This window comes from Achromobacter sp. JUb104 (assembly GCF_024806975.1).
Classification (GTDB): domain Bacteria; phylum Pseudomonadota; class Gammaproteobacteria; order Burkholderiales; family Burkholderiaceae_B; genus Achromobacter; species Achromobacter spanius.
On the sequence record NZ_JANUEY010000002.1, the window covers coordinates 1 to 113,218 of the forward strand.

106 protein-coding genes, 1 tRNA gene, 1 other RNA gene and 1 pseudogene (1 of these 109 cut by a window edge) are annotated in these 113,218 nt (G+C 64.0%); 57 read left to right on the forward strand and 52 right to left on the reverse strand.

Annotation, left to right across the window (positions count from 1 at the left end; genetic code table 11):
* Positions 1-597 precede the first annotated feature (597 nt).
* The gene (locus M2361_RS11885) at positions 598-867 is read right to left on the reverse strand and encodes an isoleucyl-tRNA synthetase (RefSeq protein ID WP_259249290.1); all 270 of its coding nucleotides are present in this window, start codon (positions 865-867) and stop codon (positions 598-600) included.
* Between the two features lie 128 nt (positions 868-995).
* On the opposite strand from M2361_RS11885, the gene M2361_RS11890 reads away from it, so the two are divergent.
* Complete coding sequence (locus tag M2361_RS11890) at positions 996-1,922, forward strand: LysR substrate-binding domain-containing protein (RefSeq protein ID WP_259249291.1); 927 nt, start codon at positions 996-998, stop codon at positions 1,920-1,922.
* A gap of 7 nt (positions 1,923-1,929) precedes the next feature.
* On the opposite strand, the gene M2361_RS11895 is transcribed toward M2361_RS11890, so the two are convergent.
* Positions 1,930-3,447 (reverse strand): acetyl-CoA hydrolase/transferase family protein, encoded by a 1,518-nt coding sequence (locus tag M2361_RS11895; RefSeq protein ID WP_259249292.1) that lies wholly within the window; start codon positions 3,445-3,447, stop codon positions 1,930-1,932.
* 249 nt (positions 3,448-3,696) lie between these two features.
* Between M2361_RS11895 and M2361_RS11900 the strand changes: the two genes are divergently transcribed.
* Together M2361_RS11900 and M2361_RS11905 are read left to right on the forward strand one after the other, a co-directional pair.
* Positions 3,697-4,623 (forward strand): LysR family transcriptional regulator, encoded by a 927-nt coding sequence (locus M2361_RS11900; RefSeq protein ID WP_259249293.1) that lies wholly within the window; start codon positions 3,697-3,699, stop codon positions 4,621-4,623.
* Between the two features lie 274 nt (positions 4,624-4,897).
* Entirely contained in the window at positions 4,898-7,261 is a 2,364-nt protein-coding gene (locus tag M2361_RS11905) for a DUF3772 domain-containing protein (RefSeq protein WP_259249294.1), read from the forward strand.
* Between the two features lie 18 nt (positions 7,262-7,279).
* Here M2361_RS11905 and M2361_RS11910 read toward each other — a convergent pair whose 3' ends face one another.
* From M2361_RS11910 to M2361_RS11920, 3 genes are all read right to left on the reverse strand, one after another.
* Complete coding sequence (locus M2361_RS11910; RefSeq protein WP_259249295.1) at positions 7,280-7,999, reverse strand: hypothetical protein; 720 nt, start codon at positions 7,997-7,999, stop codon at positions 7,280-7,282.
* Between the two features lie 44 nt (positions 8,000-8,043).
* Complete coding sequence (locus tag M2361_RS11915; RefSeq protein WP_100855019.1) at positions 8,044-8,520, reverse strand: hypothetical protein; 477 nt, start codon at positions 8,518-8,520, stop codon at positions 8,044-8,046.
* Positions 8,521-8,985: 465 nt separating this feature from the next.
* Positions 8,986-9,393 (reverse strand): hypothetical protein, encoded by a 408-nt coding sequence (locus tag M2361_RS11920; RefSeq protein WP_259249296.1) that lies wholly within the window; start codon positions 9,391-9,393, stop codon positions 8,986-8,988.
* 84 nt (positions 9,394-9,477) lie between these two features.
* Between M2361_RS11920 and M2361_RS11925 the strand changes: the two genes are divergently transcribed.
* Positions 9,478-9,768: an antibiotic biosynthesis monooxygenase gene (locus M2361_RS11925; protein WP_100855017.1), complete on the forward strand. Its 291-nt coding sequence runs from the start codon at positions 9,478-9,480 to the stop codon at positions 9,766-9,768.
* A gap of 3 nt (positions 9,769-9,771) precedes the next feature.
* Here M2361_RS11925 and M2361_RS11930 read toward each other — a convergent pair whose 3' ends face one another.
* The 5 genes from M2361_RS11930 to M2361_RS11950 form a co-directional block, all read right to left on the reverse strand.
* Positions 9,772-10,404 (reverse strand): PolC-type DNA polymerase III, encoded by a 633-nt coding sequence (locus tag M2361_RS11930; RefSeq protein ID WP_100855016.1) that lies wholly within the window; start codon positions 10,402-10,404, stop codon positions 9,772-9,774.
* Positions 10,401-10,634 carry a DUF1653 domain-containing protein gene (locus M2361_RS11935; RefSeq protein WP_259249297.1) on the reverse strand — a complete coding sequence of 78 codons (234 nt, stop codon included), beginning with the start codon at positions 10,632-10,634 and terminating at the stop codon, positions 10,401-10,403. The genes M2361_RS11930 and M2361_RS11935 overlap by 4 nt, the downstream gene beginning before the upstream one ends.
* Before the next feature lie 140 nt (positions 10,635-10,774).
* Entirely contained in the window at positions 10,775-12,256 is a 1,482-nt protein-coding gene (locus M2361_RS11940; RefSeq protein ID WP_259249298.1) for a methyl-accepting chemotaxis protein, read from the reverse strand.
* A gap of 438 nt (positions 12,257-12,694) precedes the next feature.
* Complete coding sequence (locus M2361_RS11945) at positions 12,695-13,405, reverse strand: glutathione S-transferase (protein WP_100855013.1); 711 nt, start codon at positions 13,403-13,405, stop codon at positions 12,695-12,697.
* A 26-nt stretch (positions 13,406-13,431) separates the two neighbouring features.
* Complete coding sequence (locus M2361_RS11950; protein ID WP_259249299.1) at positions 13,432-14,514, reverse strand: GlxA family transcriptional regulator; 1,083 nt, start codon at positions 14,512-14,514, stop codon at positions 13,432-13,434.
* A gap of 144 nt (positions 14,515-14,658) precedes the next feature.
* Between M2361_RS11950 and M2361_RS11955 the strand changes: the two genes are divergently transcribed.
* From M2361_RS11955 to M2361_RS11975, 5 genes are read left to right on the forward strand one after another with little or no spacing between them, the layout of a single operon-like run.
* Positions 14,659-15,711, forward strand: a complete 1,053-nt coding sequence (locus M2361_RS11955) for an ABC transporter substrate-binding protein (protein WP_259249300.1) — start codon at positions 14,659-14,661, stop codon at positions 15,709-15,711.
* Between the two features lie 13 nt (positions 15,712-15,724).
* Positions 15,725-16,810 (forward strand): ABC transporter ATP-binding protein, encoded by a 1,086-nt coding sequence (locus M2361_RS11960; protein ID WP_259249301.1) that lies wholly within the window; start codon positions 15,725-15,727, stop codon positions 16,808-16,810.
* Positions 16,807-17,655 carry an ABC transporter permease gene (locus tag M2361_RS11965; RefSeq protein ID WP_259249302.1) on the forward strand — a complete coding sequence of 283 codons (849 nt, stop codon included), beginning with the start codon at positions 16,807-16,809 and terminating at the stop codon, positions 17,653-17,655. The genes M2361_RS11960 and M2361_RS11965 overlap by 4 nt, the downstream gene beginning before the upstream one ends.
* The gene (locus M2361_RS11970; RefSeq protein WP_259249303.1) at positions 17,652-18,443 is read left to right on the forward strand and encodes an ABC transporter permease; all 792 of its coding nucleotides are present in this window, start codon (positions 17,652-17,654) and stop codon (positions 18,441-18,443) included. Before M2361_RS11965 ends, M2361_RS11970 begins: the two co-directional genes overlap by 4 nt.
* Before the next feature lie 52 nt (positions 18,444-18,495).
* Positions 18,496-19,509, forward strand: coding sequence for a proline racemase family protein (locus M2361_RS11975; protein WP_259249304.1), 1,014 nt, complete (start codon positions 18,496-18,498; stop codon positions 19,507-19,509).
* A gap of 99 nt (positions 19,510-19,608) precedes the next feature.
* On the opposite strand, the gene M2361_RS11980 is transcribed toward M2361_RS11975, so the two are convergent.
* The 4 genes from M2361_RS11980 to M2361_RS11995 form a co-directional block, all read right to left on the reverse strand.
* Entirely contained in the window at positions 19,609-21,207 is a 1,599-nt protein-coding gene (locus tag M2361_RS11980; protein WP_259249305.1) for a GMC family oxidoreductase, read from the reverse strand.
* 78 nt (positions 21,208-21,285) lie between these two features.
* Positions 21,286-22,089: a shikimate dehydrogenase gene (locus tag M2361_RS11985; RefSeq protein ID WP_259249306.1), complete on the reverse strand. Its 804-nt coding sequence runs from the start codon at positions 22,087-22,089 to the stop codon at positions 21,286-21,288.
* Positions 22,090-22,118: 29 nt separating this feature from the next.
* Positions 22,119-23,105, reverse strand: a complete 987-nt coding sequence (locus M2361_RS11990; RefSeq protein ID WP_259249307.1) for a transketolase family protein — start codon at positions 23,103-23,105, stop codon at positions 22,119-22,121.
* On the reverse strand, positions 23,106-23,963 hold the full coding sequence (locus M2361_RS11995) for a transketolase (protein ID WP_259249308.1): 858 nt from the start codon (positions 23,961-23,963) through the stop codon (positions 23,106-23,108). It lies immediately after the preceding gene.
* A gap of 125 nt (positions 23,964-24,088) precedes the next feature.
* On the opposite strand from M2361_RS11995, the gene M2361_RS12000 reads away from it, so the two are divergent.
* Together M2361_RS12000 and M2361_RS12005 are read left to right on the forward strand one after the other, a co-directional pair.
* Positions 24,089-24,793, forward strand: a complete 705-nt coding sequence (locus M2361_RS12000) for a GntR family transcriptional regulator (RefSeq protein WP_100855003.1) — start codon at positions 24,089-24,091, stop codon at positions 24,791-24,793.
* Between the two features lie 9 nt (positions 24,794-24,802).
* Positions 24,803-25,873: a glycerol dehydrogenase gene (locus M2361_RS12005; RefSeq protein WP_259249309.1), complete on the forward strand. Its 1,071-nt coding sequence runs from the start codon at positions 24,803-24,805 to the stop codon at positions 25,871-25,873.
* A gap of 38 nt (positions 25,874-25,911) precedes the next feature.
* On the opposite strand, the gene M2361_RS12010 is transcribed toward M2361_RS12005, so the two are convergent.
* The 3 genes from M2361_RS12010 to M2361_RS12020 are packed head-to-tail and all read right to left on the reverse strand — an operon-like array spanning position 25,912 to position 28,590.
* A complete protein-coding gene (locus tag M2361_RS12010; protein ID WP_259249310.1) occupies positions 25,912-26,847 on the reverse strand; it encodes a 3-keto-5-aminohexanoate cleavage protein in 936 nt (311 codons plus the stop codon).
* A complete protein-coding gene (locus tag M2361_RS12015; protein ID WP_259249311.1) occupies positions 26,840-27,808 on the reverse strand; it encodes a 3-hydroxyacyl-CoA dehydrogenase in 969 nt (322 codons plus the stop codon). Before M2361_RS12015 ends, M2361_RS12010 begins: the two co-directional genes overlap by 8 nt.
* Positions 27,808-28,590, reverse strand: coding sequence for an SDR family oxidoreductase (locus M2361_RS12020; RefSeq protein ID WP_259249312.1), 783 nt, complete (start codon positions 28,588-28,590; stop codon positions 27,808-27,810). Before M2361_RS12020 ends, M2361_RS12015 begins: the two co-directional genes overlap by 1 nt.
* 331 nt (positions 28,591-28,921) lie before the next feature.
* Between M2361_RS12020 and M2361_RS12025 the strand changes: the two genes are divergently transcribed.
* The 6 genes from M2361_RS12025 to M2361_RS12050 all read left to right on the forward strand — a co-directional run bounded on the left by M2361_RS12025 (position 28,922) and on the right by M2361_RS12050 (position 35,400).
* Positions 28,922-30,121: an ABC transporter substrate-binding protein gene (locus tag M2361_RS12025; RefSeq protein WP_100854998.1), complete on the forward strand. Its 1,200-nt coding sequence runs from the start codon at positions 28,922-28,924 to the stop codon at positions 30,119-30,121.
* Positions 30,122-30,242: 121 nt separating this feature from the next.
* On the forward strand, positions 30,243-31,109 hold the full coding sequence (locus M2361_RS12030; protein ID WP_100854997.1) for a branched-chain amino acid ABC transporter permease: 867 nt from the start codon (positions 30,243-30,245) through the stop codon (positions 31,107-31,109).
* Positions 31,110-31,131: 22 nt separating this feature from the next.
* Positions 31,132-32,913 (forward strand): ABC transporter permease subunit, encoded by a 1,782-nt coding sequence (locus M2361_RS12035; RefSeq protein ID WP_259249313.1) that lies wholly within the window; start codon positions 31,132-31,134, stop codon positions 32,911-32,913.
* The gene (locus M2361_RS12040; RefSeq protein ID WP_100854995.1) at positions 32,906-33,610 is read left to right on the forward strand and encodes an ABC transporter ATP-binding protein; all 705 of its coding nucleotides are present in this window, start codon (positions 32,906-32,908) and stop codon (positions 33,608-33,610) included. The genes M2361_RS12035 and M2361_RS12040 overlap by 8 nt, the downstream gene beginning before the upstream one ends.
* Before the next feature lie 18 nt (positions 33,611-33,628).
* Positions 33,629-34,624 (forward strand): NAD(P)H-quinone oxidoreductase, encoded by a 996-nt coding sequence (locus M2361_RS12045; RefSeq protein WP_259249314.1) that lies wholly within the window; start codon positions 33,629-33,631, stop codon positions 34,622-34,624.
* A gap of 8 nt (positions 34,625-34,632) precedes the next feature.
* Positions 34,633-35,400, forward strand: coding sequence for an SDR family NAD(P)-dependent oxidoreductase (locus M2361_RS12050; RefSeq protein WP_259249315.1), 768 nt, complete (start codon positions 34,633-34,635; stop codon positions 35,398-35,400).
* A 48-nt stretch (positions 35,401-35,448) separates the two neighbouring features.
* Here M2361_RS12050 and M2361_RS12055 read toward each other — a convergent pair whose 3' ends face one another.
* Entirely contained in the window at positions 35,449-36,111 is a 663-nt protein-coding gene (locus M2361_RS12055) for a thiopurine S-methyltransferase (RefSeq protein ID WP_259249316.1), read from the reverse strand.
* 235 nt (positions 36,112-36,346) lie between these two features.
* Between M2361_RS12055 and M2361_RS12060 the strand changes: the two genes are divergently transcribed.
* The 5 genes from M2361_RS12060 (at position 36,347) to M2361_RS12080 (ending at position 39,965) form a co-directional block, all read left to right on the forward strand.
* Positions 36,347-36,892, forward strand: coding sequence for a sigma-70 family RNA polymerase sigma factor (locus tag M2361_RS12060; RefSeq protein WP_259249317.1), 546 nt, complete (start codon positions 36,347-36,349; stop codon positions 36,890-36,892).
* Entirely contained in the window at positions 36,889-37,587 is a 699-nt protein-coding gene (locus M2361_RS12065; protein ID WP_259249318.1) for an anti-sigma factor domain-containing protein, read from the forward strand. Before M2361_RS12060 ends, M2361_RS12065 begins: the two co-directional genes overlap by 4 nt.
* Positions 37,588-37,673: 86 nt before the next feature.
* The gene (locus M2361_RS12070) at positions 37,674-38,222 is read left to right on the forward strand and encodes a fasciclin domain-containing protein (protein ID WP_050448386.1); all 549 of its coding nucleotides are present in this window, start codon (positions 37,674-37,676) and stop codon (positions 38,220-38,222) included.
* A gap of 185 nt (positions 38,223-38,407) precedes the next feature.
* Positions 38,408-39,142 carry a tetratricopeptide repeat protein gene (locus tag M2361_RS12075; RefSeq protein WP_259249319.1) on the forward strand — a complete coding sequence of 245 codons (735 nt, stop codon included), beginning with the start codon at positions 38,408-38,410 and terminating at the stop codon, positions 39,140-39,142.
* Between the two features lie 13 nt (positions 39,143-39,155).
* Entirely contained in the window at positions 39,156-39,965 is an 810-nt protein-coding gene (locus M2361_RS12080) for a hypothetical protein (RefSeq protein WP_404976408.1), read from the forward strand.
* A gap of 31 nt (positions 39,966-39,996) precedes the next feature.
* Here M2361_RS12080 and M2361_RS12085 read toward each other — a convergent pair.
* From M2361_RS12085 to M2361_RS12095, 3 genes and pseudogenes are all read right to left on the reverse strand, one after another.
* Positions 39,997-40,734 (reverse strand): annotated as a pseudogene (locus M2361_RS12085) (YoaK family protein); the annotation flags it as partial.
* A 144-nt stretch (positions 40,735-40,878) separates the two neighbouring features.
* The gene (locus M2361_RS12090) at positions 40,879-42,108 is read right to left on the reverse strand and encodes an SMI1/KNR4 family protein (RefSeq protein ID WP_259249321.1); all 1,230 of its coding nucleotides are present in this window, start codon (positions 42,106-42,108) and stop codon (positions 40,879-40,881) included.
* A gap of 124 nt (positions 42,109-42,232) precedes the next feature.
* Positions 42,233-43,279: an aldo/keto reductase gene (locus tag M2361_RS12095; RefSeq protein WP_259249322.1), complete on the reverse strand. Its 1,047-nt coding sequence runs from the start codon at positions 43,277-43,279 to the stop codon at positions 42,233-42,235.
* A 319-nt stretch (positions 43,280-43,598) separates the two neighbouring features.
* On the opposite strand from M2361_RS12095, the gene M2361_RS12100 reads away from it, so the two are divergent.
* The 6 genes from M2361_RS12100 to M2361_RS12125 all read left to right on the forward strand — a co-directional run bounded on the left by M2361_RS12100 (position 43,599) and on the right by M2361_RS12125 (position 48,581).
* Entirely contained in the window at positions 43,599-44,609 is a 1,011-nt protein-coding gene (locus M2361_RS12100) for an AraC family transcriptional regulator (protein WP_259249323.1), read from the forward strand.
* 101 nt (positions 44,610-44,710) lie between these two features.
* Entirely contained in the window at positions 44,711-45,703 is a 993-nt protein-coding gene (locus M2361_RS12105) for a LysR substrate-binding domain-containing protein (protein ID WP_259249324.1), read from the forward strand.
* Between the two features lie 117 nt (positions 45,704-45,820).
* Positions 45,821-46,447: an isochorismate family cysteine hydrolase YcaC gene (gene ycaC, locus M2361_RS12110; RefSeq protein WP_259249325.1), complete on the forward strand. Its 627-nt coding sequence runs from the start codon at positions 45,821-45,823 to the stop codon at positions 46,445-46,447.
* Between the two features lie 140 nt (positions 46,448-46,587).
* The gene (locus tag M2361_RS12115; RefSeq protein ID WP_259249326.1) at positions 46,588-47,151 is read left to right on the forward strand and encodes a DUF3455 domain-containing protein; all 564 of its coding nucleotides are present in this window, start codon (positions 46,588-46,590) and stop codon (positions 47,149-47,151) included.
* 120 nt (positions 47,152-47,271) lie between these two features.
* Complete coding sequence (locus M2361_RS12120) at positions 47,272-47,841, forward strand: sigma-70 family RNA polymerase sigma factor (RefSeq protein WP_050448395.1); 570 nt, start codon at positions 47,272-47,274, stop codon at positions 47,839-47,841.
* Positions 47,838-48,581, forward strand: a complete 744-nt coding sequence (locus M2361_RS12125; protein ID WP_259249327.1) for an anti-sigma factor domain-containing protein — start codon at positions 47,838-47,840, stop codon at positions 48,579-48,581. Before M2361_RS12120 ends, M2361_RS12125 begins: the two co-directional genes overlap by 4 nt.
* A gap of 24 nt (positions 48,582-48,605) precedes the next feature.
* Here the strand turns inward: M2361_RS12125 and M2361_RS12130 are convergent, their stop codons facing one another.
* Positions 48,606-49,754, reverse strand: coding sequence for a sterol desaturase family protein (locus M2361_RS12130; RefSeq protein WP_100854980.1), 1,149 nt, complete (start codon positions 49,752-49,754; stop codon positions 48,606-48,608).
* Between the two features lie 251 nt (positions 49,755-50,005).
* Between M2361_RS12130 and M2361_RS12135 the strand changes: the two genes are divergently transcribed.
* Positions 50,006-50,230, forward strand: a complete 225-nt coding sequence (locus M2361_RS12135; RefSeq protein WP_050448397.1) for a YdcH family protein — start codon at positions 50,006-50,008, stop codon at positions 50,228-50,230.
* Between the two features lie 31 nt (positions 50,231-50,261).
* On the opposite strand, the gene M2361_RS12140 is transcribed toward M2361_RS12135, so the two are convergent.
* From M2361_RS12140 to M2361_RS12150, 3 genes are read right to left on the reverse strand one after another with little or no spacing between them, the layout of a single operon-like run.
* Positions 50,262-51,248, reverse strand: a complete 987-nt coding sequence (locus M2361_RS12140; RefSeq protein WP_259249328.1) for a tripartite tricarboxylate transporter substrate binding protein — start codon at positions 51,246-51,248, stop codon at positions 50,262-50,264.
* A 30-nt stretch (positions 51,249-51,278) separates the two neighbouring features.
* Complete coding sequence (locus M2361_RS12145) at positions 51,279-52,505, reverse strand: CaiB/BaiF CoA-transferase family protein (RefSeq protein ID WP_259249329.1); 1,227 nt, start codon at positions 52,503-52,505, stop codon at positions 51,279-51,281.
* A gap of 32 nt (positions 52,506-52,537) precedes the next feature.
* Positions 52,538-53,494, reverse strand: a complete 957-nt coding sequence (locus tag M2361_RS12150; RefSeq protein ID WP_259249330.1) for a hydroxymethylglutaryl-CoA lyase — start codon at positions 53,492-53,494, stop codon at positions 52,538-52,540.
* 130 nt (positions 53,495-53,624) lie between these two features.
* Here M2361_RS12150 and M2361_RS12155 point away from each other — a divergent pair, with 130 nt between their 5' ends.
* The 4 genes from M2361_RS12155 (at position 53,625) to M2361_RS12170 (ending at position 56,974) form a co-directional block, all read left to right on the forward strand.
* The gene (locus M2361_RS12155; RefSeq protein ID WP_259249331.1) at positions 53,625-54,533 is read left to right on the forward strand and encodes a LysR family transcriptional regulator; all 909 of its coding nucleotides are present in this window, start codon (positions 53,625-53,627) and stop codon (positions 54,531-54,533) included.
* A gap of 118 nt (positions 54,534-54,651) precedes the next feature.
* On the forward strand, positions 54,652-55,254 hold the full coding sequence (locus tag M2361_RS12160) for a LysE/ArgO family amino acid transporter (RefSeq protein WP_259249332.1): 603 nt from the start codon (positions 54,652-54,654) through the stop codon (positions 55,252-55,254).
* Positions 55,255-55,359: 105 nt separating this feature from the next.
* Positions 55,360-56,268, forward strand: coding sequence for a DNA/RNA non-specific endonuclease (locus M2361_RS12165; RefSeq protein ID WP_259249333.1), 909 nt, complete (start codon positions 55,360-55,362; stop codon positions 56,266-56,268).
* A gap of 136 nt (positions 56,269-56,404) precedes the next feature.
* Positions 56,405-56,974, forward strand: a complete 570-nt coding sequence (locus M2361_RS12170; RefSeq protein ID WP_259249334.1) for a DUF4142 domain-containing protein — start codon at positions 56,405-56,407, stop codon at positions 56,972-56,974.
* A gap of 53 nt (positions 56,975-57,027) precedes the next feature.
* Here the strand turns inward: M2361_RS12170 and M2361_RS12175 are convergent, their stop codons facing one another.
* Positions 57,028-57,999, reverse strand: a complete 972-nt coding sequence (locus tag M2361_RS12175) for a LysR substrate-binding domain-containing protein (protein ID WP_259249335.1) — start codon at positions 57,997-57,999, stop codon at positions 57,028-57,030.
* 111 nt (positions 58,000-58,110) lie between these two features.
* Between M2361_RS12175 and M2361_RS12180 the strand changes: the two genes are divergently transcribed.
* The 10 genes from M2361_RS12180 (at position 58,111) to M2361_RS12225 (ending at position 67,643) form a co-directional block, all read left to right on the forward strand.
* Positions 58,111-59,004 (forward strand): MBL fold metallo-hydrolase, encoded by an 894-nt coding sequence (locus M2361_RS12180; RefSeq protein WP_259249336.1) that lies wholly within the window; start codon positions 58,111-58,113, stop codon positions 59,002-59,004.
* 91 nt (positions 59,005-59,095) lie between these two features.
* Positions 59,096-60,127 (forward strand): tripartite tricarboxylate transporter substrate binding protein, encoded by a 1,032-nt coding sequence (locus M2361_RS12185; protein ID WP_259249337.1) that lies wholly within the window; start codon positions 59,096-59,098, stop codon positions 60,125-60,127.
* Positions 60,128-60,253: 126 nt separating this feature from the next.
* Positions 60,254-60,475: a hypothetical protein gene (locus M2361_RS12190; RefSeq protein ID WP_259249338.1), complete on the forward strand. Its 222-nt coding sequence runs from the start codon at positions 60,254-60,256 to the stop codon at positions 60,473-60,475.
* A 115-nt stretch (positions 60,476-60,590) separates the two neighbouring features.
* Complete coding sequence (locus M2361_RS12195; protein ID WP_100854965.1) at positions 60,591-61,487, forward strand: LysR substrate-binding domain-containing protein; 897 nt, start codon at positions 60,591-60,593, stop codon at positions 61,485-61,487.
* A gap of 133 nt (positions 61,488-61,620) precedes the next feature.
* Positions 61,621-62,814 (forward strand): CaiB/BaiF CoA-transferase family protein, encoded by a 1,194-nt coding sequence (locus tag M2361_RS12200; RefSeq protein ID WP_259249339.1) that lies wholly within the window; start codon positions 61,621-61,623, stop codon positions 62,812-62,814.
* On the forward strand, positions 62,811-63,758 hold the full coding sequence (locus tag M2361_RS12205; RefSeq protein WP_259249340.1) for a hydroxymethylglutaryl-CoA lyase: 948 nt from the start codon (positions 62,811-62,813) through the stop codon (positions 63,756-63,758). Before M2361_RS12200 ends, M2361_RS12205 begins: the two co-directional genes overlap by 4 nt.
* Before the next feature lie 135 nt (positions 63,759-63,893).
* Complete coding sequence (locus M2361_RS12210; RefSeq protein WP_259249341.1) at positions 63,894-64,880, forward strand: tripartite tricarboxylate transporter substrate binding protein; 987 nt, start codon at positions 63,894-63,896, stop codon at positions 64,878-64,880.
* Positions 64,881-65,305: 425 nt separating this feature from the next.
* A complete protein-coding gene (locus M2361_RS12215) occupies positions 65,306-65,812 on the forward strand; it encodes a PAAR domain-containing protein (protein WP_259249342.1) in 507 nt (168 codons plus the stop codon).
* 29 nt (positions 65,813-65,841) lie between these two features.
* Positions 65,842-66,546, forward strand: a complete 705-nt coding sequence (locus M2361_RS12220) for a VRR-NUC domain-containing protein (RefSeq protein ID WP_259249343.1) — start codon at positions 65,842-65,844, stop codon at positions 66,544-66,546.
* 29 nt (positions 66,547-66,575) lie between these two features.
* A complete protein-coding gene (locus M2361_RS12225) occupies positions 66,576-67,643 on the forward strand; it encodes a DUF3396 domain-containing protein (RefSeq protein ID WP_259249344.1) in 1,068 nt (355 codons plus the stop codon).
* 188 nt (positions 67,644-67,831) lie between these two features.
* Here the strand turns inward: M2361_RS12225 and M2361_RS12230 are convergent.
* The 6 genes from M2361_RS12230 to ppk1 form a co-directional block, all read right to left on the reverse strand.
* Positions 67,832-67,908: transfer RNA gene (locus tag M2361_RS12230), tRNA-Pro, on the reverse strand.
* Between the two features lie 122 nt (positions 67,909-68,030).
* Positions 68,031-68,807: a phosphate ABC transporter ATP-binding protein PstB gene (gene pstB / locus M2361_RS12235; protein ID WP_050449049.1), complete on the reverse strand. Its 777-nt coding sequence runs from the start codon at positions 68,805-68,807 to the stop codon at positions 68,031-68,033.
* Positions 68,808-68,855: 48 nt separating this feature from the next.
* Positions 68,856-69,713: a phosphate ABC transporter permease PstA gene (gene pstA / locus M2361_RS12240; protein ID WP_100854961.1), complete on the reverse strand. Its 858-nt coding sequence runs from the start codon at positions 69,711-69,713 to the stop codon at positions 68,856-68,858.
* A gap of 26 nt (positions 69,714-69,739) precedes the next feature.
* Positions 69,740-70,756, reverse strand: coding sequence for a phosphate ABC transporter permease subunit PstC (gene pstC / locus M2361_RS12245; RefSeq protein WP_100854960.1), 1,017 nt, complete (start codon positions 70,754-70,756; stop codon positions 69,740-69,742).
* Between the two features lie 157 nt (positions 70,757-70,913).
* Positions 70,914-71,954: a phosphate ABC transporter substrate-binding protein PstS gene (gene pstS / locus M2361_RS12250; protein WP_100854959.1), complete on the reverse strand. Its 1,041-nt coding sequence runs from the start codon at positions 71,952-71,954 to the stop codon at positions 70,914-70,916.
* A 221-nt stretch (positions 71,955-72,175) separates the two neighbouring features.
* The gene (ppk1, locus tag M2361_RS12255; protein WP_259249345.1) at positions 72,176-74,251 is read right to left on the reverse strand and encodes a polyphosphate kinase 1; all 2,076 of its coding nucleotides are present in this window, start codon (positions 74,249-74,251) and stop codon (positions 72,176-72,178) included.
* A gap of 220 nt (positions 74,252-74,471) precedes the next feature.
* On the opposite strand from ppk1, the gene ppx reads away from it, so the two are divergent.
* Positions 74,472-75,959, forward strand: a complete 1,488-nt coding sequence (gene ppx, locus M2361_RS12260; RefSeq protein WP_259249346.1) for an exopolyphosphatase — start codon at positions 74,472-74,474, stop codon at positions 75,957-75,959.
* A 233-nt stretch (positions 75,960-76,192) separates the two neighbouring features.
* On the opposite strand, the gene M2361_RS12265 is transcribed toward ppx, so the two are convergent.
* From M2361_RS12265 to M2361_RS12285, 5 genes are all read right to left on the reverse strand, one after another.
* Positions 76,193-76,999 carry a GNAT family N-acetyltransferase gene (locus M2361_RS12265; protein WP_259249347.1) on the reverse strand — a complete coding sequence of 269 codons (807 nt, stop codon included), beginning with the start codon at positions 76,997-76,999 and terminating at the stop codon, positions 76,193-76,195.
* A gap of 218 nt (positions 77,000-77,217) precedes the next feature.
* Positions 77,218-78,561 carry a phosphoglucosamine mutase gene (glmM, locus tag M2361_RS12270; protein ID WP_259249348.1) on the reverse strand — a complete coding sequence of 448 codons (1,344 nt, stop codon included), beginning with the start codon at positions 78,559-78,561 and terminating at the stop codon, positions 77,218-77,220.
* The gene (folP, locus tag M2361_RS12275) at positions 78,558-79,403 is read right to left on the reverse strand and encodes a dihydropteroate synthase (protein ID WP_259249349.1); all 846 of its coding nucleotides are present in this window, start codon (positions 79,401-79,403) and stop codon (positions 78,558-78,560) included. The genes glmM and folP overlap by 4 nt, the downstream gene beginning before the upstream one ends.
* A gap of 18 nt (positions 79,404-79,421) precedes the next feature.
* Positions 79,422-81,314, reverse strand: coding sequence for an ATP-dependent zinc metalloprotease FtsH (gene ftsH, locus M2361_RS12280; protein WP_100854954.1), 1,893 nt, complete (start codon positions 81,312-81,314; stop codon positions 79,422-79,424).
* A gap of 216 nt (positions 81,315-81,530) precedes the next feature.
* Positions 81,531-82,163, reverse strand: coding sequence for an RlmE family RNA methyltransferase (locus tag M2361_RS12285; RefSeq protein WP_100854953.1), 633 nt, complete (start codon positions 82,161-82,163; stop codon positions 81,531-81,533).
* Between the two features lie 18 nt (positions 82,164-82,181).
* Between M2361_RS12285 and M2361_RS12290 the strand changes: the two genes are divergently transcribed.
* The gene (locus M2361_RS12290; RefSeq protein WP_100854952.1) at positions 82,182-82,784 is read left to right on the forward strand and encodes a YhbY family RNA-binding protein; all 603 of its coding nucleotides are present in this window, start codon (positions 82,182-82,184) and stop codon (positions 82,782-82,784) included.
* Between the two features lie 130 nt (positions 82,785-82,914).
* On the opposite strand, the gene greA is transcribed toward M2361_RS12290, so the two are convergent.
* Positions 82,915-83,391, reverse strand: a complete 477-nt coding sequence (gene greA, locus M2361_RS12295) for a transcription elongation factor GreA (RefSeq protein ID WP_006221068.1) — start codon at positions 83,389-83,391, stop codon at positions 82,915-82,917.
* Here greA and M2361_RS12300 point away from each other — a divergent pair.
* Positions 83,390-83,632: a hypothetical protein gene (locus M2361_RS12300; RefSeq protein WP_259249350.1), complete on the forward strand. Its 243-nt coding sequence runs from the start codon at positions 83,390-83,392 to the stop codon at positions 83,630-83,632. The genes greA and M2361_RS12300 overlap by 2 nt on opposite strands.
* 144 nt (positions 83,633-83,776) lie before the next feature.
* On the opposite strand, the gene M2361_RS12305 is transcribed toward M2361_RS12300, so the two are convergent.
* Entirely contained in the window at positions 83,777-85,099 is a 1,323-nt protein-coding gene (locus tag M2361_RS12305) for a solute carrier family 23 protein (RefSeq protein WP_050449038.1), read from the reverse strand.
* 156 nt (positions 85,100-85,255) lie between these two features.
* Here M2361_RS12305 and M2361_RS12310 point away from each other — a divergent pair, with 156 nt between their 5' ends.
* From M2361_RS12310 to M2361_RS12335, 6 genes are all read left to right on the forward strand, one after another.
* The gene (locus M2361_RS12310) at positions 85,256-85,678 is read left to right on the forward strand and encodes a FlxA-like family protein (RefSeq protein WP_259249351.1); all 423 of its coding nucleotides are present in this window, start codon (positions 85,256-85,258) and stop codon (positions 85,676-85,678) included.
* A gap of 132 nt (positions 85,679-85,810) precedes the next feature.
* Positions 85,811-87,136: an ABC transporter substrate-binding protein gene (locus M2361_RS12315; RefSeq protein ID WP_259249352.1), complete on the forward strand. Its 1,326-nt coding sequence runs from the start codon at positions 85,811-85,813 to the stop codon at positions 87,134-87,136.
* Positions 87,137-87,223: 87 nt separating this feature from the next.
* Positions 87,224-88,936 carry an iron ABC transporter permease gene (locus tag M2361_RS12320; protein WP_259249353.1) on the forward strand — a complete coding sequence of 571 codons (1,713 nt, stop codon included), beginning with the start codon at positions 87,224-87,226 and terminating at the stop codon, positions 88,934-88,936.
* Positions 88,933-90,018, forward strand: coding sequence for an ABC transporter ATP-binding protein (locus M2361_RS12325; protein ID WP_259249354.1), 1,086 nt, complete (start codon positions 88,933-88,935; stop codon positions 90,016-90,018). Before M2361_RS12320 ends, M2361_RS12325 begins: the two co-directional genes overlap by 4 nt.
* Before the next feature lie 10 nt (positions 90,019-90,028).
* Positions 90,029-90,937, forward strand: coding sequence for a LysR family transcriptional regulator (locus M2361_RS12330; RefSeq protein ID WP_100854947.1), 909 nt, complete (start codon positions 90,029-90,031; stop codon positions 90,935-90,937).
* Positions 90,938-91,013: 76 nt separating this feature from the next.
* A complete protein-coding gene (locus M2361_RS12335; protein WP_050449032.1) occupies positions 91,014-91,658 on the forward strand; it encodes a histidine phosphatase family protein in 645 nt (214 codons plus the stop codon).
* Between the two features lie 15 nt (positions 91,659-91,673).
* Here M2361_RS12335 and M2361_RS12340 read toward each other — a convergent pair whose 3' ends face one another.
* The 3 genes from M2361_RS12340 to carA form a co-directional block, all read right to left on the reverse strand.
* Positions 91,674-92,438, reverse strand: a complete 765-nt coding sequence (locus M2361_RS12340; protein ID WP_259249355.1) for an SDR family oxidoreductase — start codon at positions 92,436-92,438, stop codon at positions 91,674-91,676.
* 104 nt (positions 92,439-92,542) lie between these two features.
* Positions 92,543-95,788, reverse strand: coding sequence for a carbamoyl-phosphate synthase large subunit (gene carB / locus M2361_RS12345; RefSeq protein WP_100854944.1), 3,246 nt, complete (start codon positions 95,786-95,788; stop codon positions 92,543-92,545).
* Positions 95,789-95,798: 10 nt separating this feature from the next.
* Positions 95,799-96,953, reverse strand: coding sequence for a glutamine-hydrolyzing carbamoyl-phosphate synthase small subunit (carA, locus tag M2361_RS12350; RefSeq protein ID WP_050449029.1), 1,155 nt, complete (start codon positions 96,951-96,953; stop codon positions 95,799-95,801).
* Positions 96,954-97,157: 204 nt separating this feature from the next.
* On the opposite strand from carA, the gene tal reads away from it, so the two are divergent.
* Positions 97,158-98,111, forward strand: a complete 954-nt coding sequence (tal, locus tag M2361_RS12355) for a transaldolase (RefSeq protein ID WP_259249356.1) — start codon at positions 97,158-97,160, stop codon at positions 98,109-98,111.
* A 92-nt stretch (positions 98,112-98,203) separates the two neighbouring features.
* On the opposite strand, the gene M2361_RS12360 is transcribed toward tal, so the two are convergent.
* The gene (locus M2361_RS12360; RefSeq protein WP_100854943.1) at positions 98,204-98,731 is read right to left on the reverse strand and encodes a carboxymuconolactone decarboxylase family protein; all 528 of its coding nucleotides are present in this window, start codon (positions 98,729-98,731) and stop codon (positions 98,204-98,206) included.
* Positions 98,732-98,830: 99 nt separating this feature from the next.
* Here M2361_RS12360 and M2361_RS12365 point away from each other — a divergent pair, with 99 nt between their 5' ends.
* Genes M2361_RS12365 through M2361_RS12380 form a run of 4 tightly spaced genes read left to right on the forward strand, consistent with a single transcriptional unit; the run spans position 98,831 to position 102,649 of the window.
* Positions 98,831-101,023, forward strand: coding sequence for an ATP-binding protein (locus tag M2361_RS12365; RefSeq protein ID WP_259249357.1), 2,193 nt, complete (start codon positions 98,831-98,833; stop codon positions 101,021-101,023).
* A 25-nt stretch (positions 101,024-101,048) separates the two neighbouring features.
* The gene (locus M2361_RS12370) at positions 101,049-101,402 is read left to right on the forward strand and encodes a response regulator (RefSeq protein WP_242001389.1); all 354 of its coding nucleotides are present in this window, start codon (positions 101,049-101,051) and stop codon (positions 101,400-101,402) included.
* Positions 101,403-101,410: 8 nt separating this feature from the next.
* Complete coding sequence (locus M2361_RS12375) at positions 101,411-102,064, forward strand: hypothetical protein (protein WP_259249358.1); 654 nt, start codon at positions 101,411-101,413, stop codon at positions 102,062-102,064.
* 9 nt (positions 102,065-102,073) lie between these two features.
* Positions 102,074-102,649 carry a biliverdin-producing heme oxygenase gene (locus tag M2361_RS12380; protein ID WP_259249359.1) on the forward strand — a complete coding sequence of 192 codons (576 nt, stop codon included), beginning with the start codon at positions 102,074-102,076 and terminating at the stop codon, positions 102,647-102,649.
* Between the two features lie 29 nt (positions 102,650-102,678).
* On the opposite strand, the gene M2361_RS12385 is transcribed toward M2361_RS12380, so the two are convergent.
* The 9 genes from M2361_RS12385 to M2361_RS12425 all read right to left on the reverse strand — a co-directional run.
* Entirely contained in the window at positions 102,679-103,473 is a 795-nt protein-coding gene (locus tag M2361_RS12385) for an ABC transporter permease (protein ID WP_259249360.1), read from the reverse strand.
* 3 nt (positions 103,474-103,476) lie between these two features.
* Complete coding sequence (locus tag M2361_RS12390; RefSeq protein WP_259249361.1) at positions 103,477-104,286, reverse strand: ABC transporter ATP-binding protein; 810 nt, start codon at positions 104,284-104,286, stop codon at positions 103,477-103,479.
* Positions 104,279-105,319 (reverse strand): ABC transporter substrate-binding protein, encoded by a 1,041-nt coding sequence (locus M2361_RS12395; protein WP_100854936.1) that lies wholly within the window; start codon positions 105,317-105,319, stop codon positions 104,279-104,281. The genes M2361_RS12390 and M2361_RS12395 overlap by 8 nt, the downstream gene beginning before the upstream one ends.
* A 12-nt stretch (positions 105,320-105,331) precedes the next feature.
* On the reverse strand, positions 105,332-106,591 hold the full coding sequence (locus M2361_RS12400) for a CaiB/BaiF CoA-transferase family protein (RefSeq protein ID WP_259249362.1): 1,260 nt from the start codon (positions 106,589-106,591) through the stop codon (positions 105,332-105,334).
* Positions 106,592-106,663: 72 nt separating this feature from the next.
* Entirely contained in the window at positions 106,664-107,272 is a 609-nt protein-coding gene (recR, locus tag M2361_RS12405; RefSeq protein WP_050449018.1) for a recombination mediator RecR, read from the reverse strand.
* 21 nt (positions 107,273-107,293) lie between these two features.
* Positions 107,294-107,620: a YbaB/EbfC family nucleoid-associated protein gene (locus M2361_RS12410; RefSeq protein ID WP_006221090.1), complete on the reverse strand. Its 327-nt coding sequence runs from the start codon at positions 107,618-107,620 to the stop codon at positions 107,294-107,296.
* A 44-nt stretch (positions 107,621-107,664) separates the two neighbouring features.
* Complete coding sequence (gene dnaX / locus M2361_RS12415; RefSeq protein ID WP_259249363.1) at positions 107,665-110,145, reverse strand: DNA polymerase III subunit gamma/tau; 2,481 nt, start codon at positions 110,143-110,145, stop codon at positions 107,665-107,667.
* Positions 110,146-110,296: 151 nt separating this feature from the next.
* Positions 110,297-110,394, reverse strand: an RNA gene (ffs, locus tag M2361_RS12420) — signal recognition particle sRNA small type.
* 423 nt (positions 110,395-110,817) lie between these two features.
* Positions 110,818-113,218, reverse strand: partial view of an exodeoxyribonuclease V subunit beta gene (locus M2361_RS12425; RefSeq protein WP_259249364.1) — the 3' portion only. 1,079 nt of this gene lie beyond the right edge of the window; the window shows 2,401 of its 3,480 coding nt (coding positions 1,080-3,480); the start codon falls outside the window, past its right edge; the stop codon is at positions 110,818-110,820.

A 113,218-nucleotide genomic window follows, 5' to 3' on the forward strand; every position in this document is an offset into this window, starting at 1 on the left:
CTAAGTTTTCGGCAACTGCCAAGCCTGAAACTATAACACAACTTTTGCAGATTATGCAACCGGCTCTTGCCTAATTTGCATCCTATCTTGCAACCCCGCCGCTCGCTTACGCTTTGCGTTGGCTCTGGAATCCAGAGGTTGGTTACTGAACCAGGTGGCTCGCAATATTGATCCGGGTAAACCCTGAATCGCCATCACCAGCCAAGCCCAAGACTATAGCACGATTTTTGCAGATTGCGCAACTGGCTTTTGCCTGATTTGCTGCAATCCTTGCAATAACCGCTTGGCTGCCAGCTTAACTACTTACTGGCTGCTTTGCGGCAGGCCGGGTTAGGTTTCCTTGCGGATCGCCTGCCGGGTGGCCTGTTGCGCTTGCTTGGCTTCGCGGCTCAAAAACTGCCTGAACTGCGAAGGAGCGAGACTATAGCACAAGTTTTGCGCCCGTCATGGCGGGGAAGCAAAACTCTGGGCTAAGCCTGCATCTAACGCCCTCTTTCACCCTTCCCCTCTATATAGAGAAGGCGCGCGTCATCAAAACGCCTTCTATATATAGAGAGAGCCAGAGGAGCCGATGACCATCGAGGAACCGCTACACCGCTACCAGCGCAGGTAGTCGGCATTGCGCATGCGTTCCAGTTGGCGTTGAACCGTGCTTTCGTGGACCAGCCACTCTGGCACGCCCATGTCTTTCATGATGTGCGGATCCATGTCAGCGGCGAGATTGCGCAGGCGAGACTGGAGACGCCATTGGCAATACGCCGCCCACAACAGGCTAAGCAGTCCGGCCTGGCGCGGGGCAGCCATGACATGCTGCTGGGCTGAAGCGGCGGCGGGGAAGGAATAGGGAGTAGAAATTTGGGCAGACATGAGCGCCTCCTTGTGACGTTCGACGTTTTGGTAAGCGTAATCGCCCAAACCAACCCTGAAAATCCAATTGTTTTCCGCTTATTGGTCAGTTACGCTAACCGAACGTTTTATTGCCTGGATAGCTCACCATGCGCCTGCCCCTGAATACCTTGCCCGCCTTTCGGGCGGTGGCCGAACTGCAGAACTTGCGCGCGGCTGCCGAAAGGCTGCACTTGACGCACAGCGCGGTCAGCCAGCAGATCAAAGGGTTGGAAGAGCAGTTGGGCTTTCCGCTGTTTGAGCGCAGCGGACGTGGCATTGTCTTGAACAGCGCAGGCGCGGCGCTGCTGTGCAGCGTGCAGAGCGCACTGGCGCTGTTGGATGAGGGCGTTATGGCTGCGGCGGCGTCAGCCACGGGCAGTGAGCAGCGGCTGCGGGTGTCGGTGTTGCCCTCGTTCGCGCAGCGTTGGCTGTTGCCTCGCATGGCACGCTGGCGCGCGCGAAATCCGGGGCTTTCGCTAGAGATAGAAACGTCTCAGCAAGTTGTCGATCTGGTACGCGACGGCTTTCATGCCGCCTTGCGATTTGGGCGCGGCCCCTGGGCGGGGGTGGAGTCTGAACCGCTGTTCGACATGCCCTTGCCGCTGATCGCTTTAGCCTCGCCGGAGACCGCGGCCCAGCTTGAAGACGATAGTGCTGAAACATTGGCTCGCCAGCCGCTGCTGGGCGAGCGGGAAATGTGGCAACACTGGTTCAACGCGGCGGGGTTGCGCACGCCCGTTACGCCGGTCGCGACGTTCAACGACGCCGGCATGATGCTGCAAGCCGCCGAGCAAGGACTGGGCATTACGCTGGGCCGCGAGCTACTTGCCGCCGACGCACTGTGCGCCGGGCGTCTGGTGCGCGTGTCGCCCATGAGCGTGCACTACGAGCAAGCGCAGACCTACCACCTGGTTTACCCGCCAAGCCTCCGGGACTGGGCGCCGCTGGTTGCGCTGAAGCAGTGGCTGCATGACGAGTTGGAGCTGTCGCGCTGCGCGCTTGTCACGCCGCAGCAGCAACAGCCCACCGACTAACGCGCGCTCAGGCCGCCTTGCGGGCCGAGGGCTTGGCCGGCAGCATGGAATCCGTTTCGTTGAAACGCTGATGCCACGAAAACGCCTCTTCCAGAAGATGCGGCGTTTGCCCGCCACGTTCGCACGCGCGGTCAAAATAATCTTGCAAGGCGGCGCGGTAGGACGGATGCACGCAATGCTGGATGATGGCGCGCGCGCGCTCCCGGGGCGCCAGCCCACGCAGGTCCGCCAGACCGCACTCGGTGACCAGCACGTCCACGTCGTGCTCGGTATGGTCCACATGGGACACCATCGGCACCACGCTGGAAATGTCGCCGTTCTTGGCCATGGACTTGGAAACGAAGATTGCCAGATGAGCGTTGCGCGCAAAATCGCCGGAGCCGCCGATGCCGTTCATCATGTGCGTGCCGCCCACATGCGTGGAATTCACGTTGCCGTAGATATCGAATTCCAAAGCCGTATTGATCGCGATGACCCCCAGGCGACGGACGACTTCAGGCGCGTTGCTGATTTCCTGCGGGCGCAGCACGATGCGTTCGCGGTAGTGCTCCATGTTGGCCAGGATCTTGTCGTACACCGGTTTGGACACGGTGATGGACGAGGCCGACGCGAACGCCAGCTTGCCTTGGTCCAGCAATTCGATGGCGCTGTCTTGCAGCACTTCGGAATACATGGTCAGCGCGTCGAAGTCTGACGATTCAAAACCATGCAGCACGGCGTTGGCGATGGTGCCAATGCCTGCCTGCAGCGGCAGCAGCGCATTGGTCAGGCGACCGGCATCCACTTCGCCCCGCAAAAACGTATTGATGTGGCCGGCAATGGCGTTGGTGTCTTCGTCCGGCGGCAGGGCGTTGGACGGGCTGTCGGGTTCGTGCGTGATGACGATCGCGGCAATCTTGTCCGCGTCGACCTGAATGAAGGGCTGGCCGATACGCTGGTCCACCGACATCAGGCCGATGGGCTGTCGCGCCGGGCGCTCGGCCGGCACATAAATGTCGTGCAGCCCTTCGATGGCGGCGGGCACGCCGACGTTCAGCTCGATGATGATCTTGTCGGCCTGTTGCGCGAACGACGCCGAATTGCCCACGGACATCGTGGGCACAATCGCGCCGGTTTCCGTGATGGCGGCGGCTTCGATGATTGCCACGTTGATCGGTCCGATATGGCCGGCCCGCAATTGCTCCACCGTTTCAGACAGGTGCTGATCAATGAAAGCGATCTCGCCCTGGTTGATCTTGCGCCGTAAAGTCGTGTCGACCTGGAACGGCATGCGGCGCGCCAGTGCATTCGCCTGGGCCAGCATCTTGTCCGTATCGTGACCCAGCGACGCGCCGGTGATCAGCGTGATCGACAGCGGCTCGCGTTCCGCGCGGCTGGCCAGCGCCGCCGGCACGGACTTACAGTCGCCCGCACGGGTGAACCCGCTCATGCCAACGGTCATGCCGTCCTGAATCAACAATGCCGCCTGGTCGGCGGACGTGATCTTGGCGAGCAGGCCAGGATGGCGAATACGGTCGAGATGCATGGTGTCTCCAGATTTAAAGGCCAACGGCTCGCGGCCGGGCGTGGCGATACCGCGCAAGCGCCCGGACACCGTCTGACGCGGCGTTTCCCGATATCCCGACGAGGACGGATTACGCCCGCGCCGGAAGAATTTTCCGCAGTATAGAAACGCACGCTTGAATCTCGTAATGACTTAAAATCATTCAATCCAGTCGTTTTTTTCATAGTTTGAATTGCCTTCACGCGCATTGCGCCACAGGAACCCGCCGCCATGGACGTGCGCGCATTGCGTTATTTCGTTGAAACCGTCAGGCATGCCAGCTTCACGCAGGCGGCCAAGACGCTGTTCGTGACGCAATCGACGGTCAGCAAAATGATTCGCCAGTTGGAAGACGAGGCCGGTACACCGCTGCTGATTCGCGACGGCCACACCGCCCGGCCCACAGACACCGGGCGCGTCATGTACCAGCGTGGGCTACAGGTGCTGGAGACCATGCGCCAACTGAGCGAAGAAATGCGGCAGACGGCCGACTTGCGGCGCGGGGCGCTGGAGGTCGGCATTCCGCCAATGATCAACCTGCTGTTCACGCCGGTGGTGAAGCGCTTTCGCGAACTGCATCCCGGTATTCATCTGACGTTGCGCGAGGGCACCGGCCAAGCGGTTGAAGGCCTGGTCGCCAGCGGTGAACTCGAGGTAGGCGCCACCATCCTGCCCATTGCGCCCGACGGCGGATTGGCCGCGCAGCCGTTCGGCAACTACCCCATCTGGGTAATCGGGCCGCCCGACGCGCCATGGGCCGGCAAAACGTCGCTGCCCCTGAGCGCCCTGCGCGACGCGCGCCTGCTGATTCCCACCGACGACTTTGCCATCACCCGCCGCTTGCGCCAAGCCTTTGCCGACGCGGGCTTTCAACCCGGCATCGCCGCGCAAAGCGCGCACTGGGACTTTCTGGTCGCGATGGCGTCCGCCGGCCTGGGCGTGGCGCTGCTGCCCGAACCCCTGATGCAGCGCATGAAGACGCGCGGCCTAAGCACCGCCAAGCTGGCGAAGTCGGGCATGCAATGGGAGGTGGGGCATATCTGGCTGCAATCGGGCTACCTGTCGTACGCTGCGCGGGCGTGGCTGGACGTCTGCGATGCGGTGCTGGGCAAGCCGAAAAAAGTCGTGCCACGGGGTACGCCAGCGCGACCGAGTTGATTCCAAACGTTGGCCTCGTAAAGAGGGATTGCGCGCCACACGCCAGGCAAAGCGCCACTAAACCGCTGAAACTGATCCGCCCCTGTTTATGGCCCTGACAGCGGTCCGATTATCGGCTGTCGAACCGTGCTCGATATACCGGGGACACAGCACTATTTTTGTTGCAACGGGCAAAGCAAGGCCTTGGTATGCTGCCGCCTCGACGCGAGTGACTCGCCCCCGGAATATGAACTACACCGCTCCCCTCCTGCTCTTGTGCAAGCGCCGTTCGCGCATGCCCGCTTTCGCGGCGCTGATCGCGGCAATGCTGCTGACGTTTTGCCTGATGCCCGCCTTTGCGGCGCCACCCCAGAACCCGGCGGAATTCGAAACGCAGTTGGCCGCTGCCCGCAAGCAGATCGACGACATGCGCAAGCGTGTCGCCGACGAAACCGATGACGCCACACTGGTCAAGCAACGTGGCGACGCGCTCGACATCCAGTCCAAGGCCGACGCGGTCAGCGAGGCGTTGACGCCGCAACTGGCCAGCGTGACTGCCCGCTTGAGCGAACTGGGCGTGCCACCGGAAGGCGCCAAGGAGGCGCCCGACGTCGCGGCCCAGCGCGCGCAGTTGGAAAAGAACAGCCGTGCGCTGGATGCGCAGATCAAGCTGGCCCGGCTGTTGTCGGTGGACGCGGGCCAGACCGCCGAACAGATTTCGGCACAGCGGCGCAAGCAATTTCAGGCGCGCCTGGGTGAACGCCGCGATTCATTCTTGTCGGGCCAGTTCTGGACCGAATTCCAGGAAGAGTTTCCGCGAGACCTCCAGCGCCTGGAAGCCTTGGGCGATGACCTGGCGACCGCCGTCGTCCAAACGCCGAAGTGGGGCTGGCTGTTGCTAGCCGGCGCCGCCGCGCTGACCATCGCGCTGCGCATCTGGATCGGCCGGCTGATCCTTCGCCTGACCGCCACCCGCGTGCCGCCCGGCCGGCTGCGCCGCTCGTTCCTGGCCGTAGCGCAAGTGGTGCTGTCGGTGGCGACGCCCGGCATCATCGCCTTGCTGATCCACACCGGCCTGGATTGGGATTCGCAACTGTCCGACAACACGGTCTCGTTGCTGGCAACCTTGGTGGCCACCGTCTGTTTCGGCGGTTATGTCTCGGGGCTTGGCAACGCGCTGCTGTCCCGGAAACGCCCCTCGTGGCGCTTGCCGCCCATCAGCAATGCCGCCGCCACGCGCTTGCAATGGCTGCCGAATCTGCTGGGCACGCTGGTGGTGATGATCTGGCTGGCTGAACGCCTGCCGGTGTTGCTCAACGCCAGCCTGACCACGACGATCACGTTGACCGGCATCGTGGCCGCGTTGATCATGGCGACCATGAGCGCCGTGCTGGTGATCGGCCGTCGCCTGCGGCAGAAGCTGATCCAGGAAACCGAGGCGCCCGCGCCCTTCTGGATTTCGCTGCTGCTGGGCATCCTCTGGGCAGTGCTGGTCCTGAGCCTGGCCTGCTTGCTGGCGGGCTATGTCGCGTTCGGCGCATTCCTGGCCAAGCAGGCGCTGTGGGTCTTGATCGTACTGGCCTCCGCCTACCTGGTGGCGATCCTGATCGAAGATGGATTCAGCACGCTGCTGGGCACGACGCACCGCGAGGGTGAACGTGAAGGCGCCAGCCTGCGCGACCAGGCGGCCGTGCTGCTGTCCGGCTTGGGGCGCGTGTTGGTCGCGTTGCTGGCCATCATCTTGCTGCTGGCCCCGTTCGGCGAAGGTCCGATGGACCTGGTGCAGCGCTTTGACCAACTGCACAAGGGCTTGTCGATCGGCGAAGCGCAGATCCGCCCGGGTGCGGTGTTGCAAGCACTGGTGGTGTTGGCCTTGTCGCTGCTCAGCGTCAAATTGCTCAAGCGCTGGTTGTCGAACCGCTATCTGCCCACCACGGAACTGGACCCGGGCATGCAGCTGTCCGCCGCCACCTTGTTCGGCTATGCGGGCTTTGTGATTGCGTTTGCGCTGTCGTTGTCAGCCGCCGGCATCGGCCTGGAGCGCGTGGCATGGATCGCCAGCGCGCTGTCGGTGGGTATCGGTTTCGGCTTGCAAGCCGTGGTGCAGAACTTCGTGTCGGGCCTGATCCTGCTGGCCGAACGGCCGGTGAAAGTGGGCGACTGGGTGTCGCTGGGCGGCGTCGAAGGCGACATCCTGCGCATCAACGTGCGCGCCACCGAAATCCAGATGGGCGACCGTTCTACCGTGATCGTGCCGAACTCGGAATTCGTGACGAAAACCGTGCGCAACGTGACACACTCGAATCCGCTGGGGCTGGTGCAGATCAAGCTGCCGATGCCGCTGTCGACCGACGCCGAAGCGGTGCGCGAACTGATCCTGCAAGCCTTCACGGACCATGAGGACGTACTGGAGACCCCCGCCCCCAACGTGTTTTTGGACGGCATTGATAACGGGCATCTGATTTTCAACGCCAGGGGCTACGTGTCGTCGCCGCGCGCCGCCTACGGGGTACGCAGCGCCCTGCTGTTCACCGTCCTCAAGCGCTTGCACGACGCCGGGCTGGAAGTGTCGTCGCCGCCGACGATGTTGCTGTCATCGCCCTCGCCGTTCAGCGCGGAGCAAGAGACCAAGGGAGTGGCGCCGCCGCCCACGGCGTAGGCGCCGCCCCCCTTCTCTTCAACCGGGCGAATACAGGTCGGCGAACTGCTGGCGCTCTAGCCGCGGGTTGCGCAAGGGCGGCGACGCCAGCGCGGTGGTCTGCGCGGTTTGCACCGGATACGGCTGCATCGCGGCCACGGTTGCCAGTGGCGGCGCCTGAACCCGGGTCTGCACCCGGTTCTGCGCTGGCACGGCTGGCACGGTGGCTGCCGTCGACGTCGGTGCGGCTTGCGCCACGGCCGTGTTATCGAAGCGATGGTCCGCCGTCGTCAAGGCAGGGTTGGTGCACAGGCCTTGCGCCACCAGCGCGGCCTTGGTGCGGTCGTCCGTCTGGCACAGGATGTCGATGGCCGCCGTTTCCAGGCGTCGCGAACGGTCGGCATCCTTGGTGGAGGCCGCTGCCTGCATGGTGCGTTCGAAATTGCGCCGCAAACTGCACTTCTGATCTTCGATCGGCACCGCCACGTTCATGCCGAAGCCAATGACCGAACCGCCGCCGCCGGCGGACACCATGCAGCTATCCGACGAAAACGATCCGTAGAAGCTCTGACCGCCCACCGGGGGCACCGTCTTCACCGAGCTGGAGCCGTTGTTGCTTGAGTTGAACGTAATGCCCTGGTTATTGCCGGCGTTGGTCGACCCCGACGTTGCAGAGGTCGTGGAACTTGAATTGCTGGTCTGCGCGAAGGCCGAGCCGGCCACCAGCGACAGCGTGATTGCAAACACGATTTTCTTCATGATGTCCCCTCGACCGGACGGCCGAAGCCGTCCGGATAATTGGGTCAGCGATTGAAGCCACCAACGTGGCCCATCGATCCAACCCCACCAATCGCCCCAAACGCGCCGATGTTGGCGGCCTTGAAGGTGCCCGCGGCCGACGCCACGGTTTCCGTCTGCCCGAACGTGGCGCCGCCGTTGGCGATGCTGTCGCCGACCATGATCGGCGCGTTGCCCGACACGCTGCCGTAGGTTTCGCTGGTGGCGTACTGGCGCGTACTGGTCACCACCGTCGTGCCCTCATGGTTGAACGACCCGCCCACTTGCGCGACGCCACCCGTTTCGCCGAACGACGTCTGGCTGGAAGAGCCATAGCCGTTGACTTGGGTGGCCACCACCGAACTGCCGTTCGAGATGGATGAGGCCGTGCCGTTGATCGTGCCGGCATGGCCGGTGATCGACACGGACGAGATGTTCGGCCCACTGGCATAAGCCGATGCGGCAAACAATGACAGGGCTGCGACTGCTGCGAGCTTTTTCATTTGAGCTCCTCCTGACCCGCTTCATGCGGATACACAGGTGCCGGTGGCCGACCGGCGCGGACCGCTACGTCCTGCCATGCGCCTGGCAACAAGGCTGGGCGTGGGACTTTCGTATTGGTACGGAATGATTGCTCCGTCCTAGGCATGTCGATATCGGCTAAACGGTCGATCGCGTCTTTGTGGACGAGCGCAACGCATGAAACGAAGCGCAAAAATGACGAACAGCGCCGCATCAAACCATGCATATGGCCGATGAAAGGCGCAGTCGATGTCGACGCGCGCGGACGCGGGTTCAACTCTAAGGATGGCAAAAGGCGCGAGCGGCTCAGGCAAGGCGCCTAGCGCGCACGCCGGGGTGGTCAGGCGCTGATGGCCTTTAGGATTACTGAGAAGTTTGCGAATGTCGCATGGCGTGGATTAACTACGCCCGGACTCACTACGCGCGTATCGACAGGCACGTGTTGACTACACGCGGAGGAACTGCGCCTGGATGAACAGCCCCGCCTCGCGGCGGGCCAATGCAAGATCAACCCCCACCAACAGCAGCAGGAAACCGCACTCCGCCAAGACTGGATCGGCCAGCACGTGGTAGCTGGCCAGCAGCGACATGCCCAGCGCGCCTGCCAGCCACGCCGGCCACACGGGCGGCAACCCAGGCCCGGCTGGCGGCGTCACGCGGCCAACGCACAGCCATGCCATCAGCGGCAGGCACAGCATCGACAAAGGAATGTAGATGGCAATCGCGGAGAGCACCACGGCCACACTGAACTGGGTGTGCAGCACCAGGGCCATCAGCGCAATGGCGCCGATCGCCACATACCAAAGCAGGCGAAGGGCAACAAGGCGAGTCAGGACGGCGGCTCGGGAATTCATCGGTCAGGCTGATATAAGAAATTTCCGCCATACTACTCCGGCCGGCCAGGACCCACCTGGCCCCAATTCATTGGAGACCCCGTCATGATCCAGGAAATTGCCAGCATCCATGTGCGTGAAGGACAGGAAGCGCTGTTCGAGGCAGGCGTCGCGCAAGCCAAGCCCCTGTTCCTGCGTGCCCGTGGCTGCCACGGGATGGAACTGCACCGCAGCATCGAACAACCGCAGCGCTACACCCTGGTCGTCGCCTGGGAAACGGTTGAAAACCACATGGTGGATTTCCGCGAATCGCCTGACTTTCAAGAGTGGCGCAAGCTGGTCGGGGGGTTCTTCGTCGAGCCGCCCCTGGTGCATCACGAACAGCAAGTGATCTGAGGCCTACGCCGGCGCGGCTTGCCCCAAGGCCAGGCGCGCATTGGCGGCCAGCGCCACGGCGACCGTGGTGCGCACATCGGCCAGCGCCCGGTGCGTGGGGTTCGAAGCGCCCACGTGGCGGGCCAGGATATCCAGCTTGTGCGAGGGCAATTCCGGCCAGGCGCGCCGCGCCAGCGCCAGGGTGCAATGCGTTGGATTCAGAAACGGCAACCCCGTCCGATCCGCCGCCGCCCCCAGGAAGCGCCGGTCGAACGACGCATTGTGGAAGAACACCGGCAAGTCTTCGACAAACGCCAGGAAAGACGAAAACGCCTGCATCACCGGCACCCCATGTCGGTCGACTTCGGCCTGCGTGATGCCGGTCAGCCGGGTGATGAAGGACGGCACGGGCGAGGCCGTGCGCACCACCTGCGTGTACTCGCGCGCCAACGTGCCGCAGGTCTCGACGCGGACCGCCGCGAATTCCAGGATCTCGCACGTGGCGGTGGACAGCCCGGTGGTTTCCAAGTCGGCCACGATGAAGGGACCACGCAGCGCCTGCAAGGCCGACGTCAACGCCGCCGACGCTTGGGTGGGCTTGCCTGCCGTGCGTGACGTCGCAGTGCCCGTGCGCGGGCGCCGGTTATAGAACGTCACGGCGTCACTGCCCCCGCGCGCAAGGGCGCGAAGCGCGGCGAGCCGTCGGCCAATTGACCGAAGAACAACGACGCGGGCCGCACCCACAGGCCACGCTCGTGCGGCCACAAATGTTCGTACACCACCATCGACTCTTCGGTTTCAGAGTGGCGGGCCGTGCCCACATACAGGTAAAGGCCGCCTTTGTAGTGGCGGTGCGAGGCAAGAGCCAGGGCTTCGGATTCAGTCATGGACGGTGGCCGCAAAAATAATCGGCCTGGGCGGGTAAGGGTCCGGCCCAGGCCTGGGATTCAAACAGAACCGTCTTTATAGCGCACTCGCGTGGGGCTCAGCGCGGCACGCTCAACACCGCATGCTCAGTACCGCACGCTCAATACCGCACATATTCCAAAACCGGCGGCGGGGGCAGCGGGGTATTGGCCGCCTGCCTGGCGCGCACCGAGGCCGTTACTGGCTTGACCACGGGATGCTGGCGGGCTTGGCGCGCCTCCAGCGCATCGGCCGCAGCCTGGGTGGCCCGCAACGTCTGCTCGGCCTCGGCGGTCATCTTGGTGATGTCTTCCGTCACGCCGCCCAGCTTGGCCGACTGGGCAAGCGACACATTCACCACTTCCGCCATGATCTCGGTAACCCGGCGCGACGACGCCACGATGTCTTCCATCGTGGCGCCCGCCGATTGAACCTGACCCGCCCCGCTTTCAATCTGCTCGACCGACGTGGTGATCAGGCCTTTGATTTCCTTGGCGGCCGCGGCGCTGCTTTGCGCCAGGCTGCGCACCTCGGCCGCGACCACGGCAAACCCCTTGCCGTGCGCGCCGGCCCGCGCCGCTTCCACGGCGGCATTCAACGCCAGGATGTTGGTTTGAAAGGCAACGCCGTCCATCACGCCGATGATCTCGGAAATACGGCGCGAGCTTTCGGTGATGGCGCTCATGGTGCGCACCACGCCCTGCACGGTCTTGCCGCCCTGCTCGGCAATCTGGCTTGCGTCCAGCGCCAGGGCATTGGCCTGGCTCGCGCGCTCGGCGTTTTCCGTCAAGCCCTGCACCGCCACCCTCAGCGTCTGCGCGGCGGTAAAGCGCGTGGTGATGTCGGTGGCGAATTTCACCACTTTGAACGGCCGGCCCTCGGCGTCGAAGATCGGGTTATAGCTGGCTTCGATCCACACCTGGCGGCCATTCTTGCCGATACGCAGATATTGCCCGGTGTCGTATTCGCCGGCACGCAGCTTGCGCCAGAATTCCTTATAGGCCGCGCCGCGTGCCTCTTCCGGGCGCACAAACATGCTGTGGTGGCGGCCTTCCACTTCCGAGGCTTGATAGCCCACGGTTTTCAAAAACAGCTCATTGGCGCGGATGATGGTGCCGTCGAGTTCAAATTCGATAATCGCCTGCACTTTGGATATCGCCGCCAATTGCCCTTCGGTGTCGGCCTGTCGATGTTGCTGGTCGGTAATGTCGGTGGCGTACTTCACCACCTTCAGCGGTTGTCCGCGCTTATCGAAGATGGGGTTGTAGGAGGCTTGCAGCCAGACATCGCTGCCGTCTTTGCGAACACGGCGATAACGTCCGGCGTCGTAGGCGCCCTGCCCCAGCTTGTGCCAAAACGCCGCGTATTCCGCGGATTCGCGCTCAGTCGGGTCGATGAACATGGCGTGATGCTGGCCCAGCACTTCGTCCAGGGAATATCCCATGGTGTTCAGAAAATTTTGATTTGCCATCAGCACATGGCCCTGGAGATCGAATTCGATCACGGCCTGCGCCTTGTGAATGGCGGATATCTGACCGTATAGGTCCGCCTTTTGCATACCGCGATTTCCACGGAACAACCGGCTGAATGTAGTCCATTGCATAGTGGCGTCTCCTGCCAGGGATGGGACAAAGTTGCTGACAATGACCAAAAGGTTTTTCAAAGCAGAACTGACTGGCGCGTCCCAACCCAAGCCAAGCAATGCAAGCCGCGCCGCATGCACTACCCCGTTTGTCCGTCGCCCCAACGGCGACGAAACCTACAAAGAAGATAAACCCTGCAGAATGTATCCAGTCGAAAATATTAATCCTATAAATGTACGTTTCTCAACCTATTGACTCGTGTGCCGTGAAAAAAACTTGAAAATCACGACACAAAAGTCATTTATAGGGAGTAGCTCTCTCCGTATAAACCCGGTATCACCTGAGGTGCAATCGGGTTACCGCAAAGTCACGTTTAGACCCCATCGCATTAATCAAAAGGGCCAGCTCCGATACCGGAACTGGCCCTAATTATTAATACCAAACAGGCGCTGCTTAGTTCATGGCGCATCCAGTTCGCGATACTGGCGGAATATGCATTCGCCGAATGGCAGCCGCCTTCCGCTCGAAAAATAGGGCTGCAACGCCGGCAACACCGCGACCCGCGCATGCAATGCCATGACGTTCGGATAATGCGCCGCCACCGTGCCCATGCGCTTCGGAAATGCGTACAGCAGCCCGTCCACCAAATGGAAAAGCGAAAGGTCAACGTAGGTCCAGCCGTCTCCCCCCGCGAGCCACGCGGACGGCCCGGCGAGCACGCGCTCGAAATAGGCCAGGAATTTTGGAATGCGCTCTTCCCGGAAGCCCCGGGCGCGCCGTGCCGCTTCCTCTTTCTGGTCTTCGTAGTAATCGTTTGCCGAAATGGGGTGATGGGTGTCGTGCGCCTCGGTCACCATATCGGCAATGGTCAATTGCAACTGGTTCACCCACAACCGACCTTCCAGGGATTCCGGCGCCAGGCCGTGCTTTTCCCCCAGGAATAGCAGGATATTGGCGGTTTGCCCCAGCGTGATCTTGCCAGCCACCAGATACGGCGGCGCGAACGGGGGATGCGCACGCGGGGCGCGCATGTCTTCGATCAGGGCCTCGTCCGAGGCGTCCGGTTCGCGCACCCGCTCGCGGTACGGAATGCCGCCTGCTTCAAGCGCCAGGCGCACGAATTCGCCGCGTCCGGGAATGCTTTCCCAATACCAAAGGTCATACGTCATGCCGTCTCCTTGCGTCAGGGCGAGGGTCAGGCGGGAAAATCGTCGGCGCCGCCCTCTTGGCCCACGGCCAGCAAGCCGCGAGCCTGTTGATACTGCCGTGGGGACAAACCAAAGTGCGCGCGGAAGTCACGCGAGAAGTGCGCGCCATCCGCAAAGCCGCAGTCCAACGCAATCTGCGTGATGCTGCAAGGATTATTCAGCAACAACCAGCTTCCGTATTCCAGGCGCAGTTGCCGCTGAAACGCCATGGGCGACTTGCCCGTGGCCAGCCGGAATGCCCGCTCCAATTGGCGGCGCCCCACCCCGACATAGCGCGCAATGGCGTCCAGCGGTGGCGGGTTGTCGATGCGTTGTTCGATAAAGTGCGCGGCCTGCCGCACCCGCAGGTCTTGAATGCCGGATAGATCGGTGCGGAAATGCGCTTGCGGCACACGCCCCGGGCGCACGCCTTGCAACATCATGTGCCGCATGGCCTGCTGGGCCTTGTCGCGCCCGCAATGCCTGGCCACCAGGTACAAGGCCAGGTCGATGGCCGCCGTGGACCCCGCGCAGGAAATCAGGTCGCCTTCGTCCACGAACAAGCGGTCCACCACGGCGCGCGTCTGCGGAAAGCGTTCGCGGAAGGCGTCCAGCACATTCCAATGCACGCAGACGGTGCGCGGGCCCACCACCCCGGCCTGCGCCAAGGCGAAGGTGCCCGTGCAAATGCCCAGCAAGCGCACGCGCCGCGCCGCCGCCAGCCGCAGCCAGTCGCGCAGGGGTTCCGGCATACGGCCGTTGTGATAGTCGTTGCCGCCGCACACCGCCACGTAGTCGAACTCGGCGGGGTCCGCGGGCAGCGCGGCGGCCACATCTATGGTCAGCCCGGCGCTTGCGCAGCGCGGTTTGCCATCCCAGCTCATGACACGCCACGACGTATGGATCTGCCGGCTGCGCCCGCCGTGGTCGCCCGCCAGGCGCAACACATCCACCAGACCGGCGAAAGCGGCCAGCGTGAACTGGTCCATCAGCACAATGCCGACGTTCAGTGCGGGTTTCTCCCGAGGCAGGGCGTCGGCATCCTCGTCATAGGAGGACGACGCAGCGGGCGGGAAGACGACGGTGTTCATGACGCAATTATTCAAGTTTTTGTCCCGCGTCTTCAAGCTCGTTTTCCCGCGGATCACCCAAGATGCATCCATGGCGATGTCCTGTGCCGCTTCCATTGCGTCAGACTGCAAGACACGCCGACAAATCGACAAGGGGAATCCAACATGGCAACACTTACCCGCAGCGCACTCAGCGCCGCCTTGCTGGGCGCCGGGCTATTGATGGCCGGCACGGCAGGCGCGCAGGACAAGAAGATCACCGTCGCCTGGTACGGCGGAAACTGGGGCGACGCCTTCCGCACCTGCGTGGCCGACCCCTACACCAAGGCCACGGGTGTGACCGTGGTGCCGGAAGTGGGCACATCCACCACCACGCTGGCCAAGCTGCAACAGCAGAAGAACGCGCCCACCATCGACGTGGCCTGGATGGACGGCGGCATCAGTGAGCTGGCCCAGCAGGCCGGCGTGCTGGACACGCTGGACCCCGCCGCCATCCCGAACCTGAAAAACGTGATCGACCAGGGCGTGTACCGCCATGGCAACGCGGCCTACGCCGTCAGCACCGGCTACTACTCGCTGGGCATCACCTACAACACCAAGGAAGTGCCGCAGGCGCCCACCAGTTGGAAAGACTTGTGGAAGCCCGAGTACGCCGGCGCGGTGGCCGTGCCCTCGCCCGCGAATTCATCCGGCGTGCCCTTCGTGTTCTTCCTGGCGCGCGTCTGGGGGGTAGACCCGTCGAATCTGGCGCCGCTATACACCAAGCTGTCCTCGCTGGACACGGCGCTCTATTTCGATAGCTCGGGCGCGGCCAGCAACGCCTACCAAAGCGGCGAGGCCATCATCGGCGCGCACTTCAACGTGGGTGCGTGGGACTTGATCGACAAGGGCCTGCCCATTGGCTTCGCCGTGCCCAAGGAAGGCGCCTGGGCCACCGACGCCCGCCTGCATCTGGTCAAGGGCGCGCCCAACGCGGCCGCCGCCAAGAAGTTCATCGACACCGCCCTGACGCCGGACGCCGCCGCGTGCCTGGCCACGCGCTTGTACCTGGGGCCAGCCGTCAAGGGCGTGCAGGTGCCCAAGGATGTGGCGCGCAAGTTGCCGTGGGGCGCCGAAGGCTCGGTGGAGAACCTGAGCCTGTTCGACTGGAACCTCATCAACAGCCGCCGCGCCGAGGTTACCGACGCCTGGAACCGCCAAGTCGCTCGCAAGCGCTAGGCCGGGGTTGAACATGTCCGTTTTGCTCACCATCGAAGACGTGTCGATGCGCTTTGGCGCCTACCAGGCGCTTGACCGCATCGACCTGGACATCCAGCAGGGGGAATTCGTGGCCCTGCTGGGCCCCAGCGGCTGCGGCAAGACGACGTTGCTGCGCGCGATAGCCGGGTTTCTGAAGCCGGAATCGGGCCGCATCCTGATCGACGGCCAGGACATCAGCCGCCTGCCCGCGCACCACCGCCCCTTGAACACGGTGTTTCAGAACTACGCGCTGTTTCCGCACATGACCGTGCTGGAAAACGTGGCGTACGGCCCGCGACGCCAAGGCGCGTCGAAGGCTGACGCCGCCGACCGCGCCCGCGCCGCGCTCGACATGGTGGGGCTGGCGGATTTCGGCCCGCGTTACCCGCGCGAGATGTCCGGTGGACAGCAGCAGCGCGTGGCGCTGGCGCGCGCCATCGTGAACCAGCCCAAGCTGTTGCTGCTGGACGAACCGCTTTCGGCGCTGGACCTGAAGCTGCGCAAGCGCATGCAACTGGAACTCAAGCACCTGCAAGCCAAGCTCGGCATCGCCTTCATCTTCGTCACGCATGACCAGGAAGAAGCCATGACCATGGCCGACCGCGTGGTCGTCATGCACGACGGGCGCATCGAGCAAGTGGGCGCGGGCACGGACATCTATCGCCAGCCCGCCACCCGCTTCGTGGCGGAGTTCATCGGCGACGCGAACTTCCTGGCGTTCACGCTTGCCACGTCGGCCGCCGGCGACACGCTGCAACTGGACCTGCAAAACCTGCGCGTGCCGCTGCCGGGCAACAACACCGTCAACAGCGCGGTAAAGACCCTTCCCCCGCGCGGCGTGGCGGTGCTGCGTCCCGAAGACCTGCGTCTTGCCGAGGGCCAAGCGGCAGGCATGCTGACCGGCACGGTCGCCGACGTCATCAATGTGGGCAGCCACAGCATGATTCACGTGGACGTCGACGGGCAGACCGTCGTTTCGCGCCATGGCGGCATCGCGCCATCCGGCTTGCGTCCCGGCGCGCCCGTCAGCCTGACGTTCGCGCCCGAACACCTGCACTTGATCGGTGAACAGCCATGAACCGGCGCGCCTGGCTCTCACCCGGCCTGCTGCTGGCCGCGCCCGTGCTGTTCTTCGCGGCGTTCTTCCTGGCCCCGCTGGCCGTGGTGGCGCTGGCCAGCGTCACCAGTAGCGAACCAGGTCTGTCGTTGACCACCCAGCAGTACCTGCGCGTGCTGGCCGACCAGTACCACTGGGACGTGATCCTGACGACCTTCCGCCTGGCCGTCTTCACCACCATCGTCTGCGTGATCCTGGGGTATCCGCTGGCTTGGTATCTGGTGCGCGTCGTGCGCTGGCAGGCATGGCGGCGCTTTTGCGTGATCTTGCTGGTGGTGCCGCTGTTCACCAGCAACATCGTGCGCGCGTTCGGCTGGATGGTGCTGCTGGGCCGCAATGGGCTCGTCAACCAGGCCCTGGTGGGCATGGGCGCGGCGGACCGCCCCGTGCGCTTTATCGGCACCGAACTGGGCATCCTGATCGGCATGGTTTATGTGCTGCTGCCCTTCGTGGTGCTGGCGGTGGGCAATGCGCTGGCACGGGTGGATCCGGCTTGCGAGCACGCCTCCGCCGACTTGGGCGCCAGCCCCACGGCAACGTTCTTTCATATCACCTGGCCGCTGACGCTGCCCGGCGTGATGTCAGGCGCCATCATCGTCTTCACCTTGGCGGTCAGCGCCTACGTGACGCCGGCGCTGCTGTCCGGCGGGCGGATATCGGTGCTGTCGATGCTGATCTTCCAGCAATACAGCTCGGTGTTCGACTTCCATTACGGCGGCGCGTTGAGCATGGTGCTGCTGGTCTTCACCCTGATCCTGGTGGCGCTGGCCAACCGCGCCGCCACCTTACCCGGAGCCGCGCGATGATCGCCCGCCACCTGATCCGCCTGATCGCGCTGGCCGTGCTGGCGTACTTGGCGCTGCCCCTGATCGTGATCCTGGGCTCGTCGTTCACGGCCACGCCGTATCTGGCGTTTCCGCCGCAAGGGTGGACGCTGGAGTGGTATCGCACGCTGCTGGTGGAAGCCGGCTATATGGCCGCGTTCACCACCAGCACGGTGCTGGCGCTGGCGGCAACCGCCGCGGCGGTGCTGCTGACGGTGCCGGCCGCGCTGGCCCTGGCCCGGTACGAGTTTCCAGGCAAGGCGGCGCTGGCGTCGGTGCTGATGTCACCGCTGGTGCTGCCGCACATCGTGCTGGGCGCGGCGCTGCTGCAGTACGGCGCGTACTTCGGCCTGACGCGCAGCTTCCTGTCTTTGTTGATCGGGCACATCGTCATCATTGCGCCCTTCGTGTTGCGGTCCACGCTGACCCTGCTGACGCCGGAGCAGCGCGCGCTGGAGGAGGCGTCGGCGGACTTGGGCGCCAACCCCTGGACCACGTTTTTCCTGGTGGTGCTGCCGCAGATCCGGCCGGGCATCGTCACCGGTTCGATCTTCGCGTTCATCTCGTCATGGATCAACGTGGAGCTTTCCATCTTCAACACCACGGCGGACCTGAACACCATTCCCGTCAAGCTCTTCAACTATGTGCAGTACACGATCGATCCGACCATCGCAGCCGTATCGGGCGCCACGATTGTGGTTGCGGTGATCGCTATCGTCATTCTGGATTTGACCGTCGGCCTGGACATGCTGTCCGAACGCGGCAAATAGTTTCCCACCTTCCGCAGTTCCCCTTCATCCTACTTAGTCTGGAGCCACAGTCATGCGCAAGCAAGACGCGTTCGATGTCATCTATACCCATACCGAAGGCGAGCCCCTGTGCATCGTGCATAGCGGCATCCCCTACCCCGCCGGATCCAGCATCCTGGAAAAGCGGGCCTTTCTGGAGCAGAACTACGACTGGTTGCGCCAAGCGCTGATGCGCGAGCCGCGCGGCCACAAAGACATGTTCGGCGTGTTCCTCACGCCGCCGTCCAGCCCCGAATTCGACGCCGGCCTGATCTACATCGACGGCACCGAGTATTCGCACATGTGCGGCCACGGCACCATCGCGGTCAGCATGGCGATGGTGGCCAACGGCCTGGTCGCGCGCGGCAAGGACGGCATCACCAAGATCCGCTTTGAAACCACGGCGGGCCTGGTCGTGTCGGAAGTGGCGTCCGAAGGCGACAACGTACTGTGGACGCGCTTTGAAAACGTGCCCGCCTATGTGGCCGCGCAAGACATCCCCGTTGAACTGCCTGGCTACGGCAAGCTGCACGCCGATATCGTGTGGGGCGGCAACTACTTCGGCATCGTCGACCTGTCGGGGTGCGACCTGCGGATCTCGCCGGACAACGGCACCGAGCTGTCGCGCATGGGCTTGATCGTGCGCGACCAGTTGAACGCGCGCCATCGCATCCAGCATCCCACCGAAGCGCACATCAACAACCTGAACTTCATCACGTTCTGGCACCAGCCCACGATCGAAGGCGCGTTTTACAAGAACGTGCACGTGTTCAGCGCGGGTCAGTTGGACCGTTCGCCGGGCGGCACGGGCACCAGCGCCATGATGGCGATGTTCGAGGCGCGTGGAAAGATGGGCTTGAACCAAGCGATCAAGTCCGAAGGCTTGTTGGGCAGCGGCACCTTTGAAGGCTGCCTGCTGGGCGAAGTGGATTTGAACGGTACGCGCGCCGTGCGCCCCACGGTGAAGGGCACGGCCAGCATCCTGGGCACCGCGCGCTGGGTGATTGACCGCAACGACCCGGTGGGCGCGGGGTTCTTGATCCGCTGATTCGTTGATCCGTCGATTGGTTGATCTAGCTGATCTACTGATCGGCTCGCAAGAAGGCGTGCAAGGCGCTACTGCCTTGCACGCCCTTTCCACGACGCGTCACGCCGTTGCCGCGTCTTCCAGGATCAGTTCCGCGCCGCGTTCGGCCACCATCATGACGGCGGCCTGCGTGTTGCCGGACACCATCTTCGGCATCACCGATGCATCCACCACGCGCAAGCCCGTCACGCCGTTCACACGCAGCCTGACGTCGGTCACGGCGGCGGCGTCTGAACCCATGCGGCAGGTACCGATGGGGTGATAGATGGTCTGGCCATTGCGCCGCGCGAAGTCCAGCCATTGCTCATCGCTTTCGACGGCGGCGCCAGGGCTGATTTCGGATTCCACGTAGCGTTGCATGGCGGGCTGCCCCACGATACGGCGCGCCACCTTCATGCCGCCCACCAGGCTGTCACGGTCGATCTGCGCCGACAGGAAGTTGGGCCGGATTGCGGGGCCGGCGGTAGGGTCCGCCGACTTAAGGTGGATCGAACCCAGCGATTCCGGACGCAGTTGCGCCACGCCGATCGTCATGCCCGGCTGCCGGTCCAGGATGCGTTCGGCGGCATTGGCATAGCTGGCGTGCACGAAGAAAAACTGCACATCGGGCGTAGGCAGATCCGGCGCGCTTTTCACAAAGCCGTGCACCAGGCCCGTACCCAAGGTCAAGATGCCGGTATGGCGCGTGTAGTAGCGCGCCACCTGCTGCGCCAGCCGCCAGCCTCGCGACATCTCGTTCAAGGTCACCGTGCCCTTCACCCGCCAGTTCATGCGCGTGGCGAAGTGGTCGATATAGTTTTCACCTACCTGCGGCTGCGCGTGCACCAGCGGAATGTTGAACGATTGCAGCAAGGCGGGGTTGCCGATGCCCGACAACTCCAGCAACTGCGGCGACTGCACCGCGCCCATGCACAGAATGGTTTCGCGGCCGGCACGTACCGTGTGTTCCTGCCCGTTCTTGCGGTAGGTGACGCCTACGCAGCGCTTGCCTTCGAACACCAGCCGCGTCACGTGTGCCCCGCATTCCACACGCAGGTTCTTGCGTGTGGCTGCCGGCTTCAGGTAGCCGTCCACCACGCTCCAACGACGGCCGCGGCGCTGCAGCACTTGGTAGTAGCCCACGCCTTCCTGGTTGCCGCTGTTGTAGTCGGCGTTCAAGGGCTGGCCGTCTTCCTGCGCGGCGCGCAGAAAGGCGTCGGACACGGGAAACCGTTCGGCCACTTCTTCCAGGTGCATGGGGCCGTTCTTTCCGCGCGTGTCGCCCCCGGCTTCGTAATGCTCGATCTTGCGGAAGACGCGCTCGGCCTGCGCATGGCCCCACCCCGTTGCGCCCGCCGCTTCCCAGCCGTCGTAATCCTGGGGCTGGCCGCGCACGTAGATCATGCCGTTGATCAGCGTGGATCCCCCCACGCCCTTGCCGCGCGGCACCGCGATGGTCCGACCATAGACGTTGTCTTCAGGCTCGGTGGCAAAGCGCCAGTTGTAGTCGGGGTTCACCAGCAGTTTCGAGAAGCCCGCCGGGATGGAAATCCACATGCTGCGTGCTTCTTGCCCGGCCTCCAGCATCAAGACCCGATGCTTGCCGTCGGCACTGAGCCGGTTGGCCAGGATGCAGCCCGCCGTGCCGCCGCCCGCAATGATGAAATCGTAATCGCCCATCGTTTCTCGCCACGTCCTGATGTTGGTTGCCTGGTCTGGGTTGCCGGGTCTTAGTCGCCTGCTCTTAGTTGCCCGGCCTTATTTGGCGGACGCCACGCCCAGCATCTCGGCCATCAGCGCAATCTGGCAAACCAGCATCGGCGCGCCGTAGTGCACCTTGCAGCCTTTCGCTTGCGCGGCCAGCAACAGCGCGGTGTCCTTGGGCTGCATGATGACTTCGCAGACAAGTTGGTCGGGCGTCAGGCGTGCGGTATCCAGCGGCAGCGCGTCGCCTTCCTTCATGCCCAGCGACGTACCGTTGACGACAAGATCATGCCCCGACGGGTCTGGCGTGCCGACGGCGATGTTGGCCTCGGGATGCAGCGACAGAATGCGCGCCTTCAGGTCTTCGGCCTTGGCGGGTGTGCGGTTGGCGATGGTCAGCCGCGACACGCCGGCCTGCACCAGCGCAAAGCCGATCGCGTTGGCCGCGCCGCCTGCGCCCGCCAGATAGGCGCTTTTTCCCTTCAGGTCCACCCCTGCGGTCTGCAAACCGCGCACAAAGCCTTCGCCATCCAGCATATGGGCGGTGAGCTTGCCGTCGGCATCGCGGCGCACGACGTTGGCCGCGCCGATCTTTTGCGCCACCGGCGTTACCTCGTCCACCAGCTCCAGGATGGCGGTCTTGTGCGGCATGGTGACGATGACGCCGCCCAGGTTCTCCAGGCGGCGCAGGCCTTCGACGACGGCGGGCAGGTTATCGGGCCGCGCGTGAAACGGCACGCAGACGCCGTCGTAGCCCAATTGCGCGAACAGCTCGTTCATGCGCTGCGGCGTCTTCACGTGATGGATGGGGTCGGCCAGGATGCCGAACAGACGGGTGTTGCCGGTGATTTCCTTCATGGGGGTCTCCAAGGTTTCAAGCATTATCTTCAGGATGCGAGCAGTTCGCGGGCCACTTCACCGATGCCGGCCGCGTCCAGTTTGTAGTGCGCGTAGAGCGTGGTGGGCGGTGCAATCAGGCTGTATTCGTCGTAGATGCCGTGGCGACGCAAGCGCGTGCCCGTACCGGCGTCCGCCAGCACTTCGGCCACGGCCGACCCCAGCCCGCCCAGCACATTGTGCTCTTCCACCGTCATCATCAAGCGCGCCTGGCCGGCGGCCGTCAACACGGCGTCGCGGTCCAGGGGCTTGATGGTGGGCATATCGATTACGCCTACCGACAGGCCGTCTTCACGCAATTGCTCGGCGGCCGCTAGCGCGGCATGCAGGGTGATGCCGCAGGCGATGATGTTCAGGTCGCTGCCTTGGGAATGCACGATGGCACGGCCGAATTCGAATGGCGCGCCGTCTTCATAGACCTGCGGGTCGCGGCCACGGCCGATGCGGAAGTAGATCGGTTCCGGCCAGTTCACCGACGCCTTGATGGCCGAGGCCAGTTGCGGGCCGTCGGCGGGCGACACGACCGTCAGGCCCGCCAGCGCGCGCATGGTGGAGATGTCTTCGGTGGCGTGGTGCGAGGTGCCGTAAAACCCCAGGCTGATGCCGGTGTGGTGGCCGATCAGGCGCACGGGCAGCTTGGTGTAGGCCACGTCCATGCGGATCTGCTCGCAGCACAACAAGCCTAGAAAGGATGCGAACGTGGCCACGAACGGCATCATGCCGGTGGTGGCCAGGCCCGCTGCCGCCGACACCATGTTCTGCTCTGAAATGCCGAACTGGATGTAGCGGTCAGGGTAGGCCTGCGCAAAGCGGTTCAGGCCGTTGGAATATTGCAGGTCGGCCGAACCCGCCACGACCGGGTGCCCGGCCTGAGCCAATTCGATCAACGCGTCGGATAGATACGACAGCCCAGGGTTGACCGCGTTCAGGGCGCGGTACTGCCAGGAGTCAGAAGAAAGAACTTGTGCCTGTGCCATTCAGATCTCGCGGGAAAGAATTTCGTCGACGGCGCTTTGCGCGTCTTGCGGCGCCAGGTAGCCCAGGTGCCAGCCGGGCTCGGTTTCCATGTAGGACACGCCTTTGCCCTTGATGGTCTTGGCGATCACGCAAGCCGGCTTGTCGCGCGCGTCGTCCGCGCGCAGGCGGCGCAGCAACGCGGTCAGGTCGTGCAGATTGTGGCCGTCCACCTCATGCACCTCCCAACCGAACGCCAGCCACTTTTCCTTGAGCGATTCGACGCCCATCACGTCATCCACCTTGCCATCCAACTGATAACCGTTGCGGTCGATGATGGCCACCAGGCGCGACAGCCGGTTGTGCGCGGCAAACAGCGCTGCTTCCCACACCTGGCCTTCCTGCATTTCGCCATCGCCCAGCATCACGAAGACATTGAAATCGCGCTGGCTTATGCGACCGCCCATCGCCATGCCGACGCCGTTGGACAGCGCGTGCCCGATCGAACCCGAGCTGAAATCGACGCCCGGCACCTTGCTCATGTCGGGGTGGTCGCCCAGCGGGCTGCCCAGCCGGGTATAGCCATCCAGCAGCGCGTGGTCAATGAAGCCGTGGTCGGCCAGCACCGGAAACAGGCCGACCGCCGCGTGGCCCTTGCCCATCAGGAAGCGGTCGCGGTCCGGCCAATGCGGCTCGCCCGGGCGCAGCCGCATCACGTCGTAGTACAGCGACGCGAATATTTCGGCGCAAGAAAAGACCGAGCTGTAATGCCCGACCTTGGCAATTTCAATCAACCTGATTGTCTCCAGCCGGATGTGGCGGGCCTTTTCCCGCAGCATCGCGACCTCCCCCTCGGTGGGGGCCTCCTGGTGATGGCGCATGGCGCGTCCTTTCTTCGTTAGGATATATGATATATAATATACCCATTGCGCTCGGATTGGCTATCGCGGGCTAGAATTCACCCGGATTCAACCCGTTCCCTTCATTTCAGCAAGCCCGAAACGTCATGCCCAGCCTTAAACCGGTAAAGAAAGAGAACCTCTCCGTCAGGGTCTACAACGAAATCCGCAATGCCCTGATCAATGGGCAGTACGAACCCGGCGAACGCCTGATCATTGGCGAATTGGCCCAAGAGATGGGCGTGTCGATCACGCCCGTGCGCGAAGCCATCTTCCGGCTTATCAGCGAACAGGGCCTGGAAATGCAGGCGGCCACGGCCGTCTACGTGCCTTACGTGAATTCGGAAAAGCTGCGTGAAATTCAGCAGATTCGTTTCCATCTGGAAGGCATGGGCGCGGCCGAGGCCGCGCAGCACATCACGCGCAAACAGTTGGACAACCTGATCGCCCTGCAGAAGGACTTCATTTCCTGCACGTCGACCGACCCCAAGCGTGCCAGCTACCTGAATCGCAAGTTCCACTTCGCCATCCTGGAAGCCAGCAACAAACCCATCTTGCGCGCCACCGTGGAATCGTTCTGGGTCATCACCGGCCCCATCCTGAAGGTGTTCCACGTCAAGACTGCCGGGCTGGACTATTCCGAAAACGAACACCGCCACGAAGCCGTGTTGCAAGCGCTGGAAGCGCGCGACTCCGAGGCCGCGCGCAACGCCATTCAGGCCGACCTGGTCTGGGGCGGCAAGATCATGATCGACTGGCTGGTCGAACGCGAAAAAGAGCTCGACTACCGCCCTCCCGTGCCACGCAAATAGGAAGACGTCATGCTGAAGATTTTTGGCGCGCCCGGCCGCTACATACAAGGCGCGGGCGCCCTGGACAGCCTGGGCCAAACCGCCGCCCTGTTCGGGCGCCGCGCGGCGCTGGTCATCGACCGCTACGTCCATGGCGTGCTGGGACCAAGAATCGAAGCCCTGTGCGCCGAGCACCACGTGGCGCTGACGCCACTGATCGTTGAAGGCGACCTGACGCCCGAGCTGATCGCCAACCTGCGCGCGCAGGCCGACTCCGCGGGCATCGACTTCGTAATCGCGGTGGGCGGCGGCAAGTCGCTGGACGCGGGCAAGGCGGTGGCGAAGTCGTCGCACTGCCACCTGATCACGGTGCCGACGGTGGCGTCCAACGACGCGCCCACCAGCAAGAACTACGTGCTGTACGACGCGCATCACAGCCTCCTGGCGGTGGAGCACATGTTGTTCAACCCCACGATCGTGCTGGTGGATACGGCCATCATCGCCACCGCGCCCGTGCATTTTTTCCGCGCCGGCCTGGGCGACGCCGTGTCGAAGAAATTCGAAGCCGAGCAATGCCAGCGCAACGGCGGCAAGAACATGTACGACGGCGCCCCGCTGCTGACGGCGCAACTGATCGCCGACGGCTGCTTGCGCACGCTGCTGGCCGACGGCGTGGACGCCGTGGCGGCTGCCGGCACGGGCCAACCCACGCCCGCCTTCGAGCGCGTGGTGGAAGCGATGATCCTCATGAGCGGTCTCGGTTTTGAAAGCGGCGGCCTGTCCATCGCGCATGCGCTGACGCGCGGGCTACCCAAGATCGGCGGCGTGGCCACCGCGCTGCATGGCTTGCAAGTCGCGGTCGGCCTGCTCGTGCAACTGGATCTGGAACAGCGCAACGACGGCATGTTGGCGTACTTGACCCAGTGGTACGCCCAGGTCGGCCTGCCCACCACGCTGCGCGAACTCGGCGCGGCCGACATGCCCAGCGATGCGGACTTGACGTTGGCGGCCGAACTGACGCTGAACGCCCGCCACGCCGCCAACTTCGATCGCCCGCTGGATGTCGCCACGCTTGCCGACGCGCTGCGCCGCCACGCCTGAACGCGGCGGCGAGGCGCCTGCCTGATCAGAACTCCAACTCAGAACGCCACGTTGTCCCGGCCTTTCAGGCCGAGCTTGGCGCGCGCTTCGTCAGGCGTGGCCACTTCCAGGCTCAGCGCTTCGACGATGGTGCGGATGCGTTCGACCTGCAAGCGGTTGGACTCGGCCAACTGACCCGGCCCGATCCACAGCGAATCTTCCAACCCCACCCGCACGTTAGAACCCATCGCCGCACCGATGGTGGCCAGCGGCATTTGATTGCGGCCGGCGCCCAGAATGGACCATTCGTAATCGTCGCCGAACAGCCGGTCGGCCGTGCGCTTCATGTGCATCAGGTCTTCCGGGTGCGGGCCAATGCCGCCCAGGATGCCGAACACGGATTGAATGAAGGGCGGCGACTTGACCAGCCCACGGTCAACGAAATGCGCCAGGTTGTAGAGGTGGCTGATGTCGTAGCACTCGAACTCAAAGCGCGTGCCGTTGGCGTTGCCCAACGTCAGGATGGATTCAATGTCCTGGTAGGTGTTGCGGAAGATCAGCGAACGGCTGTTCTCCAGGTGTTCGCGTTCCCAGTCGTGCTTCAGCTCTTTGAAGCGATCCAGCATCGGGAATAAACCGAAGTTCATCGACCCCATGTTCAGCGACGCCAACTCCGGCTTGAACGTCGTGGCCGGGCGCATGCGCTCTTCCACCGTCATGTGGGGGCTGCCGCCGGTGGTGATGTTGATGATGGCGTCGGTCTCGTTCTTGATGCGCTCAAGAAACGGCTTGAACAGTGCCGGGTCTTGCGACGGTTTGCCCGTTTCGGGGTCGCGCGCATGCAGGTGCAGCACGGCCGCGCCCGCCTGGGCCGCGCCGATGGCGGCGTCGGCAATCTCGTCGGCCGTGACCGGCAGGTGCGGCGACATGCTGGGCGTGTGGATCGCGCCCGTCACGGCGCAGGTAATGACGACTTTCTGTTTGGGCTTAGCCATGCTTGTCTCCATCCTGTTGTTTGTGGCGCATCAAGCGCATCAGTTTTTCGTCGCGCCAGAAGCGGCGCTTGGCAAGGTCTTGTTGCGGAAGCAAGCGGCGGCGTTCGTCCGCCAGCGCCTGCACCAGCGGTTCGTCCCAGGCCACGCATTCGGTTTGGTCCGCGCCAATGGACTGGTACAGCCCGCCGTAGCGCGCGCAATAGTCCGCGATGCCGCCGGGCGCGTTCAGGTCGATGGTTTCGAACGGCCCCATGAACGACCAGCGCAATCCCAAGCCATCCTTGACCGTCGTGTCGATGTCTTCGGCGCTGGCGATGCCTTCCTTGGCCAGCCGGAAGGCCTCGTGCAGCAAGGCGCCTTGCAGGCGGTTCAAGATGAAGCCTTCGATTTCACGGCGCAGCCGCACGGGCTTTTGCCCGATGGCCGTCATGATGTCGCTGGCGCGTTGCAGCGCGTCCGCACTGGTCCACGGCGCGGGGCAAAGCTCCACGACGGGAATCAGATACGGCGGGTTGACCGGATGCGCGACCAGGCAGCGATGGCGGCCCGGCAGATGGTCGGTGAACTGGCTGGCGGGAATGCTGGACGTGGAACTGCCGATGACGGCGTCAGGCTCAGCCACCGCATCCAACGCCGAGAACAGCGCACGCTTGATCTCAAGCTTTTCGGGCGAATTTTCCTGGATGTAGCACGCGCCCTTGACGGCATCGGCCAGGCTGTCGGCAATGTGGACGCGGCCGATGATGGCGTCGGCGTCCGTCAGCAAACCCTGAGCTTGCAGCTCGCGCAATTGCTGCAAGATCAGCGCGCGGGCTTCGGCCAGCATGGTTGCGTTGACGTCGTGCAGGCGCACTTGCCAGCCCTGGCGGGCGAACACGATGGCCCAGCCCTGGCCGATCAGGCCCGTTCCGATAATGGCGGCGGTGTGGGGAGCAGATTGGACTGCGAAATCGGCGCCCATCAGTAGAGCTTCTGCGTAAAGCCGTCGATCACCAGCGCCTGGCCCGTCACGCTGCGGGCCGCCTCGCTGGCGTTGAACAACACCGTGTTGGCGATGTCGCGCGCGGTGACCATGCGACCCAGCACGGCCTGGCCTTCGTACTGCGCGGCGATCTCATCCACGGGACGGCCCAGCGTGTTGGCCTTGGCGGCGATCACGGCGCGGATGCGCGGGCCTTCGACGGCGCCCGGCAAGATCGCGTTCACCCGGATCCCGTGCGGACCCAATTCGATGGCCAACGACTTGGTGAATCCGATCACCGCCCACTTGGACGCCGAATACACCGAGCGCCCGGCAAAGCCCAGATGGCCGGCGGCGGACGACAGGTTGATCATCACGCCGGCTTTGGATTCTTTCAGCAGGGGGATGGCCTGGCGCGCGCACAGGAATTGGCCGGTGATGTTGACGGCCAAGGTGCGGTCCCAATCGGCCTTCGATAGCGTTTCGACATAGCCCGTCGGGCCCGCCACGCCGGCGTTGTTGATCAGAATATCCAGCCCGCCCAGTTTCTGCTTGACGGCGGCAAAGAGCGCGCCCACGCTGTCTTCGTCCGACACGTCCGCCACCATGGCCTGCACGCCGGGCAGTTCGGACGGGATGGCGGCCACGCGCGCCTCGTTCACATCGCACACGAAAACCGTTGCGCCGGCGTGGCGGAAAACCTTGGCCATTTCCAAGCCCAGACCATCCGCGCCAGCGGTGATCAAGACCCGTTTTCCGGCGAAATCGACTTCCTCGAACATGCTGTTGTCTCCTGGTTCTTATGGAAAAGCGCGCGTTTGATCATATACGATATATGACGTAGCGCAATATTTTCTGGCATGATGACGCGCACCAACAGCCCCGGAAGGGCACCGTCCGCCTGGCGGAATTTTGCGCTTTATTTCCCATACTATCGGCCGCTAAGGCTTTATTCATGCGGCTTTAGGGAATTCCCCGATTCGGCTTGAAGCGGCCCCCACTAGAATCCAATTCGGGGTTTTTGTACCTGGCCGGCACATATATCATATATTTAAAAAAGACGGACAACACTCAAAACAGTCCGCATCCCATACCGACAAAGGAGCGTAGACAGTGTTCAAGTTCAACAAGATTATTTTGGCGCTGGGCGTGTGCGGCGCACTGGCAAGCGGCACCGCGGCGGCCGACATGAAAGTGGGCGCCCTCTTCCCGTTCAGCGGCGCGCTTGCGCTTCTGGGACAAGAGAGCTATCGCGGGCTGGAGCTTGCCGTCAACGAAATCAACGCCGCGGGCGGCGTCAACGGAGAAAAGATCGAACTCATCAAGGCGGACGCCGTGGACCCGACGCAAGCCGTGTCGGAAACCAAGCGCCTGATCTCGTCCAACGTGGTGGGCGTGTTCGGCAGCTACGCGTCGGGCATCTCGTACGCGGCCACGCCCGTAACCGAACTGGCCGGCGTGCCCTATTTCGAACTGGGCGCCACCGCCCACAAGATCACCACGCGCGGCTACAAGTACCTGTTCCGCAGCAACCCCAACACGGCGCTGTACGGCGTGTCGGTGGTCAACGCGCTGCATGACACCATCGCCCCGGGCATGGGCCTGAACCCCAAGGACATCAAGATCGGCATCATCCACGAAGACGGGCCGTATGGCACCGACGTGGCGGCCACCGAGAAAAAACGCGCGCAGGAACTGGGTTACACCGTGGCCGAAGTACTGCCTTATTCGGCCAAGACGGTGGACTTGTCGTCGTTGATCCTGCGCTTGAAAGGCGCCAAGGTCGACGTCGTGCTGCAAACGGCCTACCAGAACGACGCCATCCTGTACTTCAGCCAGGCACGCGCGGCGGGCTTCAAGCCCAAGGTCGTGATTGGCGCGGGCGGCGGCTACTCCCTGGCCGACACGGCCAAGGCCGTGGGCGCCGACATGAACGGCGTGTTCGACCTGGACTTTCCCCAATCGTCCATCAACCCGGCCGGCGCACCGGGCCTGGATAAATTCCTGGCCGCCTACAAAGCCACCTACAAGAGTGACCCCCAGTCCGGCCACAGCCTGACGAACTACGTGGGCGCCAAGGCCTTCTTCGAAGCCATCGGCAACGCCAAGTCCACCGACAAGGACAAGATCCGCGAAGCTGTCCTGGCCTACAAGAAGCCGGCCGGCCAAACGGCCAACGGCTGGGCGTTCGACTTCGGCGAAGACGGCCAGAACAACGCGTCGACGTTCTACGTCATGCAGTGGCAGGACGGCAAGCTCGTCACCATTGCGCCCAGCAACCTCGCACTTGGCAAGCCCATCTTCAAGAAGTAAGCGCGACGCCAGTGATCAGGCGCTCGGGGGCGCCTGACGTTTCCCGGGATTGTCGCGTCCCGGCGCGGCCGACTTCACAGCGGCCACGCCGGGGCCGCGTCCCGCTCTAAGAGGTTGCACCATGGATATTTTCATTCAACTGGTCATCAACGGCCTGTTGCTGGGCGGCGCATACACCATCATCAGCCTGGGGCTGACGTTGATCTTCGGCGTCGTGCGCGTCGTGAACTTCGCGCATGGCGAGTTCCTGATGGTTGGCATGTACCTGGTTTATTTGATTGCCGCGCAATTCGGCGTCCACCCTTATGTGGGCCTGGTGCCGGTAGCGGTGATTCTGTTCGCGCTGGGTGCGCTGACGCAAAAGGGCATCATCCAGCCGCTGTTGAACGCCGACCAGCACATCCAGATTTTCGCCACAGTGGGCGTGTCCACCATCTTGCTGAACCTGGCGCTGGTGATCTTCGGCGCCAACGTGTATCGCGCGCCGGTGGAGCTGGGCACGAACGCCATCGATGTGGGCAATTTCTCGATGGTGACGGGCCAACTGATCACCTTCGTCATCGGCATCAGCCTGGCGATATTGCTGCATCTGTTCATGCATCGCACCTATCTGGGCCGTGCGCTGCGCGCGGTGGCCCAGCATCGCTATGCCGCCACGCTGATGGGCGTGAACGTCAACAACGTCTACGCCATCGCCTTCGGCCTGGGCACGGCGTTTGTCGGCATCGCGGCGGGCTTGCTGGCGCCGCAGTATCCGGTGTTTCCGACAGTGGGCACGTACTTCGTGCTGACCGCCTTCGTGATCGTGGTGCTGGGCGGACTGGGCAGCCTGTACGGCGCCGTGGCCGGCTCCATGATCATCGGCATCGTGGATACGCTGGCCGGTTATTACATCGCCCCCGACCTGAAAGAGGTCGTGTATTTCGGGATCTTCCTCTTGATCCTTGTCTTGCGACCGAACGGCCTGTTCGGCGTCGGTACAGAGTGATCAGAGCCACAAGGAGCGAGACGTGTTTCCCGACTTTCGAAGCCCCAAAGCCTACGTCAGCCTGATTCTGCTGATTGTGATGTTCCTCGTGCCCGTCATCATGGGCACGCCTTTCTGGACCAACCTGTTTGTCTTGCTGTTCGTCTTCGCGTCGCTGTCCGTGGCGTGGAATATCGTGGGCGGCTATGCGGGCCAGCTTTCGCTGGGCCATGCAGTGTTCTACGGCATCGGCGGCTACACCGCCACGCTGCTGACGCAAAACTTCGGCATCTCGCCGTGGATCGGCATGCTGGCCGGCGCGGCGATTTCAGCGGCCGTGGCCATCCTGATCAGCTATCCCACCTTGCGGCTGCGCGGCCCGTTCTTCGCGCTGGCCACCATCGCCATTCTTGAAGTGGTGCGCCTGCTGGTCATCCACGAGGAAAGCTGGACGGGCGGCTCCAGCGGCATCAGCCTGCCGTTGAATATCGGCTGGGCGTGGATTGTGTTCCGCGAAAAGCTCAACTACGTGATCATCGCGTTCGGGCTGTTCCTGTTCGTGACCTGGGTGTCGTGGGCGATACGCAAGTCACGCCTGGGCCATTACCTGATCGCCATCCGCGAACGCGAAGACGCCGCGCTGGCCGTGGGCATCCATACCGTGCGGGTGAAGATCATCGCGGCCGTGGTGTCCGCCATGCTGACCAGCATCATCGGCACCTTCCACATCACCTACCTGACCTTCGTGGACCCTAGCTCGGCGTTCTCGTTGGAACTGTCGATTCAGGTGGCCATGTTCGCGTTGATCGGCGGCCTGGGCACCGTGGCCGGCCCCATCGCGGGCACCTTCCTGGTGCTGCCCATCGCGGAACTGGCGCGCGGCTGGCTGTCCAGCGTGGGCAACGGCATGCACGGGCTGATCTACGGCCTGATCCTGGTGGCCGTGGTGCTGACCATTCCGCGCGGGCTCGCCGGTGCGTTCGGCCCCGCCATCGAACGCGGACTGGCGCGCTTGCCGTATCTGGGCACGCCTCGCAAGAAGCGGCAATTGGCTGACGAACTGCGCCTGCACAGCGCCACCCGCTCCGAGCAGCCGGTGTTGAAGGCAGACAAGCTGTTCAAGAGCTTTGGCGGCCTGCGCGCCACCAACGACGTGTCGCTGACGCTGAACCAGAACGAAATCCTGGGCATGATCGGGCCGAACGGCGCGGGCAAGACCACGGTGTTCAACCTGCTGTCCGGGTTTCTGTCGCCAGACAAGGGCGATATTTCGATGCTGGACGCGGACGGCAACTGGGTCACCTGCAAGACGCCGGACGAGTTTGCGCACAAGGGGCTGGGCCGCACGTTCCAGATCGCCAAGCCTTTCACTGGCTTGACGGTGTTGGAAAACATCATGCTGGGCGCGTTCATCCGCACGTCGAACCGTGACGAGGCCGAGCAGATTGCGCTGAAGGTGGCAGAGCAGACGGACTTGACCAAGTACCTGAACACCGAGGCGCGCAGCCTGACGGTGGGCGGCATGAAGCGTCTGGAAATCGCCCGCGCGCTGGCCATCAAGCCGCGCATCCTGCTGCTGGACGAAGTGATGGCTGGGCTGAACCCGACCGACATCGAGAAGTCCATCCAGATGATCCGGCGCATCCGCGATTCCGGCGTGTCGGTGCTGCTGATCGAACACATGATGCAGGCCACGATGGCACTGTCTGATCGCATCATCGTCCTGAACGAAGGTGGCGTGCTGGTCAGCGGCGCGCCGAAGGACGTGGTCGAGAACCCCGCCGTCATCGAGGCGTATTTGGGCAAGGAGTACCAGGATGCTTAAGGTGTCGAATCTGACGTCGGGCTATGGCAAGAGCCAAGTGCTGAACGGCTTGAACTTCGAGGTCAACGCGGGCGAAATCGTGACCCTGATCGGCGCGAACGGGGCGGGCAAGACCACCACCCTGAAAACGCTGTGCGGCGTCATTCCCACGCTGCAAGGCAAGGTGGAATTCGAAGGCCGCGACCTCACCAACCACAACCCCTACGACATCGTGGACGCCGGCATCACGATGATTCCAGAAGGGCGCCAACTGTTTCCGCACTTCACGGTGAAAGACAACCTGCTGATGGGTTCATACAAGCGCGCCGCGCGCCCCATCGTGCAGCAGAAGATGGACGAGGTGCTGCGCATTTTCCCGCGCGTGAAAGAACGCCTGTCGCAATACGCCGGGTCATTGTCGGGCGGTGAACAGCAAATGGTGGCCATCGCGCGCGGCATGATGGCCGACCCGAAGCTGCTGGTGTTCGACGAGCCGTCGCTGGGCTTGTCGCCCCTGCTGGTGCAGCAGATGTTCGACATCATCCGCGACGTCACCTCGCATGGCGTGACGGTGCTGCTGGTCGAGCAAAACGTATTCCGCACCCTGCGCCTGGCCGACCGTGGCTACGTGCTGGAAAACGGCGCCATCGTGCGCACCGGCACGGGCGCCGAATTGCTTAGCGACCCGCATGTAAAGAAGGCCTATCTGGGCCATTGAAACCAGGATCTTCCGCTTATGACCCTACGCTGCACATTCATCGACCATGGCAAGGGCGGCACGCCTGATTGCATGCAGGTTGCCCAACGCGACATGGAAGCCCCCACCGGCCGGCAGGTGCAGATCGAAGTGGCCTACGCCGGGGTCAACCGCCCCGACGTGCTGCAACGTTCGGGCTCGTATCCGCCGCCGCCCGGCGCGTCGCCGTATCTGGGGCTGGAAGTGTCCGGCACCATCATCGGCGTCGGCCCCGACGTCACCGCGTGGAAGGTGGGCGACACCGTCTGCGCGCTGACGCCCGGTGGCGGCTACGCCCAGTATTGCCTGGCCGACGAACGCCACTGCCTGCCCGTGCCGCGCGGCATGGACCTGCTGACCGCCGCGGCCATTCCCGAAAACTACTTCACGGTCTGGACCAATGTGTTCGACCGCGCGCGCCTGGCGTCCGGCGAAAAATTCCTGGTGCATGGCGGCTCCAGCGGCATCGGGCTGACCGCCATTCAATTGGCCCGCGCGTTTGGCGCCGAAGTCTGGACCACCGTGGGCAACGCCGCCAAGGCCGAGGCCTGCCTGAAAGCCGGCGCGCATCACGCCGTGCTGTATCGCGACACCGACTTCGAAGCCGAGGTGCGCCAGGCTACCCAAGGCGTGGGCGTGGACGTCATCCTGGATATGGTGGGCGGGTCTTACATCAACAAGAACATCAAGCTGCTGGCCGTGAACGGGCGGCTGGTGCAGATTGCTTTCCTGGAAGGCAGCAAGGCCGAAATCGATGCCCTGCCCATCATGACCAAGCGGCTGCAATTCACAGGGTCCACGCTGCGCCCGCGCTCCGATGACGACAAAGGCGCCATCGCCCAGGCGCTGGCCGCGAAGGTGGTGCCGCTGATGGAACAAGGGCAATGCCTGCCGCTGATCCACGAGGTATTCCCGCTGGCGGATGCGCCCCGCGCGCACGCCCTGATGGAAAGCAGCCAGCACATCGGCAAGATCATGTTGAAGGTGGGTGCATGAGTGCAGACATGAAGGCTCGCTTCGATGGCCAGGTCGCCATCGTGACGGGCGCGGTAGGCGGCATCGGCTCGGCCATCGTCGAAGGCTTTCTGGCCGAAGGCGGGCGCGTGGGCTTGATTGATTTCAATGCGCAGGCAGGCGCGGCCTACGAACAGGCGCTTAGAAAGCGCGGCCATGACGTGGTGTTCGTGCCGGCCGACGTGGCGCACTACGAGCAGTGCCAGGCCGCCTACGACCGCATCACGGCCGAACTGGGCGCGGCCACGATCCTGGTGAACAACGTAGGCATTTCCCCCAAGACCGACGGCCGCGCGCTGAAGGTCTGGGAGATGCCGCCGGGCGAATGGGATAAGGTCGTGTCGGTGAACCTGAACAGCGTGTTCTACATGACGCACCTGGCCACGCCGCACATGGTCAAGCAGCGCCAGGGGCGCGTGATCAATATGTCGTCGGTGGCGGGCAAGGCGTACTGCGACATCGTGGCGGCGCATTACGCGGCCACCAAGGCCGGGCTGATCGGCCTGACCCGGCATTGGGCCGCCGAACTGGGCGAGTTCGACGTCACGGTCAATGGGCTGGCGCCCGGACGCATCAGTACGCCGCTGCTGAAAAGCGTGCCTCAGGAAATCAACGACGCCGTGGCGCGGGTGACGGCGCTGCGCCGCCTGGGCACCCCGGAAGAGGTGGCCGACGCCTGCCTGTTCTTCGCGTCCGATCAGGCCCGCTTCGTTACCGGCCAGGTACTGGATGTGGCGGGCGGCTGGCTGATGACCTGAAAGGCCTTCGCCCACTTCGCACCGCGCCGCCACATCCGGGTTCCGGGATCAGGCGTCTTGCACGCCCAGCCGGTACACCACGGTATCCAGCCGGCTGACGCCCGCGCTCTGGAACTTGGGCTCCTTGTCCAGGATGCCGCGGCGGTCGATGATGACGGCCGGGGCCACCCCGGTGAAGATGGCCTGCACTTCGCTGTCCACCACCGAGAATGGCGGCCCCGCCATCTCTTCCTGCGGATAGTCCAGCGTGATCAGCAGGCCCCGGCTGGCGGGCGATAGCTGCCCGTAGACGTGACGCACGTAGTCTGCCCGCATGTCTTCGGGCAGCGCGACCAACGCCGCGCGGTCGTAAGCGCCCACGCAGTGCGACAGCAGTTGCGAATCCAGCTTGAAGATGTCGCCACAGATGATTTCAATGTTGCCCGCCACGTAGTGCTTGCCGTAGACGGATTCATGCGTGACGGGCCGCAGCTCGTTTTCGGTGAAGAACTGTTCCACCGCAAGCTGGGAAAGCTCGATGCCCAGCACCGAGTGCCCCTGCGCCGCCAGCCACACCATGTCCAGCGATTTGCCGCACAGCGGCACCAGTACCCGTCCACCCTGCGGTACGGCCAACGTGGGCCAGTACTTCTGCAAGAGCGGCGTAATCCGGGTCTGATGAAAGTGCGTGCGCCCTTCGCGCCAGCGTTCCAACCAGAATTCTGCGTCCATGTCCTGTCTGCTCCTCCTGTGTGTCGATTGCAAGCTCTACGCTTTTGTCCGGGCCAGCCGGGGCCCGGGGGGGTGTGCACGCGGCATGCCGAGTTTGCCGGGGTTTCCCGGTTTGCCTGACGCTGCCAAGTGTGCCGGGCATTGTAGTGCGCTGATCAGGGCCCCGTTCAATAGTGACGCCGGCGCCCTGGCCCGGTATGCTCTGCACCAGCGCGCCCTTCCCTCTTAGGAACCGATGCCCGACGCTCAACACCTGCAGGCCCTGCTTGTCCAGTGCGCGGAAAAACGCGAATCCGCACTGGCTGAGCTTTATCGCCTTGCGTCCCCGCATCTGTTTGCCCTGGCCAGACGTATGTTGAGAGACCAGGCCGCCGCGGAAGACGTGCTGCAAGAGTGTTTCGTATCGATCTGGCGCCAGGCCGGCCAATACCAGGCCGAGCAGAGCCAACCCATGACGTGGATGACCCGCATCGTCCGGAACCGCTGCATCGACCGCCTGAGGCGGCCCGACGTCGTGGTGCCGGACCCGGACGACACGCTGACGCTGGCAATGGCCGACGACGGCCCCGGCCCGCTTGCCCGTCTGGAAGCCAGCCAGGAAGGTCGCCGCCTGGCCGACTGCATGGGCCAGTTGGAAGGGCCGCAACGGGTTGCCATCGCCATGGCGTTTTTCGATGACCTGGCGCATCCCGATATCGCGGCTCGCCTGGAGACGCCGCTGGGAACGATCAAGAGCTGGATACGCCGTGGCTTGCAACGGCTGAAAAGGTGCCTGGAATGAATTACCGCCACCCCGAACTGCAGGACCGCCTGGCCGCCGAGTACGTGCTGGGTGGCTTGCGCGCGGGTGCGCGGCAGCGCTTCATTACCCTGATGCGCGATGACGCCGGCCTGCGGCGCGCGGTTACTGAATGGGAAGACCGGCTGTTGCCGCTGGCGATGGCCCTGCCGCCCGAGACGCCACCCGCGCATGTCTGGCAGGCAATTGCCGCCCGCATTGCAGCGATGCCCAAGTCTGTACCTACCTCCGCCGCGGCGCGCACGCCTTCCGCGCCGCGTGGCCTGTCCTGGTGGCGCGCCTTGTCGGCCGGCTTGGCGACCGCCGTGGTGGTGCTGGCCTTCCTGATGCTCAAGCCGGCCCCCACACCGACCGAGGTACGTACCGTTGCCGTGCTGTCCGGCGAGAAGGCGCCCGGCGCCATGGTCGTGAATACGTTGCCGGACAACCGCCTGGCCGTGCAGCCCATGCAAGACCTGGTGGCGCTGGCCGATGGCCGCGCGCTGGAATTGTGGTCCATCACGCCCGGACAGGCGCCTCGCTCGCTGGGCCTGGTACTGCCCGGCCAGACCACGGTGCTGGCCCCCAGCCTGCTGCCGCAACAGGGCGACACGGTCGCCATTACGCTGGAACCGGCGGGCGGCGCGCCCGGCGGCATCCCCACCGGCCCGGTCGTCTTGAGCGGCAAGGTCATCTGACCAGGGTTAGTCCTTAGGCTAAACACGCATCTAATCGCAGGCTTGCCCCGTATCTCCTCATGACGGCCACACAAAAGGAGATCGTCATGAAATTGCTAGCCTCGATTGCCATCGCTTGCTCGGCCCTGACCCTGTCGCCCACGTTCGCGGCGGACGTCATGGTGGGCGGCCAGCCGATGATGCCCGCCAAGAATATCGTCGCCAACGCGGTTAATTCCGCGGACCACACCACGCTGGTGGCGGCGGTGAAGGCGGCGGGCCTGGTGGATACGCTGCAAGGCAAGGGCCCGTTCACGGTGTTCGCGCCGACGAACGCCGCCTTCGGCAAGCTGCCCGCGGGCACCGTGGATACACTGGTCAAACCAGAAAACAAGGCCACGCTGACCAAGATCCTGACCTACCACGTGGTGCCCGGCAAGATGGATTTCGACGCGCTGGCAGCACGTATCAAGAAGGGCGGCGGCAAGACCGAGTTGACGACCGCCAGCGGCGGCAAGCTGTGGGTGATGATGAACGGCAAGCACAACCTGACCCTGAAGGACGAAAAGGGCGGCGTGTCCACCATCAGCACCTATGACGTCTATCAGTCCAACGGCGTGATCCACGTGATCGACACCGTGTTGATGCCGAACTGATCGTTTGATTAAAAGCGGCCCCACAGGGCCAGCGTTCCAGCCCGGCCTGCGCGCCGGGCTTTTTGCGTTGGACTTTCTACGTTTGGCGCCTTTGTTTTTTACGGCGCGCCGCGCTTCCGGTATCGTAGGCACCCGTCCCCGCCCTGACGCCAGCACATCCCTCTTTCAAGGAACCATCGACCGCCATGCTTGCAACACTGAGCCGCCGTGTGCGTGCCTGCCTGCTCGGGCCGGCCCTTGCCTGCTGCATCGGCCTTGCCGTGTCGGCCGCCAATGCGCAACCCGCCGCGCCACTGGACCACGCGTACCAATCCGAACTGCGCGCGGAAAACGAGGCGCTGCAAACCCGCATCAAGCAACTGCCGCCCGCCATGCAAACGCTGAACACGCGGATCTCGGCCGCCTTGCGCGCGAACGATCCGCAGGAGGCGCAGCGCGTAGCCGAAGAAATGGCCAAGCAAGATCCGCGCAACGCCGACGTTCGGCTGTTCCTGGGCAAGCTGCAAGCGCAGCAAGGCAAGCTGCCCGCCGCCCAAGATCTGTTCGACGAGGCCATCAAGCTGAATCCGGACCATAAGTGGGCATACGTCAACAAAGCCGGCGCGCAGGCGCAGCGCGGGGATTTGCCCAATGCCTTGGCCACGACCCAAGCGCTGACGAATCGCTTTCCGGACTGGAGCATCGGCTACAACCTGCAGGCCTCGCTATTGGATGCCATGGACCGCGAAGACGAGGCGCTGGCTGCCTACCAAAAAGCGGTGCGCGCCAAACCCGCCAGTGCGTTGATTCTGACCAATCAGGGTAATTTGCTGCGGCGCCTGGGGCGGCAAGCCGACGCTCGCCTGTCTTACGAAGACGCATTGCGAATCCAGCCGGGCTACCCGCTGGCCGAATCGGCGCTGGCCGATCTGCGCAAGTAATCCGGTAGCCATGATGAAACGCCGTGCGCTGCTGAAGAGCCTGGGTCTGGGTGGGAGTTTGGGGGTGGGTCTGGGGGTGGGCCTGCGTTTGGGCTTGGGCGGCCTGATGATGGCGCCCTTGCGCGCCTTGGCCGCCACCGACCGCAAGCCAATCATTCGGCAAGTGTTCGCCCTGCCGCCCGGCGCGATTCCGATCTCGTCCCAGCACGCCGCTTTGATCCGCTTGCTGCGTGTGCAATGGATGCCGATCGAATCCGGCGCGCCGGGTATTGATTTCGAACAGCCGCTGCTGGGCGGGCCCGACACACTGGCCATCGCGCGCCGCGCGTTGAAGACGTCGGACGATGCGCTGGCCATCCGGCGCCTGGCCGAAGTGTGCCGCGTGCTGCCCGACTTCGTGGCGTCCGTGGGAAAACTCGCGCCCGGCCATTATCCGTTGCCGACCGAGATGAAAGCAGCGTTCGACTTTCCGCAAAGCGGCATGGACGCGCTAGGCGGCTTCACGCTGCGCGCCGAACACCTGGTTTTGTTGCGCGCGGCCGTCTGGCGCGAGGCAGGCCCGCAACAACTGGAAGCCGTATTACGCGAAGGGGATCAGTTCTGGCCGGCGCCCCTGATCGACGGCAAGCGGCCGTATGGCGACGCCAGCTACTACCAGGTCGACATGGCGCGCCTGCTGGGTGAGCCCTACCCCCTGGACGCCAAGGGCTACGCCATCACGGAACCGGCCAAGGACGCCCGGCTGGAAAAGCTGCATTACGAAACCTTGGCCGCGCTGCAGGTCTTCCTGGGCCACGCCGTCGCGCGCAAAGCCAAACGGTGAGGCCGCCGCGCTAGGCGCGGCGAATGAAGCTGCGGATGTCGTCCATGACCGGCACCGCGGCCAGCAAGGTCAGCAGCAGCGCCAGCGGCCAGGTGGAACCGAAGCCGAAGTGAAAGAACGAGTACGCGCCAGTCACGCCCCCCGCGAAGAACAGGGTAACCATCAGGCTCAGCACAATCAGCTTGCCCCGGTCGGCGAACACGGGCGGCTTGTGTTGCGTGTCGCTCTTGGCCACGTTCCAGTAAAACAGCTTGCCCAGTTCGATGCCGATGTCGGTCACCATGCCGGTGACGTGCGTCGTGCGGATCTCGGAGCGCGACACCTTGGTGATCATCGCGTTTTGCAGGCCCATGATGTAGCACAGCAGCATCACGGTGCCGGGCACATAGAACCAGCGCAGCGTTTCCAGGTTGGCGCCCAACAGGCCAAAAACCAGTAGCAGCACGGCTTCCAGCAGCAGCGGCAAGGCGTATTCGCTGGCCAGGTGGGAACGCCGCCCGAAGTTGATCAGGAACGCGGAGCTGGCCGCCCCCGCCAGGAACGACAGCAAGGCCGCCACCCCCTGCAACACCACCACCAGGCCGCCCAGCGCCATGTGGTCGGCCATCATGGAAACGATGCCCGACATGTGCGAGGTGTATTGCTGCACGGCCAAAAAACCGCCCGCGTTGACCGCGCCGGCGGTAAAGGTCAGGAAGTAGGCAAGATGCCTGTTGGCTTGCGGGCTACGGCTGACCGCCGTCAGTCTGCGCAGATACGGAATGGCCACGCTTTTCCCTTCAAAACGTCCCGTCGAAACGTCGCTTCAAAACAAGAGCGCTCACGGAAACGCGAAGCACATTCTAGTCGGGGACGACGTGCCGTGGACGAGGGCAATGCGGGCATCACCCAAGCTGGATAGACACCCGCAACGTCATAGCAAGAATTCCCGCAGATTGGCTACGCGTTCGGCCAGGCCGTCCGCGCCCAGGTAGTGGCTCAATTTGCCCGCGCGCACCTTGCGCAGGTCCTCCTGGTAGCTGTTGGCCATGGCGTCGCGCACCTCTGCGTAAGCGGCGGCAATCCCGTCACCGCAGGCTGCCGCGACGCGGCGCGCGGCCTCGGGCGCGCCGCAGGCCACGCAGCGGGCCACGCCCAGGGCATCGGCTTGGGCGCCTTGCGCCAGCAGCCGCTCGACGAGTTCCGCCGGAGGCTTGCGATCAAAGAGATGAATGGCCGTCGGGCTGGCCGCCGCACCCGCTTGCAACAAGGCGTGGGCGGCGGCGCAAGCGTGCTGCATCAAGGCCACGTCCACCGGCGTGGCGCTGCCACGCAAGGGCTCGTCGAAACGCATGCCCTGCTCTGCCAATTGCCGCACCAGCGCCGCGTCATCCTTGCTGATGGCGTGCTGCAAGGCCAGGCCGGCCAGCCGCGGCGATTGCATCAGCGTGCCGGCCGCCAGCGGGCCGCGCCAGTCCACCCGCGCGCGCCGGTAGAACGCGACGAGCGCGTCGGCCAGCGCTTGCGGCATGCCGTGATCCGACACCCGTTCGTCCAGATATTCCAGCACGCGCACGCCGGGGCTATCCAGGTCGTCTTCCGGGTCTGACTCCAGGCACAACGAGGCGAAGGCGGCGTGCAGATCCGGCGCAATCGTTGCAATGCCATCCTGTTGCAAGGCATGCGTCCAGCCGGGAAGGCCCTGCTTCCACGCCACGATGCTGCCGGCGCGAGGGCCAGGTTCCACCGCCACGTAGATGCGGTCGCAGTATTCAAAGCCGCCTATGGGCAGATAGCGCAGCGTGCCGTTCCAGGTCTCGCCGTCTTCGGTGGCGGCGGTTTCGGCGCACTCTTGTTCGTGTTCGATCCAGCCTTGCAGATCGCGATAGTGGTCGCTGCCGTCGTAGAACAGTTCGGCCCAGCTCAAGGCCTCTTCATTGCCGTTCATCCGCGCGTGCAAGTCGTAGGCCAGTTCGCCGCCGGCGGTCAGGCGCCACAGGTCGCGCAAGGCTTGTGGCAAGGGGCCGGCGCAGGCGGATTCAATCTCCGCGATCCGCGCGTCGGACAAGGGCGGCTGCACCGCGATCAGCACGCGGTCGGCGAACAGCGCAATACCGTGTTCGCGCAAGATGCGCACATCGTCGGGGGAAAACGGGTGGGTCATCTGGCGTCTTCATTCGTTAAAGCTGCCAGGATTCTACTAGCGCCCGCGCCATCCACATGCGCTGCCGCCGGGCCGGCGATCATTGTTGACGCGCGCGCGCCGGCCCGGCCCTGCCCCCTCGTGCTTACACCGCGCCAGACTCCATCAACTGCTGGCGGCGGAATTCGCCCTGGCGCACGTGCATCCAGCCGGGATACTCCGGCGGCAGCGCGCTGACTTTGTCCAAGGCTGCGAGCTCGTCCTGCGTCAACTTGATGGCGGTTGCCGCCAGGTTGTCGTCCAACTGGTCCACCCGCTTGGCGCCGATGATGACGCTGGTGACCACTTGCTGATGCAGCAGCCACGCCAGCGCCACTTGCGCCACGGATACGCCGCGCGCATCGGCCACCGACTTGAGCGCGTCGATGCTGTCGTAGGCGCGGTCGCGGTCCACGGGCGGGAAGTCGAAGGCGGCGCGGCGGCTGCCGGCTTCAACGGAGCCATCGCGACCGTACTTGCCACTGAGCAAGCCACCGGCCAGCGGACTCCACACCATCAGCCCGACACCTTCGCTTTGCAGCATGGGCACGAGTTCGCGTTCCAGGTCGCGGCCCGCGATCGTGTAGTAGGCCTGTAGCGATTCAAAGCGCGCCAGCCCCAGGCGTTCGGCAATGCCCAGCGCCTTCATGATTTGCCAGGCCGCCCAGTTGGACACGCCCACATAACGCACGTGACCGTGTTGGACCAAGGTATCCAGCGCGCGCACGGTTTCCTCGATAGGCGTTGCCGGATCAAAGCCGTGGATCTGATAAAGGTCGATGTGATCCAACTGCAAGCGCGCCAGGCTCTTCTTCACGCCATCCAGAATGTGCACGCGCGAATTGCCACGCGCATTCACGCCCGCGCCGGTCGGGCCGAACACCTTCGTGGCGATGACCACGTCGTCGCGCGCCACTTTCAAATCGCGCAGCGCCTGGCCGGTGATGATTTCGGAACGGCCTTCCGAATAAACATCCGCCGTGTCAATGAAGTTGACGCCCGCCTCCAACGCCCGGCCCACCAGCCGGTTGGCGTCTTCTTGTTGCAGGTTGCCGATCTTGCTCCACAGCTCGCCCTCGCCGCCGAAGGTCATGGTGCCCAGGCAGAGTTCCGAGACGAAAAGGCCTGTGCTGCCGAATTTCTTGTATCGCATGGTTGAGCTCCTGTCAGCGGCGTCGCGGGGTCCACGCGCCCCGGGATGGGACGCCGGACGCTTGCTTGCCGGGGTGGGAACAGTATGCGTCGACTAGCGGCGGCGCACGCTGCTTGATCCTGCCCTTTTTTTGCCTGATTCTCTGGCACGACCTTCGGAGAATCAGGCATGCGCCCGATCCTCCTGATTTTTTGCCCATTTCTCCAGACCGAAAAAGTGGGCTGTGCACCGCAGCAAGACCGCGCATACACTGAAAACCGTCCTACCCTCTGCGGCGCCGCCGGCTTACCCCGCGGACGGCGCGCCTTCCGGAGCTCCCATGCCTATTACTACCGCTCAGTCCAGTACCGTTCGCCCCGCCCCCGATCGATCCGCTACCGATCGATCCGACGATGCCGTCAACGTCGCTTCTCTGGACATCGCGTACGAACCGGCCCGTCGAGAGCTGCTTTGCACGCTGGACCGGATGACGGGCGATCTGGAAGGATCGCTGGACACGCCCATCGAAGGCCTGTACCTGCACCGGCTGTCGCAGCCCACCGGCGCCAAGCCGGGCTTGCAAAAAGCCGCGCTGGCGGTCATCGCGCAGGGTTCCAAGCGCCTGCTGATCGGCGATGAGAGTTTTGAGTACGACCCCTTCCATTACCTGATTTCCTCGGTGGACCTGCCCGTGGTGGCCAAGGTGTCGGTGGCCAGCCCGACGCTGCCCTACCTGGGCCTGCGGCTGGATCTGAACCCCGAGGAAATCGCCGAGCTGATCAGCGACGAGAACCTGCCGCCGCTGGTCCCCGCGGAAGCGTCACGCGCGCTGAGCGTAAATCCGCTGGGCGGCTCGCTGCTGGACGTGGTGCTGCGCTTGCTGCGCCTGTTGGACAGCCCGCGCGACATCCCCATCCTGGCGCCCATGGTCAAGCGCGAGCTGCTGTACCGGTTGTTGATGAACGGCCAGGGCGTGGTGCTGCGCCAGTCGGTGCTGCAAGACAGCCAGTTGAACCGCGTGGCCAAGGCCATCCGCATTCTGCGCGACAACTACGCCCAGCCGCTGCGCGTGGAGGAAATCGCCCGCGACGTACACATGAGCGTGTCGTCCCTGCACCACCATTTCAAGCAGGCCACGGCCATGAGCCCGCTGCAATACCAGAAGCACCTGCGCTTGCAGGAAGCGCGTCGCCTGATGCTGAGCGATGACGCGGGCGTGGCGCTGGCCGCGCATGCCGTGGGCTATGAAAGTTCATCGCAGTTCAGCCGCGAATACAGCCGTTTGTTCGGCACCCCGCCGCTGCGCGACAAGCAGCGCTGGAAAGAAGAATCGCTGGGCGCGGCCGCCTGACAGGATTTCCGCGCGGCCATTCGCTTTCCGTCTTCTGGCACGCACCGGCGGCGTTATATGCTCGCCGCTACGTCTAGAAATCGGAAATCGCGGAAACGGTCATGCATGACTTGAATGATCTCTATTATTTTGTCCAGGTGGTCAAGAACGGCGGCTTCGCACCCGCCGGCCGCGCGCTGGACATTCCCAAATCCCGCCTGAGCCGCCGCATCGCCCTGCTTGAGGAACGGCTGGGCGTACGCCTGATCCAGCGTTCCACCCGCAGCTTTGCCGTGACCGAACTGGGTCAGGAATATTTCGACCAATGCCTGTCGATGCTGGCCGGGGCCGAAGCCGCGCAAGACGTGATCGACCGCACGCACGCCGAACCGCAGGGCACCATCCGCATGAGCGCGCCGCCCGCGCTCATCTACTACTTTCTGGGCGATGTGGTGGCGCGCTTCATGGAACGCTGCCCCAAGGTACACGTCTACCTGAAGAGCTTTTCACGCTCGGTGGACGTGCTGCGCGAAGGGTTCGACCTGGCCGTGCGCGTACGTTTCGGCCCCATGGAAAGCAGCGACCTGGTGATGAAGCACCTGGGCATGAGCTGCCAGAGCCTGGTTGCCAGCCCCGCGCTGGCGCGCTCGCTGCCGCCCAACGCCGATGTGGCCCAATTCGCCCAATTGCCCACCTTGGCGCTGGGCACCGAGCAACGTGAATGCCAGTGGCGGCTGGACGGACCCGACGGCGCCCGACTGAACGTGCCCTTCACGCCGCGCCTGGTCACCGACGACATGCTGGCGCTTAAGCAAGCCACCCTGCGCGGCGTGGGAGTAGCCGCCTTGCCGCTGATGATGATCCGCGACGAACTGGACGCCGGCACGCTGGTGCCGGTGGGCGCGCCCTGGGTGCCTGAACCAGGCGCCGTCCATGCCGTCTTCCCGTCGCGGCGCGGCCTGCTGCCGGCGGTACGGGAGCTATTGGATTTCATGGCGGCGGAGTATGGTGAAACGGCCCGGCGCGAATGCGATACGCAGCAGCGCCATGGCATTACCGGCCACAAATCCCTCGCAATCTCCCTTCCATCGCCCACCCAATCGTCCGATAAATAGAACGCTGAAGCGCAATTTGACCGACTACCGGGGTTATAGGCTGATATCTAGAATTCTGTTCATGCACTCAACGCGCAACACCGCGCACCACCTTGAAGACATAACGGAGCAAAAATCATGACCAAGCCCTACGTGAAACTGGACAAGAACGAAGCCGCCGTCCTGCTGGTTGACCACCAGGCCGGCCTGCTTTCCCTGGTGCGCGATTTTCAACCGGACCAATTCAAGAACAACGTGCTGGCCCTGGCCGACCTGGCCGAATATTTCAAGCTGCCCACTATCCTGACCACCAGCTTCGAAGACGGCCCCAACGGCCCGCTGGTCCAGGAACTGAAAGACAAATTCCCCACCGCCCCCTACATCGCCCGCCCCGGCAACATCAACGCCTGGGATAACGAAGACTTCGTCAAGGCCGTCAAGGCCACCGGCAAGAAGCAACTGATCATCGCCGGCGTGGTCACCGAAGTGTGCGTCGCCTTCCCCGCCCTGTCGGCGCTGGAAGAAGGCTTTGACGTGTTCGTCGTGACCGATGCGTCGGGCACCTTCAACGAAGTCACCCGCAACGCCGCCTGGAGCCGCATGGAACAAGCCGGCGCGCAACTGATGTCGTGGTTCGGCGTGGCCTGCGAACTGCATCGCGACTGGCGCAACGATGTGGAAGGCCTGGGCACCCTCTTCGCCAACCACATTCCGGATTACCGCAACTTGATGGCGTCGTACTCGGCCAACCGCAAGGCCAACTAAGCCGCGCTTTTCCCCCGCAGGCCGGATGCAGAAATATTTGCATCCGGCCTGCATCCAATTCGGCCTCCCGCGTGTAGTACCTGTACCGGCGCGCATGGTGCGCGTCGTCTACAGACCTTTCACGTCGCTGGAGACCGCTCATGAAGACCCAACGTTCGCACCGCATCCCCGTCGTTACCGGCCTGTTCGCCGTGTCGCTCCTGGCCGCCTGCGGCTCGATGAGTTCCAAATCCATGGCCTATTCCCAAGCCAACCTGCCCGCCAGCATCCAGGTGCCGGCCGGCAACAAGGTGGCCTGGGAAACCGTGGGCGTGGGCGAAATCACCTACGAATGCCGCGCCAAGGCCGACATGAAAGACCAGGCCGAATGGGTGTTCGCCGGTCCCAACGCCGCGCTGAATGACCGCATGGGCAAGCAAGTCGGCAAATACTACGGCCCGCCCGCCACCTGGGAAGCCATGGACGGCTCGAAAGTCACCGGCAAGCAACTCGCCGTGGCGCCCGCCGGCGACGGCAACATCCCCTACCAACTGGTGCAGGCGAATCCGGCCATGGGCGCGGGCGCGATGACGGGCGTGACCTACATCCAGCGCGTCGCGCTCAAGGGCGGCGTGGCGCCGAAGACGCCTTGCACCACGGCGATGCTGGGCCAGAAAAGCGTGGTGAAGTACCAAGCTGACTACATTTTCTGGAAGGCGAACTAAGCCCGCCGGCCCGCCGCCCCCATCGGCGGGCCAGCGGTGGGAGAGTCCGGTAAGATGGCGCAACCTTCAACCGCGCATGGCGGATTCGCGCGGCCGCTCCCTTACCGTCCCTGCTCTCGCATGCCGAACCGCCTGACCCCGGATTTCGATTACGAAGCTGCCCTGCAGGCGTGCGCGGCGGGTCGCCGGCCCGCGCTGGAAGCGCTGTATCGGCAAGAAGGCCCGCGCCTGCTGGGCGTGGCCCAACGACTCCTGCGCGATCGCGCTTGGGCAGAGGACATCGTGCATGACGCCTTCGTCAAGATCTGGAACCAGGCCGACACGTTCGACGCATCGCGCGGATCGGGACGCGGCTGGGTGTACAGTATCACCCGCAATCTGGCGTTGAATGCGCTGCGCGACACCGCCCGCGAAACCGACGTTGACGACGACGCGGCCGCCGCCCTGGACGCGCGCGACGCCATCGAAGCCTGGCACGACACCCGCGACGCCTTCGACTGGCGCGCCAGCGCCGGACGCATCGGCCCCTGCCTGGAAGAACTGGAACCGGTACGCCGCAACTGCGTGCTGCATGCCTACGTAGAGGGGCTGACGCACAGCGAAATCGCCCAGCGACTGGGCGCGCCGCTGGGCACCGTCAAGGCCTGGATCAAGCGCAGCCTGCAAGCGCTCAAGGAGTGCCTGGCATGAGCGCTCCGCACTCCTCCCACGACGACATCGACGAGCTCGCCGGCGAATATGTGCTGGGCACCTTGTCGGCCACCCAACGCCGCGACGCGCAAGCGCGCATGACGCATGACGCCGACCTGCGCGCGGCGGTTGCACGCTGGGAAGCCAGGCTCTTGCCCTTGACGAACCTGTCCGAACCGATCGAACCATCCACCAGCCTTTGGCCTCGCATTACCCGCACGCTGGATTCGGCACAGGCGCAGGCGCGGCCCGCTGTCAGCCTCAAGTCGAGCAGCGCGCCCAAGCCCGGCCTCTGGGACAGCCTGGCCTTCTGGCGCAGCCTGGCCGTGGGCGGCATGGCAGCGGTGCTGATCCTGGGCAGCACGCTGGCGCTACGCCCGGTGGCCACGCCCGATGCGCCGCAGTACGTGGTGGTGTTGGTGGCGCCGCAATCGCAGGCGCCCGGCTGGGTGGTGCAGGCGCAGGCCGGCCAAAGCGCCGTGCAACTGGTGCCGATCACCGCAACGGAAGTGCCGCCGGATCGTGCGCTGGAATTCTGGACCAAGGCCGACGGCTGGGCCGGCCCCGTATCGCTGGGCCTGGTCAAGCCCGGCGAACCGGTCCTGATCCCGCTGGACAAGCTGCCGCCGCTGGAACCCAACCAGCTTTTCGAGCTGACGCTGGAACCCAAGACCGGCTCGCCCATCGGCAAGCCCACCGGCCCGATTCAATTCATCGGGCGCGCGGTCAAGATGCTGTAGCGGGTGAGGCCTTGCGCGGAAGCCTTAGCGCTTGCGCGCGAAGGGATACACCTGCTGCGCCAGGAACGTCCCCGGCATGTCGTTGTCCAGAATCCCGTAGTTCTCGGGCAAGCGCTTGCCCACGCCGCGCACGGCGGTGCCAAAGGCGTAATCAATGAACGAGAAGTGCGCGGCGTAGTTCTTGTCGATGGCTTCGGTGTCTGACGAGTGATGCCAATGATGAAAATCCGGCGTCACGATGATGTAGCGCAGCCAGCCCCACGGCAGCTTCACGTTGGAATGGATCAATACAGCCTGGAACCCGACGATGATGATGTAGGCGTCCAGCACCGCCTTCGAAAACCCCAGCACGAACAGCACGCCCAACACGGCCACGCGCGTGATCAGCAGTTCAACGATGTGCAGGCGCGAACCGGCCAGCCAGTCCAGCGTGCGCGTGCTGTGATGCACCGCATGAAAGCGCCACATGAACGGCACCTCGTGATAGACCCGATGCGCCGCGTACTGCGCCAGGTCCGCCACCAGCACCGCCACGAACAGTTCCAGCACATAAGGCATCGACTGGATGGCCGCCTGCAAGGGCTCATACGCCGCCCAGGAAAACAGCCGGTGGATGAAAAAGTTGATGCACAGCAGCACCGCGCCCACCGACAGGTGATTAAACAGGAAATGCTTCATGTCCACCTGCCATTCCCCGCGAAACACGGGCTGGCCGGGATACAGCGGCGTCAGCTTCTCGACAATGATGAAGACCATGCTGGACGCCAGCAGGTCCAGGATGAACCAGTCCAGGCCCAGGTACGGGTGGTTGCCGGTGTTGGACGACGTCACCACCACCTGGCTGCCGCCCGCCGCCACCGCGCAGCAAACGAGCGCGAAGGCCGAGATGTTCAGCCAGCGCTGACGCCCCAGCACGGTATTGGCAAGCGCAATGGAGCCCGACACCAGCAGCGCGGAAAACAGCAGCGTGCGCATCGCTTCCACGGAGTAGAAGGCGCGCAGTTCCGGCGTGGTGAGATAGGCGGGAAAGTGAAAAGCCAGCACCCCCAGCACGGCCAGAATGGCCAGGAACAGCGCAATCACGCCGCTGATCATGCCGGTGCCCGGGTTGATGCGCCCGTCCTTACTGAAAAGATCTAGAACTTGCCGAACACCGGAGGCGCGCTGTTTCATGTCTGCGATATGACTGACCACGGGGGCCAGAGTGTATCCCCGCGCAACCCCGGTCATGTAATCAAACGTGAATATCAACGACAAATTCAGCGCACGGTCGCATTGCCCTTGCGCGCGCTCAACCCGCTTGCCCCGCCCTGGCAGGGGGCGGGTTGACAATGAACAGTCGTTGGCGTGTCATGGGGACGCCGACGCTCGCCGCGCTTGGCGCGTGCCGGTCCCGTCAACGGGTTCCCAAGAGAGAGGCCCTAATGTTCCCTGAATATCGCCAACTCATTACGCAGCTGAAATCCGAGAACGCGCATTTCTCGGCCCTGTTCCAGCGTCACAACGACCTGGACCAGGAAATCCAAAATATGGAGGACGGCAAGGTGCCGTCCTCAAGCGCCCACATCGAGGTGCTGAAAAAAGAAAAACTGCTGCTCAAGGACAAGCTCTACGGCCTGCTAAGGGCGGCCGACCAGAACACCGGCTAAGCCCCAGCCTGTCCGCCACCGGCTACCTGCCCTACATCAGCTCCAGCCCCGCCCCCCGCACCACGACCGCGTACTTCGCCATTTCAGAACGAAAGTACGCTGCCGTCTGGTCGGGGGGCATCAGCAGAATCCGGGTGTTCTGCGCCGCCATGGCCTGTTTGACCTCGGGCGAATTGAACGCCCGACCCAATGCGTCGTAAATGCGGCGCACATCGGCCGCCGGCAATTTGGCCGGCCCCACCGCGGCGAACCAGCCACCGATCTCGTAATTCTCCAGCCCCTGCTCGCGCGCCGTGGGCAAATCAGGCAAGGCCGCCATCCGTTCGCCACCACAAGCCGCCAATGCCTTGAGCGCACCGCTTTTTATCTGCGGCAGCACCGAAGGCAGCGACAAGACGCCGAAATCCACCTGCCCGCCTATCAGGTCCGCCATCATGGGGCCCACGCCCTTATAGGGAATGTGGCGCGCCTTGACGCCCGCCTGCTGCACGTACATCTCGGCGGCCAGATGCAGGATGGTGCCGTTGCCCGACGAGGCGTAGTTATAGCGGCCGGGTTCAGCCGACAGCAAAGCGGTCAGCTCCTTTAGGTTGCCCGCCGCGATCTGCTTCGGGTTGGCCACGATCAGAAACGGCGTCATGCCCACCATGCTGATCGGCGTAATGTCGGTCAGCGGGTCGAACGGCAAAGACTTATAGACGCTGGGAAAAATCACATGGTTGTTCGACAGCATGCTTAGCGTGTAGCCGTCCGGCGCCGACCGCACCAACGCGGACGTGCCCACGATGCCGCCGGCGCCCGGCTGGTTTTCGACCACGACCGTATGGCCCAGCGCAGCGGACAGCGCCGGGCCGACCGACCGCGTGATCGTGTCCACGCCTGAACCCACCCCCACGGGCAGAATGAACTTGATGGGCCGGTCCGACTGCGCCCTGGCCAGGGCTGGCGCGCCCAACAACGTCACGCCCAGCGCTCCCAGTAGTTGTCGGCGGCTCCACCCCGCGCGTTGATTGCTCATGTTTGTCTCCTGTTGGTTTTTTGTTTCCCATCACGCTACCGCGCCCTGCTCCCGCAGCGCCGCAATCTGCGTTGCGTCATAACCCAGGTCCGCCAGCACGGCGTCCGTGTCCACGCCCAAGGTCGGCGGGTGCAGCCGCACCCCCAGCCGGTGTCCGTCCATCATCAAGGGGAACAACGCCGCGCCCGCGGTCTGGCCGGCGCGTTCGCCGTCGGGCAGCCGGATGTCGGCCAGCCCGCCCGTGGCGCGCAGATGCGGGTCGTCATAAAGCGCTTCGGGCTTCACGATGGGCGCAAACGGCAAGCCGATGCGTTCGAACACGCTTGAGAGTTCCGCCGCGCTGTAGCCGGCCAAACGCTCGCGCAGGTCGGCCAACAAGGTGGGGCGCAGACGCACCCGGTCATTGTTGGTGGCCATGGCCGGATCGCGCTTCAAGTCATCGAATCCGAAGGCGTCGCAGAAGGTGATCCACTGCGCATCGCTGACGGCCGCCAGGAAGATCTGCTCGCCATCCTTCACGGTGAATACGTCGTACAGCGCCCAGGCGGATACGCGATCAGGCATCGGCGCGGACGGCTGGCCGGTAATGGCGTACTGCAGCATGTGCTGCCCCACCAGGAAGACGTTGTTCTCGAACAGGGCCGACTGCACTTCCTGCCCCCGGCCCGTAATGCCCCGCTGGATCAGCGCGGCCATGGCGCCGATGGCGCCGAACATGCCGCCCATGATGTCGTTGACGCTGGTGCCCGCGCGCACCGGGTCGCCAGGCCGGCCGGTCATGTAGGCCAGCCCGCCCATCATTTGCACGACTTCGTCCAGGGCGGTGCGCATCTCGTAGGGGCCGGGCAGAAAGCCCTTGTGGCTGACGTAGATCAGCCGGGGGTTGTCTTGCGACAGCGAGGCGTAGTCCAGCCCGTACTTGGCCATCGTGCCGGGGCGAAAGTTCTCGGCCACCACGTCGGCGCTGGCCGCCAGTTTGCGCGCGGCGGCGACGCCTTCGGGGCTTTGGATATCCAGCGCGATGCTCTTCTTGTTGCGGTTGAACATCGGGAAGAAACCCGCGCCCACACCCAGCAGATGCCGGGTGCGATCCCCCCGCACCGGTTCCACCTTGATGACTTCGGCGCCCAGGTCCGCCAGCACCATGCCGCAGGTCGGGCCCATCACCATGTGCGTGAATTCGACCACGCGCAAGCCGGCCAGCGGCAATGCTCGGGGAGACGGGGGCGTAGCAGTATCTTGAATCGGTTGTGGCATGGGTAAGCTCGAAAGATATTGGGCGGGCGCAATCAGGCAGCCGCGCCGGATAGGGAATGGAACGTCTTGGGCAGGCCGGCCTGCCACAGCGCGCCGTGCAAGGGCTGGTCCGGCAGCCAGACGCCAACCTTCTGACGCAGCGCCAGCAATCGGCTGATGTCCACGCCGGTGGCGATGCCCATGCTTTCCAGCATGAAAACCAGGTCTTCCGTGCTGACATTGCCGCTGGCGCCGGGGGCATGCGGGCAGCCGCCGATGCCCGCCAGGCAAGCGTCAAAACGCGACACGCCCGTTTCCAACGCGGCCAGCACATTGGCCAGCCCCAAGCCCCGCGTGTCATGAAAGTGCGCGCAGCACAGGCGGTCGCCCGCCAGGCGGCGCGCCTCGTCAAAAAGCCGCCGCACCGCAGCGGGGTCGGCGTAGCCCACCGTATCGGCCAGGCTGACGCGGTCGGCGCCCGCATCCAGCAAGGCCTGCATCAGCCGCAATACTTCCTGCGGCGGAACATGGCCCTGCAAGGTGCAGCCGAACGCCGTGCCCACCCCGCCTTCAATCAGCATCGACGACCCGGCCGCATCGCGCGCCGCGCGCATCTGGCCCACCATCGTCACCACCTCATCCGGGGTCTTGCGCAGGTTGGCCAAGCTATGGGCATGGCTGGCCGACAAGGGCACCAGCATCAGGTCCGCGCCGCTGGCCAGCGCGCGTTCGGCGCCTTTCAAGTTGGGCACCAAGACCGACACCGTTAGTCCATCCAGGCGTTTGGCGTGGGCCACCAAGGTCTCGGTATCCGCCAACTGGGGCAACAAGCGGGCGGGTACGAATGACCCCACTTCAATCTCGCGCTGGCCGGCCGCGTAGGCCGCATCGATCCATTCAAGCTTGGTTTGCGTGGGCATCACGACGGACAGGCTTTGCAAGCCGTCGCGCAGCCCCACTTCGCGCACCGTGGCGCGGTTCGGAAAACAGGAGGACGGGGCGATCGGCATGGCAGCGGCGTTATCCAGTAAGGCTTCATCAAGCGACCAAGCCAGTTTAGATATTCTCGATTCACGCACAAGCGGTATTCCGGAACGACTAATATTCCATTTTGGAACTTCTAAATAAGGCGGCCCCGTCATGCGCGACCTGGACATCACCACCCTGCGCCTGTTCATCTCCGTCTGTGAAACCGGCAACATCGCCCGCGCCGGCCAACACGCCAACATCGTCGGCTCGGCCATCAGCAAACGCCTGGCGCAGTTGGAAGACACCGTGGGCGCCAAGCTGTTGACGCGCAAGCGTCGGGGCGTCGAACCCACCGAGGCCGGCGAAACCCTGCTGGAACACGCGCGCGCGATACTGGCCAGTTCGCAACGCATTGAACGCGACATGTCGGCCTACGCCAGCGGCGTGAAGGGGCAGGTGCGCATCCTGGCCACCGCGTCCATTCTGGCTGAATCCCTGGCCGAGGACATCGCGGCATTCCTGCAAGCCGCCCCCCACCGCAACATCCGCGTAGACATGGAAGAGCGCGTCAGCCAGGACGTCGTGCGAGAGGTCAAGGGCGGCATCGCCAGCCTGGGCATCTGCTGGGACGCGGCCGACTTTCATGGGCTGGACACCCGGCCATACCGGGGCGACCGCCTGGCTGTCGTCACGGCGCCCGATCATCCGCTGGCCGAACGCGACGCGGTCTGGTTCGACGAGGCCTTGGACTACGAGCACGTCAACATGCCCGCCGCTAGTGCGGTCTTGCGCATGTTGCAAACCGCCGCCAACCAAAGCGGCAAGTCTTTGCGCCACCGCGTCACCGTCAGTAATTTCGACTCCGCGTTCCGCGTCGTGCTGGCAGGCCTGGCCATCAGCGTGGCGCCCATCGAGGTGGCCACGCCCTATGCCCTGGCCCATGGCCTGCGCGTGTTGCCCTTGCATGACCCCTGGAGCCATCGCCGCTTTGCCATCTGCATGCGCGACGCGCATTCGCTGTCGGCGGCGGCCAGCCTGTTGCTGGACCATCTGGTCGCGGCGGGCCGGGCGTCGGCGTGACACCTGGCCACCATGTTGTTTAGACGAACTAATGTTGATTTAGATTATTTAGTTTTTCTAATCCCCTGTCAGCGGCTAGTCTGTCGGCCTTTCCATAAGGGTTGCCACGAGAGTTGCCATGACGACCGCATTCATTCCCGGGTTCCTGCTCGGCCTTAGCTTGATCGTCGCCATCGGCGCGCAAAACGCTTTCGTCCTGCGACAAGGCTTGCGCCAGGAATACGTGTTCGCGGTCTGCCTGACCTGCGCCGCCTCAGACGCCATCCTGATTGCGGCGGGGGTGGCGGGCTTTGGGCTGGCGGCCAACACACTGCCCTGGCTGGAACCCGCCATGCGCTACGGCGGCGCGTTGTTCCTCTTTATCTACGCCGCGCGCAGCTTGCGCTCGGCCTTGCGCGCCCAGCACGACAGCCTGGCGCCTTCCGCCCGGCAGACAACCGGGCTTGCCGCCACCCTGGCCGCCTGCCTGGCGTTCACCTGGCTCAACCCGCATGTGTACCTGGACACCGTGGTGCTGCTGGGGTCGATATCCAGCCAGTACGACGGCGCCAAAACCGCCTTCGCGCTGGGCGCCATGTGCGCGTCGTTCACGTTTTTCTTCACGCTGGGCTATGGCGCCCGGCTGCTGCGACCGCTGTTTGCGAACCCCAACGCCTGGCGGGTGCTGGACGGCTGCGTGGGCGTGGCGATGTTTGCGATCGGATTGAAACTGGTGTTGTGACGAACTGTTGTTGTAGCGGACTGAGCTTGCGGTCGCCCGCAGTCAGTCATCTACAATTCGGCGACGCTGGCCCTACGGTGGCCCAGCCCGCAACACACAGGTAGCATGACGCGCGCGAAGAAAACAGCATCGACAAGAAAACGCCCGGTAGCTCGGGGCAATAGCAAATCGGCAAGCCGTGCCTATCGGTTCTTCAGGGCGCTTCTGGTTTCGTCACTGGCCAGCTTCGGCGCCACCACCTATGTCTTGAAGCCGCAATGGCCCGCGCAGTTCTCGCCGGATGCCATCCTGGCGCGCTTGGGGTGGCCAGCCCAGGAAAAGTTTGCCCCGGCTGCCATCCCTTCCGGGGCGTTGACCCACACTCGCTTCGCCGACTGCCCGCAGTTTTTCCCATCCGGCAACCTGCCCGTCGTGCCCTCGGCCCCCGCGCTGCGCGAGCTGTGCTTTTCAGCGTTTGCCGTCCTGCACAACGGCCAGACCAAAACGCCGGTGTTTGTCGCCGAACGCCTGAACCGCAAGCTGCTGACGCAGGCGCAGGGCTTGCAGCGCACCGACAAGTTCTACGCCGAAGCCCGCCTGCCCAGCGGCGAACGCGCCAGCCTGGACGACTACAAGGGGTCCGGCTACTCGCGCGGCCACATGGCGCCCGCCGGCGACATGTATTCCCGGGACGCCATGGCGCAGAGCTTTTCGCTTGCCAACATGGTGCCGCAAGACCAGACGCAAAACGCCGGCCCCTGGAGCCGCATCGAGCAAGACACCCGCAAATACGTCATGCGCGCGGCGGGCGATGTGTATGTCTATACCGGCCCCTACTACGCCGGCAAGCCTGCATCCATCGGCTTCGGCGTGGCGGTGCCCAGCCACGTCTACAAGGTGGTGTACGACGCCACCACGCGCCGCTCATGGGTGCACTGGCAGGCCAACAACGCCAGCGCAAAAGCAAGCGCCCCGATCAGCTACGACGAATTCGTCCGCCGCACGGGGATGCAATTGCTGCCGTCCGCGCCCTAGCGGTTCGCCAAAAAAAAGGGTTTGCGCACGCCCGGTGCGGTGGGCATGCGGCTTGCTCCGCAAACTGGCGACGCCTGCAAGGCCTGCCGGAATGACCGGCCTCCGTCTGCCTGCGGGTGTCACCCAGGAGATCAGCATGAACCAGCCCCTATTGAACGCCGCCCTTTGCATTGCCTTTGCGCTGGGCGCGCCAAGCTACGCCTTGGCCCAACCCACCGCCGCTCCTGGCGCTGCGGACTCTTCCGCCGCGATCACCAAATTGAATAGCGAAGACCGCGGCTTTCTGACCAAAGCCGCGGAATCCGGCTACCTGGAAATCGCGGCTGGCAAGCTTGCCCTGGAAAAGTCCCGCGACACGCAAGTCAAGCAATTCGCCCAGAAGATGATCGACGACCACACCGCACTGGGACGGCAACTACAGCACCTGGCCAAACAAAAGGGATACGAAACGCCCACGCAGCCATCGCTGGTGCAAAGCGCCCGGTTGAAAGCGCTGGAACTACGCGGCGACGGCTTTGACGAGGCTTATGGCGACGAGATCGCCGTAGCGGCGCATGAGGACGCCATTGAATTGTTTGAGGAAGCGGCCAAGCGGGCCACGGACGATGACCTGAAGCGCTTTGCCGCCGACACGCTGCCTATGTTGAAGCGCCACCTGGACATGGGCCGCGCGCTGCGCAAAGCCGGTAAAGACACCGCGAAGTAAGCACGGGCCGCCATGCGCGATCCCGGCCACCCGGCAAGCGTCTGGGAGGCCACTCATTTTCCCCTGCCGTCGCTTTGATCCAACGCCGCCGCCTCAGCCCGGACCGCCTGCAGGAATACGTGCAGCGAGGGTGAGATTTCGGCGTCACTGCGCGTGACGACGCCCACCGGCGGCAGCGTCCATCCGGGCTGGAACTTCAAGATCGCCAGCACGCCCAGCCGGGCGTAATGCAGCGCGACCCCGCGCGGCATGGCCGCCAGCACGTCGGAATGGCGCAGCAGCACCTCGTTGGCAAGCAGGCTGACGGATTCCACCACGGGATCCATCAACGACAGATTCTGCTCGGCGAAGTAGGCGTCGATGCGTTCACGTAGCGGCGCCTGTGGTGGCGGCAGAATCCAGGACTGGCGCGCCAAGGTCGCCGCGTTCACGCGCGACGAGCGCACCAGCGGATGCCCGACTCGCGCCACGATATGGATGGGTTCGTCGTACAGGACTTCGGTATGGAACTCCGCCTGGCCCTTGCCCACCATCAGCCGTCCGATCACGCAGTCCAGTTCACCCCGCGCCAAGCTGTTGAGCAAGGCGTCGTATGACCCTTCCTGCAGCATGACCGTCACGCCCGCGGACTGCTCGCGCAGTTGCGTCAACGCGCGCGGAATCAGCACCGGCAGCACCGCCTGCAATACACCGACCCGCACGCGCCCCGAGGCGCCCCGCGTCATCGCATCAAGTTCGCTGCGCGCGCCGTCCAGGTCCGACAGCAGGACGGCTGCCTTGTGAACCAGCGCCTGGCCATAGACCGTAGGCGAGATGCCACGGCGCGAGCGGATGAACAAGGGCACGCCAAACGTCGTCTCAAGTTCCACCAGCAGCTTGCTGGCCGCCGGCTGGGTCATGCCCAACTGCGCGGCCGCCTTGTGCACGCTGCGCGTGCTGTCCAGCGCCTGCAGCAGGTCCAGATGGCGAACGCGCAAGCGTGAACGAATCTGGCGAATGGTCGGAATACGCGGTTCGGGTGTCATTTCAGTGATTCCAATTGGTTTTCACTAGATCATGAATTCTGATTATTCCCGAATTACACGCTGCCTACACTGACTCTTCCATCACCAGCGCCAAGCGCAGAGGGCAATCCCATGAAGATCACGATGTTGGGGACGGGGGCAGCGTTGCCCGATCCAGACCGAGGCCAATCGGCCATCTTGCTGACGCTGAATAACGGCAAGCACTATCTGTTCGACTGTGGCGAAGGCGCCACCCGCCAAATGGTGCGCGCCAATGTGAACCCGGCCGATGTCGGGTTCGTATTCCTGACCCATCTGCATCACGACCACATCTGCGACTATCCGTACTTCGTGATCTCCAGCTGGATGCTGAACAAAACAGGCAGCCCACTGCTGCTGGGCCCGCGCGGCACCCAGAAATTCGTGGACCACTTATTCGAGAACGGCGCCTTCCATGCAGATTTCCAGGCACGCAGTTCGTATCCCGTGCGCCAGGCAAACATTGAAGCGGTGCGGCCCATCGTGCGCGAGGTGGCGCCGGGCGTGGTGTTCGAGGATGACGACGTGCGCATCAGCGTGGATTGGGTTGAGCACATCCCACGCGACATCTGCGAGTGCTTTGGCGTGCGCATCGAGGCCGAAGGCAAGGTTGTGTCGTTCAGCGGCGACACAGCGCCCTGCCCGGCCATGGTCAACCTGGCGCGGGACGCCGACTTGCTGATCCACGAATGCACTTTCCCAGAATCCTTCATCGCCCATCGGGCCAAGACGGGCGTAGGCACTTACGCCCACACCAGCCCGACCGACCTGGGCAAGATCGCAAGCGAGGCCGGCGTAAAAAGCCTGGTCGCCACCCACTTCGGTCACTTTGATTCCTGCAGCCCCGTGTTGAAACGCGCGGCTGCCAAGCATCTGCCGGTGGAATTGATGGGGCCGCACTTGATGGACGACATCGCCGCCGACATACGCAAGAACTACTCGGGTCCGCTACGCCTGGCGCACGACCTGATGCGCATTGATCTGTAGGGAGTTCAGTGGCAGGGGGCTATTACGACCGCGCGTAGAACGCGGCTTGTCTTACCTAACAACGTCCCGGCGTGGCATAAGGCCTTACGGCATGCTGCGCACGGGCGAACTCAAGGGAACCACGATGAACCGCACGCTACCGATGCTCTCCGCTACGTTGTCAACGGTAATGACCGCAGCCATGGCGCTGGGCCTGAGCCTTGCTTCGCCAGCTGCCGCGCAATACCCCGACCGCCCCGTGCGCATCGTCCTGCCCTACGCGCCCGGCGCCGCGGGTGACATCGCGCTGCGCCAACTGCAACCCCGGCTGGAACAGGAGCTGGGGCAACACCTGATCGTGGATTACCGCAGCGGCGCGGGCGGCAACATCGGCGTGCAGGAAGTGGTGCGCGCCAAGCCCGACGGCTACACGCTGGTGCTGGGCGCGGCAAATAACTTCGTCATCAATCAATTCCTGTACCGCAAGCTGGGCTTCGACCCGCTGTCCGACCTGCAGCCCATCGCGAAACTGGCCGACGTGCCTTCGTTCATCTATATCAGCGCGGCGGTACCCGCCACCACCTTTGCGCAATTCAAGCAGTATGCGCAGGCCAACGCCGGCAAATTGAACTATGGATCACCCGGCTCGGGCACGTCGCCACATCTGTCGGCCTTCATGTTGTCGCAAGCCATGCAAGCGCGCATGACGCACATTCCCTACCGGGGATCGGCGCCGGGCGTACAGGCGCTGTTGGCCAACGAAGTGCAGATGTACCTGGGCGGGTATAGCGTCGGGGCGGCCTACGCCCCGCAGAACCGAATCCGCGCGCTGGCCGTGGCCGCGCCCGAACGCTTTGCATCCATGCCCGATGTGCCGACCCTGCGCGAAGCCGGTGCGCCCGACGTGGTGTTGAGCAACTGGTGGGGCTTGGCGGCGCCGCGTGGTGTTCCGCCCGAGGTCGTGGACCGTTGGTCGCGAGCCTTGAACACGGTGCTGGCCGACCCGGCGATCCAGAAGGCATTCCTGCAAAACGGCTTCGTGGCACGCACCGGCGATCCGGCTGCGTTCGAACGCGAACTGCAGCAGGAAAGCCTGAAGTGGAAAGCCATCGTGCAAGAAACCGGGGTTACGCTGGACAACTGACCTTCAAAAACCGGCGAGCGTGATCTTCGCGACTGTGTGGCCACCTTCAAGCGGCGCATGGAGGTCGTTCAAGGAACAATACTTGCTGGGCAATAGCGGATCGTGCCGACTCAACAGGAGACACAAATGAAAACGCAGATCAGCTATCGAAAACTGCACGGCGGCGACGGCGTCGCCTTGGTCAATGGCAGTATTTCAGACGCTACCCAGGCAAAGCGCGAGCTGGCGAACTGGCTGGAATTGCCTGCAAGGGATGATGCCGATGAAGCGCAGGAAGATCTGGATGGCCGCCTTCGCTTGGGCGGCATCGACCCGGACTCGGTTCAGTTCCATCACATCAGCGAGTAGCGCGCCTCCCCCCTCAAGGACCAAAGGAAAAATTCGGACATAATTATTGCCCTGGCGGCCCGGCTACAGCATTCAGCCCGCCACCGCCTTGGCATACCCCGCGCCGGATTTTTCCATGAACCTTGCCCGTATCGACCTCGTCACACTCGCCCTGTTTGTTGCCGTTGCGCGCCAGGGCAGCATCTCGGCTGGCGCGCGCCAATCGCATCTGGCGGTGGGGGCGGCCAGCAAGCGGATCTCCGACCTGGAAACCGCCCTGGGCACCGCGCTGCTGTACCGCAACGCCGCCGGGGTGGAGCTGACCGACGCCGGCCAGGCCTGCCTGGTCCATGCGCTGCGCGTGTTGCAGGAAGTGGAGCAGATGACGGGCGCGCTGTCGGATTTCGCGCAAGGCGTGCGCGGGCAGGTGCGCATTGCCGCCAATACCTCGTCGCTGACGCAGTTCCTGCCCGAAGACCTGGCCGCCTTCATGGATGGCCACCCGGCCGTGCGCATCGACCTGGAAGAACAGAACAGCAGCGACATCGTCACCGCCGTGCTTGAGAACCGCGCCGATATCGGCGTATTCGCCGACCGTACGCCCGCCGACGGCTTGTCGACCTTCCCCTACCGCTTGGATGAACTGGTGGTGATCGTGCCACAGCGCCACCCCTTGGCTTCTGAGGCGCAAGTGGCGTTTGCGGACACCTTGGCCTACGACTACGTGGGCCTGCCGCCGGCCACGTCGCTGGCTACCCGTTTGTCCGACGAAAGCGGGCGTCTGGGGCGAGCGATGCGCTTGCGCATCCAGGTGCGCAGCTTTGACGCGATCTGCCGCATGGTCGCGGCGACCCGTGGCGTTGGCATCCTTCCGCGCATCGCGGCCGAGCCGCACGCGCGGTCGATGCCGATCAAGCTCATTCCCCTGACCGACGAATGGGCGCGCCGCTGGCTGCTGCTGGGCGTGCGCGATGCCGACACGCTGACCGTAGGCGCGCGCCTGTTGCTGGCCCATCTGCGCGGCGATAACTAAGGCGAAGCCGCTGCGGGTTTGCCCGGGGTTTCTCGTTCTGGGAACACCCCTTTCCCCGATTGTCCATTCCGCCGGGCACCGCTTTGCGCGCACACTGCCGCCTATCAATATCGAGTGTCGCCAGGGAGGCGAAATGGCTGGGCAGATTCTTGCTGGCATCCGCGTGCTGGAGCTGGGTCAACTGATAGCAGGGCCGTTCGCCGCCAAGACCCTGGCGGATTTTGGCGCTCAGGTCATCAAGATCGAGCCCCCCGGGCAAGGCGATCCGCTGCGCAAATGGCGTTTGCTGCACGAAGGCACGTCCGTGTGGTGGGAAGCGCAGTCGCGCAACAAGCAGTCGGTGTGTGTGGACCTGCGCCAGCAGGAAGGCCAGGACATCGTGCGCCTCTTGGCCCAGCAGGCCGACGTGCTGATCGAAAACTTTCGCCCCGGCACCCTGGAAAAATGGGGCTTGTCGTGGGAAGCCCTGCATGCGCTGAACCCGCGCTTGATCATGCTGCGCATCTCGGGCTACGGCCAGACCGGCCCCAAGGCGCGCGAGCCGGGCTTTGCCGCCATTGGCGAAGCCATGGCCGGGCTGCGCTACCTGAACGGTGAACCCGGCCGCGCGCCGGTGCGGGCAGGCTTGTCGCTGGGCGACACCATCGCCGGCCTGCATGGCGCGCTGGGCGTGATGATGGCGCTGTACCAACGCGATGCGCGTGGCGGCGTGGGCCAAGTGATCGACGCGGCCCTCTACGAAAGCCTGTTCAACCTGAGCGAAAGCCTGTTGCCGGAATACTCCGTGTTCGGCGCCGTGCGCGAACCGGCCGGTGCTGCGCTGCCGGGCATTGCGCCGTCCAACGCCTATCCGTGCCAGGACGGCTACGTGCTCATCGCCGGCAACGGCGACGCCATCTACACCCGCCTGATGGCACGCATCGGCCGCGACGATCTGGGCCAGGACCCGGCCTTGGCGCACAACGACGGCCGTGCCCGACGAGTGGCCGAGATCGACGCCGCCATCGGCGCTTGGACGCAAACCCGGCTGATCGACGACGTGTTGGCCGCGATGCGCGAAGCCGACGTGCCGGCTGGCCGCATCTATTCGGTGGCGGATATTGCCGCCGACCCGCACTACCGTGCGCGCAATGCCATCACCACCGTAGAGTCCGCCGCCGGCGTGCAAGTGGAAATGCCGGCCGTCTTTCCGTATCTGTCGGCCAACCCCGGCGCGGTCCGCGAACGCGCGCCCACGCTGGGCGAGCACACCGATGCCGTGCTGGCGCAGGCGGGCTTGTCGGACGAACAACGCGACGCGCTGCGCGCCAAGGGAGTGATTGCATGAACGCCGGCCCCACCAAGATCGAGATCAACGAAGTCGGCCCCCGCGACGGCCTGCAAATAGAAAAAACCCTGGTCGCCACCGACGACAAGGTCGCCTTCGTGGACGCTTTGTCCGACTGTGGCTTTGCGCGCATCGAAGTCACCAGTTTCACGTCGCCTAAGGCCATCCCAGCGCTGGCCGACGCGGCCGACGTAATGCGCCGCATTCGCCGCCGACCGGGCGTGATCTATACCGCGCTGGTGCCCAACATCCGCGGGTTGGAACGCGCGCTGGAAGCCGGCACAGACGAGATGAACCTGGTCATGTCCTGTAGCGAGACGCATAACCGCGCCAACCTGCGCATGACGCGCGAGCAGTCGTATGCGGAACTGTCGCAGGTGCTGGCCGCAGCGGGCCGCAGCGGCACGCCGTGCAATGTGTCCCTGTCCACCGCCTTCGGTTGCCCGTTTGACGGCGACGTGGCGGCCGACCAGGTGCTGGACCTGGCCGCACGGCTGGCGGATGCGGGCGCCACCGGCATCACCCTGTGCGACACCACCGGCATGGCGTACCCGACGCAAGTGGCCGCCTTGTGTGAGCAGGCGTCCGCACGGCTGCCCGGCATGGCGCTGACCGTGCACCTGCACAATACGCGCGGCATGGCGCTGGCCAATGCGATGGCCGCCTGGCAAACCGGCATCACCCGCTTTGACGCGGCGGCCGGCGGCCTGGGCGGATGCCCGTACGCGCCCGGCGCCAGCGGCAACGTCAACACCGAAGAACTGGTGCACATGTTCGCCTGCATGGGCGTGGATACCGGCGTGTCGCTTGCGCCGCTGCTGGCTATCGTGCGCGGCTTGCCCGCGCTGGTCCAGCGCGATCTGAGCAACGCCTTGCTGCAAGCAGGGCCCCGCCTGGCGACCCACGCCGCGCCCGCCTGGCTGGCCGAGAGATTTCCGCAATAGTCGCGATGTAGTGCAGTACCGATGCACTGAAGTACCGATGTAGTGAAGTACCGATGTAGTGAAGTACCGATGTAGTGCAGCCGTTTATCCGTTTTTTGTTTTGACCACACCTATAAAAAACCAAGGAGACATTCCATGGCATTCCCCTGCCTGCCCACCATCCTGCGCGCCGGTATCGCCGCCGCCCTGACCCTCGGCGCCAGCGCCGCCAGCGCCCAAGCCGACTTTCCCAATCGTCCGGTCACGCTGATCGTGTCCGCCGCGCCCGGCGGCACCACCGACATCGCCGCCCGCCTGATCGCCCAGCCCCTGGGCGCGGCGCTGGGCCAGAGCGTCGTCGTCGAGAACAAGCCGGGCGCCTCGGGCGGCATCGCCGCGCAGACGGTGGCCCGCGCCAAGGCCGACGGCTACACGCTGCTGCTGCAATACTCCGGCTTCCAGGTCATCACGCCCCACGTCACGCCCACCGCCGGCTGGGACCCGATCAAGGACTTCGCCCCCGTCGCCAACGTGCTGTCGGCGCCGCAAGTCGTGGTGGTGCGCCCGGACCTGCCCATCAATTCGCTCAAGGAACTGGTGGCCTACGCCAAGGCCAACCCGGGCAAGCTGAACTACGCATCGTCCGGCAACGGCTCGCTGCAACAAGTGGCCACCGAACTGCTGAACCAGATGGCCGGCACGCAGATCACGCACATCCCCTACAAGGGCACCGGCCCCGCGCTGAACGACCTGCTGGGCGGCGCCGTGGACATGACCATCACCACGCCCCCGCCGCTGCTGGGCCAGATCGCCGCCGGCAAGCTGCGCGCGCTGGCCGTCACCGGCAACACCCGCCTGCCGTCCCTGCCCAACGTGCCCACCGCCGCCGAGGCCGGCTATCCCGACCTGATCGTGTCGTCGTGGTTCGCCATGTACGCCCCCAAGGACACGCCCGCCCCGGTCGTGGACAAGATCGCCGGTGAAATCCAGAAAATCATGAAGACCGACGCCTTCCGCCAGAAAGCCGCCGAACAAGGGGCGGAAGCCATCTTCATGGGGCCGAAGGAACTGGGTGCGTATACGCAGTCGGAACTGGACCGCTGGGGCAAGGTAGTCAAGGCCGCGAAGATCACGGCTAACTGAGTAAAGGCTTTCTGAAATGAAAAAGGCCGTTAGTGAGAATGCTCACTAACGGCCTTTCATTTTTTGGTCGGGGCGGTGGGATTCGAACTCACGCCCCTCTGCTCCCAGTTAATTAATCAACTCCAGTCTGAATGTCCAACGGCTCCTTTACAACGGCACGGAGCAGTGCAGAGTTATTTTTTTTACCGCCAGGGTGCCATCGGAAGAGCCCTCTTAACATGTCCGGGAATAACACTCCCCCAAAGAACAGCCGTAGCGCTGGCGGCCCAGAGCCCACACTCCGTCGTTCGGGCGGGCGCGCCATGGACCTCCGACCTTTTTTATGCGTTGGCTAAGTGGTGTGGAAATTCGATTATCACCCCACCCGCTGCAGGCATCACCATACAACTGGTAAAGTTGAAGTCCCCGACTTGTACCGTGGAGCTATGCAAAGAGCCGTCATACGACTTGGTGACCGGACTAACCATGGTGGTGTTGTCGTCACCGGTGACCAAACCCTCAATGTCTTTGGCAAGCCAGCGGCCCGCAAGGGCGATATGACAACTTGCCCGAGATGCAAAGGGGAATACCCCATCGTTGAGGGCACTCGTTCCACGGGTAGCTCGCAGTGGCTCGCGCTTGAAGGTATGCGTACCGCGTGTGGCGCTGCGCTCATCGCCAGCCAGCATTTTTGGCGTGAGGACGATGCTGCCGGCGCCAACACTATGACAACGAACGATACCAAGGCACAGGCCTACAGGGGCCGATTCCAGGTGTTCGATGAAGCTACACGAGAACCCGTCTCAGGTCAGCAGTACCGAGTAAGCACCATCGACGGCACACCATCGGAAGGCACAACGGACTCCGATGGTTATACCGCCTGGATCGAAAGTCAATCTCCGGACATGCTGTCGCTCGAACTGCTTGCCCATGAGCAGGAAGAAGCGTCATGAGCGACGGAGCCCCCACCACGAGCGGTGGAATGTCCCCGGACACCGGCACTACAACACCTGTGAGTTCCGGACTGAGCCGATTGGCGCCCCCAGACCAATCTGTGTTGTGCTCGGCGATCTGCAAGTGCCAAGCCACTCCTGGTATCGGCAAGGACGGCCGCAAGCTCAACCAGGTTTGTGTGTCCAGCCGGCTCAAGGAACTGGACAAGCTTCTGCAGGGGCGCAGTCCTTACAAGCCCGAAGTCAACTACGACATGACCCAAGAGCCGCCCGAACCTATCATGAGTAGCGAAGATGCCACGCAGCCTCATGGGTGGCTACGTGGCTGGATTGACAAATACTGGGGCGATCCAGACAAGGAGCGGCCAGAGTGGAAGGCCAACCGCGGCTACGTCCGGCGCCCTGATGTAGTGATCGTGAACGATCCGACGAGCTTGCCGACCCAAGACAACATCCGCATGGTGGTGGAAATCAAGTTCCCAAACGATGATCCCGGAGCCGGTCAGATGAAAGCCTACGAGCGCATCGCCGGTAGCGAAGCTAAGGTCGTTCTTCTCGAATCGTCCCAATGCGACTGCAACCGGGTGGAGGAGCGCGAACGCCAGGCCGAGGAGTTAGACAAGTACGCGTTGCCAGCCAGCCAGGCACTCTACACTTTGCTGCGACTGTATTTGCGCGGCCGCTTGCCGCCCCTGCCCGGTGGAACCCCGGTGCCCGCACCCGCTATACCCTGAGATGACCTATGCCAGACCTTGATCCCAACATGAGCGACGAAGCCTTCGCGGCCGTACTTCGCGAGACCACGCAAGCTCAGCAGTTTCCCGGGGCGATGCTCATGCCGAAGAGTCGTCACGACTATGTGGGCGCGGTCATTGCCATCACCGGCACCTTATATTTTGAGGGTGGCTACACGCAGTCCAAGCGGGAGGCGATCGCCCAGTGCTTTGACGAATACCGGGCTCATGTAGGTGAGGCGCTAACGTGGCTGTGGCGTGAGGAGCCCGCGTCAGGCCCGCCATGCATGCCCTACGCCAAGGCCGCACCAATACGTGACTTCTTCAAGGCGCTTGATCAGAACGAGCAGATAGCCCTGCAGTACACGAGCGGTTCCAAGCGCGAGGATGCCGGGCCGTATTCCTTCTATGTCAACGCTGAACCAGCCTGGATCGCCAAGAAGACCGGTCAGCTGGATGTCTTGCAGTTCGCGCTACCCTTCGTCGACATAATCGAGCGGCCCACCGCCTTTCAGGCCATGTTCGTTGAATTTGCGCGTCGGCTCCAAGCATTTCACGGCCATGGAGGCTTCGGCTTTGTATTGTCCCCTTCCGAATGGAATAGTAACCAGCCTACCGAGGCATTTACCTCCGAACAAGCGCGTGGGGTGGATGTCGGCGCACCTGCATTCTCAGCCGCCAAGCTCAAGCGGAATGCATTCAAAACGGTTTCTTGGTTGACTGCCATCAACCGCGACATGGTGGCGCAAGCCGGGGGGCTACCCACGCTGCGCTCAGAGTTGCCACCTGACTGGTTCGCCTTCTATGACTACGACAGCGGCATCGTTATTCAAGCGGGCAATGAGCCGGACCTTGCCCCGACCGCAATTGATGGCAAACCGCCGCAGTACGTTCTTCCCAACGCGGTACTCAAGCCTCTACGCAGTTCAGCATTCTGGTTGCATCTGATCGCCAGTGCCGCTGGCGAGCCCCGTCTGACTGGCCTCAAGGGAGAAGCCTGGATCCAACGCTTCGATGTCGCGGACGAAGAATTACTCGATTTTAAAGCGCGACTCCTCGATACGCCGAGACTAGACGCTGAGCACACACTAGGCTAAAGGCTGTAGCACGCTTTTCTCAGTGCTTACGGTCGATTAATCCGGTTCGCAACTCTCTTGCCGGGTGAGACAGCATAAAAAAGCCCCTCCTATGCGGCGCGTAGGAAGGGCTTTTGCAACTAGTCCACTAGCTAGTCCACTAAAACAAAGCAGAACTGCGGGACATCACCGTAAGGTCTTGATTTTTTTGGTCGGGGCGGTGGGATTCGAACTCACGACCCTCTGCTCCCAAAGCAGATGCGCTACCAGGCTGCGCTACGCCCCGAAGGGTGGCAACTATACCAGAATCCAGGCCGCCCGGGGCGCTGCGCGCCAGGCTGTGTTTCTGGGGCGCGCCATTCCGGGCGCGCCGCTTTCTTGCATCACCAGGTCAACCCAGCACGGAAATCAGCCGAAGCGGCCCGTGATGTAGTCCTCGGTTTCCTTGCGCGACGGCTTCACGAAGATCTGGTCGGTCTGGCCGAATTCCATGAGCTCGCCCAGGTACATGTAGGCGGTGTAGTCCGAGCAGCGCGCGGCCTGTTGCATGTTGTGCGTCACGATGACGACGGTGTAGTCGTTCTTCAGCTCGGCGATCAGCTCTTCGATCTTGGCGGTGGAAATCGGGTCCAGCGCGGAACACGGCTCGTCCAGCAGCAGCACTTCCGGCTTGATGGCCACGCCGCGCGCAATGCACAAGCGCTGTTGCTGGCCGCCCGACAGGCTGTTGCCGCTTTGGTGCAGCTTGTCTTTCACTTCGTTCCACAGCGCGGCCTTGCTCAAGGCCCATTCCACGCGCTCGTCCATTTCACCCTTGGACAGGCGCTCGAACAGGCGCACACCAAACGCGATGTTGTCGTAGATGCTCATCGGAAACGGCGTGGGCTTCTGGAACACCATGCCGATCTTGGCGCGGATCAGAGAGATATCGGTCTTGGTCGTCAGCAGGTTCTCGCCGTCCAGCACGATCTCGCCCTCGGCGCGCTGGCCCGGGTAGAGTTCAAACATGCGGTTGAACGTGCGCAACAGCGTCGACTTGCCGCAGCCCGAGGGGCCGATGAAGGCGGTGACCTTCTTCTCCTGGATCGACATGTTCACATTGCGGATCGCATGGAACTTGCCGTAGTAGAAGTTCAGGTTCTTGACCTCGATCTTGTTCTTGACGGCGGTAGCGGTGTTTTCCATTTCTCTTCCCTTGGCTCCGGCGCGCCACGCGCGCCGGCAAAGCGATCTTTACTTGTTTCGGAACATGTTGCGGGCAAGGATGTTGATACCCAGCACCAGCAGCGTAATCAGCGTGGCCCCGGCCCAGGCCAGGTCGTTCCAGTCCTTGAAGGGGCTGGCGGCATATTGGTAGATCACGACCGGCAGGTTGGCCATCGGCGCGTTCATGTTGAACGACATGAACTGGTTGGACAGCGCCGTGAACAGCAGCGGCGCGGTCTCCCCCGAGATCCGGGCAATGGCCAGCAGCACGCCGGTGATGATGCCGGTCTTGGCGGCGCGATAGCACACCAGCGTGATCATGCGCCACTTGGGACAACCCAGCGCGGCCGCGGCTTCGCGCAGGCTGTTGGGCACCAGCATCAGCATGTTGTCGGTGGTGCGCACCACCACCGGAATCACCAGGATGGACAAGGCCAGCGCGCCGGCCCAACCCGAGTAATGCCCCACCTGCGCCACATACACGGCATAGATGAACAGACCGATGATGATGGACGGCGCCGACAGCAGCACGTCATTCAAAAACCGCGTGGCGGGCGCGAGCCAGCCGCGATGGCCGTATTCAGCCAGGTAGGTGCCCGCCAGGATGCCGACCGGCGTACCGATCAGCGTGCCCACGCCGGCCATCACCACGCTACCGAAAATGGCGTTGATCAGGCCACCCGTTTGGCCGGGCGGCGGGGTGATCTCGGTGAACAGCGTGTAGGACAGCGCGGGGGCGCCCCGGGTCAGCAGGGTCAGAATGATCCAGAACAGCCAGAACAGCCCGAACACCAGCGTGGTCAGAGACACCGCCAGCATGATGCGGTTGACCACGCGGCGCCGGCGGTAAATGCCATTCTGCATATTGAGTACGGATACAGCCATGATCTTTTCCTTGTGCTCGCGGCGCGTCAGGATTTCTTGCCTTCGCCGACGGACAGGCGAACCAGCAGCACTTTGGCCAGGGCCAGCACGATCGTCGTGATCAGGAACAGGATCAAGCCCAGCTCCAGCAACGCCGACTTCTGAATGCCGCCCGCTTCATTGAATTCGTTGGCCAGCGCCGAGGCGATCGAGTTGCCCGGTGAAAACAGCGACCCCGACCACTTGAAGGCGTTGCCGATCACGAACGTGACGGCCATCGTCTCGCCCAATGCCCGGCCCAGGCCCAGCATGATGCCGCCGATGACGCCCGACTTGGTGAAGGGCAGCACCACGCGCCACATGACTTCCCAGGTTGTGCTGCCCAAGCCGTAGGCCGATTCCTTCAACATGGCCGGCACCAGCTCGAACACGTCGCGCATCACGGCGGCGATGAACGGGATGATCATGATCGACAGGATCAGGCCGGCGGTGAAGATACCGATGCCAAACGGCGGCCCCGCGAACAGGCCGCCGATGATGGGCACGTTGCCCAGGGTGGCGATCAGGAACGGCTGCACATACTGCTGGAATACGGGCACGAAGACGAACAAGCCCCACATGCCGTAGATGATGGACGGAATCGCCGCCAGCATTTCCACGGCCGTGCCCAAGGGGCGGCGCAGCCAGGTCGGCGACAGTTCGGTCAGGAAGATGGCGATGCCGAACGAAACCGGCACGGCGATGATCAAGGCGATGGCCGAGGTCAGCAGCGTGCCGATGATGGGCACCACGGCGCCGTAGTTCTGGTTGACGGGATCCCAGTCGTTCAGCCACAGGAACGACAGGCCATACTTGGCCAGCGATTCGCGGCTGCCGTAGATCAGGGATACAAGAATGGCCGCCAGCAAAATGAACACCAGGAAGGCGAACAGGCGGGTCAGATTCTTGAATAGCGCATCCATCAGCGCGTTTTTATTTTGCTTCATAGGCGAAGGCGTGCCGGTAGTCACGGAGTCCGCCACGCTGGGCGAAAGCGGCACACTATTATCCATTACCGCGCTCATGGATGGACTTTCCTTAGGTAACCTGGGAAAAAAACGGGAGGTCTTGCTGCAGGCCGCCCCTTCATTCTGACGGGCAGAATTCAGGGGCGGCTGCATGATGGGTTATGCGCGGCGTAGGGCAGCTTTCTTGTTGCGGCCCTCTCGCGCTACACCCATCCTACTTCCAGACGGGGGTGCCGTCGGCGGCTTTGACTTCGCCCCAGGCGGCGCGGATTTCCTTGGTCACGGCTTCCGGCAGCGGCACGTAGTCCAGGGCCTCGGCCGACTTGGCGCCGTTCTTGAACGCCCAGTCAAAGAAGTCCAGCACGGCCTTGCCTTGCGCCGGCTTGGCTTGCGACTTGTGGATCAGGATGAAGGTGGCTGCCGTAACGGGCCACGAATCGGCGCCCGGTTCGTTGGTAAGGACCACGCCCATGCCCGGTGCGCTCTTCCAGTCGGCGTTGGCGGCCGCGGCGGCGAATGCCTTCTGCTCGGGCTGGACGAACTTGCCGTCCTTGTTCTGCAGTTGCGTCCAGGCCAGCTTGTTCTGCTTGGCGTAGGCGTATTCCACATAGCCGATCGAGTTCTTCAACTGGCCCACGTAGGCGGCAACGCCTTCGTTGCCCTTACCGCCTTGGCCGGTGGGCCACTTGACGGCCTTGCCTTCACCGACTTGCGACTTCCAGTCAGCCGAGACCTTGGACAGGTAGTTGGTCCAGCCGAAGGTCGTGCCCGAGCCATCCGAACGGTGAACAACGATGATGTCGGCCGAAGGCAGCTTCAGGTCGGGGTTCAGTGCCTTGATGGCGCTGTCGTCCCACTTCTTGATCTTGCCCAGGAAGATGTCGGCCAGCACGGTGCCCGACAGCTTCAGCTTGCCCGGCTCAATGCCGTCGACGTTCACGACCGCGACGGTGCCGCCGATCACGGCGGGGAACTGCAGCAGACCGTTCTTTTCCAGGTCAGCCGCCTTCATGGGATCGTCCGAAGCGCCGAAATCGACGGTCTTGGCGATGATCTGTTGCTGGCCGCCGCCCGAACCGATGGACTGGTAGTTGATCGCGTTGTTGGTGGCTGCCTTGTAGTCCGACGCCCACTTGGCGTAGACCGGGTACGGGAACGATGCGCCGGCGCCGGTCACATTGGCGGCTTGCACGGCAAATACAGCGGCGCTCAGCGCGACGCCCACGGAAACTTGTTTGAAGACACGTTTGAACATCTGGGTTCCTTCAGTGCTTGTTGGAGAAGTCGTATCAGGCTTTTCTTTGCTGCCTGTCTTTCAGCGACCTTCGCATCTTAGGGGCCCAACGTGACAGGATAGTGACAGTCACATACGGTTCATGTTGCCCTGTCCCCAACCCCGGAAAAACCTGTGGCCGCCCGGCGAACCAAGGCGGCCACAGTATTTTGGGGACGCACCCCAACAAGCAAACGGTCGGCTTATACGCCCAGTTTCTGCATCAGGTATTGGTGCAAATTGAAGGGTTCGCGGCGGCTCTTCACCCGGGCATAGTCGCCATCCGGCTTCTGTTGCCACGCCAGTTGGTTGTCGCGCAGCGCGTAGGTAAACGCTTCGTCGATCACCCGCTTTTTCAGGGTCTTGTCGTAGATCGGGAACGCTATTTCCACCCGACGGAAGAAGTTCCGGTCCATCCAGTCGGCCGAAGACAGATAGACCGTTTCCTCGCCGTCCGCATAGAAATAGAACACCCGCGAGTGCTCCAGGAAACGGCCCACGATGGACCGCACGCGGATGTTTTCGGATAGCCCGGACACGCCGGCGCGCAACGCACACACCCCGCGCACGATCAGATCGATCTTGACCCCGGCCTGGCTGGCCTTGTAGAGCTCTTCGATCACCTGCTCTTCCAGCAGCGAATTCATCTTGGCCATGATGCGCGCGCGCTTGCCCGCCTTGGCCGCCCGCGCCTCGGCACGGATCAGCGCCACCATGCCGTCATGCATGGTGAACGGCGACTGCATCAGCGCCTTGAGCGAGCGGCGCGCGCCCAGCCCGGTCAACTGCGCGAACACCTTGTCCATGTCCTCGCACAGCTTCGGGTCGGCGGTCAGCAGGCCAAAGTCGGTGTACAGGCGCGCGGTGCGGGGGTGGTAGTTGCCGGTGCCCAGGTGCGCATAGCGGCGCAAACGCCCTTTTTCGCGGCGCAGCACCACGGCCATCTTGGCGTGCGTCTTGTGGGCCACGACGCCATACACGACGTGCGCGCCCACCTCTTCCAGCTTGGACGCCCAGTTGATGTTGGTCTGCTCGTCGAAGCGCGCCATCAACTCCACCACCACCGTCACTTCCTTGCCGGCCCGCGCGGCGGCCAGCAGGATCTTCATCAGCTCGGAATCTTCGCCCGTGCGGTAGATGGTTTGCTTGATGGCCATGACGTCGGGGTCCAGCGCCGCGGCGGTCAGGAAATCAATAACGGGCTGGAACGACTGGTAGGGGTGGTGCAGCAGGCGGTCCTGCGCGGCTACGGCCTCGAACAGGTCTTGCGGCTTGTCGCCCACCTTGTCGAACGGCGCGGGCACGGGCGCGCGGTATTCCGGAAACAGCAGATCGGGCCGCAGGTCGGAATTGCACAACTGCATCAGGCGCGACAGGTTCACGGGGCCTGGCACGCGGTAGGTGTCCTCGGCCTTCAGCGAGAATTCGCGCTGAAGGAAAGTTTCGAGTTCGACAGGGGTGAGCTTGTCGATTTCCAGACGCACCGCGGCGCCGAAATTACGTTGCGACAACTCGCCTTGCAAGGCGTGGCGCAGGTTGGTGACTTCTTCCTCGTCCACGAACAGGTCGCTGTTGCGCGTGACGCGCCACTGGTAGCAGCCCAGCATTTCCAGTCCGGGGAACAGTTCGCCCACAAAGGCACGCAGCAAGGACGTCAGCAGAATGAAGCCTTCCGGGTGGCCGGACAGCTCGGGCGGCATCTTGATCAGGCGCGGCAGGGCGCGCGGCGCCTGCACCACGGCAATCGAGGCCTGCCGGCCGAAGGCGTCGGCGCCCGACAGCGACACAATGAAGTTCAGGCTCTTGTTGTAGACGCGGGGAAACGGATGCGCCGGGTCCAGCCCGATGGGGGTCAGCAGCGGCATCACATCGCGGTTGAACACCTGGCGCGCCCACTCCTGCTGCTCGGCGTTCCATTCGGACGCGTGATGCAGGGTGATGCCTTCTGCCTGCATGGCGGGCAGGATGTCGTCGTTAAGCAGGTTGTATTGCCGCGCCACCAGGGCGTGCACGGCATGCTGGACGTTTTCAAAGGCCTGATCCGGCGTCATCCCGTCGGGCCCCACCAGGTTGGGCGACTGAAGCTGCTGCTCTTTCAGGCTGGAAATCCGGATTTCGAAGAACTCATCCAGATTGGAACTGACGATACACACGTAACGCAGCCGCTCCAGCAGCGGTGTCGTCGGATTTTCCGCCATCGCCAGCACGCGCTCGTTGAATTTGAGCAGCGACAATTCACGATTCATGAGCAAAGGCTCGCCAGGCGGGCGTGTGGGCATACCGGATTCCATACGTTGGGAGGAGCGTGGAGTTTTACTGCAAAAAAGTGACGGTTCTATGACATAACGACAAAACCGTAGCGTACGTCAAAAGCGGGACGTATAGCGCATGCCTTGATTTCGCCAAGCCCATGATCCATAAGCGAAAACCCGTATCCAAGGGCACTGTCACATGGGGTCTCTATAATCAGGCCACCTCAAAGCCTATATTACGAGCCGCATGGATCAACTTCTGGCCGCGGTGGACCTCGGGTCCAACAGCTTCCGCCTCTCTATCGGACGCATCGTTCAACAAGACGGTACGCCCCAGATCTACCAGATCGATCGTCTCAAGGAAACCGTTCGGCTTGCCGCCGGACTGGACGCCGAGAAACGCCTGGGCGACGACGCGATCGAACGCGCCATCGCCGTGCTTGAGCGTTTTGGCGACCGCCTGCGCAGCTTCCACCCCAACCGGGTGCGCGCGGTGGCCACCAATACCTTCCGGGTGGCGCGCAACACGCGAGACTTCCTGCCTCGCGCCGAAGCGGCGCTGGGCTTTCCCATTGAAGTCATCGCGGGCCGCGAAGAAGCCCGCTTGATCTTTTCGGGCGTGGTTCACACGCTGCCCCCGTCGCCCAACAAGCGCCTGGTCATCGACATCGGCGGCGGGTCCACCGAAGTCATCATCGGCAAGGGGCACGAGCCGGGCCTGATGTCGTCGTTGTACATGGGTTGCGTCAGCTACAGCCGTCAGTTCTTCTCTGACGGCGTGGTGGACGCGCACCAGATGAAGCAGGCTGAATTGGCGGCACGGCGTGAAATTGAAGTCATCGCCAAGCAGTACCGCAAGATGGGCTGGAAGGAAGCCTATGGCTCGTCCGGCACCGCCAAGGCGCTGTTCGCCATCCTGACCGAAAGCCGCTTTTCCGACCGCGGTATTACCCGCGCCGGCCTGGCGAAGCTGAAAGACCGCATCGTGCGCTCGGGCCGCGTCATCCCGTCCGAGCTGCCCGGCATCAAGATCGAGCGTTCCGATGTGCTGCCCGGCGGGCTGGCCATCATGAGCGCCCTGTTCGACGAATTGGGCATCGACGTCATGCACACCGGCGACGGCGCGCTGCGCCTTGGCGTGCTGTATGACCTGCTGGGCCGCGACGACGAACACGACAAGCGCGACGAATCCGTGCGCCAGTTCATGAAGCGCTACCACGTGGACGTGAATCAGGCGCGCCGTGTGCGCCATGCCGCGCTGACGCTGTTTGACGCGATGTTCCCCGAAGGCCAGGAACGCGCAGAACTGCGCCCGGCGCTGGGCTGGGCGGCGGACCTGCATGAAGTGGGCGTGTCGATTGCGCACAATGCGTATCACAAGCACACCGCCTACGTGCTGGAAAACGCCGACATGCCGGGCTTCTCGCGGGCCGACCAGCAACTGCTGGCGCTGTTGGCGCTGGGCCACCAGGGCAAGCTGACCAAGCTGGAACCGCTGATCCGCACCCGGGCGCAATGGAAAGCCATCCTGAGCCTGCGCCTGGCCGTGCTGCTGTTCCGCCGCCGTGGCGAAATCGAACCCTTGCCGCTGACCGCGTCGGTACGCGAAAGCTCCATCGTCGTGCGCGTCAACCGCGACTGGCTGACCCAGCACCCCTTGAGCGACTTCACGCTGCGCGCCGAAGAAGCGGAATGGAACAAGGTGGGCTTTTCGTTCGAACTGCTGGAGTTCTGATTCCGGCGTCGTCGCGCCTACGCAAGGCGCCGACGGCGCGCGTGGCGCAGACGGCACAGACGAAAAAAAGCGGGTGATGGCGGCAACGCCCTCACCCGCTTTTACGTTCTTATGTGCTTAATCTGGAGACAGATCTGTCTGCCGGTGCAACTGCCTGAGCTCAAGACGGATAGGCCGCGTGGCCCGCCGTATCAGCCTGATTTTCATACGGCGGAGCAAGCGGCGCATGATGATCAGCGCTGGCCGTTGACGGCCGTCGGTTGGTCCAGGCCGAAGTGGCGGCGGTAGCGTTCGTCCATCCGCTCCATCTTCAGCAACACCGGGAAGTCGGCGGCATTGAAATCCGGGTCCCAGGCGGGCTCGCCACAGACCCTGGCCCCCAGCTTCAAGTAGCCCTTGATCAGCGGCGGAACGCGTGCCGGCAAGGTACTGTTCAACTTTTCCACCGGGTAGCGGTGCAGCGGGGTAACACTGGGCTCGCCGGCCTGTGGCAGCTTCGGCATGATGGTGCGCCAGACTTCGGCAGCGGTAACGCCATCGTCCCGCAGGCTGACGCTGGCGCAGCCCAACACGTATTCGTAGCCGCCGCGCCGCAGGTATTCCGTCAGGCCCGACCACAACAGCATGATCACCCCGCCGTTGCGGTAGTCGGAATGGGTGCACGACCGGCCCACTTCAACCAGCTGGTCGCGAATGGGGCCCAGCCCGGAAAGATCAAACTCTGATTGCGCGTAATAGCCGCCCGCTTCTCGCGCCTTTTCAGGAGTCAAGATTCGATACGTGCCAACGACGCGACCTGTATCCATTTCGCGCACCATCAGGTGTTCGCAAAAGGGGTCGAAGCGGTCCTGCTCAATGCCGTCAAGCGCGTCGGGAAACACCGCGCCCATGTCCTCGGTGAAGACGTCGTAGCGCAGACGCTGGATCTGCTCGATTTCTTCAGCCGTGCGCGCCAGGCCCACCGCCAACACTTTTGGAGCGTTGCCCTTCCAGGGTTCTGCGGGATTACGGCTTGGGGTGGTGCGTGCTAATTCAAGCATTGCGCGAAGCTCCTAGAGAGTCCAGTCAGTTTGGACGCCCTGTATGTCAAAGACTTGACCGATATGTTACGTGACTATGAAGTTTAGTTCGGAGGAGATAGGTCAATTTAGGGCAAATCTCGACAAAACTTTACAAAGCAATACTTACTAAAAATGCACAAAAGCCACCCACCGCTAAGCGGTGCGTGGCTTTCGGGTACACAGTCAGGAGGCCGGGCTTAAGCCAAGCTGGCGGCAAGCTTCTCTGCGCAGGAAACAGCAAGCGATTCATCTTCCGCTTCGACCATCAAGCGCAGCTTGGGTTCAGTACCCGAAGCGCGGATCAGGATGCGGCCGCGGCCGTTCAGTTCCGCTTCGACAGCTTCGCGCGCGGCAGTCAGACCGGCGTGAGTCTTCCAGTCCTGGCCGGGCGTCAACGGCACGTTGATCATTTTCTGCGGATACATGCGCAGATCGCGCACCCATTGCGCCATCGTCTCGCCGCTGCGGCGCAGGGCGGTCAGCACCTGCAAGGCGGCGATGATGCCGTCGCCCGTGGAATGGCAATCCAGGCACAGCAGGTGGCCGGAGCTTTCACCGCCGTACTGCCAGCCGTGCGCCTGCATTTGCTCCAGCACGTAGCGGTCGCCCACGTTGGCGCGCTCGAAGCCTACGCCCAGGCGCTTCATCTCGCGCTCGAAGCCGAAATTGGTCATCAGCGTACCGACCACGCCGTCGACCTTGCCGCGCTGCATGCGCTCGCGCACGATGGCGTACAGCAACTCGTCGCCGTTATAGATGCGGCCTTCGCCGTCCACAACCTGCAGGCGGTCGGCGTCGCCGTCCAGGGCGATGCCCAGGTGCGCACCACGGGCCCGCACTTCCTTGGCCAGTGATTCGGGGTGCAACGCGCCCACGCCCTTGTTGATATTGAAGCCGTCCGGATGCACGCCGATGGCATGCACCTCGGCGCCCAGCTCGCGGAACACGTGCGGGGCGATGTTGTAGGCGGCGCCGTGCGCGGCGTCCACAACGATCTTCATCCCGTTCAGGTCCAGGTCGTTGGGGAAGGTGCTCTTGCAGAACTCGATATAGCGGCCTTGCGAGTCCGACATGCGGCGGGCGCGGCCCAAGCCTTCGGAACTGACGCAGCCCAGCGGCTCGTCCAGCGCGGCTTCGATCGCGGCTTCGATGTCGTCGGGCAGCTTCATGCCCTGCGCCGAGAAGAACTTGATGCCGTTGTCCTGATACGGGTTGTGCGAGGCGCTGATGACGATGCCCGCCACCAAACGCAACGCCCGGGTCAGATAGGCCACGGCCGGCGTCGGGATGGGGCCGGCCAGCAGCACGTCGATGCCGGCGGCGGACAAGCCGGCTTCCAGGGCGGATTCCAGCATGTAGCCCGAAATGCGCGTGTCCTTGCCAATGACGACCTGCGGGCGGCTGCCACCGCGCACGGCGTGTTCGCGCGCCAGCACCCGGCCGGCGGCATAACCCAGGCGCAGCGCGAATTCGGCGTTGATCACCGGACCGCCGACTTCACCACGCACCCCATCGGTGCCGAAATACTTGCGTTGACTCATGAACTGATAGCTCCTTGTTCAGCCGCATGCCATACCTTAAGGGCATCCACGGTGGCGGCAACATCGTGCACACGCACGATGGAGGCGCCCCGGGACACGCAGGCAAGCGCTGCGGCGATGCTGCCGGGCAGCCGGTCGCCGATCGGTCGGCCAGTGGCCTGCCCGATCATGTTCTTGCGCGACAGGCCGATCAGCAATGGATAACCGGTGCTGCGCAAGCTGGACAAGCGGCGCAGCAATTGGAAGTTTTGGTCCGCCGTCTTGCCGAACCCGAACCCCGGGTCCAGCACGATGCGGCGAGGGTCAACCCAGGCCGCGCGCAGCTTCTGCGCGCGAGACCCCAGGAAGAGTCCAATTTCACCGATCAGGTCGGTGTACTCGGGGGGCAAGGCCTGCATGGTACGAGGCTCGCCTTTCATGTGCATTACGCACAGCCCGCAGCGCGATTGCGCCACCGCCTCGATGGCGCCGGGCTGGCGAAAGCCATAGATGTCGTTGATCATGTCGACGCCCGCGTCTAGCGTGGCACGCATGACTTCCGGCTTGAAGGTGTCGATGGATAACGGCACGCCGCAATCGCGCAACGCCTCGATCACGGGCAACAGACGGTCAAGCTCATCGGCCACGGAAACCGGATCGGCGCCGGGGCGTGTGGACTCACCGCCCAGATCCAGGATCTGCGCGCCCTCTTCGATCAACTGGCGCGCGTGCGCCACCGCGGAATCCGTATCGTCGTGCTGGCCGCCGTCGGAAAACGAATCCGGCGTGACATTGACGATACCCATGACAAGCGGGCGCTCGAGATCAAACTCGAAGCGCCCGCAAAGGAAGTTATTTGCCATAACTCAGGACAAAAAACCTCAGACTGCTGCAGCCGTGCTGCCGTCAGCCGCCAGACCTGTGCTGGGGGGCGGCGTGTCGGTGGAATCCGACGGGCCTTGCGGCGTTTTCGGGGGACGCGGAGGACGGCCCTCGATGATGTCGTTGATCTGGTCGGCGTCGATGGTTTCCCATTCGAGCAGCGCGGACGTCATCACTTCGACCTTGTCGCGGTTGTTTTCCAGGATCTTGCGCGCGACTTGGTATTGCTCGTCGATGATGCGGCGGATCTCGGTGTCCACCTTCTGCATGGTGGCTTCGGACATGTGCGTCGTCTTGGTGACGCTGCGGCCCAGGAAGACTTCGCCTTCGTTCTCGGCGTAGACCATGGGGCCCAGTTCGTCCGTCATGCCGTAGCGGGTGACGATATCGCGGGCGATGGCGGTGGCGCGTTCGAAGTCGTTCGAGGCGCCCGTGGTCATCTGGTCCATGAACAATTCTTCGGCGATACGGCCACCAAACAGCACGGCGATGGTCGACAGCAGACGGCCCTTGTCCATGCTGTAGCGGTCGGTCTCGGGCAACTGCATCGTCACGCCCAGCGCACGGCCGCGCGGGATGATGGTGACCTTGTGGACCGGGTCGGTCTTGGGCAGCATGCGGGCAACGATGGCGTGGCCAGATTCGTGGTACGCGGTGTTCTTGCGTTCCTCTTCGGGCATGACGATCGAGCGGCGCTCGGCACCCATGATGATCTTGTCCTTGGCCTTTTCGAAGTCGGACATATCCACCGTGCGGCCATTGCGGCGCGCGGCGAACAAGGCGGCTTCGTTGACCAGGTTGGCCAGGTCGGCGCCCGAAAAACCGGGGCAGCCGCGCGCCAGGATGGTCGCGTCGACGTTAGGCGACAGCGGAACCTTGCGCATATGGACTTTCAGGATCTGCTCGCGGCCACGTATATCGGGCAGCGGCACCACGACCTGACGGTCGAAACGGCCGGGACGCAGCAGCGCCGGGTCCAGCACGTCGGGACGGTTGGTTGCGGCGATCACGATGACTCCCTGGCCGGATTCGAAGCCGTCCATTTCAACCAGCATCTGGTTCAGGGTCTGTTCGCGTTCGTCGTTACCGCCACCCAGGCCGGCGCCACGCTGACGGCCCACGGCATCAATTTCATCGATGAAGATGATGCAAGGCGCGTGCTTCTTGGCGTTTTCGAACATGTCGCGGACACGGGCCGCGCCCACGCCGACGAACATTTCAACGAAGTCCGAACCCGAGATGCTGAAAAACGGCACCTTGGCTTCACCGGCGATGGCCTTGGCCAGCAGCGTCTTGCCGGTACCGGGCGAGCCCACCATCAGCACGCCGCGCGGAATGCGGCCGCCAAGCTTTTGGAACTTGCTGGGGTCGCGCAGGAAATCGACCAGTTCCTGGACGTCTTCCTTCGCTTCATCGCAGCCAGCGACGTCGGCAAAGGTAATTTGATTGGTGTTTTCGTCGAGCATGCGAGCGCGCGATTTGCCGAAGCTGAATGCGCCGCCCTTACCGCCGCCCTGCATCTGTCGCATGAAGAATACCCACACGCCGATCAACAGCAGCATGGGGAACCACGACACGAAGATGCTCATCAACAGCGACTGCTCTTCGCGCGGCTTGCCCGAAACCTGGACGCCATACTTCAGCAGATCGGAAACCATCCAGAGGTCGCCCGGCGAAGTCAGCGTATAGGCGCGGCCCGCGTCCGGGGTGACGTACAGCACATCGCCCTGAACGTCGACCTTGCGGATACGTCCCGCCTTGGCGTCGTCCATGAACTGCGTGTAGCTCACGCCGTCCTGGGTCTGAGCGCGTCCGTCGAACTGTTTGAAGACGGTGAACAGCACCAGGGCTATCACCATCCAAACAGCGACTTTCGAAAATGAATTATTCAAGGTCGATCTCCTGCTTTTGATTCCGACCAGCAACCGCGCACCCGCGTATGGCACGGTCACAAGTATGTCAATAGCCCATTCTACCCTGTTGGACCCAACTGCGTCCTGGGATCCCTGGGGTCCGTGTAGTTACGTCTGGTTTGTCGTTATGGTGGTCGTTGTCTCGGCAAGCAGGTCAGCTTTTCAGGGGTTCGGGGCAACATGCCCCGGCCCGGGTTATTTCAGATCGCGCGCCACCAGAAAGGTTTCAGAGGATTTATCCCGTGAGGCCTTCGGCTTGCGCTCGACCACCCGCTTGAAGTGCTGTTTGAAGGACTGCACGATCTGCGAAAATCCGCTGCCGTGGAAGGCCTTGACGATCAGCGCCCCGTTGGGCTTGAGGTGGGCGCGGGAAAATTCCATCGCCAGCTCGCACACATGCTGAATACGAGCGGAGTCGGCGCTACCCACGCCTGACAAGTTGGGGGCCATATCCGAGATTACAAGGTCTACAGCGCGAGATCCGACCATGTCTTCCAATTGTTTCAGAACGTCATCGTCGCGAAAGTCGCCCTGGATGAATTCCACCCCGGCCACCGGCTCCATCGGGAGCAGATCCAGCGCGATAATACGTCCGTCCACGATGCCGCCCGGGCCGGCCAGGCGCTCGCGCGCCACTTGGGACCAACTGCCGGGCGCCGAGCCTAGATCGATGACCAGGTCGCCCCGGCGCATCAGCTTTTCGGTGTCCAGGATCTCGATCAGCTTGAAGGCGGCGCGGGCGCGATAGCCCTTCTGTTGCGCCAGCTTCACATAGGGATCGTTGATGTGCTGGTGAATCCAGTCTTTAGAGAATTTATTCTTGGCCATTACCGTACAATTCCACGCATGCCTATATTAGAACTTACCTCTCGTGAGCGCAGCGACCTTCGCTCCGCCGCTCACCCTCTGCGCCCCGTCGTCCTGATTGGCGACAATGGCCTGACCGAAGCCGTGCTCAAGGAAATTGACCTGGCACTGGCTTCCCACGGCCTCATCAAGGTGCGCGCCGGCGGCGATGACCGCGAGGCCCGCGAGACCATGTTGTCGACCATTTGCGACACCCTGTCTTGCGCCCCGGTGCACCATCTGGGCAAGACCCTGATTCTTTTCCGCCCGCTGGCCGGCAACATCAAGCCCGCCGCCCTGGCAGCGATGGAGCCCGAGGCTCCCGCCAAGCGCCGCGCTTCCGAGCCGTACACGCCGAAGAAGCTGGCCGCCGAAGGCAAGACCCTGTCCAAGCGTCCGCGCCGCAGCGAGTCCGAAGAGCCCAAGCCGGCCAAGGCGCGCTTCGTGCCGCAAGACCAACTGAACAAGAACGGCAAACCGATGCGCCCCAGCAACAAGCGGGCTACCGCCAGCGGCCACGGTATTCCGCGCCGCGCCGGCAGCGCGCTCAGCCTGCGCGCCGGTGCACGCAGCGGCACCAGCCGCAAGACGTCGAAAAGCTAAGGCCGGGCACAAAAACGGGCGCCTGACGCGCCCGGTCCACCATAGCGATCCGCGCGGTTTCCGCGGACACTCAGCCTGAATCAGGCTTCGAGCTATGGCGTTTTGACAGTTTACCGCTAAGGCGAGCGCGTTAGATGTAACGCACGCCCAGAACTTCGTATTCGCGAACGCCGGCCGGGGCCTTGACCTCGACCACATCGCCTTCGCTCTTGCCGATCAGCGCGCGCGCCACCGGACTGGACACGGAAATCAGGTTGGCCTTGATGTCGGCCTCGACGTCGCCCACGATCTGGTACGTGACGCGGTCACCGGAATCCAGGTCTTCGATGTCGACGGTTGCGCCGAACACGGCACGGCCTTCGGCGTCCAAAGAGGTGGGGTCGATCAGGTGGGCATTGGAAAGCGTGCCTTCAAGTTCGGCAATCCGGCCTTCGATAAAGCCTTGGCGCTCGCGAGCAGCGTCATATTCGGCGTTTTCCGACAGATCACCCTGCGCTCGCGCTTCGGCGATGGCATTGATAACGGCAGGGCGTTCCACGGTTTTCAGCCGCTGGAGCTCTTCTTGCAAGCGCTCGGCCCCGCGCACGGTCAAAGGAATGGCAGACATGTCGTTTCCCAAACAAAAAGTAGAAAACGCCCCGAAGGGAGCGTTCTCGGTGAAGGTCGTTACCGGGGCGCGCACCTGCCATCGGAACAAGAATCAAAGCGAGGCAAGCGGCGCGGTCGACCAAAACAAAACCCCGGCTCGGGTCGGAACCGGGGCAATCAAAGTCATATTGTGGGCAAAGTCCCTCGGAATTGCAAGCCACCGCGGAAAACGTGCTTTTGCACGGTTTTCGCTGCTGTAACCCGCGAAAACCGGCTATTTCCTCAACAATTTCCAGATACGGCGGCGGCCCCCGGCAAGGGACGCCCACCCCGCGTTGCTGAAAAGATACTTTTCAATAGTATTTTGTCATTTTGACCAGTGGCGGAGGCCAAAACGGCCCGATTCATGCCGAAACAGGCTTCCTGCGACGCAACAAGGCGTACAAGATGATGGCCCCGAATGTAGCGGTGCCGATGCCGCCCAGCATGAAGTCACCGATCTTGATGGTGAAGTCGCCCGCCCCCATCACCAACGTGACCGCGGCCACGATCAGGTTGCGGTTATCGCTGAAGTCGACCTGGTTCACCACCCAGATGCGCGCACCCGCAATCGCGATCAAACCAAACACCACGACCGACATGCCGCCCAGAACCGGGCCGGGAATCGTCTGGATCAGCGCACCGAACTTGGGCGAAAAGCCCAGCACGATGGCGATCAACGCAGCCACCACGAAGACCAGCGTGGAATAGATGCGTGTCACCGCCATCACGCCGATGTTCTCGGCGTAGGTGGTGACGCCCGTGCCGCCGACCGCGCCCGACACCATGGTCGCCACGCCGTCGCCGACGAAGGCGCGACCCAGGTAGCGGTCCAGGTCCCGGCCCGTCATGGCGCTGACCGCCTTCACGTGGCCCAGGTTTTCCGCGACCAGGATGATGGCGACCGGCACGATCAAGCCCATGGCCTCGGCCTTGAAGACGGGTGCCGCGAAATGCGGCAGGCCGATCCAGGCGGCGGTGGCCACGCCCGAAAAATCGATGGGCTTGCCCAGGCCCATGCCATTGGCCAGCACCGCGTAGACCACGCAGGCGAGGATCAGGCCGACCAGGATCAGCAAGCGTTGGACCATGCCTTTCGTGTAGACGGCGATGCCGCCGACGCAGACGATGGTGACCAACGCCATGAAGGTGTCGAAGCCCGACGCGCCCATGGCGCCCTTGGCCGCGATGGGCGCCAGGTTCAGGCCGATCACCGCCACCACGGCGCCCGTGACGACGGGCGGCATCAGCGCATCGATCCAATTGGCGCCGCTACCCGAACGGGCGTTGGCGATCCAGACGATCACGCCGATCAAGGTATAGGCCAGGCCGCAGGCGATGATGGCGCCCAGCGCCACGCCAATATTGGCGTTTGCCCCGCCCCCCGCATACCCGGTCACCGCGATCACGCCGCCGATGAAGGCGAAGCTGGATCCCAGGTAGCTGGGCACCCGACCGCCGACAAACAAGAAGAAGATCAGCGTGCCGATGCCGGACATGAGGATCGCCACGTTGGGATCGAAGCCCATCAGCAGCGGCGCCAGCACCGTCGAGCCGAACATGGCCACCACGTGCTGCGCGCCCATCGCCACATTCTTGGGCCAGGACAACCTTTCATCAGGCGCGATGATGACGCCGGGTTCGGCATCGTCCGCCAGGCGCCAACGCGGAAAGTACGAATTCGACATAAATATCCCAAATAAGGGGTTGGGTGAGCGGGCGCCAGTGTAAAGGGGGCTGCGAAGGGGCGGCAACGTTTAAGTATGGCTCGCGCGATGCCGTACTTAGGGAAACCCCGGAAATCCAAGGGGACCCCGAAGTACCACCCGGCAGCAGGAGACATCATGGCTATCAATTCCATCGGCGGCACATCCCGAATCGGCAGCTTGGCCGAGCTGTGGGCCCAGAAGATTCAGGCCAACAAAGAAGCGAAGGAATCCGCCGGTGCGGAGGCGACGACCGTGACGCCCGACGGCAAGATCCGGGTCAACAACCCTGGGGCGGCGGGCATTGGCGGCGCCACGGCTAGCGAAGAGACCGACAACGACGACGAGTTCACCCGCCAGATCAAAATGCTGCAAAAGCAGCTCAAGCGCATCATGGACCAGATTGCCAAGGTGCAGGCCAGCGGCATGTCGGACGAGATGAAGGCGCAGCAGTTGCAGTCGCTGAACGCCCAGGCCATGCAGATTCAAGGCCAGATCCAGCAGGTATTGATCCAGCAGGCCAAGGCGGCCATGGCCAGCGGCGTGTCCGCCACGGCATAAGCGCCACGCCCCGCCGGCCGGGCGCCGCCACCAGGGCGCCCGCGCTGATGAGGCGCATCAAAATTTCTGATTGGACGCATAGCAGACCTGACATTACTGTCTCCAGACAAATTAAAACTACGGAGACAAACCATGCATGCAATGCGCACAGCCCTTGCAGGAGCCCTGCTGGCCGTTTGCTCGGCCCCTGCCCTGGCCGGCACCGTCACGGTGATCACGTCGTTCCCGAAAGACCTGACCCAGGCCTACAAGACCGCGTTCGAAAAGGCCAACCCCGGCATCACGCTGGAAATCCTGAACAAGAACACCGTGTCCGGCATTGCCTATGTGCGCGAAACCCCCGCGGGCCAACGCCCCGAGGTGTTCTGGGCCAGCGCGCCCGACGCCTTCGAAGTGCTGGGCCGCGACAAACTGCTGGCCAAGTCTTCCGACGTGGCCAACAAGGACGTGCCGGACAAGATCGGCAACTACCCCATCAATGATCCGTCCGGCATGTACCTGGGCCAGGCGTTGGCGGGTTACGGCATCGTCTACAACACGCGCTACATTGCCGCGCACAAGCTTGCCGCGCCGGTGGAATGGAAGGATTTGCTGTCGCCCAAGTGGTTTGGGCATGTCGGCATCACCTCGCCCTCGCGGTCGGGCACGATGCACCTGACGGTCGAAACCATTTTGCAAGGCGAAGGCTGGGATGATGGCTGGAACACGCTGCTGCGCATGTCGGGCAACAGCAGCGCCATTACGGAACGGTCCTTCGGCGTGCCCGACGGCGTGAACAACGGCCAGTTCGGCGCCGGCCCGGTCATCGACTTCTTTGGCCTGTCCAGCAAGTATTCCAAGTTCCCGGTGGAATTCGTCTACCCCTCCGAGACGGCCATCGTGCCGGCCAACATCGCGCTGATCGATGGCGCGAAGAACAGCGAGGAAGGCAAGAAGTTCATTGCGTTCACGCTTAGCCAGGCGGGCCAGGAACTGCTGCTGCAACCCAAGATCTCGCGCCTGCCCGTGCTGCCGTACTCGGCCTTGGCCGGCAAGATTCCGCCCGGCTACCCGGACCCCGCCGACATCGCCAAGCGCAGCAAGGTGCAGTTCAACGCCGACCTGTCGCAAAGCCGCTATTACGTCGTGCAATCGCTGTACGACCAGACCATCACGTTCCGCCTGAAGGAATTGCAAGCTGCCACCAAGGCAATCTACGACGCCGAGGCCAAGCTGGGCGACAAAGCCAATAGCGGGCGCGCCGCCGAGCTGCTGGGGCAGGCGCGCAAGCTGGCGTGGGCGCCGCTTATCGATGGCAAGAAGGCCGCCGACCCGGCGTTCCTGGCGGTCTTCGCGGGCAACAAGAAAGACGCCTCGGTGAACCAGCAGATCACCCAGTTGGAAGGCGAGTGGAACGGCCGCGCTCGGGCGAACTACGAAGAAGCCGTGAAGCTGGCCAGAGAGGCTGCGTCACTCTAAGCCACACGTCGCAAGGCGCGTGCGGTGGGCACGACAACATGCCCCCGCCGCGCGGGCAATCCCCTGGCAACACATTCGGGAATCTCGATGACTTCTTCGGGCCACTCACGCCTGCCCGCCGGCCCCGTATTGACGGCGCTGCTGGTGTTCGGCTTTCTGCTGCTTTTTCTTGCCGTGCCCGTGGGCACGGTGTTCTACAGCGCTTTCGTGAACGCCGACGGCAGCTTCACGATGGGCCACTTCGGCGCGTTCTTCAACCAGCCATTGATGCAGGAAGCGTTCTTCAACAGCCTGTACGTGGCGGGCTGGTCTGCCCTGCTGGCGTCCCTGATCGCGGTGCCGCTGGCGTACTTCACGGTGCGCTTCGATTTCCGGGGCGCGCTGATCATCCAGACGCTGGGCGTGCTGCCGCTGATCATGCCGCCTTTCGTGGGCGCGGTGGCGATGCAGCTGATCTTCGGACGATCGGGTAGCGTCAACCTGTTGCTGAACGACTGGTTCGGCTTCACGATTCCGTTCATGGAAGGCTTGAACGGCGTCATCTTCGTTGAAGCCCTGCACTACTTCCCCTTCATCCTGATGAACCTGGTGGTGGCGCTGCGCAACATAGACGGCGCCATGGAGGAAGCCGCGTTCAACCTGGGTTCGCGCGGGTTCCGCCTGTTCCGCCGTGTGATCTTTCCGTTGGCCCTGCCCGGCTATGTGGCGGGCGCGTCGCTGGTGTTCGTCAAGGTGTTCGACGACCTGGGCACGCCGCTGGTGCTGGGCACCACCAACATGCTGGCGCCGCAAGCGTACCTGCGCATTACGCAGGTGGGCCTGGAAGACCCGCTGGGCTATGTGATCAGCGTGATCATGATTGCGTTTTCGATCCTGGCGTTGTGGCTGTCGGCGCGCGTGCTCAAGGGGCGTGATTACTCCACGCTGCAAAAGGGCGGCAATTCGATCCAGAAGCGCAAGCTGGGGCCGATGGAAAGCGTGCTGGCCTACGGCTGGATCATCCTGGTGCTGATGTTGGTGCTGTCGCCGCACATGGGCGTGCTGCTGCTGTCGCTAGCCAGCGTCTGGAGCTATGCGCCGCTGCCCGACGGCTACACGCTGGCGCATTATTCGGCGGTGTTTTCCGAGTCGCAGGGCATGATCGCCAACACGCTGCTTTATTGCGGGCTGGCGGCGGGCCTGGATGTCATCATCGGCACCGCCATCGCCTACCTGATGCTGCGCACCCGGCTGCCGGCGCGCCAGTGGCTGGATTTCATGGCCTCCGCCGCCCTGGCGATACCCGGCATCGTGCTGGCCATCGGCTTCTTGCGCACGTTCCGCGGGGTCGAGCTTCCCGGAACCGGCACGCTGCTGACCTCGTCGTGGATCATCATCATGATTGCGTATTCGGTCAGGCGCTTGCCGTACGCGCTGCGATCTTGCGTGGCGTCCTTGCAGCAGATCAACGTATCACTGGAGGAAGCCGCGCAATCGTTGGGCGCCACGCGCATGAGCACGATCCGCCGCGTGGTGGTGCCGTTGATGGCGGGCGGCATGCTGGCGGGCTTCGTGACCAGCTTCGTGACGGCGGCGGTCGAGCTATCGGCCACCATCATGCTGGTCACCAAGGACAGCCAGGCGCCCATGAGCTACGGCATCTATCTGTATATGCAAAGCGCGGCGGGCCGGGGGCCGGGGGCCGCGCTGGGCGTGCTGGCGGTGGCCGCGGTGGCCATCGGCACGTATGTATCGCACCTGCTGGTGGAGCGCGCGCAGTCGCGCCAGCGTCCGGCACGCACTGAAGGGGAATCCGCATGAAGAAAGTCAGCGTAGAGTGCCGCAACATCCGACTGTCGTATGGCACGACCGAAGTGCTGAAGGATGTGAACATCCACGTCGAGCCGGGGGAGTTCTTCGCGTTGCTGGGGCCGTCCGGTTCGGGCAAATCGACGCTGTTGCGGCTGATTGCCGGTTTCAACCGGCACAGCGCGGGCCAGTTGCTGGTGGATGGCAAGGACATCAGCGGCACGCCGCCCTGGAACCGCAACATCGGCATGGTGTTCCAGAACTATGCGTTGTGGCCGCACATGTCGGTCTGGGACAACGTGGCGTTCGGCCTGGTCGAACGCAAGCTGCCCCGCGCCGAGATCCGCGCCAAGGTTGAAGCCGCGCTCGAACTGGTGGGGCTGTCGCAGTTTGGCAAGCGCCGACCCAATCAGTTGTCGGGCGGGCAGCAGCAGCGTGTGGCGCTGGCCCGAACCATCGTCATCGAACCGCAGGTGCTGCTGCTGGATGAACCGCTATCAAACCTGGACAAGAAGCTGCGCGTGCAGATGCGCCAAGACCTGCTCAGCCTGCAACGCCGGCTGGGCATCACCACCATCTTCGTCACGCACGACCAGGAAGAAGCCATGACCACGGCTGACCGCATGGCGGTGCTGGACCATGGGGTGGTGCAGCAGATTGGCGCGCCCAGCACGCTGTTCGACTATCCGGTGAACCGCTTCGTGGCCAACTTCGTGGGCACGATGAACGTGCTGGAAGGCGATGTGCGCGAACGCACCAGCGGCAGCGTCGTGCTGGCGGTGCCGGGCGTGGGTGACCTGCATCTGCCGCTGACGGCCGAAGCGCCCGCCGCAAGCCGCCTGGCCGCCAGCTTCCGGCCGCACACCGTGCAGATTGAAATGGCGGATGGCCTGGGCGATGCGCGCTATGTGTGGCTGCCGGGCATTGTGGAAAGCAGCGAGTTCCTGGGCGAATTCACGCGCTATCAGGTGTTGATCGGTGAGCAGCGCCTGACGGCCGACCAGTCACATCTGGCGGGGCTGTCGCCCTTTCCTGCCGGCGCGCCGGTTTCCATTGGACTGGAGCCCACCCAGGTACGGCTGTTGGCGGCCTAAACTTGCCGCCATGGAAATCTATCAGATCCGCGCTTTCGTCACGGTTGCCCGACTGGGCAACCTGACCAAGGCGGCCGAAGCGCTGTCCTTGACCCAGCCCGCCGTGACCGCGCAGATCAAGGCGCTGGAACAAAGCCTGGGCGTGGCTTTGTTCGACCGCAGCGGCGGACGGCTGGCGCTGGCCAAGGCGGGCGAGGTGCTGCTGCCCACGGCGGAATCGCTGCTGGTGCTGGGCGCGCAGTTCAAGTCGGAAGCGCAGCAGTTGCAGGGCAGCCTGCACGGGGTCGTGGAACTGGGTGTGCCCAGCGAAAAGCCGGACTTCCTGCGCCTGGGTGAGCTGGCCTCGGCCGTGACGCAGCGCCTGCCTCTGGTGGAATTGAAGACCCAGACGTTGCCCACCGCCACGCTGGCCGAACAGGTCAGCACCGGCCGGCTGCCGGCCGCGCTGACCATCGCCGCCAACCCGCCGCGCGGGGTGCTGTGGCTGCCGTTGCGCAGCGTGCGCTATCGCATTGCCTTGCCGAAAGAACACGCCACGGCGCTCAAGCGCGGCGGCTGGCGCGAAGTGGCCCAGTTGCCGTGGCTGGACGGGCCGTCGGGCAGCCATACGCATCTGCTGCTGCGCGACATGTTCGAACGCCATGGCCTGACACCGCGCATCGTCATGCAAAACGATGACCAGGCCAACCTGGAGGCGCTGGTACGCGCCGGCGCGGGCTGCGCGCTGTTGCGCGAAGAGACCGCGCTGGCGGGCGCCGCGTCCAATGATTTCATCGTGTGGGGCCAAGCCCGCGCTGACGCCATGCTAGGCTTCATCCTGCCTTATGAGCGCGCTAGCGAGCCCGCGCTCGTCGCGTTAAGCTCGATCATTCACGCCATTTGGAAGCCGCGCGCGGTGATCGCGCCGGCCCAGCTTTGATGACCAAGCGTTGATTAACAAGCGTTGATCACCACGCTTTGCCCCACTCCCTGCCTTATTCCCCACTACGACCGTAATGACTGAAATCTGGTTCATCCGCCATGGCGAAACCGACTGGAACCGCCAGCGCCGCCTGCAAGGCTGGAAAGACATCCCCCTGAACGAATTCGGCGTCAACCAGGCCAGCCTGCTTGCCGCGCGCCTGCGCGACGAGGCCCGCGAAACGCCCATCCACGCCATCTACAGCAGCGACCTGCAACGCGCCCACGCCACGGCGGTGCCGGTATCCGAACAACTGGGTTTGCGCGTGCGGGTAGAGCCCGGCATCCGCGAGCGCGGCTTCGGCGTGCTGGAAGGGCTGGACCACGAACACATCGACGTGCAGGCGCCCGAAGCCGCCGCCGCCTGGAAAAGCCGCGACCCCTTGCGGCCGCTGGATGGCGGCGAAACGCTGGGCCAGTTCCAGTCGCGCGTCATTTCCACCGTGGACGACATCGCCAGCCGCCACGACGGCGAGCGCATCCTGATGTTCACGCACGGCGGCGTGCTGGACATCATCTGGCGCCATGCGTCGGGCGTGCCGCTAAACGGCGCGCGCGATGCCGCGCTGCTGAACGTCAGCATCAACCGCGTCGGCGTGCAGGGGCGTAAATGGGAAGTGCTGGATTGGGGCGACGTGGGCCACGTGGCCGATGAGGTCGGCGACGATGTGGTGCCGTAACGCACGCAACACGCATCACCCCACTCTGCGCGGCTTGCGTGGCGCGTTGCGCGCCAGCTTGTCATAGACCGCGTTGGGCAGCAGGCGCATCAGCTTGGCCACCACGCCCATCTGCCACGGAATCACCGTATACGACGTGCCGCGTGCAATCGCCGCATGCGCGCGTTGCGCAAAGGCATCCGCTTCCATCAGGAAGGGCATCGAGTACGGGTTCTTCGCGGTCATGGCGGTCTTGATGTAGCCCGGGGCAATTGTCACCACCCGGATACCGTCAGCCGCCAATTCCAGACGCAGGCTTTCGCAATAGGTCACCACCGCCGATTTAGAGGCGCTGTAGGCGCCCGCGCCCGGCAGTCCGCGCACGCCCGCCACGCTGGCAATGCCCACCAGGCGGCCCGATCCGGCGGCGCGCATGGCACCCACGAAGGGCTCGAAGGTGGCCACGGTGGCCAGCAAGTTGGTGTCCACGATAGCCTTGAAGACGTCGTAGTCCTCGCCGTGCTCGGTCAAGGTGCCCGCGCTGATGCCGGCGCTGGCGATGACGACATCCACCCTGCCCTGGCAAAACGCAATGAAATCGGCCGCCGCCGCATGCAGCGCGGCGCGGTCGCGCACGTCCACGGCGTAGCAACGATGCTCGCCCGGCAGGCTGTCGGCCAATTCACGCAGCGCGTCTTCGCGCCGGCCCAAGAGACCCAGCGTGGCGCCCGATGCGGCGTACTGCTGCGCCAGGGCGCGACCCAGGCCACTGCTGGCGCCGGTGATGAAGACTCTGTTCATGGGATCGTCGTAAGCGGATAGGAAGATAGAAAAGAAAAAGGGCGGCCCTGTTCAAGGGCCGCCCCGGCATCCTACCTCAAGCCCGTAGGCTTGGCGCTGTCGCGTCAGCCTTGACCGCTAAGCGATGCGTGCAGTTCCTGCAACGGATACACCTGCAGGCCCAGGCCCTGGCGCAGATACTGCATGCCTTCGACCGCGGCGCGGGCGCCGGCGATAGTGGTGAAGAAGGTGACGCGGGCAGCCAGCGATTGCGTACGGATCGTGCGCGAATCAACGATGGCGTTGCGGCGTTCTTCGACGGTGTTGATGACCAGCGCGATTTCGCCGTTCTTCACCATGTCGACGATGTGCGGACGGCCTTCGGTGACCTTGTTGACCACTTGCACCGGAATGCCCGCGGTTTCAATTTCGGCCGCCGTGCCGCGCGTGGCAACCAGCTTGAAGCCCATGGCATGCAGGCCGCGCGCCACTTCCACGGCGCGGGGCTTGTCCTGGTTCTTCACGCTGATGAACACCGTGCCGGATTCCGGCAGGCGCACGCCAGCAGCCAATTGCGACTTCACGAAGGCTTCGCCGAAGCTCATGCCCACGCCCATCACTTCGCCGGTCGACTTCATTTCCGGACCCAGGATGGTGTCCACGCCCGGGAACTTCACGAACGGGAACACGGCTTCCTTGACCGAGAAGTAAGGCGGCACGACTTCCTTGGTGATGCCTTGCGCCGCCAGCGTCTGGCCGGCCATGGCGCGCGCGGCGATCTTGGCCAGTTGCAGGCCGGTGGCCTTGGACACGTAGGGCACCGTACGCGAGGCGCGCGGGTTCACTTCCAGCACGTAGACGTCGCCACCCTGGATGGCGAATTGCACGTTCATCAGGCCGCTGACGTTCAAGGCCTTGGCCATCATCGTGGTCTGGCGCTTGATCTCGGCGATGACTTCCGCCGACAGCGAGTAAGGCGGCAGGCTGCAAGCCGAGTCGCCCGAGTGCACGCCGGCCTGCTCGATGTGTTCCATGACGCCGCCGATGAAGACGGTTTCGCCATCGGCCAGGCAGTCCACGTCGACTTCGGTGGCGTTGTTCAGGAAGCGGTCCAGCAGCACGGGTGAGTCATTGCTGACCTTCACGGCCTCACGCATGTAGCGCTCGAGGTCTTGCTGCTCGTGCACGATTTCCATGGCGCGGCCGCCCAGCACGTAGCTGGGGCGCACGACCAGCGGGTAGCCGATCTCGGTGGCGTGGGCCAGGGCCTCGCCTTCGGTGCGCGCGGTGCGGTTGGGCGGCTGACGCAGACCCAGCTTGTTCAGCAGCTTCTGGAAGCGTTCGCGGTCTTCGGCAACGTCGATGGATTCCGGGCTGGTGCCGATGATGGGCACGCCGTTGGCTTCCAGGGCACGCGCCAGCTTCAACGGGGTCTGGCCGCCGTACTGGACGATCATGCCGACCGGGTTTTCCTTGTGGACGATTTCCAGCACGTCTTCCAAGGTCAGCGGTTCGAAGTACAGGCGGTCGGACGTGTCGTAGTCGGTGGACACGGTTTCCGGGTTGCAGTTGACCATGATGGTCTCGTACCCGTCGTCGCGCAGCGCCAGCGCGGCATGCACGCAGCAGTAGTCGAACTCGATGCCCTGGCCGATACGGTTCGGGCCACCGCCCAGCACGATGATCTTCTTGCGATCGGTGGGGGCGGATTCGCACTCTTCTTCGTACGTGGAGTACATGTACGCGGTGCGGGTGGCGAATTCGGCGGCGCAGGTGTCCACGCGCTTGTAGACCGGGCGCACGTTCAACTGGTGACGCAGCTTGCGCACTTCGGATTCAGCGGAATCCAGCAGGAAAGCCAGGCGGCGGTCGGAAAAACCACGGCGCTTCAGTTCCCACAGCGTGGCGTAGTCCAGGTCGGCCAGCGTCTTTTGTTCCAACGCCAGTTCGATGTCGACGATTTCCTTGATCTGCGACAGGAACCACGGGTCGATGTGCGTGATGTTGTGCACTTCGTCCAGCGTGAAGCCTTGCGCAAAGGCGTCGCCCACGTACCAGATGCGTTCGGGACCGGGCTCGCCCAGTTCGACTTGCAGCTTTTCGCGGTCGGTGGTTTTCTGATTCAGGCCGTCGACGCCGACTTCCAGGCCACGCAGCGCCTTCTGGAACGATTCCTGGAAGGTGCGGCCGATGGCCATGACTTCACCCACGGACTTCATCTGGGTGGTAAGGCGCGCGTCGGCGGTGGGGAATTTTTCGAAGGCAAAACGCGGCACCTTGGTGACGACGTAGTCGATCGACGGTTCAAACGAGGCAGGCGTGGCGCCGCCGGTGATTTCGTTCTTGAGCTCGTCCAGCGTGTAGCCCACGGCCAGGCGCGCGGCGACCTTGGCGATGGGAAAGCCGGTGGCCTTGGATGCCAACGCCGACGAACGCGACACGCGCGGGTTCATCTCGATGACGATCATGCGGCCGTCACGCGGGTTGACCGCGAACTGCACGTTCGAGCCACCCGTATCCACACCGATCTCGCGCAATACCGCGATCGATGCGTTACGCATGATCTGGTATTCCTTGTCGGTCAGCGTCTGGGCCGGCGCCACGGTGATCGAGTCACCGGTGTGCACGCCCATCGGGTCCAGGTTTTCGATCGAGCAGACGATGATGCAGTTGTCCGCCTTGTCGCGGACCACTTCCATCTCGAATTCCTTCCAGCCCAGCAAGGATTCTTCGATCAGCAGTTCGCTGGTCGGCGAGGCTTCCAGGCCGCGGCGGCAGATGGTTTCGAATTCTTCGGCGTTGTAGGCGATACCACCGCCCGAGCCACCCATGGTGAAGCTGGGGCGAATGACGGCCGGGAAACCCGAGGTGCCAACTTCGGAAGCGATGCGGCGCTGCACTTCCCAGGCTTCGTCCATGCTGTGGGCGACGCCCGACTTGGCCGATTCCAGGCCGATGTCGGTCATGGCCTGCTTGAACTTCTGGCGGTCTTCGGCCTTTTCGATGGCGTGCTCGTTGGCGCCGATCAGTTCCACGTTGTGCTTTTTCAGCACGCCGTGGTGGGCCAGGTCCAGTGCGCAGTTCAGCGCGGTCTGGCCGCCCATGGTGGGCAGCAGCGCATCGGGCTTTTCACGCTCGATGATTTTTTCAACCGCTTGCCAGGTGATGGGCTCGATGTAGGTGACGTCGGCCGTTTCCGGGTCCGTCATGATCGTGGCGGGGTTGCTGTTCACCAGGATGGTGCGGTAACCCTCGGCCTTGAGCGCCTTGCACGCCTGTGCGCCGGAATAGTCGAATTCGCAGGCCTGCCCGATGATGATGGGGCCGGCGCCGATGATGAGTATGCTTTTTAGGTCTGTACGCTTGGGCATGATGCAATCTTTACTTTTGGCCGGACATCAGGGCGATGAACTTGTCGAACAGTTCAAGGATGTCGTGCGGACCCGGGCTGGCTTCGGGGTGACCCTGGAAGCAGAAGGCCGGGCGGTCGGTGAGCTCGAAGCCCTGCAGCGTGCCGTCGAACAGCGACACGTGCGTGACGCGCGCATTGGCCGGCAGGCTGGCCGCATCGACCGCGAAGCCGTGGTTCTGGCTGGTGATGAACACGCGCTTGGACTGCAAGTCTTGCACGGGGTGGTTCGCGCCGTGATGGCCCGTCTTCATCTTGAGCGTCTTGCCGCCCACGGCCAGGCCCATGATCTGATGGCCCAGGCAGATGCCGAAGACCGGCAGCTTCTTGTCCAGGAACGTGCGCGTGGCGTCGATGGCGTAGTCGCAGGGCTCAGGGTCGCCGGGGCCGTTGGACAGGAACACGCCGTCGGGATTGAGCTTCAGGACGTCTTCGGCGCTGGTTTGCGCCGGCACCACGGTCAGGCGGCAACCGCGATCGGCCAACAGGCGCAGGATGTTCGTCTTGATGCCGAAGTCGTAAGCAACGACGTGGAACTTGGATTGGTCGGGCTTGGAGAAGCCTTCGCCCAACTGCCAGGTGCCTTCGGTCCATTCGGTGCTGGCTTTCTGCGACACGACCTTGGCCAGGTCCTGGCCGGCCATGCCGGCAAAGCCCTGCGCCATTTCAACGGCGCGCTCGGCGTCGGTGCCGACGAAGATGCAGGCGCCCTGGGCGCCTTTTTCACGCAGGATGCGCGTGAGCTTGCGGGTGTCGATGCCGGAAATGGCAACGATGCCCTGCGCGGCCAGATAGTCGGGCAGGGATTGCGTGGAACGGAAGTTCGACACGCGGGCGGGACAGTCGCGGACCACAAGCCCGGCGGCATAGACGCGATTGGCTTCCACGTCTTCGGCGTTGACGCCGGTGTTGCCAATGTGCGGATAGGTCAGCGTAACGATCTGACCGCTATAGCTGGGATCGGTGAGAATTTCCTGGTACCCGGTCATCGCGGTGTTGAACACCACTTCGGCAACGGTAGCCCCAGGCGCACCGATCGACACGCCTCGAAAAATGGTACCGTCCGCCAGAGCCAGAATTGCAGGAGGGAAGCGGTTGATCCCCTCGGGAAAAAGTTGCGGCAGCACAGTAAACCCCGGTTTTAGAATCGATAATCAAACCTTCGGATTATACCTTGACCGGGCAAATTCCCCGGCGAACCGCGCCAAATAAGGCCGGAATCGCTGATTGGCCCCTGCGCGACCTCCGGCTTGTGGGCGACGGCAAGACACCAAAGGCAGTGATACGCTAGGGAATCTTCAACCCTTGCCGTTGTGAGCCGCACCTTGTCCATGCCCAGCCAACTTGACGCCTTGCGCAACCACACCACCGTTGTCGCCGACACCGGCGATTTCGAAGCCATGAAGGCGTTGCGCCCCACCGACGCCACCACCAATCCGTCCCTTATTCTTAAAGCCGTTCAGCAGGATGCTTACCGCCCCCTGCTGGAACACACCGTGCGCGATCATCCGGGTGCGTCCGCGCCGGAACTGGTCGACCGCCTGCTGGTGGCCTTTGGCCGTGCCATCCTGAATATCGTGCCGGGCCGCGTGTCCACCGAAGTGGATGCCCGCCTGTCGTTCGACACCCGCGCCACCATCGAGCGTGCGCGCGGCCTGATCGCCCTGTACGAAGCCGCCGGCGTGCCACGCGAGCGCGTGCTGATCAAGATCGCGTCCACCTGGGAAGGCATCCAGGCCGCCCGCGCGCTGCAAGCCGAAGGCGTGCGCTGCAATCTGACGCTGCTGTTTTCGCTGCCCCAGGCCGTGGCCTGCGCCGACGCGCGCGTGCAGCTGATTTCGCCTTTTGTTGGCCGCATCTACGACTGGCACAAGAAAAGCGCCGGCGCCGCGTGGGTGGAAACCGATAACGCCGGGCCGCAAGATCCGGGCGTGCTGTCGGTGACGCGCATCTACCGGTATTACAAGCAGCACGACATTTCTACCGAAATCATGGGCGCCAGCTTCCGCAACGTGGGCCAGATCCTGGCGCTGTCGGGCTGCGATCTGCTGACCATCAGCCCGGACTTGCTCAATCAGTTGGCCGGCACGCAAGGCGATGCACCGGCGCAATTGCGCGCCGACGACACGGGCCCCGCCATTGATCGTATCGGCGCGGACGAAGTCAGCTTCCGCACGCTGCTCAACGACGACGCGATGGCCAGCGAAAAACTGTCCGAAGGCATCCGCCTGTTCGTCGCCGACGCGGTGAAGCTGGATGCATTGATCGACGCTCAGCGCCGCTGAGCCATCTACTTTTAGCTAAAAAACAAGCGTGCCCAGGATTTGGGCACGCTACTTGCTGACACGCCTGATGGCCTGCCTGTTTAGCGATGAGCTTAGCGGTGGTCGTGCGAATGCACCTGCAACGCTTCCAAAAAGCGCGACACCATGTTGTAGGCCGCGACCGTCGCGGTCAGTTCGACGATGAGCTTTTCCGAGCCCATAGCCGCGCGGGCCGCCTGAAACACCGGTTCCGGCACCTGGACGTTGCGCGTCATGGCGTCGGTGTAGGCCAGTACGGCTTTCTCGCGCTCGTCGAACAGCGTTGAGTTCTCCCAATCGCCCAGGGCATCCAACTGGGCTTGCGACACACCTTCTTTAAGCGCGATCGGCGCGTGCTGATCGGCCTCGTAGGGCGCGCCGTTTAGCGCGGCGACGCGCATGATGACCAGTTCGCGCACGTCGCCGGGCAAGGTACTCAGTTGCCGAATGGACGTCAGGTAGTTCAACCAGCCTCCGGCCACGGCGGGGCTATGTAGCAGCATTTGGTACAGATGAAGCACGCTGCCCCGTTCGGCAACGATGCGGTCCACCAGGGGACGTGCTTCGGGATGAGACAGATCGGCGTAGGGAAGACGGGCCATGGGCGCTCCAGAGAGTTGAAGGGGCTGCAAATGCATACATTCGAACAATATATTTGACATAATGACAGCTCATTGCGCGTCCCAGGTACCCCACCCACAATGAATGCGCCAACCCAATCCCCCACGCCAGTCACGCTCGCCAACTGCGACAGCGAACCGATACATATACCGGGCGCCATCCAGCCGTTGGGAGCGTTGCTGGCGTTCGACGCGGATGGCGTGCTGCAATTTGCCAGCGAAAATGCGCCTGCCGTGCTGGGGGTGTCGCTAACCTTGGGCGAGTGCTGCCTGCCAGGCGCGCTGCCCGCCAGCCTGGCCGAGTACCTGACGGTGTGGCTGGACAAGTCCGATCCCGTTTTCGACCCCTTTGCGCTTGCGTTGAACGACGCTACGTACGACGTGATCGGCCACCGCAATAGCGACGGCCTCACGATTATCGAACTGGAGCAACGCGTCCAGGTCGGCGAGAGCGTCGCCGACCCCGCACGCATCTACCGCAGCATCGAGCGTGTGCGCCGCGAGCGTGACATCGCCGGCTTGTTCAAGAGCGCCGTGCGCGAGGTGCGCCGCGCCACCGGTTTCGATCGCGTCATGGCCTACCGTTTTCATCCCGACGACAGCGGGGAAATCGTCACGGAAGAACGCCACGAATCGTTGGAAGACTGGGTGGGCCGCCGCTATCCCGCCGGCGACATCCCTGCACAGGCGCGCCGTCTGTACACCGTGAATACGCTGCGCCAGATTGCCGATGCACGTTACGCGCCGGTGCGCGTGCTGGGCGCGCCCGCGGCAGCCGCGCAGCCGCTGGACATGAGCTTTTCGGTGTTGCGCAGCGTGTCGCCGATCCACCTGGAATACATGGCCAACATGGGCGTGCAGGCATCAATGAGCCTGTCGATCGTGATCGGGGACCGGCTGTGGGGCATGATTGCCTGCCACCACCATGGGCCCCGCCCCATCCCCTACCCCGCGCGCCTGGCCTGCGAAGCGCTGGCGCAAGTGCTGTCCGCCGCGTTGGCCAATATCGAAGGGGCTGAACGCGCCGCCCAGGCCCGCCGCAATGCGGCCTTGGTCAGCCAGCTGACCGAACGCGCCTCCGCCTCCGAAAACCTGCATATGGCCTTGTCGAGCGGGCCGGACACGCCCGCGTCGCTGATCGCGAACGATGCCGCGCTATGCCTATGGGGCAATAGCGTCACGGTGTTTGGCGGCATCGCGCCGCGCGGCGAGTTGTCGGGCATTCTGTGCGCGCTGGACCAAAGCGGCCAACGCCTGGTGCATACCGACAACATCGCCCTCGACTACCCCGACCTGCAAACCGATCTGGTCCCTTATGCCGGCCTGCTGGCCTGCAAGTTCGACCCGATGAACAACGGCTGGCTGATCTGGCTGCGCAAAGAGCAGATCGAAACGCTGGTGTGGGGCGGCAAGCCCGAAAAGCAATACGCGGTCGGCAACCAAGGCCCGCGCCTGACGCCGCGCGGCTCTTTCGAGGCCTGGCGCGAAGTGGTGCGCAATACCTGCACCCCGTGGCTGCCCGCCGAACTGGAAGCCGCCGACAATCTGCGCGACGAACTTTCCCACATTGCCACGAGCCGGGCCGCCGACGTCGACCGCGCGCGCACCGCGCTGCTGGCCATGCTGGGCCATGATCTGCGTGACCCATTGCAATCCATTTCCATGGCCGCCACGCTGCTGTCCAAAACGGATTCCGGCGCGCGCATGGGCGAACGCATCCGTTATTCCAGCGGCCGTATGCAGCGCCTGATTTCACAGGTGCTGGATTTATCGCGTCTACAGGGCGGCATGGGCCTGGGCATCGAAAAGCGGCCGTGCGCCCTGAGCGATCTGGTCAACGGGCTGATCGACGAAAAGCGGCAGGCCTACCCCGGCTTGCGCATCGAACCCGATGTGGAACCCGGCTTGATGCTGATGGCCGACACCGATCGCATCGCCCAGGTTGTGACTAACCTGATGAGCAACGCGCGCCAGCACGGCGCGCCGCGCCAGCCCATCATTGTTCAGGCGCACCAGCGCGGCAACGACATAGAATTGCGCGTCATCAACCATGGCGCGCCCATTGCGCAAGAGGTGCTGACGCATCTTTTTTCGCCTTTCAAACCCGAATCGCTGGGCCAGTCGCGCAACCGCAACGGCCTGGGGCTGGGCCTGTATATCGCCGAACAGGTCGTGCGCGGCCATGACGGCGAGATCTCGGTTGCGTGCCGAGACGGCCTGGTCATTTTTACGGTGAGGCTGCCGCGCGACGTGCGCGACACGCCCGCCCCTTGAACCTTGGAGACACCTTTTGAACGAAGTGCGCGCAGTTCGCGTCCTGCTGGTTGACGACAATGAAATGGGCTCGGAGCTGCTTGCCGAGTTCCTGGCGCTTTCAGGCGTGGAAACGCGCTGCGCCGCCTCAGGCGAAGCCGCCCTCGACATGATTGACGGCTTCAGCCCCGAAGCCGTGCTGGTTGACATCCTGCTGCCTGATATGGACGGCTATGAGTTGGCGTCCCGCTTGCGCTCGCGCGGCGCACCGCCGCGCATCTATGCCCTGAGCGGCCTGGCGCGCCACGAGCGCCGTGACGCGGACGGCATGTTCGACGGCTGGATCGAAAAGCCCGCCGACCCCGACGCGCTGCTGGCCATTTTGCAACAGACACACTAGGGCCGCCCATGTCTATCGCCAACCCCCTGGACGCCCTTGCCGCGCAAGGTGTGCGGTTCAAAGTGCTGGCCCAGGTGTTCCCGGTGCTGCGCCACGAAGTCGTGGGCCCGCTGTCCAACGCCACGCTGGCCGCCGCGATGCTGCGCCAAACCCCGGACGGCGCCGATGCCGACGCCTTGCAGCAGCGCTGCCATCGCCTGGCGGGCGACCTGACCGGCATGCTGGAAGACAGCGTCACCATCGTGCGCGAACTGGACCAATGGCTGCTGGACAGCGACGCCACCACGTCCATCGAAGCCCTGCTGCGCGAGTGCCGCAAGCTGATGTTTTCGCATCTGCTGCTGTCGCGTCACAGCATCGTCTGGCCCGAAGACGCGGCCGACGTCCAGGTGCCGCAATTCACCTCGCGGTATCTGCTGCTGGCATGGCTGCTGAGCCTGCTGTCCGTCCTGCCTGCCGACGCCGCGTTGACGCTGGATTGTTCGCAGCCCGATGCCTGGCATGTGCATTTTTCGAACAGCCTGGCGTCGACGGCGCCGTCCGAGCAACCCGCCTTTGCCCCCGAAGAAGTGGAACTGCTGGCGGCGGTATCCGGCTGGCGCCTGGAGCGCCAAGCGCAGTGCTGGTCGTTGCACCTGCCTGTTGCCAACCAAGAGCAATAAGCAACCGCCATGATTTCGCCCGTACACCAACGGCTTCGAGACGGCACGCGCGACAGGCACGAAGCGTTGGATCAGGGCTTGGCCCTGACCAGCGGCGAGATGGACCGCGCCGGTTATTTGAACTATCTGCGCGCGTTGCTGGGCTGGCTGGAACCCCTGGAACAGCGCCTGTGGCAACTGGACTGGCCCCACAGCCTGCAAGCCTCCGCGCGCGCCGGAAAAAGCGATTGGATCCGTGCCGACCTGGCCGCCGCTGGTGACGCGGCACCGGTGTCGTACTGCGCTGACGCGCCCCGTATCGAGACGGCCGACGCCTATGCGTTGGGGGTTGCATACGTGGTGGAAGGGTCGCAACTGGGCGGACGCTTTCTGGCTAAGCACCTGGCCGATGTCACGCCCGCGCTGCCGCTGCGCTATCTGCGCGGCTATGGCGAGGCGCTGGGCCCGATGTGGAAGACGTTTCTACAGTTTCTGGACAGCGAGGCCGGCGCCCAAGGGCGCGAAGACCACGCTTTGCAAGGCGCGCGTGACGCCTTCGACAGCCTGACGGCCTGGCTGCACAGCCGGCACGCGCTGCGAACCTGAACGGTTCGCGGCGCGGCCGCGCCGGTTGATTACAGCTTTTCGGTTTCGCCCGATTTGGGCTGCCACTTCATCAAGCGCTTTTCACCAACGCCGACGATGTAGTCCAGCACCAGCGCAAACGCGGTCAGCACCACGATGCCCGCGAACACGGTGTTCACGTCGAACGTGCCTTCGGCCTGCAGGATCAGGTAGCCCACTCCGCTTGCCGAGCCCAGATATTCCCCCACCACCGCGCCCACGAAGGCCAGGCCCACGGACGTATGCAGGCTGGAAAACACCCAGCTGGTGGCCGACGGCAGATAGACGTGGCGCAGCAACTGACGCTTGCGCGCGCCCAGCATGCGGGCATTGTCGAGCAGGGTTGGGCTGACTTCGCGCACGCCCTGGTAGACGTTGAAGAACACGATGAAGAACACCAGCGTGACCGCCAGCGCCACCTTCGACCAGATCCCCAAGCCGAACCACATGCCGAAAATGGGCGCCAAAATGACGCGCGGCATCGAGTTGGCGGCCTTGATGTAGGGGTCGAGGATTGCGCTTGCGCGCGGCGACAAGCCCAGCCACAGGCCAAAGCCCAAGCCCGCGATGGTGCCGATGAAAAAGGCCAGCACGGTTTCGGTCAGGGTCACCCACAAGTGCGTGTAGATGTCCGCGTTGGTGACGAACCAGGCCCAGATGCGGCCCCAGACCTTCAAGGGTTCACCGAAGAAGAACGCGATCTTGGGATCGCGTGCCGCGAAATGCCAGACGCCCAGGATGACGACCAGCAACAGCAGTTGCCAGAAGCGCAAGCTGGCGGAACCGGATTTAAGTGACTTCGACATACCTCAGGCTCGCTTCTGTTGGGCATAGCCCTTGAGCACTTCTTCGCGCAGCACCGCCCAGATGGCCGAGTGCAGTTCAACGAAGCGCGGATGGGCGCGTACCTCGGCCACGTCGCGCGGACGCGGCAGGTCGATGGCGAATTCCCCGATGGGGTGCGTGCCGGGACCGGCCGACAGCACGATCACGCGGTCGCTCATCGCGATGGCTTCGTCCAGGTCGTGCGTGATGAACAGCACGGCCTTGCGCTTGGCCATCCACAAGTCCAGGACTTCGTTTTCCATCAACTGGCGCGTCTGGATGTCCAGGGCGGAAAACGGCTCGTCCATCAGGATGATGTCGGGGTCGCGGATCAGCGTCTGGGCAAGCATGGCGCGCTTGCGCATGCCACCCGACATCTGGTGCGGATAGCGGCTTTCGAAGCCGCCCAGCCCCACACGACGCATCCACTCCCGCCCGCGCTCCAGCGCTTCGGGGCGTGGCACGCCGGCGAAATCCAAGCCGGCCACCACGTTGTCCAGCGCGCTGCGCCAGGGCAACAGCGCTTCGCCCTGGAACATGTAGCCCGCACGCTCGTTGATGCCGGACAAGGGTTGGCCGAAGACCTTCACCTGCCCGCTCGACGGCGCCAGCAAGCCGGCGCCGACATTGAGCAAGGTGGACTTACCGCAGCCGGTCGGGCCCACCACCGACACGAACTCGCCCGGCGCAATGGCCAGGGTTGTGTCGCTGACGGCGGTGTAGCGCTGCGACCGGTCGTCGCGCGAAACAAAGGTGCAACTGATATTTTCCAGCGATAGTGCGGCTTCAACCATTGGCGTACTTCTCGTTGGCGCGGCGAGCAAAATCGTTGGTCCAGACCTTCGACGGGTCGATCTTCGACGCGTTGAACTCCGCCTGGTACGCGGCCAGCGCCTTGAGCGCCGTGGCCGCGCCGTCCTCGGGGATCATGCCGTCGGGCGACAGGCCTTCCAGGCTTTTCGCGATGGCGGCCTTGTAGATGGCCGGGTCGCCCAGCAGATAGGTTTCCGGCACGACCTTGGCGATTTCATCCGGACCTGCCTTCTGAATCCACTTGTCGGCGCGCACCATTGCATTGGCCAGCGCCTGGGTGGTGTTCGGATTGGCGTCGATGAACGCTTGCGGCGCGTACAGGCAACCGGCCGGCATGTTGCCGCCGAAGATGTCCTGCGTGTCCTTGAGCGTGCGCGTGTCGACAATGATCTCGATGTCGCCCGGCATCTGCAACATCGACACCACGGGGTCGGTGTTGGAGATGGCGTCGATCTGGCCGCTGCGCAACGCCGTCACGGCACCCGCGCCGGCGCCCACGCCAATGATGGAAACGTCAGAGGCCTTCAAGCCATGCTTGGCCAGGAAGAAGCTGACGACCATGTTGGTGGACGAGCCCGGCGCGGTCACGCCGATCTTCTTGCCCTTGAGGTCGGCGGCGCCCTTGTAGTTGGGCAGGTTCTTCTTGGACACGCCCACGCCGATCATCGGCGCGCGGCCTTGCAGCACGAAGGCGCGGTAGGCCTGGCCCTTGGACTGCATCGACAGCGTGTGTTCGAAGGCGCCCGACACGATGTCGGCGCTGCCACCCACCACGGCTTGCAGGGCCTTGGAGCCGCCCGCGAAGTCGGCGATGCTGACGTCCAGCCCTTCGTCCTTGAAGTAGCCGCGGGCTTCCGCGATGGACAGCGGAAGGTAATAGATCAGGGGCTTGCCGCCCACGGCGATCTGGACTTTGGTCTTCTCAAGTTTCTGAGCCCGCACGATGGCGGGTGCCATGCCCATGACGCCGGCGGCGCCAGCCATCTTGAGCAAGTCACGGCGAGTAACTGACATTGGGTTGTCTCCTTAGTTGTCGGGTTTACCGATAGCGCCGGTCTTCGCCAGCTCGTCAATAGCCGCTGAATCATACCCCAGCGCTTTCAGGACTTCCTCGGTATGTTCCCCTAATTCCGGGCCTACCCAGCGCGTCTGGCCAGGGGTTTCCGACAGCTTGGGAACCACTGCGGGAAGCTTCACGGGACTGCCGTCGGCAAGCTGATGTTGTTCGATCATGCGGCGCGCCAGGAACTGCGGATCGCTGAACATATCGGCCACGCTGTAGATTTTTCCGACCGGCACATCGGCGCCCTTGAGCGTGCCCAGCGCCTCGTCGATGTTGCGGCCGTTGCACCACTGCTGGATCGCCCCGTCGATTTCTTCCACGCGGCGCGCGCGCCCATCGTTGCGCACCAGGTCGGGGTCTTCGGCCAGGTCGTCGCGGCCGATGGCGCGCATCAGGCGGTGAAAGATGGCGTCGCCATTGCCCGCGATGACGATGTTCTGGCCGTCGCGGGTGGTGTAGGTATTTGATGGCACGATGCCCGGCAGCGCGCCGCCGGTGCGCTCGCGCACCACGCCGGCCACGTCGTATTCGGGCACCAGGCTTTCCATCATGTTGAAGACGGCTTCGTACAAGGCCACGTCCACCATCTGCCCCTGCCCCGCCTGGCAGGCATCGCCCGTCTTGCCGTTCCACCGCCCGCCCGTGGCGTCGCGGTGGCGCAGCGCCATCATGGCGCCGATCACGCCGTGCAGCGCGGCAATGGAGTCGCCGATGGAAATGCCGACCCGCAGCGGGGGGCGGTCAGGATGGCCCGAGACATAGCGCAGACCGCCCATCGATTCGCCGATGGCGCCAAAGCCGGGCTGGTCTTTCATGGGGCCGGTCTGGCCGTAGCCCGACAAGCGCACCATGATCAACGCCGGGTTGATGGCGCGCAGTTGCTCAAAGCCCAAGCCCCACTTTTCCAGCACGCCGGGCCGGTAGTTTTCGACCACGACATCGGCGTCCAGCGCCAGCTTGCGGGCAATTTCCTGCGCGCGTGGGTCTTTCAGATTGAGGGCGATGGATTGCTTGTTGCGCGCCTGCACCGTCCACCAGAGCGAATTGCCCTCGTGCAGGTGGCGCCAACTGCGGATGGGGTCGCCACCGCCCGTGCCATCCGGCCCGTGCGGCGTTTCCACCTTGATGACGTCGGCGCCGAATTCGCCGAAGATGCGCGCGGCAAAGGGGCCGGCGATAAGCGTGCCGAGTTCCAGGACTTTCAGTCCGGTCAGCGCTGACATGGTTTGTCTTCCTCACGTTTCGTGCCGAGCCGGTACGTTGCCGGTGGCTGTTTTAACGTTGCGAGCCTTGGATCAGGTGGTCTTGCGCTCCATCAGCGCCCAGGCGATGGTGCCGGCATCCACGTATTCAAGTTCGCTGCCCGCGGGCACGCCACGCGCCAGGCGCGTAACGCGCAGGCCGCGTTCACCCAGTGCTTCGCCCAGGAAGTGGGCGGTGGTTTCGCCTTCGGCGGTGAAGTTGGTGGCCAGGATGACTTCCTGCACCACCCCATCGGTTGCGCGCTTGATGACGCGATCGAAATCCAGCTCGCGCGGGCCGATGCCCTCAAGCGGCGCCACCCGGCCCATCAGCACGTAGTACAGGCCACGGTAGCCGTGGCTGGACTCGATCATGTTCTGGTCGGCCGGGGTTTCCACGATGCACAAGAGCGACGGGTCGCGCTTGGGGTTGGCGCAGGTGCCGCAGACCTCGTCTTCGGAAAAGCTGTTGCAACGGGCGCAATGTTTCAAGTCCCGCACCGCGCCGGCCAACGCCCGCCCCAGCATGTCCGCGCCTTGCGGGTCATGCTGCAACAGGTGATAAGCCATGCGCCGGGCTGATCGGACGCCCACGCCGGGCAGGCGCCGCAGCGCCTCGATCAGAGACACCAGCGGTTCGGGTTCAGGCAGTAAGGGATCCATTGCAGCCCAGGGCAGCCTTGATCAGAACGGCAGCTTCATGCCCGGGGGCAGCGGCATGCCGGCGGTGACGCCCGCCATCTTTTCCTGAGACGTGGTTTCGGCCTTGCGCAGCGCGTCGTTGAACGCGGCGGCAACCAGGTCTTCCAGCATGTCCTTGTCGTCGCCGAGCAGCGACGGGTCGATCACGACGCGCTTGACGTCGTGGCGGCAGGTCATGGTGACCTTGACCAGGCCGCCGCCCGAGGCGCCTTCGACCAGGATCTCGGCCAGCGCGTCTTGCGCCTTCTTCATGTTTTCCTGCATCTGCTGCGCCTGGCGCATCAGGCCGGCCAGTTGTCCTTTCATCATGATGGATGTTCCTTGAACGAGGGGAATAAGAGATGGCCGCCGCGTCAGGCAGCGGCCGGGGGATCAACGTGGCGGATGGAGCCGGCGACGACCTGTCCGCCGAAATCGGCCAACAACGCTTGCACGAAGGGATCGACGGCCACCGCATCTTCGGCGGCCTGCTGGCGCGCGGCGCGTTCGGCTTTGGCAACCGCGTGGGCCGTGTCGTCGCCGGTGATGCCGACTTGCACATCCAGCCGGATGCCCTGGCCGAAATGTTCGCACAAGACGGTTTGCAGACGCACGCGGCTTTCGCTTTCGGCCAGCGTCTTGACGGCCACGCGCAGCACGATGGCATCGCCCTGCACGCCGGCCCATTCGCTTTGCCGCGCCAGTTCGGCCGCCAAGCCGGTGACGGGCAGGCGCGCGGCCAATTCGGGCCAGCCGGCCTGCGTCATGTCAGACATGCGCGCGCGCGAGGCGCGCTTGCGCGACGGCGCGGGGGCTTCGCGACGGGCTGCCGGTGGCGGCGCCACCGACGGCGCGCTGGCCAGCGTTTCAAATTCGTCGTCGTCCGGGTTGGACGTGAAACCGCCTTCCGGCACAAAGCCGCCTTCGGCTTCAAACGGAATTTCCTCGTCAACCCAGGACGGCGGGCCGTCGTCGTCGGCCTCGGCCGGCGCGGTGGCCAGCACGGCAGCAACCGCGGGCGTTACCGCCAGCGCGGCGGAACCTGCGCCCTTGGCGGCGGCGGCGGCGGCGTCGACGGCGGGTGCTGCGGATGCGGCGGGTGCGGCGGATGCTGCGGGTGCGGCGGGCGCGGCGGGTGCGGCAGCGACGGATGCGGCTGCGGCTGCGGCGTCAAAGGCAGGCGCGGCGGGCGCAGGCGCTGCCGTGGGTTCGGACGCAGGCGCAGGCGCCGCGTGCGCGGTAGGCGTAGCGCCGGCCGGCAGGTCTTCCCACGGTGGCACGCTGTCTGCGGGCGTCGTGGCGGCTGTGGCTGTGGCTTCGGCCGATTGCGGCGAGGCTTGGCGCGCGGGTTCGGGGGTGGCTGGAGGAGTAGCTTCAGGTGCAGCTTGTGGCGTCGGCGTAGCGAGCGCGGGAGCCGCCTGGGCAGGTTCGGAAACCGGCGCGGCGGACGCGACCGTTGCCTGCGGCGCGGGTTCGGTCACCACGGCTGGCGCGGGTGCCGCCGTGGGTTCGATCACTGCCGCTGGCGCCGGTGCCGCCGTGGGTTCGGTCACCGAGACTGCCGCGCGAGCAGCGACGGGCTCAGCCACAGGCCCAGCCCCAGACGCAACAACGGGTGCAACCATCGGTGCAGCGACGGCTGCGGCAACAGGCGCAGCCGTAGGTGCAGCATCGGCCGCCGCAACAACGGCTTCCTGCGCGGAAGCCGCAGCCGATTCCGCCGTCTGGCGGGCGGGAGTGGCAGGCGCTTCCAATGCAGTCTGCGGACCGGCGTCGCCATTGAGCGCCAGCATGCGCAGGCAGGCCATGATGAAGCCCGCGTATTCGTCCGGCGCCAACGTCAGTTCGCTGCGGCTATGCACGGCCACGGAATAGAACAACTGGACGGCGTCGGGATGCAGGCTCTGGGCCAGCCGCGCGATATCCGCGGCCAGCGGGTCTTCGGCAGCCGTAACGCCCGTGACGCGCTGTTCGATCGCAACGCGCGACAGCAGCACGGCCAGGTCGGCCAGCGCCCCCGCGTACGACAACCCGCGTATGGCCAGCTCATCAGCCACAGCCAACACGCTCTTGGCGTCACCCGCCGACAAGGCGTCAAGCAGGCGCACCAGATGGCGCTGGTCGATGGTGCCGAGCATGCCGCGCACGGCGTCCTCGGTCATGTTGCCGGCGCTATAGGCAATGGCTTGATCGGTGAGCGACAGCGCATCGCGCATCGAACCCTGCGCGGCCTGGCCGATCAGGCGCAAGGCCGGCACTTCAAAGGCGACTTCTTCGTGGCCCAGCACCGCTTGCAGGTGCCCGACGATGGAGTCGGCCGGCATCTGCTTCAAATTGAATTGCAGGCAGCGCGACAGCACCGTGACCGGGATCTTTTGCGGATCGGTGGTGGCCAGGATGAATTTGACGTGGGGGGGCGGCTCTTCCAGCGTCTTCAACATGGCGTTGAAGGCGTGGCCGGTCAGCATGTGCACTTCGTCGATCATGTAGACCTTGAAGCGCCCCGCGCCCGGCGAGTACACCGCCTGTTCGAGCAACTGCGTCATTTCCTCGACGCCGCGGTTCGAGGCCGCATCCAGCTCCAGGTAGTCAACAAAGCGCCCGGCGTCGATTTCCGTACAAGCGCGGCAGACGCCGCAAGGCTTGGACGTGATGCCGGTTTCACAGTTGAGCGACTTGGCCAGAATGCGGGACAACGTGGTCTTGCCCACGCCCCGCGTGCCGGTAAACAACCAGGCATGGTGCAGGCGTTGGGTGTCGAGCGCATGAGTCAGCGCGCGGACCACGTGATCCTGTCCCACGAGGGTATCGAACGATCTCGGCCGCCACTTGCGGGCCAGTACCAGATAAGTCATGGCTGGATTGTAGAGCCTGTTTCGCGTGCTGGCTGAAATGCAAAGGGGACGGGCTTATTCCCGTGGAACGAATCCCTGGAAAATAACCCCGTCCCCCTTGAAAGCGAAGGGCCATGAACTGAAATCATGACCCTTTGCTTTGAAGAATCCGGTTGGCGAGCCTTACTCCGGCACTGATCCTAAACGACTATGGCTGCTTCGTTCCCGACCTGACCAGGTTCACCGTCGAACCATGCGGAGGGGCCCGCCAACCGGAATTCTAGCAGAGCTGCGCTTCGCTTGCTTGCAGCCTTCCGGTTGGCGGGCCCCTGTGGGGCGGTATGTTGCCCCCTCCCCGGCCCTCCCCCCGAGGGGGAGGGGGTGATGGCTTTGCTTCGCTTGCCATTTTTGGCTCGCTTCGCCTTGCCTTGCTTTCTGCGGCTCGCTTCGCTTTGCCGGGCTTTTTGCCGCTGTTCGATTGGCCGGATTTTTGGCGGCTCACTTGCTCGTAGGATGGGTGAAGCGCTTGCTCGTAGGATGGGTGAAGCACTTGCTCGTAGGATGGGTGAAGCACTTGCTCGTAGGATGGGTGAAGCGCGGGTTGGCTGTCAGAAGAAAATAGATCGTCTACGCGCGCAACCCATCTCCCGCATACTTCACACCCCCCACATCCCTCACACCCCCCCACATCCCTCACCCCTGCAAATCAATCCACGCCTTCGCCCTGGGAAAGTACAGCGCGGCTTTGGCCTTGCGGCCGTCTAGCGATGTGACTTGCGTGCAATACCGCAGCAACTGATCGCCGTGTCTTTGACGCATCCGTGCCGCGAACGCCGCTGGGGGTTCGCCGGGATGGGGGCGGCCGGTTTTGTAGTCGACGATCAGCCAGCCGTCTTCGGTGCTTAGCGCCAGGTCGATCACCGATACCTTGCCGGCGGCGTCGATCAGCGGCCATTCGCGTCGGGCGCCGGATTGGGATAGCAGCCACAGGCCGCGCTCGTCGGCTAGCGTGGCTTGCAGCGTTTCCAGGACGGCCTCGGCGGCGGCGTCGGCCTGGCTGGCGGGGATGCCTGCGCGGGTCAGTTGGCGGCGCATGGCGGGAAGGCGGTCGGCCAGGGCGTTGGCTGGCCAGGCGTGGATGCCGTCTTGGCCGATGCGGGCAAGCCAGGCGTGCGCCAGCGTGCCGATGGCGGCGTCGTAGCCGGCTTCAAGCTGCCAAGCGGGGTGTTCGCTGCCGTCGCCCCACGCGCCCCGTTCGGCTGCGCCGAAGCCGGGGCTGATGACCACGTTGGACAGCCGCGCCAACTGCGCAAGGCCGTCGCCGGCCACGCGGCGCAGCGGCTCGCCTTGCCATTCCGGGGTGTCGACCGCGTCGGGCTCGGCCTCGCTTTCCTGCTTGGGTGGCACGGGCGGAACCAGGCACGGCCACAAGCGGCCCAGCAAACTGGCGGATGGCGGCGTCTTGGCTTGCCCGGTGGCCTCGTCGACCGCGACATGGCCCACCAGGTGCAGGCGTTTGCGCGCCCGTGTCGCCGCCACGTATAGCAAGCGATCAATCTCGTAGGACGCGCGGCGGGCCTCGCGGGCGCCCAGGTAGCGCGATATCGGGTCGGCCTCGACCTCGGCGCGCGGCTTGACCGGGCCGAACAGCACACGGCCACTGCTTTGTTCAAAACGCACCAGCGGCGCCTGATCACCCCGGGGCGCGCGGTGCAGGCCGTACAGGATGACCGTTTCAAACTGCAGGCCCTTGGACTTGTGCATGGTCATGATTTCGACCGCGCCGTCGTCCTCGTCCGCCGCGTCGGGCGCGGCGAACAGGCGCGAGATGCCGGCGTCCAGCGCTGCCGGATCAATGCCGCCGTGCGGCGCCAGCCGCTCCAGCAGTTGGAACAGGCTTTCGGCGTCGTTCGAGACCGACAGGCCGGTGTACAACGCCGGGCCGCCCAGGCGCCGCCACAAGGATTCCACCCAGGCCGCGAACGGCATTGCGCCGGAAGCATTGCGCTTGTCCAGCAAAATGGCGGCCACCTGGCGCAGGCGTTCAAACTCGTCGGCGCTCAACACCGCTTGCGCGGCGGGCGTTTCCAGCGCTTCGCTTGCTTCGGACGCTGCCGGAACCGCGTCGAATGAGGAACCCTGCGGTTCGCTGCGCGCAGCCTGGGGCAGCGTCACCGGCGCCGTCGGCGGCGCAATGCGCAGCGCGCGTTCCAGCAGCACGGGCACGGGCGTGATGTGGTCGTCACCAAACAGGCGCTGCAGGGACGTCAGCGTCAAACCGCAGTACGGCGCGCGCAAGACCGACAGCCAAGCCAGCCGGTCGGCCGGATGCGACAGCGCCCGCACCAACTGCACCAGGTCGGCCACCACCGGGCGCAAAGCCAGCGGCACCAGATCCACGGCGCGGCAACGGATGCCTTCCTGCGCCAGCCGGCGCGTCAGGTTGCCCAGGTGGCTGCGCGCGCGCACCAGCACCGCCACCGGATGTTTGGCGCCCTTGTGGTCGATCAGCGCCTGGCGCACCAGGCCCAGCGCGATTTCCTCGGCCTGCTCTTCCGCCGGCGTTCCGCCCGCCCGCGACCAGGCCGGGTGAAAGCGCACAGCCGGGTCCGGCAGCGCCTCGTGGAAGGCCGTGGACGGGCTGTAGGCAATGGCCCCCGCGGCGGCGTCGCTGCGCTTGGGCAGCAGGCCCGCGAACGATTGGTTCACCCATTCCACGATGCCCGCCTGCGAGCGGAAATTGTCGGTCAGGTTCAGGAAGTCGGGCGTCAATTCGCCCACGCCGATGTCGGCCACTTCCAGGAACAGGCCCACCTCCGCCTTGCGGAAACGGTAGATGGATTGCATCGGGTCGCCCACCAGGAACAGGCTGCGGCCATCGCCCGCCTGCCAGCCCGAGGTCAACGTGCGCAACAGGTCAAGCTGTGTCTGGCTGGTGTCCTGGAACTCGTCGATGAGCAGGTGGCGGATCGACGCATCCAGTTTCAGCAGAAGCTCACCGGGATCGTCGGCGCTGCCCAGTGCGGCCGCCGCGCGTTGCGCGATTTCGATGAAGTCCACCTCGCCCTGGTCCGCGAAGCGCAGGCGCAGTTGC

Excerpts from the sequence above, each read along its gene's own strand:
- M2361_RS12210 (WP_259249341.1), top strand. The coding sequence starts at position 63,894 with ATGGCATTCCCCTGCCTGCCCACCATCCTGCGCGCCGGTATCGCCGCC.
- M2361_RS12385 (WP_259249360.1), bottom strand. The coding sequence starts at position 103,473 with ATGTCGAAGTCACTTAAATCCGGTTCCGCCAGCTTGCGCTTCTGGCAA.
- M2361_RS12320 (WP_259249353.1), top strand. The coding sequence starts at position 87,224 with ATGACTTCTTCGGGCCACTCACGCCTGCCCGCCGGCCCCGTATTGACG.
- M2361_RS12105 (WP_259249324.1), top strand. The coding sequence starts at position 44,711 with ATGCATGACTTGAATGATCTCTATTATTTTGTCCAGGTGGTCAAGAAC.
- M2361_RS12080 (WP_404976408.1), top strand. The coding sequence starts at position 39,156 with ATGAAACGCCGTGCGCTGCTGAAGAGCCTGGGTCTGGGTGGGAGTTTG.
- M2361_RS12305 (WP_050449038.1), bottom strand. The coding sequence starts at position 85,099 with ATGTCGAATTCGTACTTTCCGCGTTGGCGCCTGGCGGACGATGCCGAA.
- M2361_RS12190 (WP_259249338.1), top strand. The coding sequence starts at position 60,254 with ATGAAAACGCAGATCAGCTATCGAAAACTGCACGGCGGCGACGGCGTC.
- M2361_RS12010 (WP_259249310.1), bottom strand. The coding sequence starts at position 26,847 with ATGGCTAAGCCCAAACAGAAAGTCGTCATTACCTGCGCCGTGACGGGC.
- M2361_RS12285 (WP_100854953.1), bottom strand. The coding sequence starts at position 82,163 with ATGGCCAAGAATAAATTCTCTAAAGACTGGATTCACCAGCACATCAAC.
- M2361_RS12325 (WP_259249354.1), top strand. The coding sequence starts at position 88,933 with ATGAAGAAAGTCAGCGTAGAGTGCCGCAACATCCGACTGTCGTATGGC.
- M2361_RS12005 (WP_259249309.1), top strand. The coding sequence starts at position 24,803 with ATGCTGAAGATTTTTGGCGCGCCCGGCCGCTACATACAAGGCGCGGGC.
- M2361_RS11955 (WP_259249300.1), top strand. The coding sequence starts at position 14,659 with ATGGCAACACTTACCCGCAGCGCACTCAGCGCCGCCTTGCTGGGCGCC.
- M2361_RS12300 (WP_259249350.1), top strand. The coding sequence starts at position 83,390 with ATGTCGTTTCCCAAACAAAAAGTAGAAAACGCCCCGAAGGGAGCGTTC.
- M2361_RS12015 (WP_259249311.1), bottom strand. The coding sequence starts at position 27,808 with ATGGGCGCCGATTTCGCAGTCCAATCTGCTCCCCACACCGCCGCCATT.
- M2361_RS12140 (WP_259249328.1), bottom strand. The coding sequence starts at position 51,248 with ATGAGCAATCAACGCGCGGGGTGGAGCCGCCGACAACTACTGGGAGCG.
- M2361_RS12030 (WP_100854997.1), top strand. The coding sequence starts at position 30,243 with ATGGATATTTTCATTCAACTGGTCATCAACGGCCTGTTGCTGGGCGGC.
- M2361_RS12395 (WP_100854936.1), bottom strand. The coding sequence starts at position 105,319 with ATGTCAGTTACTCGCCGTGACTTGCTCAAGATGGCTGGCGCCGCCGGC.
- M2361_RS12290 (WP_100854952.1), top strand. The coding sequence starts at position 82,182 with ATGCCTATATTAGAACTTACCTCTCGTGAGCGCAGCGACCTTCGCTCC.
- M2361_RS11970 (WP_259249303.1), top strand. The coding sequence starts at position 17,652 with ATGATCGCCCGCCACCTGATCCGCCTGATCGCGCTGGCCGTGCTGGCG.
- M2361_RS12150 (WP_259249330.1), bottom strand. The coding sequence starts at position 53,494 with ATGCCGATCGCCCCGTCCTCCTGTTTTCCGAACCGCGCCACGGTGCGC.
- M2361_RS11935 (WP_259249297.1), bottom strand. The coding sequence starts at position 10,634 with ATGACTGAATCCGAAGCCCTGGCTCTTGCCTCGCACCGCCACTACAAA.
- M2361_RS12155 (WP_259249331.1), top strand. The coding sequence starts at position 53,625 with ATGCGCGACCTGGACATCACCACCCTGCGCCTGTTCATCTCCGTCTGT.
- M2361_RS12175 (WP_259249335.1), bottom strand. The coding sequence starts at position 57,999 with ATGACACCCGAACCGCGTATTCCGACCATTCGCCAGATTCGTTCACGC.
- M2361_RS12060 (WP_259249317.1), top strand. The coding sequence starts at position 36,347 with ATGCCCGACGCTCAACACCTGCAGGCCCTGCTTGTCCAGTGCGCGGAA.
- M2361_RS11985 (WP_259249306.1), bottom strand. The coding sequence starts at position 22,089 with ATGAAGGAAATCACCGGCAACACCCGTCTGTTCGGCATCCTGGCCGAC.
- M2361_RS12135 (WP_050448397.1), top strand. The coding sequence starts at position 50,006 with ATGTTCCCTGAATATCGCCAACTCATTACGCAGCTGAAATCCGAGAAC.
- M2361_RS11920 (WP_259249296.1), bottom strand. The coding sequence starts at position 9,393 with ATGAATTCCCGAGCCGCCGTCCTGACTCGCCTTGTTGCCCTTCGCCTG.
- M2361_RS11980 (WP_259249305.1), bottom strand. The coding sequence starts at position 21,207 with ATGGGCGATTACGATTTCATCATTGCGGGCGGCGGCACGGCGGGCTGC.
- M2361_RS12100 (WP_259249323.1), top strand. The coding sequence starts at position 43,599 with ATGCCTATTACTACCGCTCAGTCCAGTACCGTTCGCCCCGCCCCCGAT.
- pstA (WP_100854961.1), bottom strand. The coding sequence starts at position 69,713 with ATGGCTGTATCCGTACTCAATATGCAGAATGGCATTTACCGCCGGCGC.
- carB (WP_100854944.1), bottom strand. The coding sequence starts at position 95,788 with ATGCCCAAGCGTACAGACCTAAAAAGCATACTCATCATCGGCGCCGGC.
- M2361_RS12040 (WP_100854995.1), top strand. The coding sequence starts at position 32,906 with ATGCTTAAGGTGTCGAATCTGACGTCGGGCTATGGCAAGAGCCAAGTG.
- M2361_RS12145 (WP_259249329.1), bottom strand. The coding sequence starts at position 52,505 with ATGCCACAACCGATTCAAGATACTGCTACGCCCCCGTCTCCCCGAGCA.
- pstB (WP_050449049.1), bottom strand. The coding sequence starts at position 68,807 with ATGGAAAACACCGCTACCGCCGTCAAGAACAAGATCGAGGTCAAGAAC.
- M2361_RS12170 (WP_259249334.1), top strand. The coding sequence starts at position 56,405 with ATGAACCAGCCCCTATTGAACGCCGCCCTTTGCATTGCCTTTGCGCTG.
- M2361_RS11940 (WP_259249298.1), bottom strand. The coding sequence starts at position 12,256 with ATGCAATGGACTACATTCAGCCGGTTGTTCCGTGGAAATCGCGGTATG.
- M2361_RS12410 (WP_006221090.1), bottom strand. The coding sequence starts at position 107,620 with ATGATGAAAGGACAACTGGCCGGCCTGATGCGCCAGGCGCAGCAGATG.
- M2361_RS12380 (WP_259249359.1), top strand. The coding sequence starts at position 102,074 with ATGATTTCGCCCGTACACCAACGGCTTCGAGACGGCACGCGCGACAGG.
- M2361_RS11975 (WP_259249304.1), top strand. The coding sequence starts at position 18,496 with ATGCGCAAGCAAGACGCGTTCGATGTCATCTATACCCATACCGAAGGC.
- M2361_RS12050 (WP_259249315.1), top strand. The coding sequence starts at position 34,633 with ATGAAGGCTCGCTTCGATGGCCAGGTCGCCATCGTGACGGGCGCGGTA.
- M2361_RS11895 (WP_259249292.1), bottom strand. The coding sequence starts at position 3,447 with ATGCATCTCGACCGTATTCGCCATCCTGGCCTGCTCGCCAAGATCACG.
- M2361_RS11945 (WP_100855013.1), bottom strand. The coding sequence starts at position 13,405 with ATGACGTATGACCTTTGGTATTGGGAAAGCATTCCCGGACGCGGCGAA.
- M2361_RS11960 (WP_259249301.1), top strand. The coding sequence starts at position 15,725 with ATGTCCGTTTTGCTCACCATCGAAGACGTGTCGATGCGCTTTGGCGCC.
- M2361_RS12180 (WP_259249336.1), top strand. The coding sequence starts at position 58,111 with ATGAAGATCACGATGTTGGGGACGGGGGCAGCGTTGCCCGATCCAGAC.
- M2361_RS11885 (WP_259249290.1), bottom strand. The coding sequence starts at position 867 with ATGTCTGCCCAAATTTCTACTCCCTATTCCTTCCCCGCCGCCGCTTCA.
- M2361_RS11965 (WP_259249302.1), top strand. The coding sequence starts at position 16,807 with ATGAACCGGCGCGCCTGGCTCTCACCCGGCCTGCTGCTGGCCGCGCCC.
- M2361_RS12160 (WP_259249332.1), top strand. The coding sequence starts at position 54,652 with ATGACGACCGCATTCATTCCCGGGTTCCTGCTCGGCCTTAGCTTGATC.
- tal (WP_259249356.1), top strand. The coding sequence starts at position 97,158 with ATGCCCAGCCAACTTGACGCCTTGCGCAACCACACCACCGTTGTCGCC.
- M2361_RS12335 (WP_050449032.1), top strand. The coding sequence starts at position 91,014 with ATGACTGAAATCTGGTTCATCCGCCATGGCGAAACCGACTGGAACCGC.
- M2361_RS12125 (WP_259249327.1), top strand. The coding sequence starts at position 47,838 with ATGAGCGCTCCGCACTCCTCCCACGACGACATCGACGAGCTCGCCGGC.
- M2361_RS12265 (WP_259249347.1), bottom strand. The coding sequence starts at position 76,999 with ATGCTTGAATTAGCACGCACCACCCCAAGCCGTAATCCCGCAGAACCC.
- M2361_RS11890 (WP_259249291.1), top strand. The coding sequence starts at position 996 with ATGCGCCTGCCCCTGAATACCTTGCCCGCCTTTCGGGCGGTGGCCGAA.
- M2361_RS12195 (WP_100854965.1), top strand. The coding sequence starts at position 60,591 with ATGAACCTTGCCCGTATCGACCTCGTCACACTCGCCCTGTTTGTTGCC.
- dnaX (WP_259249363.1), bottom strand. The coding sequence starts at position 110,145 with ATGACTTATCTGGTACTGGCCCGCAAGTGGCGGCCGAGATCGTTCGAT.
- M2361_RS12130 (WP_100854980.1), bottom strand. The coding sequence starts at position 49,754 with ATGAAACAGCGCGCCTCCGGTGTTCGGCAAGTTCTAGATCTTTTCAGT.
- M2361_RS12065 (WP_259249318.1), top strand. The coding sequence starts at position 36,889 with ATGAATTACCGCCACCCCGAACTGCAGGACCGCCTGGCCGCCGAGTAC.
- ppx (WP_259249346.1), top strand. The coding sequence starts at position 74,472 with ATGGATCAACTTCTGGCCGCGGTGGACCTCGGGTCCAACAGCTTCCGC.
- M2361_RS11915 (WP_100855019.1), bottom strand. The coding sequence starts at position 8,520 with ATGAAAAAGCTCGCAGCAGTCGCAGCCCTGTCATTGTTTGCCGCATCG.
- M2361_RS12340 (WP_259249355.1), bottom strand. The coding sequence starts at position 92,438 with ATGAACAGAGTCTTCATCACCGGCGCCAGCAGTGGCCTGGGTCGCGCC.
- ycaC (WP_259249325.1), top strand. The coding sequence starts at position 45,821 with ATGACCAAGCCCTACGTGAAACTGGACAAGAACGAAGCCGCCGTCCTG.
- pstS (WP_100854959.1), bottom strand. The coding sequence starts at position 71,954 with ATGTTCAAACGTGTCTTCAAACAAGTTTCCGTGGGCGTCGCGCTGAGC.
- M2361_RS12310 (WP_259249351.1), top strand. The coding sequence starts at position 85,256 with ATGGCTATCAATTCCATCGGCGGCACATCCCGAATCGGCAGCTTGGCC.
- greA (WP_006221068.1), bottom strand. The coding sequence starts at position 83,391 with ATGTCTGCCATTCCTTTGACCGTGCGCGGGGCCGAGCGCTTGCAAGAA.
- M2361_RS12000 (WP_100855003.1), top strand. The coding sequence starts at position 24,089 with ATGCCCAGCCTTAAACCGGTAAAGAAAGAGAACCTCTCCGTCAGGGTC.
- M2361_RS12120 (WP_050448395.1), top strand. The coding sequence starts at position 47,272 with ATGCCGAACCGCCTGACCCCGGATTTCGATTACGAAGCTGCCCTGCAG.
- M2361_RS12165 (WP_259249333.1), top strand. The coding sequence starts at position 55,360 with ATGACGCGCGCGAAGAAAACAGCATCGACAAGAAAACGCCCGGTAGCT.
- M2361_RS11990 (WP_259249307.1), bottom strand. The coding sequence starts at position 23,105 with ATGGCACAGGCACAAGTTCTTTCTTCTGACTCCTGGCAGTACCGCGCC.
- M2361_RS12055 (WP_259249316.1), bottom strand. The coding sequence starts at position 36,111 with ATGGACGCAGAATTCTGGTTGGAACGCTGGCGCGAAGGGCGCACGCAC.
- M2361_RS12075 (WP_259249319.1), top strand. The coding sequence starts at position 38,408 with ATGCTTGCAACACTGAGCCGCCGTGTGCGTGCCTGCCTGCTCGGGCCG.
- M2361_RS12225 (WP_259249344.1), top strand. The coding sequence starts at position 66,576 with ATGAGCGACGAAGCCTTCGCGGCCGTACTTCGCGAGACCACGCAAGCT.
- M2361_RS11910 (WP_259249295.1), bottom strand. The coding sequence starts at position 7,999 with ATGAAGAAAATCGTGTTTGCAATCACGCTGTCGCTGGTGGCCGGCTCG.
- M2361_RS12365 (WP_259249357.1), top strand. The coding sequence starts at position 98,831 with ATGAATGCGCCAACCCAATCCCCCACGCCAGTCACGCTCGCCAACTGC.
- M2361_RS12330 (WP_100854947.1), top strand. The coding sequence starts at position 90,029 with ATGGAAATCTATCAGATCCGCGCTTTCGTCACGGTTGCCCGACTGGGC.
- recR (WP_050449018.1), bottom strand. The coding sequence starts at position 107,272 with ATGGATCCCTTACTGCCTGAACCCGAACCGCTGGTGTCTCTGATCGAG.
- M2361_RS12205 (WP_259249340.1), top strand. The coding sequence starts at position 62,811 with ATGAACGCCGGCCCCACCAAGATCGAGATCAACGAAGTCGGCCCCCGC.
- M2361_RS12185 (WP_259249337.1), top strand. The coding sequence starts at position 59,096 with ATGCTGCGCACGGGCGAACTCAAGGGAACCACGATGAACCGCACGCTA.
- M2361_RS12045 (WP_259249314.1), top strand. The coding sequence starts at position 33,629 with ATGACCCTACGCTGCACATTCATCGACCATGGCAAGGGCGGCACGCCT.
- M2361_RS12020 (WP_259249312.1), bottom strand. The coding sequence starts at position 28,590 with ATGTTCGAGGAAGTCGATTTCGCCGGAAAACGGGTCTTGATCACCGCT.
- M2361_RS11950 (WP_259249299.1), bottom strand. The coding sequence starts at position 14,514 with ATGAACACCGTCGTCTTCCCGCCCGCTGCGTCGTCCTCCTATGACGAG.
- M2361_RS11995 (WP_259249308.1), bottom strand. The coding sequence starts at position 23,963 with ATGCGCCATCACCAGGAGGCCCCCACCGAGGGGGAGGTCGCGATGCTG.
- M2361_RS12070 (WP_050448386.1), top strand. The coding sequence starts at position 37,674 with ATGAAATTGCTAGCCTCGATTGCCATCGCTTGCTCGGCCCTGACCCTG.
- M2361_RS11905 (WP_259249294.1), top strand. The coding sequence starts at position 4,898 with ATGCCCGCTTTCGCGGCGCTGATCGCGGCAATGCTGCTGACGTTTTGC.
- M2361_RS12215 (WP_259249342.1), top strand. The coding sequence starts at position 65,306 with ATGCAAAGAGCCGTCATACGACTTGGTGACCGGACTAACCATGGTGGT.
- M2361_RS12315 (WP_259249352.1), top strand. The coding sequence starts at position 85,811 with ATGCATGCAATGCGCACAGCCCTTGCAGGAGCCCTGCTGGCCGTTTGC.
- folP (WP_259249349.1), bottom strand. The coding sequence starts at position 79,403 with ATGGCAAATAACTTCCTTTGCGGGCGCTTCGAGTTTGATCTCGAGCGC.
- glmM (WP_259249348.1), bottom strand. The coding sequence starts at position 78,561 with ATGAGTCAACGCAAGTATTTCGGCACCGATGGGGTGCGTGGTGAAGTC.
- M2361_RS12115 (WP_259249326.1), top strand. The coding sequence starts at position 46,588 with ATGAAGACCCAACGTTCGCACCGCATCCCCGTCGTTACCGGCCTGTTC.
- M2361_RS12390 (WP_259249361.1), bottom strand. The coding sequence starts at position 104,286 with ATGGTTGAAGCCGCACTATCGCTGGAAAATATCAGTTGCACCTTTGTT.
- M2361_RS12095 (WP_259249322.1), bottom strand. The coding sequence starts at position 43,279 with ATGCGATACAAGAAATTCGGCAGCACAGGCCTTTTCGTCTCGGAACTC.
- M2361_RS12400 (WP_259249362.1), bottom strand. The coding sequence starts at position 106,591 with ATGTCAGCGCTGACCGGACTGAAAGTCCTGGAACTCGGCACGCTTATC.
- M2361_RS12375 (WP_259249358.1), top strand. The coding sequence starts at position 101,411 with ATGTCTATCGCCAACCCCCTGGACGCCCTTGCCGCGCAAGGTGTGCGG.
- M2361_RS12360 (WP_100854943.1), bottom strand. The coding sequence starts at position 98,731 with ATGGCCCGTCTTCCCTACGCCGATCTGTCTCATCCCGAAGCACGTCCC.
- M2361_RS11900 (WP_259249293.1), top strand. The coding sequence starts at position 3,697 with ATGGACGTGCGCGCATTGCGTTATTTCGTTGAAACCGTCAGGCATGCC.
- M2361_RS12220 (WP_259249343.1), top strand. The coding sequence starts at position 65,842 with ATGTCCCCGGACACCGGCACTACAACACCTGTGAGTTCCGGACTGAGC.
- M2361_RS12200 (WP_259249339.1), top strand. The coding sequence starts at position 61,621 with ATGGCTGGGCAGATTCTTGCTGGCATCCGCGTGCTGGAGCTGGGTCAA.
- M2361_RS11925 (WP_100855017.1), top strand. The coding sequence starts at position 9,478 with ATGATCCAGGAAATTGCCAGCATCCATGTGCGTGAAGGACAGGAAGCG.
- ppk1 (WP_259249345.1), bottom strand. The coding sequence starts at position 74,251 with ATGCCCACACGCCCGCCTGGCGAGCCTTTGCTCATGAATCGTGAATTG.
- pstC (WP_100854960.1), bottom strand. The coding sequence starts at position 70,756 with ATGAGCGCGGTAATGGATAATAGTGTGCCGCTTTCGCCCAGCGTGGCG.
- M2361_RS12090 (WP_259249321.1), bottom strand. The coding sequence starts at position 42,108 with ATGACCCACCCGTTTTCCCCCGACGATGTGCGCATCTTGCGCGAACAC.